This window comes from Streptomyces sp. NPDC058674 (genome assembly GCF_042716505.1).
In the GTDB taxonomy this organism is placed as follows: domain Bacteria; phylum Actinomycetota; class Actinomycetes; order Streptomycetales; family Streptomycetaceae; genus Streptomyces.
Map to the genome: position 1 here is coordinate 1 of NZ_JBHXSC010000011.1, position 115,343 is coordinate 115,343.

Annotated in this window: 86 protein-coding genes, 1 pseudogene and 1 riboswitch (1 of these 88 running past the window's edge); of the genes and pseudogenes, 26 read left to right on the top strand and 61 right to left on the bottom strand. The window is 71.6% G+C overall.

The annotated features are described in order from the left end of the window. Window positions 1-246: 246 nt before the first annotated feature. From ACFWU6_RS08535 to ACFWU6_RS08545, 3 genes are read right to left on the bottom strand one after another with little or no spacing between them, the layout of a single operon-like run. The gene (locus ACFWU6_RS08535; protein ID WP_383979471.1) at window positions 247-675 is read right to left on the bottom strand and encodes an NUDIX hydrolase; all 429 of its coding nucleotides are present in this window, start codon (window positions 673-675) and stop codon (window positions 247-249) included. Beyond that, the gene (locus ACFWU6_RS08540; protein ID WP_383979474.1) at window positions 668-1,507 is read right to left on the bottom strand and encodes a DUF1932 domain-containing protein; all 840 of its coding nucleotides are present in this window, start codon (window positions 1,505-1,507) and stop codon (window positions 668-670) included. The genes ACFWU6_RS08535 and ACFWU6_RS08540 overlap by 8 nt, the downstream gene beginning before the upstream one ends. Next, entirely contained in the window at window positions 1,504-2,871 is a 1,368-nt protein-coding gene (locus ACFWU6_RS08545) for a hypothetical protein (protein ID WP_383979476.1), read from the bottom strand. Before ACFWU6_RS08545 ends, ACFWU6_RS08540 begins: the two co-directional genes overlap by 4 nt. 265 nt (window positions 2,872-3,136) lie before the next feature. Here ACFWU6_RS08545 and ACFWU6_RS08550 point away from each other — a divergent pair, with 265 nt between their 5' ends. The 10 genes from ACFWU6_RS08550 to ACFWU6_RS08595 all read left to right on the top strand — a co-directional run bounded on the left by ACFWU6_RS08550 (window position 3,137) and on the right by ACFWU6_RS08595 (window position 11,683). After that, on the top strand, window positions 3,137-3,733 hold the full coding sequence (locus ACFWU6_RS08550) for an ATP-binding protein (RefSeq protein ID WP_383979479.1): 597 nt from the start codon (window positions 3,137-3,139) through the stop codon (window positions 3,731-3,733). A 151-nt stretch (window positions 3,734-3,884) separates the two neighbouring features. Continuing rightward, window positions 3,885-4,319, top strand: a complete 435-nt coding sequence (locus ACFWU6_RS08555; RefSeq protein ID WP_383979482.1) for an NUDIX domain-containing protein — start codon at window positions 3,885-3,887, stop codon at window positions 4,317-4,319. A gap of 39 nt (window positions 4,320-4,358) precedes the next feature. Next, window positions 4,359-6,245 (top strand): radical SAM protein, encoded by a 1,887-nt coding sequence (locus ACFWU6_RS08560; RefSeq protein WP_383979485.1) that lies wholly within the window; start codon window positions 4,359-4,361, stop codon window positions 6,243-6,245. After that, window positions 6,242-6,874, top strand: coding sequence for a hypothetical protein (locus tag ACFWU6_RS08565; RefSeq protein ID WP_383979488.1), 633 nt, complete (start codon window positions 6,242-6,244; stop codon window positions 6,872-6,874). Before ACFWU6_RS08560 ends, ACFWU6_RS08565 begins: the two co-directional genes overlap by 4 nt. Continuing rightward, on the top strand, window positions 6,871-7,605 hold the full coding sequence (locus ACFWU6_RS08570) for a hypothetical protein (protein ID WP_383979492.1): 735 nt from the start codon (window positions 6,871-6,873) through the stop codon (window positions 7,603-7,605). Before ACFWU6_RS08565 ends, ACFWU6_RS08570 begins: the two co-directional genes overlap by 4 nt. A gap of 4 nt (window positions 7,606-7,609) precedes the next feature. Next, window positions 7,610-8,257: a hypothetical protein gene (locus ACFWU6_RS08575; RefSeq protein WP_383979495.1), complete on the top strand. Its 648-nt coding sequence runs from the start codon at window positions 7,610-7,612 to the stop codon at window positions 8,255-8,257. Then, window positions 8,254-9,120 carry a protein kinase gene (locus ACFWU6_RS08580; RefSeq protein ID WP_383979497.1) on the top strand — a complete coding sequence of 289 codons (867 nt, stop codon included), beginning with the start codon at window positions 8,254-8,256 and terminating at the stop codon, window positions 9,118-9,120. The genes ACFWU6_RS08575 and ACFWU6_RS08580 overlap by 4 nt, the downstream gene beginning before the upstream one ends. A 113-nt stretch (window positions 9,121-9,233) precedes the next feature. Beyond that, window positions 9,234-9,377: a hypothetical protein gene (locus ACFWU6_RS08585; RefSeq protein WP_167347301.1), complete on the top strand. Its 144-nt coding sequence runs from the start codon at window positions 9,234-9,236 to the stop codon at window positions 9,375-9,377. 111 nt (window positions 9,378-9,488) lie between these two features. Further along, the gene (locus tag ACFWU6_RS08590) at window positions 9,489-10,391 is read left to right on the top strand and encodes an aKG-HExxH-type peptide beta-hydroxylase (RefSeq protein WP_383979500.1); all 903 of its coding nucleotides are present in this window, start codon (window positions 9,489-9,491) and stop codon (window positions 10,389-10,391) included. Beyond that, window positions 10,388-11,683, top strand: a complete 1,296-nt coding sequence (locus ACFWU6_RS08595; protein WP_383979503.1) for a serine hydrolase domain-containing protein — start codon at window positions 10,388-10,390, stop codon at window positions 11,681-11,683. The genes ACFWU6_RS08590 and ACFWU6_RS08595 overlap by 4 nt, the downstream gene beginning before the upstream one ends. A 483-nt stretch (window positions 11,684-12,166) precedes the next feature. Here the strand turns inward: ACFWU6_RS08595 and ACFWU6_RS08600 are convergent, their stop codons facing one another. The 7 genes from ACFWU6_RS08600 to ACFWU6_RS08630 form a co-directional block, all read right to left on the bottom strand. Continuing rightward, the gene (locus tag ACFWU6_RS08600) at window positions 12,167-15,127 is read right to left on the bottom strand and encodes an ATP-dependent helicase (RefSeq protein ID WP_383979506.1); all 2,961 of its coding nucleotides are present in this window, start codon (window positions 15,125-15,127) and stop codon (window positions 12,167-12,169) included. Window positions 15,128-15,498: 371 nt separating this feature from the next. Continuing rightward, window positions 15,499-16,272: a DUF6339 family protein gene (locus tag ACFWU6_RS08605; protein ID WP_383979509.1), complete on the bottom strand. Its 774-nt coding sequence runs from the start codon at window positions 16,270-16,272 to the stop codon at window positions 15,499-15,501. After that, window positions 16,272-17,174 (bottom strand): hypothetical protein, encoded by a 903-nt coding sequence (locus tag ACFWU6_RS08610; RefSeq protein WP_383979511.1) that lies wholly within the window; start codon window positions 17,172-17,174, stop codon window positions 16,272-16,274. The genes ACFWU6_RS08605 and ACFWU6_RS08610 overlap by 1 nt, the downstream gene beginning before the upstream one ends. Then, window positions 17,171-19,036, bottom strand: a complete 1,866-nt coding sequence (locus ACFWU6_RS08615) for a hypothetical protein (protein WP_383979514.1) — start codon at window positions 19,034-19,036, stop codon at window positions 17,171-17,173. The genes ACFWU6_RS08610 and ACFWU6_RS08615 overlap by 4 nt, the downstream gene beginning before the upstream one ends. Continuing rightward, on the bottom strand, window positions 19,033-20,046 hold the full coding sequence (locus tag ACFWU6_RS08620; RefSeq protein WP_383979517.1) for a PD-(D/E)XK motif protein: 1,014 nt from the start codon (window positions 20,044-20,046) through the stop codon (window positions 19,033-19,035). Before ACFWU6_RS08620 ends, ACFWU6_RS08615 begins: the two co-directional genes overlap by 4 nt. Further along, window positions 20,043-22,625 carry a Z1 domain-containing protein gene (locus ACFWU6_RS08625; protein WP_383979520.1) on the bottom strand — a complete coding sequence of 861 codons (2,583 nt, stop codon included), beginning with the start codon at window positions 22,623-22,625 and terminating at the stop codon, window positions 20,043-20,045. Before ACFWU6_RS08625 ends, ACFWU6_RS08620 begins: the two co-directional genes overlap by 4 nt. A gap of 344 nt (window positions 22,626-22,969) precedes the next feature. Then, window positions 22,970-24,241 carry a DNA cytosine methyltransferase gene (locus ACFWU6_RS08630; protein ID WP_383979523.1) on the bottom strand — a complete coding sequence of 424 codons (1,272 nt, stop codon included), beginning with the start codon at window positions 24,239-24,241 and terminating at the stop codon, window positions 22,970-22,972. A 563-nt stretch (window positions 24,242-24,804) separates the two neighbouring features. Between ACFWU6_RS08630 and ACFWU6_RS08635 the strand changes: the two genes are divergently transcribed. Then, entirely contained in the window at window positions 24,805-25,224 is a 420-nt protein-coding gene (locus tag ACFWU6_RS08635) for a very short patch repair endonuclease (protein WP_383979526.1), read from the top strand. Here ACFWU6_RS08635 and ACFWU6_RS08640 read toward each other — a convergent pair. The 6 genes from ACFWU6_RS08640 to ACFWU6_RS08665 all read right to left on the bottom strand — a co-directional run bounded on the left by ACFWU6_RS08640 (window position 25,201) and on the right by ACFWU6_RS08665 (window position 33,259). Further along, complete coding sequence (locus ACFWU6_RS08640) at window positions 25,201-25,389, bottom strand: hypothetical protein (protein ID WP_112448514.1); 189 nt, start codon at window positions 25,387-25,389, stop codon at window positions 25,201-25,203. The two genes, ACFWU6_RS08635 and ACFWU6_RS08640, sit on opposite strands and share 24 nt — an antisense overlap. A 157-nt stretch (window positions 25,390-25,546) precedes the next feature. Further along, complete coding sequence (locus ACFWU6_RS08645) at window positions 25,547-27,574, bottom strand: hypothetical protein (protein ID WP_383979529.1); 2,028 nt, start codon at window positions 27,572-27,574, stop codon at window positions 25,547-25,549. A gap of 138 nt (window positions 27,575-27,712) precedes the next feature. Beyond that, window positions 27,713-28,363 carry a thymidine kinase gene (locus tag ACFWU6_RS08650; RefSeq protein ID WP_112448516.1) on the bottom strand — a complete coding sequence of 217 codons (651 nt, stop codon included), beginning with the start codon at window positions 28,361-28,363 and terminating at the stop codon, window positions 27,713-27,715. A gap of 215 nt (window positions 28,364-28,578) precedes the next feature. Further along, window positions 28,579-29,784: an alkaline phosphatase family protein gene (locus ACFWU6_RS08655; RefSeq protein WP_383799626.1), complete on the bottom strand. Its 1,206-nt coding sequence runs from the start codon at window positions 29,782-29,784 to the stop codon at window positions 28,579-28,581. Continuing rightward, a complete protein-coding gene (locus ACFWU6_RS08660; protein ID WP_383799629.1) occupies window positions 29,784-30,383 on the bottom strand; it encodes a DUF5998 family protein in 600 nt (199 codons plus the stop codon). Before ACFWU6_RS08660 ends, ACFWU6_RS08655 begins: the two co-directional genes overlap by 1 nt. Before the next feature lie 59 nt (window positions 30,384-30,442). Then, on the bottom strand, window positions 30,443-33,259 hold the full coding sequence (locus ACFWU6_RS08665) for a GNAT family N-acetyltransferase (protein WP_383799632.1): 2,817 nt from the start codon (window positions 33,257-33,259) through the stop codon (window positions 30,443-30,445). A 185-nt stretch (window positions 33,260-33,444) separates the two neighbouring features. On the opposite strand from ACFWU6_RS08665, the gene ACFWU6_RS08670 reads away from it, so the two are divergent. After that, on the top strand, window positions 33,445-33,726 hold the full coding sequence (locus ACFWU6_RS08670; protein ID WP_383799634.1) for an HPr family phosphocarrier protein: 282 nt from the start codon (window positions 33,445-33,447) through the stop codon (window positions 33,724-33,726). Between the two features lie 303 nt (window positions 33,727-34,029). Here the strand turns inward: ACFWU6_RS08670 and ACFWU6_RS08675 are convergent, their stop codons facing one another. The 4 genes from ACFWU6_RS08675 to ACFWU6_RS08690 form a co-directional block, all read right to left on the bottom strand. Next, window positions 34,030-34,707 carry a GntR family transcriptional regulator gene (locus ACFWU6_RS08675; RefSeq protein WP_383799637.1) on the bottom strand — a complete coding sequence of 226 codons (678 nt, stop codon included), beginning with the start codon at window positions 34,705-34,707 and terminating at the stop codon, window positions 34,030-34,032. A gap of 165 nt (window positions 34,708-34,872) precedes the next feature. Continuing rightward, on the bottom strand, window positions 34,873-35,694 hold the full coding sequence (locus ACFWU6_RS08680; RefSeq protein WP_383799639.1) for a M23 family metallopeptidase: 822 nt from the start codon (window positions 35,692-35,694) through the stop codon (window positions 34,873-34,875). A gap of 12 nt (window positions 35,695-35,706) precedes the next feature. Then, window positions 35,707-35,866: riboswitch (cyclic di-AMP (ydaO/yuaA leader) on the bottom strand. Between the two features lie 185 nt (window positions 35,867-36,051). Beyond that, window positions 36,052-37,419 carry a M16 family metallopeptidase gene (locus ACFWU6_RS08685; protein ID WP_383979646.1) on the bottom strand — a complete coding sequence of 456 codons (1,368 nt, stop codon included), beginning with the start codon at window positions 37,417-37,419 and terminating at the stop codon, window positions 36,052-36,054. Window positions 37,420-37,463: 44 nt separating this feature from the next. Next, on the bottom strand, window positions 37,464-38,834 hold the full coding sequence (locus ACFWU6_RS08690; RefSeq protein ID WP_383799642.1) for a M16 family metallopeptidase: 1,371 nt from the start codon (window positions 38,832-38,834) through the stop codon (window positions 37,464-37,466). A 192-nt stretch (window positions 38,835-39,026) separates the two neighbouring features. On the opposite strand from ACFWU6_RS08690, the gene ACFWU6_RS08695 reads away from it, so the two are divergent. Both ACFWU6_RS08695 and ACFWU6_RS08700 read left to right on the top strand, forming a co-directional pair. Continuing rightward, complete coding sequence (locus ACFWU6_RS08695) at window positions 39,027-41,483, top strand: DNA topoisomerase (ATP-hydrolyzing) subunit A (protein WP_383799645.1); 2,457 nt, start codon at window positions 39,027-39,029, stop codon at window positions 41,481-41,483. A gap of 111 nt (window positions 41,484-41,594) precedes the next feature. Next, the gene (locus ACFWU6_RS08700; protein ID WP_383979532.1) at window positions 41,595-43,691 is read left to right on the top strand and encodes a restriction endonuclease; all 2,097 of its coding nucleotides are present in this window, start codon (window positions 41,595-41,597) and stop codon (window positions 43,689-43,691) included. Between the two features lie 143 nt (window positions 43,692-43,834). Here the strand turns inward: ACFWU6_RS08700 and ACFWU6_RS08705 are convergent, their stop codons facing one another. Together ACFWU6_RS08705 and ACFWU6_RS08710 are read right to left on the bottom strand one after the other, a co-directional pair. After that, the gene (locus tag ACFWU6_RS08705; RefSeq protein ID WP_383979535.1) at window positions 43,835-44,947 is read right to left on the bottom strand and encodes a CobW family GTP-binding protein; all 1,113 of its coding nucleotides are present in this window, start codon (window positions 44,945-44,947) and stop codon (window positions 43,835-43,837) included. 14 nt (window positions 44,948-44,961) lie between these two features. Beyond that, window positions 44,962-46,113 (bottom strand): citrate synthase/methylcitrate synthase, encoded by a 1,152-nt coding sequence (locus ACFWU6_RS08710; RefSeq protein ID WP_383979538.1) that lies wholly within the window; start codon window positions 46,111-46,113, stop codon window positions 44,962-44,964. 70 nt (window positions 46,114-46,183) lie between these two features. Here ACFWU6_RS08710 and ACFWU6_RS08715 point away from each other — a divergent pair, with 70 nt between their 5' ends. Next, a complete protein-coding gene (locus ACFWU6_RS08715) occupies window positions 46,184-47,410 on the top strand; it encodes a citrate synthase (RefSeq protein ID WP_383979541.1) in 1,227 nt (408 codons plus the stop codon). Window positions 47,411-47,534: 124 nt separating this feature from the next. Here the strand turns inward: ACFWU6_RS08715 and ACFWU6_RS08720 are convergent, their stop codons facing one another. The 6 genes from ACFWU6_RS08720 to ACFWU6_RS08745 all read right to left on the bottom strand — a co-directional run bounded on the left by ACFWU6_RS08720 (window position 47,535) and on the right by ACFWU6_RS08745 (window position 58,191). Continuing rightward, window positions 47,535-49,142 carry a glycoside hydrolase family 13 protein gene (locus ACFWU6_RS08720; RefSeq protein WP_383979544.1) on the bottom strand — a complete coding sequence of 536 codons (1,608 nt, stop codon included), beginning with the start codon at window positions 49,140-49,142 and terminating at the stop codon, window positions 47,535-47,537. A 60-nt stretch (window positions 49,143-49,202) separates the two neighbouring features. After that, window positions 49,203-50,078: a carbohydrate ABC transporter permease gene (locus tag ACFWU6_RS08725; RefSeq protein ID WP_383799663.1), complete on the bottom strand. Its 876-nt coding sequence runs from the start codon at window positions 50,076-50,078 to the stop codon at window positions 49,203-49,205. Between the two features lie 28 nt (window positions 50,079-50,106). Then, window positions 50,107-51,015: a carbohydrate ABC transporter permease gene (locus ACFWU6_RS08730; protein ID WP_383979547.1), complete on the bottom strand. Its 909-nt coding sequence runs from the start codon at window positions 51,013-51,015 to the stop codon at window positions 50,107-50,109. A 132-nt stretch (window positions 51,016-51,147) separates the two neighbouring features. Next, window positions 51,148-52,548, bottom strand: a complete 1,401-nt coding sequence (locus ACFWU6_RS08735) for an extracellular solute-binding protein (protein ID WP_383799669.1) — start codon at window positions 52,546-52,548, stop codon at window positions 51,148-51,150. A gap of 202 nt (window positions 52,549-52,750) precedes the next feature. Continuing rightward, window positions 52,751-53,761 (bottom strand): LacI family DNA-binding transcriptional regulator, encoded by a 1,011-nt coding sequence (locus ACFWU6_RS08740; protein WP_383979550.1) that lies wholly within the window; start codon window positions 53,759-53,761, stop codon window positions 52,751-52,753. 146 nt (window positions 53,762-53,907) lie between these two features. Next, entirely contained in the window at window positions 53,908-58,191 is a 4,284-nt protein-coding gene (locus ACFWU6_RS08745; RefSeq protein WP_383979552.1) for a discoidin domain-containing protein, read from the bottom strand. 215 nt (window positions 58,192-58,406) lie between these two features. Here ACFWU6_RS08745 and ACFWU6_RS08750 point away from each other — a divergent pair, with 215 nt between their 5' ends. Beyond that, window positions 58,407-60,023 (top strand): ATP-binding protein, encoded by a 1,617-nt coding sequence (locus tag ACFWU6_RS08750; protein WP_383979554.1) that lies wholly within the window; start codon window positions 58,407-58,409, stop codon window positions 60,021-60,023. Beyond that, window positions 60,020-60,733, top strand: coding sequence for a response regulator (locus tag ACFWU6_RS08755; protein WP_383979557.1), 714 nt, complete (start codon window positions 60,020-60,022; stop codon window positions 60,731-60,733). Before ACFWU6_RS08750 ends, ACFWU6_RS08755 begins: the two co-directional genes overlap by 4 nt. A gap of 29 nt (window positions 60,734-60,762) precedes the next feature. Here the strand turns inward: ACFWU6_RS08755 and ACFWU6_RS08760 are convergent, their stop codons facing one another. From ACFWU6_RS08760 to ACFWU6_RS08770, 3 genes are all read right to left on the bottom strand, one after another. Then, on the bottom strand, window positions 60,763-62,355 hold the full coding sequence (locus ACFWU6_RS08760; RefSeq protein WP_383979560.1) for a cation acetate symporter: 1,593 nt from the start codon (window positions 62,353-62,355) through the stop codon (window positions 60,763-60,765). Beyond that, a complete protein-coding gene (locus ACFWU6_RS08765; RefSeq protein WP_383799690.1) occupies window positions 62,352-62,837 on the bottom strand; it encodes a DUF485 domain-containing protein in 486 nt (161 codons plus the stop codon). Before ACFWU6_RS08765 ends, ACFWU6_RS08760 begins: the two co-directional genes overlap by 4 nt. A 158-nt stretch (window positions 62,838-62,995) precedes the next feature. Continuing rightward, window positions 62,996-65,116, bottom strand: a complete 2,121-nt coding sequence (locus ACFWU6_RS08770) for a type IIA DNA topoisomerase subunit B (protein WP_383799693.1) — start codon at window positions 65,114-65,116, stop codon at window positions 62,996-62,998. 447 nt (window positions 65,117-65,563) lie between these two features. Between ACFWU6_RS08770 and ACFWU6_RS08775 the strand changes: the two genes are divergently transcribed. Next, window positions 65,564-65,800, top strand: coding sequence for a hypothetical protein (locus ACFWU6_RS08775; RefSeq protein ID WP_215019552.1), 237 nt, complete (start codon window positions 65,564-65,566; stop codon window positions 65,798-65,800). Window positions 65,801-66,047: 247 nt separating this feature from the next. On the opposite strand, the gene ACFWU6_RS08780 is transcribed toward ACFWU6_RS08775, so the two are convergent. From ACFWU6_RS08780 to ACFWU6_RS08810, 7 genes are all read right to left on the bottom strand, one after another. Beyond that, window positions 66,048-66,983: a serine protease gene (locus ACFWU6_RS08780; RefSeq protein WP_383979563.1), complete on the bottom strand. Its 936-nt coding sequence runs from the start codon at window positions 66,981-66,983 to the stop codon at window positions 66,048-66,050. Between the two features lie 95 nt (window positions 66,984-67,078). Then, window positions 67,079-68,668, bottom strand: coding sequence for an RNA polymerase sigma factor (locus ACFWU6_RS08785; protein WP_383979566.1), 1,590 nt, complete (start codon window positions 68,666-68,668; stop codon window positions 67,079-67,081). Window positions 68,669-69,107: 439 nt separating this feature from the next. After that, window positions 69,108-69,974, bottom strand: coding sequence for a FadR/GntR family transcriptional regulator (locus ACFWU6_RS08790; protein ID WP_383799711.1), 867 nt, complete (start codon window positions 69,972-69,974; stop codon window positions 69,108-69,110). Window positions 69,975-70,186: 212 nt separating this feature from the next. After that, complete coding sequence (locus tag ACFWU6_RS08795) at window positions 70,187-71,983, bottom strand: ATP-binding cassette domain-containing protein (RefSeq protein WP_383979569.1); 1,797 nt, start codon at window positions 71,981-71,983, stop codon at window positions 70,187-70,189. Window positions 71,984-72,117: 134 nt separating this feature from the next. Then, window positions 72,118-72,858 carry an NUDIX domain-containing protein gene (locus ACFWU6_RS08800; protein WP_383799705.1) on the bottom strand — a complete coding sequence of 247 codons (741 nt, stop codon included), beginning with the start codon at window positions 72,856-72,858 and terminating at the stop codon, window positions 72,118-72,120. 168 nt (window positions 72,859-73,026) lie between these two features. Continuing rightward, window positions 73,027-75,024 (bottom strand): glycogen debranching N-terminal domain-containing protein, encoded by a 1,998-nt coding sequence (locus ACFWU6_RS08805; RefSeq protein WP_383979572.1) that lies wholly within the window; start codon window positions 75,022-75,024, stop codon window positions 73,027-73,029. 212 nt (window positions 75,025-75,236) lie between these two features. Beyond that, window positions 75,237-76,502, bottom strand: coding sequence for a DUF4192 domain-containing protein (locus ACFWU6_RS08810; protein ID WP_383979575.1), 1,266 nt, complete (start codon window positions 76,500-76,502; stop codon window positions 75,237-75,239). A 123-nt stretch (window positions 76,503-76,625) separates the two neighbouring features. Between ACFWU6_RS08810 and ACFWU6_RS08815 the strand changes: the two genes are divergently transcribed. Both ACFWU6_RS08815 and ACFWU6_RS08820 read left to right on the top strand, forming a co-directional pair. After that, window positions 76,626-78,785, top strand: coding sequence for a RecQ family ATP-dependent DNA helicase (locus ACFWU6_RS08815; RefSeq protein WP_383808385.1), 2,160 nt, complete (start codon window positions 76,626-76,628; stop codon window positions 78,783-78,785). 215 nt (window positions 78,786-79,000) lie between these two features. Next, entirely contained in the window at window positions 79,001-79,630 is a 630-nt protein-coding gene (locus ACFWU6_RS08820; RefSeq protein ID WP_383979578.1) for a hypothetical protein, read from the top strand. A gap of 106 nt (window positions 79,631-79,736) precedes the next feature. Here the strand turns inward: ACFWU6_RS08820 and ACFWU6_RS08825 are convergent, their stop codons facing one another. The 9 genes and pseudogenes from ACFWU6_RS08825 to nrdR form a co-directional block, all read right to left on the bottom strand. Then, the gene (locus tag ACFWU6_RS08825) at window positions 79,737-80,369 is read right to left on the bottom strand and encodes a hypothetical protein (RefSeq protein ID WP_383979649.1); all 633 of its coding nucleotides are present in this window, start codon (window positions 80,367-80,369) and stop codon (window positions 79,737-79,739) included. 76 nt (window positions 80,370-80,445) lie between these two features. Then, window positions 80,446-81,156 (bottom strand): ribonuclease HII, encoded by a 711-nt coding sequence (locus ACFWU6_RS08830; protein WP_383808379.1) that lies wholly within the window; start codon window positions 81,154-81,156, stop codon window positions 80,446-80,448. 572 nt (window positions 81,157-81,728) lie between these two features. Next, window positions 81,729-82,526: pseudogene (locus ACFWU6_RS08835) on the bottom strand (DUF4173 domain-containing protein); the annotation flags it as partial. An 8-nt stretch (window positions 82,527-82,534) separates the two neighbouring features. After that, a complete protein-coding gene (locus tag ACFWU6_RS08840) occupies window positions 82,535-83,686 on the bottom strand; it encodes a DUF4153 domain-containing protein (RefSeq protein WP_383979583.1) in 1,152 nt (383 codons plus the stop codon). 167 nt (window positions 83,687-83,853) lie between these two features. After that, a complete protein-coding gene (locus tag ACFWU6_RS08845) occupies window positions 83,854-84,771 on the bottom strand; it encodes an ADP-ribosylglycohydrolase family protein (RefSeq protein ID WP_383808373.1) in 918 nt (305 codons plus the stop codon). Between the two features lie 11 nt (window positions 84,772-84,782). Beyond that, window positions 84,783-85,442 (bottom strand): histidine phosphatase family protein, encoded by a 660-nt coding sequence (locus ACFWU6_RS08850; protein ID WP_383808370.1) that lies wholly within the window; start codon window positions 85,440-85,442, stop codon window positions 84,783-84,785. An 82-nt stretch (window positions 85,443-85,524) separates the two neighbouring features. Beyond that, the gene (locus tag ACFWU6_RS08855) at window positions 85,525-86,130 is read right to left on the bottom strand and encodes a YdbC family protein (protein ID WP_383808367.1); all 606 of its coding nucleotides are present in this window, start codon (window positions 86,128-86,130) and stop codon (window positions 85,525-85,527) included. Window positions 86,131-86,342: 212 nt separating this feature from the next. Further along, on the bottom strand, window positions 86,343-89,234 hold the full coding sequence (locus ACFWU6_RS08860; protein WP_383808364.1) for a vitamin B12-dependent ribonucleotide reductase: 2,892 nt from the start codon (window positions 89,232-89,234) through the stop codon (window positions 86,343-86,345). Window positions 89,235-89,378: 144 nt separating this feature from the next. Further along, window positions 89,379-89,891 (bottom strand): transcriptional regulator NrdR, encoded by a 513-nt coding sequence (gene nrdR, locus ACFWU6_RS08865; RefSeq protein ID WP_383808362.1) that lies wholly within the window; start codon window positions 89,889-89,891, stop codon window positions 89,379-89,381. Between the two features lie 470 nt (window positions 89,892-90,361). Here nrdR and lexA point away from each other — a divergent pair, with 470 nt between their 5' ends. Further along, window positions 90,362-91,153: a transcriptional repressor LexA gene (gene lexA / locus ACFWU6_RS08870; RefSeq protein ID WP_383808359.1), complete on the top strand. Its 792-nt coding sequence runs from the start codon at window positions 90,362-90,364 to the stop codon at window positions 91,151-91,153. A 90-nt stretch (window positions 91,154-91,243) separates the two neighbouring features. Here lexA and ACFWU6_RS08875 read toward each other — a convergent pair whose 3' ends face one another. The 5 genes from ACFWU6_RS08875 to ACFWU6_RS08895 form a co-directional block, all read right to left on the bottom strand. Continuing rightward, window positions 91,244-93,214 carry an ATP-dependent DNA helicase gene (locus ACFWU6_RS08875; protein ID WP_383808356.1) on the bottom strand — a complete coding sequence of 657 codons (1,971 nt, stop codon included), beginning with the start codon at window positions 93,212-93,214 and terminating at the stop codon, window positions 91,244-91,246. Between the two features lie 51 nt (window positions 93,215-93,265). Beyond that, complete coding sequence (locus ACFWU6_RS08880) at window positions 93,266-95,137, bottom strand: IucA/IucC family protein (protein WP_383979589.1); 1,872 nt, start codon at window positions 95,135-95,137, stop codon at window positions 93,266-93,268. Window positions 95,138-95,241: 104 nt separating this feature from the next. Then, on the bottom strand, window positions 95,242-95,922 hold the full coding sequence (locus ACFWU6_RS08885) for a GNAT family N-acetyltransferase (protein WP_383808351.1): 681 nt from the start codon (window positions 95,920-95,922) through the stop codon (window positions 95,242-95,244). Window positions 95,923-95,954: 32 nt separating this feature from the next. Next, window positions 95,955-97,907, bottom strand: coding sequence for an IucA/IucC family protein (locus ACFWU6_RS08890; RefSeq protein ID WP_383979594.1), 1,953 nt, complete (start codon window positions 97,905-97,907; stop codon window positions 95,955-95,957). 538 nt (window positions 97,908-98,445) lie between these two features. Next, window positions 98,446-100,029, bottom strand: a complete 1,584-nt coding sequence (locus tag ACFWU6_RS08895) for a diaminobutyrate--2-oxoglutarate transaminase family protein (RefSeq protein ID WP_383979600.1) — start codon at window positions 100,027-100,029, stop codon at window positions 98,446-98,448. Between the two features lie 157 nt (window positions 100,030-100,186). On the opposite strand from ACFWU6_RS08895, the gene ACFWU6_RS08900 reads away from it, so the two are divergent. Next, entirely contained in the window at window positions 100,187-101,356 is a 1,170-nt protein-coding gene (locus ACFWU6_RS08900) for a trypsin-like serine peptidase (RefSeq protein ID WP_383808343.1), read from the top strand. A 134-nt stretch (window positions 101,357-101,490) separates the two neighbouring features. Here ACFWU6_RS08900 and hflX read toward each other — a convergent pair whose 3' ends face one another. From hflX to miaA, 6 genes are all read right to left on the bottom strand, one after another. Further along, window positions 101,491-102,996: a GTPase HflX gene (hflX, locus tag ACFWU6_RS08905; RefSeq protein ID WP_383808340.1), complete on the bottom strand. Its 1,506-nt coding sequence runs from the start codon at window positions 102,994-102,996 to the stop codon at window positions 101,491-101,493. Window positions 102,997-103,155: 159 nt separating this feature from the next. Further along, window positions 103,156-104,601: a M1 family metallopeptidase gene (locus tag ACFWU6_RS08910; protein WP_383808336.1), complete on the bottom strand. Its 1,446-nt coding sequence runs from the start codon at window positions 104,599-104,601 to the stop codon at window positions 103,156-103,158. A gap of 87 nt (window positions 104,602-104,688) precedes the next feature. Further along, on the bottom strand, window positions 104,689-106,770 hold the full coding sequence (locus ACFWU6_RS08915) for a RelA/SpoT family protein (protein ID WP_383979606.1): 2,082 nt from the start codon (window positions 106,768-106,770) through the stop codon (window positions 104,689-104,691). 140 nt (window positions 106,771-106,910) lie between these two features. Continuing rightward, entirely contained in the window at window positions 106,911-107,786 is an 876-nt protein-coding gene (gene dapF / locus ACFWU6_RS08920) for a diaminopimelate epimerase (protein ID WP_383979613.1), read from the bottom strand. 141 nt (window positions 107,787-107,927) lie between these two features. Beyond that, a complete protein-coding gene (locus ACFWU6_RS08925) occupies window positions 107,928-108,464 on the bottom strand; it encodes a hypothetical protein (protein WP_383808327.1) in 537 nt (178 codons plus the stop codon). Between the two features lie 126 nt (window positions 108,465-108,590). After that, window positions 108,591-109,529, bottom strand: a complete 939-nt coding sequence (miaA, locus tag ACFWU6_RS08930) for a tRNA (adenosine(37)-N6)-dimethylallyltransferase MiaA (RefSeq protein WP_383979620.1) — start codon at window positions 109,527-109,529, stop codon at window positions 108,591-108,593. 164 nt (window positions 109,530-109,693) lie between these two features. Between miaA and ACFWU6_RS08935 the strand changes: the two genes are divergently transcribed. Beyond that, window positions 109,694-109,909 carry a gliding motility protein gene (locus ACFWU6_RS08935; protein ID WP_383979625.1) on the top strand — a complete coding sequence of 72 codons (216 nt, stop codon included), beginning with the start codon at window positions 109,694-109,696 and terminating at the stop codon, window positions 109,907-109,909. 24 nt (window positions 109,910-109,933) lie between these two features. Further along, the gene (locus ACFWU6_RS08940; protein WP_383808318.1) at window positions 109,934-110,179 is read left to right on the top strand and encodes an antitoxin; all 246 of its coding nucleotides are present in this window, start codon (window positions 109,934-109,936) and stop codon (window positions 110,177-110,179) included. Between the two features lie 136 nt (window positions 110,180-110,315). Here the strand turns inward: ACFWU6_RS08940 and ACFWU6_RS08945 are convergent, their stop codons facing one another. Further along, window positions 110,316-111,023, bottom strand: coding sequence for a hypothetical protein (locus ACFWU6_RS08945; RefSeq protein WP_383979630.1), 708 nt, complete (start codon window positions 111,021-111,023; stop codon window positions 110,316-110,318). A 69-nt stretch (window positions 111,024-111,092) separates the two neighbouring features. After that, window positions 111,093-112,616: a tRNA (N6-isopentenyl adenosine(37)-C2)-methylthiotransferase MiaB gene (miaB, locus tag ACFWU6_RS08950; protein ID WP_383810662.1), complete on the bottom strand. Its 1,524-nt coding sequence runs from the start codon at window positions 112,614-112,616 to the stop codon at window positions 111,093-111,095. A 109-nt stretch (window positions 112,617-112,725) separates the two neighbouring features. Between miaB and ACFWU6_RS08955 the strand changes: the two genes are divergently transcribed. Then, window positions 112,726-113,721: a TAXI family TRAP transporter solute-binding subunit gene (locus ACFWU6_RS08955; protein WP_383810665.1), complete on the top strand. Its 996-nt coding sequence runs from the start codon at window positions 112,726-112,728 to the stop codon at window positions 113,719-113,721. Between the two features lie 90 nt (window positions 113,722-113,811). On the opposite strand, the gene ACFWU6_RS08960 is transcribed toward ACFWU6_RS08955, so the two are convergent. Further along, the gene (locus ACFWU6_RS08960; RefSeq protein WP_383979653.1) at window positions 113,812-114,735 is read right to left on the bottom strand and encodes an ROK family protein; all 924 of its coding nucleotides are present in this window, start codon (window positions 114,733-114,735) and stop codon (window positions 113,812-113,814) included. A 321-nt stretch (window positions 114,736-115,056) separates the two neighbouring features. Here ACFWU6_RS08960 and ACFWU6_RS08965 point away from each other — a divergent pair, with 321 nt between their 5' ends. Next, window positions 115,057-115,343 carry the 5' portion of a glycosyl hydrolase gene (locus ACFWU6_RS08965; protein WP_383810668.1) on the top strand. Its footprint extends 979 nt past the window's final position, so the window shows 287 of its 1,266 coding nt (coding positions 1-287); its start codon is at window positions 115,057-115,059; its stop codon lies beyond the right edge, outside the window.

Consider the following 115,343-nt stretch of genomic DNA (forward strand, 5'->3'; position numbering starts at 1 on the left):
GAGTTGCCTACGTGTCACGACCCCAGTCCTACCGGATCCCACTCCGCGCAGAGTGAAGAACTCAGAAGCTGATCACGACATCACACAGGCCCTAGGACTCGCCGGCGAACCACCCACCCCATCGAAGGCAGAGCTGCCTGCGCCGGCAAGACGCACTCGGGCTGATCTAGAACGCCGCGTGGCTGCGCTGGAGAAGGAGAATCAACTCCTGCGGACGGAACGAGGTAAGGGCTGACAGGCCTCCGGTCACCCGATCACGGCGTCGAGGTGCTGTTGCACCGGCTCGAAGAGTCCGTACGGGACGTAGCGCGGGATCTCCGCGAGGGTTGCCCAGGCGACCTCGGCTATCTCGTCAGCGTCCGCAACGTGCGCCGTTCCTCCCACCACCGCGCATGCCGTGTATGACATCAGCCGACCGGTGACAGGGTGGACGCGCTCACCGAGCAGCGTCACCGCGGTTACATCCAGGCCGGTCTCCTCCTTCGTCTCCCGTACAGCGGCAGCTTGCCCCGTTTCGCCAGCCTCGACCTTGCCTGCCGGGAACTGCCAGGAGAGTCGTCCCTCCGCCACACGCCGTCGCACCAGCAGCACCCGCCCGTTGTGGACGACGACGGCAGCGGCAATGGGTTGCCGCTGGACTTCGTCCGTGGAGAGAACTGGTCGCTGCTCACTCACCCTGGCTCCGCAGGTGGGACAAGACGTCGGTGAGCTCTAGGTTGTACTGGTCCTTGTCTCCTTCCCAGCGCGACATGACCGCTACCGCAGCCTCGGCCATGTCTGCGGGCAGACCGGCTGCGCGGAGAGTCTCAGCGATGTCCTCCATCTCCGGGGCCCAGCGCCACGCTCGCGCGGCCACGCTGGGCAGGTACCCGGGGTCGGCGAGGATGTTGGACGCCATCACCTGCGCCTCGGCCGTGAGCTCGTCGCCGACGCCATGGGCATCTGCCAGCGCGTGGGCCACGCCGGCGAGGGTTCGGGCGGCCTTCTGGTAGCTGGCGAACGCCATCTTCAGCGCGGAGGCGGAGCCGACGCTGCCGCTCGCGCGGCGAACGTGCAACGCGGTGTCCTTGAACACGGGCTCCACCATGTCCACGGCCTGGGCTTCGCCGGCGAGGTAGAAGCGAGCAGCCCGCTGGCCACCGGGCGGCGGGCCGAAGATCGCACCGTCGAGGACTATGGCACCCGGCCTGATCTCCTCCGCGATTCGCTGCATGCGCTGGGGGTTGATCGCGTTGGCATCCACGTACACCCCGGCGAAGGCGTGGTCGGCGACCGTGGTTGCCACTTCTTCGGCGGCCTGCGGAGGACAGATCGACAGGACGATCTCGCTGCGTTCCAACGCCTCGCCGAGCGAGTCACAGGCGGTGGCCCCGGCTTCCTTCGCGCGCCGGTGGGTCGCGTCGCTGCGGCCTTCCGGCACCCACAGCACCTCGTGGCCTGCCTTGACGGCCTGGGCGGCGACGGCCGCGCCCATGGCGCCGGGGTGCAAAAGGGTCACGGTCGTCACTGGCTGCCTCCTGGCGGGAGCTGAGCGGGCATGCGTTCCTGATGAGCAATGATCACCTCACGAAGGCCGATCGCGGCAGGTGATCCGGCCCCGGGGTGCAGCGCGAGCTGACGGCTGAAGTGGCCGAAGCGGCGGTCGACGCTCTCGGTGCGGCGCCGGGCACTGACCCCGAGGACAGCGTGGATCTGCGTCGCGGCCCCGTCGATATCCCCTCGGCCCAGCCGAGCCATCGCAAGGTCCATGCGGGCCAGGGACATCTCGCCGAGGCGCTGCTGCTCCGGCGGTGCGGACTGGAACATCTCCACCGCTTCGTCGGCGCGGGCCTCGGCGTCGCTGAGGTGCTGGGTGCCAGCCAGCCACAGGTGCGTGCTGCTGGAGTAGAACAGCTGTTTCTCGACGGGGAAGGCCATCATCCCGCCGGGCAGTTCGTCGCCTTCGACGAGACGCTCACGCAAGCGGTCGGCGGCGCTCAGGGAGGCCAGGGCATCGCTGCCCCGGTTGAGCTGGCCGTAGGCGCGTGCCTTGATGCTCTCCAGCCGGATCTGCGCCGTGCCGGATTCGGGGGTGAACGCGCTTCCGGAGTCGGCGAGGCGTACGGCATCTACCGGACGTCCATCCCAGTACGCGATGAGTGCCTGGAGCCCGCGTACCCAGGAGCGCAGTCCGTTGTGGCCGGCGAGCTCGCCGAACAGGAAGGCGGTGCGTGCCTGTGTCTCGGCCGCGTCGTAGCGGCCCAGGTCGAAGCTGGCATTCGCCAGTACGCCGCACAGGACACCGGCGCCCACGTAGAGGTCGGAGGTGTACCGCGGTGGCTGACGACCTTCAAGCAGTTCGAACGCGCGGTCGCGCAGGGCGCGAACCTCTCGGAACAGGGGCCCGACGGGCCGGCTGGGGTACGTAATGACGAGGCGGCGAATGTCAGCTTCCAGCTGCTCCAGCGTGTGCGGTCCCACGTTACTGCTCTCTGCCCTGGCCGCGAACTGCGCCGACTCATTCGCCGCCGCCATGACCACGTCTTCAAGGCCGTACTCGGATGGATCCACTGCTTCGCGGTCATCAGCCGCTGTGTGGTGGGGCGAGGCCACCGGCTTGGACTCCGCGGGCCCGAGGAGTCGGGCGGCCGGGATGCCCGGGAACATGAACTCCAGGACGCGGCGGGAGACGGTCTGCGGGGTCCGGACCTCGCCGTGCGCGTACCGGAAGAACTGCCGCTTCTCGATCGTCGCGGTCGCGATCGAGGGTGGCCCCTCCAGCTCGGCTAACTGCTTGGCCGCCTGCTCGTAGCGCCGCTTGAAGACCTGGTAGTCCTGCCAGCCCCGCTGGTTGATCAGGGTCTGGAAGAGGGTCGGTCCTGATTGCTCCACAGCCGCTCCCTCATGCCGGGGTCCTTGTTCGGTCTCCACGCTAGACATCAACAGCCGTCGATCGCAGATCTGTTGCCCAGAAATTCCAGGCGGACAGCGAATAGACATCGGTTAGGCACGAAAGGGCGGCGTTCGGCGGTGCTCAGGGCCTCGTTCAGGCGGGAGCCGCCGGGAACACTTCGTCTTCGCCCCGGCAAGACGGCGGCCCTGCGAGGCCGAGTATCCGCCGTGGTTACGCAAGTCAGGCAGCCCAGGAGGCCCGCTCATGGCAGCGCACCACCAGCTCGCGTTCACCGTCGCCCACTCGGCAGCCGCCGCCCAGGAGGCACGACACCGCGTCGTCGCCGGCATCCGTTCCTGGGGCATACGGCTCGACGAGAAGGCACTGGACGGAATCGAGCTGGCGGCCGGCGAGCTGATCACCAACGCCCTGCGCCACACCGGGTCGGGGCCTGTCACCGTCAGCGTCTACCAGGAGGGGCCGGTGCTCGTGGTCGAGGTGCACGACGTCGCAAAGGTCCTGCCGCGGCCCGAGCCCTTGAGCGAGTGCGCCGAGTCCGGGCGCGGTCTGCATCTTGTATCAGTGATCGCCGACCGCCACGGTGCCGATCTGACGGCGACGGGCAAGCGCTGCTGGGCGGAGTTCAACCTGCCCCGCAGCGCGGGTGATCGAAGGGCGGATCAGGGCAGCCGTCGTGATCGGCGTCTCCCCTCTGGCCATGCCCGCGAAATGGCTGATCGGGCGGCAACGAAGGTGCGCGCACCGGTAGCGGGCTCGCCATCGCACACCCGAACGAGGGCCAGACGTCGCACCGCATCTCGAGCCCCGAGCAGGCCCATTCCGGGCCGACCCATCGACTGAATAACGCTGATCCGAAGACAAGTTGGGGGCCTAAACTCGTGGGCTTCCCTGCGGCACCGACCGGTCACAGTCGGCCCGGGGATAAGCGGTCCCCGAGCCTCTCCCCGGCCGGGCCCACGAATCAGCATCTGTACCAACTGGAGGTTTTGCTATGCCCGAGAAGGTCACGAAGGAAAAGGTCCTCGTCTACATCGTGCGCGACGGGCGCCTGCTGGTGTTCCGCCACACCGACTACTCCTACGAGGAGGTCGGCATCCAGGTCCCCGCGGGCAGCATCCGCCCCGGTGAGACCCCGGAGGCCGCCGCCCTGCGCGAGGCCCGCGAGGAGACCGGCCTGTCGGACTTCAAGATCGTCCGCAAGCTCGGCGAGACCGAGTACGACATCAGCCCGTACCGGTTCGAGATCCAGCACCGACACGTCTTCCACCTGGAGCTCACCGAGCCGACCCCGGAGCGGTGGATGAGCCAGGAGGACCACGACGGCGAGCAGGAGCCGACTCACTTCGAGTGCTTCTGGATGCCGCTGGAGGCCGCGCACATTCTCCAGTCCGGCCAGGGCGCCCTGCTGGGGCGTTTGTCCGACTAGCCATTCATCCGGTCACGGCAGCATAAGAGGGGGCAGCCGATGAACCTCAGCACAGAACAGCGCCACACGATCGACGGGCTCTACCGGAGCCTGGACGCCGATGACACCGGCACCGCGGTGTCGGTCATCGTCAAGACGCGCGGTGAGACGTGCGACATCGACTGCCTCTACTGCTACGAGAAGCGCAAGGAGGCCCCTGGGGGTGCCAGGGTCAGCGCCGACCAGATCAGGCGCCTGGCCAGCATCTTCAAGGGCCGCAAGCTCGCCGTCGAACTCCACGGCGGCGAGCCCCTGACCGCGGGGCGGGAGCACATCGGCGAGCTCCTCGCGGAGCTGGCCGGCATGCCGCAGGTCGTCCGCGTCAGCCTGCAGACCAACGGTGTCTTGCTCGACGCCGACTGGCTCGACATGTTCGACGCGCTCTGCCCTGACCTCCGGATCGGCATCTCCCTCGACGGTGACGCCCAGGGCAACGCCTGGCGTGTCGGCTACGACGGCAAGCCTGTGTATCCGCGCGTCGCCGCATCCCTGAGCCTGCTCGCGGAGCGGGGCCGGAGCGTCGGTGTGATCGCCGCGGTGACCCCGGCGGTGCTGGACCGCGCCGAAGAGGTGCTGGACCACCTCGCCGGCTTCGGTTCGGTCAACGCGATCAGCTTCGTACCCTGCTTCGACGCCACGATCCGCCGTTCCACGGCCCTGCCGAGCAGGCGCAAGTCAGCCAGCCGACTGCTTCAGCAGGCTGCCGTGAACGCAACCGATGGCCCGGCCTGGGCCATCCATCCCGACGAGTACGCCCAGTTCGTCCTCGCCGCCACCGCTCACTGGATCGCCTCCGGACACTTCGCCCGCGTCAAGCTCGAACCAGCCGTCTCCACGATCCGGCGATTACGGGGCCTGACGACAGGCTTCTGCCACTTCTCCGACCTCAAGTGCGACCACGTCTTCACCCTCTACCCCGATGGACGCCTCGGGAGCTGCGACGAACTGCCCTGGCCCCAGGCCCGCCTCACCCAGCTGGAGTCCACGGCCGACGAGCACGAGGTGGTCCGCGCCCAGCAGGACTCGCTCCTGCTGAACCAAGGCAAGGCCTTGATGGACAAGTGCACGACCTGTGACTACCGCACCACCTGCGGCGGAGGGTGCATCGCCACCCGCTGGCGCCAGGACCCGGCCGCCGATCACGACGCGTACTGCGACTACCGCATGCGGATGATCGACGGCGTCGCCGCGCTGCTGGCCCAGCCCGCACAACCCGCCGGCGCCTGGTGCCAGAGCCTGCGCTGGCGCCCGCGCACCCCGAACAGCATGCGCGACGTGAACGCCTTCCTGACCAGCTGGGACGCTCCCGACCTCGCCCGAAGCGAAGTGAGGCTGCACACCAGTGAGCACGGCAACATCAACACCGTGGGCCTCGCTGGCATTCACGAGGCCGACGATCTCAACCCGGCCCACCCGATGTGGCGGGCGGCCATCGAACCCGGCGTCTGGCCGTTGGTCGACACGGTCACCCGAGCCTGGGGGCTCGTCACGTACGACAGCTGCCAGGGCCACCAGTACACCGGCACGAACCTGGCTCCCACGGGGCTGCGCATCGGTCTCCTCGCCCGCGACCGCCAGGAGTACGCCCGTATTGCTGCGGCACTGTGCCGTGCCGCCACCTTCGCAAGCGCCCTCCTGCCCGCGGGCATCGAGGTCAACGTCGGCCGCTCGGAGCTCACCTGCGAGAACACGGGCACCACCACCCCGGTCCTCGACCTGAGCCTGGACCCCGGCTCCGGTCAGGGGTGGGACGGCTACTTCACCCGCCTGAACGAGGCCACCGCTGTGTTGGCCGCAGCCCTCGACGCCGAGCGCCCCAAGGCCGAATCCGTGTGCGCCTGCCCGCTGCCGGTGTTGCCGCAGGCCCCCGAGGGGGTGCTGCGATGAAGCCCGGCGACGCGGTCACCATCCACCAGCTCCTGGGACGCATCGCCTACTTCCACACCCTGTTCATCGAACCCGCCCTCACCTCCAGCAAGCAGCCCCGAGCGGGCGAGGCCTGCTGCAACCACAAGGACACCTCGGGATTCGGACAGCCAGACATCGGTACCGTGCTGGCAAGTACCGCTTGGGCAGTACTAGACGAGATCGCGACCACCCTCGGCAAGCACCTTCGCCTCTGCCCGGACTCCGACCACCGGTGCTGCGCGGCCTGCCGCATCGCAGCCTCCGGCGCCGGCATCGCCCAGGCATGGGCAGTCACCGAACACCGCTCGTACGGCCTGCCGCTACCCGCGGACCCTCTCCTGCGGGCCTGCCGTATCGCGGCCGCATCCCGTCTCGCCCTCGTCTTCGCCCAGCAGCACAAGACCTCGTGCCGCGCCCTGGCCCAGGCCGAGACACCTGATGCTGGCCTGCTGCCCGACAGCGCCACCCTGCCGTTGACCGGAGAACTCCTCGCCCTGTGGCAGGACCCGCTGGCCGCCACCCGCAGCCCGGTCGTCAGCTGGCTCAACCACTGCACGGACCTGAACGACATCCACCACGTGCTCCAGCAAGGGGGAACCACGAAGTGATCCACATAGCCGAGACCGTCGGCGTCGGAAGCATCGAGAACTTCCTCAGCGACGCTGAGCGTGCCCACCTCGCCGACCTGATGAACAACGTCCTGACCAGCGGCGGTACCAGCCGCTTCGGTGACGAGCGCCGGACCTCTATCCACGAAATCCCCGGCCACGGCCCCGAAGAGGCCATGGCCGTCTACGAGCCGGCCGGACGCGTCGAGATCCCCTCGATCCCCGAAGCCGCCGAGAAGCTCCTGGGTGACGCCTTCGAACGCGCTCGCCCGGCCCTCTCCCGCGTCATGCCCTCGATCACCCTCTGCCGCCCGTGGACGTACGTCGAGTACGGCGTGGGCCAGCACATCACCAGCCACCTCGACGGCATCGCCCCCGACCCGCTCGCCTGGCCCCGCCAGATCGCCGGCATCAGCGTCGTGATCACTCAGGCCGACGTCGGAGGCGACTTCTACGTCGAGACCGCCTCCAACGACCGGCTGTGGAACGGCAAGGCCCCCGATGCCGCCTCGAACGGCTACGCGGAGGGCATGTGGCTGGCCCACGACGGAGCCGACAACTCCGCGACCTGGTTCCAGCAGATGCCCCGCACCCGCTGGAGCGTCGCCCCGACCCCCGGAACGGCCCTGCTGTACGGCTCCCAGCTCGCGCACGGAACCCTCCCGGTCGCCGCCGGCCGGGTCGCCAAGTTCATCAGCTGGCTCATCGCCGAACCCACCGCGGCCGGGTGAGCGCGTGCTCCTGGCCCTGGAAGGCATAGCCGGCGCCGGAAAAAGCACCCTCCGAGACCGGCTCCTGGCCACCGCCCACGCCGAGGACATCCCCCTCAGCCACATCGGCCAGTTCTCCTGGCTCTCCCACTCGGCCACTCGCACGTTGATCCACCTGCGAGCCGGGCACGGGGGCGACGAGCGGGAGGCCATCGAGGCCGCCGCCCAGGACCTGGCTCTGCACTCCCGCTTCAACATCGCCGTCGCCCTCACCGAGGGCCCGGTCCTCACCGACCGGCTCACCCTCTCCACCGCCTGCCTGCTCGCCCTGCTCCACCGGCAGCCCGCCGACGCGTACATCGAGCGCCTCGCCGAGCAGACCCAGGCCCGTCCGCAACTGACCGTTCTGCTGACCACCGAGCCCGGCATCTGCCACGACCGCATCACGCGACGTGCGACAGAGCGCCGCTTCACCGAACAGCCCGAGGCCGCCGCACGGCTTGCCGACCTCTACAACGAGGCCGCCGACGCCTGGACCAAGGCCACCGGCTTGCCAGTGCTGAAGCACCCTTGCACGACCCATGCCGACCTCGAAGCCCTGGTCGACGCCTGCATGGAGGACCTCCGCTCGGCCGACAGCCCGACGGCCCCGAACAAGGAAGCGCGCCGATGAACCTGCACCCGATGCATCCCGCAGCCTGGGTCCTCGATCAGCTCCGCACGGACGGCTGGCACATCAGCGACCTCCTCGCGTTCACGCGGGCCAGCACCCTGGTCAGAGCAAGCCGCCCCAGCCAGGAGGACGTCGTACTCAAGGCGGGGTTCGGCAGCAACCACGTCCTGGCCGAGCTTGACCCCAGCGAGAGGCTCGCCGCGTACGGCTTCTACTGGTACGCGCAGATGACGGAGACCGAACGCGCCCTCACTCGCGAAGACTTTCGCCACGAGGCGGAGCTGACCGCCGCTGCCGGAGGAACCGATCACATCGTCCCGCTGCTGCAACAGGGCAGCTCGGTTCGGTTCGACTGGTACAGCATGCCGCACTGCGACGGCGGGAACTTCCGGGCCTTCATGGCCACGTCCAAGGACACCGGCAAGGGCCTCAGCATCCTCGCCGACGTCGCCGGCGGCCTGGGCAACCTACACCAGCGTGGAATCGTCCACCGCGACGTCTACCAGGAGAACATCCTCATCGACCAGGGTCGGGGCCTGATCACCGACCTCGGAGCCGCCCGCCGCCTGTCCACCCCGCGCGGGCCTGAACACCGCGGCCCCGAGGTCCACTGGCCGCCGGAGTACCTCACCGGCTACCACGAGGCCACCCCGGCAGCCGACGTGTTCAGCCTCGCTGTCCTCATCTACCGGTACCTGTGCGCGGACATCCCCCGCCTCTCCGGCCGTACGAAACTCCCCCTCATCCTCGAGCCACTGCGCAGCATCGTCACCGCCGCGCTCTCCGACGACGCGGGTGACCGCCCCGCCATGGACGACCTACACACCGCGCTCCGCACAGCGGCCGACCTCCACCAACGCTGATCAACGCGAGGGAGCCCCTCATGCCCAGGGCGAGAGCACCGCCGCGTACCCGGCACCACCGCAGAGCAAGCGGAACAAGCCGAAGCCAACGAGACCGAAAGGCGGAACACCCCATGAACCAGGACCGCATCGCCGACTTCCTCGCCAACGTCGAGGACCTGCGCGGCGAGGACGAGACCGTCCGTACCACCGCCCACACCTCCAGCGTCTCGGCCGAGGGCTGGCCGGCGGCCGAGGCGGAGACCACCACCGCCTGAACACCCACAGCCGCCCGGCGCTCTGAGCGCCGCCGGTGAACACACCTGGGGCCGGGCCGTCAGCACCTGCGGCCCGGCCCCGGGCCCACCACCGAACAGGAGAGCCGCCTCATGCACATCCTCTTCGACCTCCCGCCGATCGGCCGTCTGCACCACAAGCGGACGCAGCGAATCCACGCGATCATCCGCCCCGGATCCCAAGCGCCTCAGCCCAGCACCAGTACGGCGGCCGACTTCTGCCTGGCTCACCACGCCCTCGAAGGAGCCGAAGCAGCCGCCCGCGCCGGCGATGCCTCGACCTTCGACTGGTACGTCGCCCACCCCGACGCGGGGGCCACCACCAACTCCGTCCCCACCACGGTCGGCGCCCGCGTGGTCGTCACGCCCGTACTCGCCGACCTGCCCCGATCCGCGATTTCCGAGACCCCCTACTACGTCCTGGGCCCCGGCACCGAAGCCGCCCAGCCCCACCTGTGCAGCCTCGCGGCCGACGCGTACGCCAGCGCCGCACGAGCGGGCTTCGGCGACCTGCTAGCCGCGCACGCAGTCGTCCTGTGCCTTCTACGGACGAGGAACCTCGATGAGACCCTCGACAGCTGGACCATCAGCCGCCTGCCCGGCACGGTCTTCATGGACCACATCGACGACCCGGTCGTCCTGGCCCGCGACCTCATCCACGAGGCCGGGCACAACTGGCTGAACGACGCCCTCGCGGCAACGGGATGCAAGATCAGCGACGCCGCACACTTCCACTCCCCGTGGAAGCAGACGATGCGGCCGGCGTTCGGCTTCCTCCACGCCTGCTGGGCGTTCCCGCTCACCATGCTGTTCACCGCCCACGCGCTGAACAACACCACGGGAGACCTGCACCGGTTCCTGGCCGCCTACCTCGACCAGCAGCGAAGCTTCCTCGTCGGCACCGCGCACGATCATGCCCGCGCTCTGGAGCTGATCAGCGACGATGGTCTCCGCGACCGCCTCGCTGCCGCCCACCACCAGGCCCTCGCCCTGTGAACGCGGCCCGCGACGAGGAGCCCGGCCTGTCTCTGCTGCTCCACCGGCCAGGCGAAGAGCCCGCTCTTCTACACACCGGTCTGGCCAGCCTCGAACACGGACTGCCCATCGGACCGGACACCACCTTCAACGTCGGCTCGGTCGCGAAGCAGATCACCGCCCACCTGATCCTGCTCGCCGCGCATGACGATCTCCTGCACCTGGACCAGCAGGCCGCAGACCTGCTGCCCCGACTCAAGATCAGCGATGTCACTGTCGCGGACCTGGTCACTCACCGGTCGGGCATACGCGATGCCGAGTCCCTGCTCTCCCTCGCCGGCTTCCGGGACCTCGACCACTACACAGCCGGCGACCTGCGAACCCTCGCCTACCGGCAGGACCAACGCGCCGTCCCCAAAGGCCGCTTCCTCTACAGCAACACCAACTACCTCCTCCTGGCAGAGATCCTCGAAACGGTCCACCGCACCACGCTGCCCGACCTCGCCCGGCACCGCGTTTTCGGCCCGCTCGGCATGCACTCCACCCACTTCAAGACGGACCCGCGCCATGTCATCCCCAGAGCAGCATCCGCCTACCAGGCGACCCACCACGGGTGGCAGCACGCGGAAGCGCCGGTCACCCTGCCCGGCCCCGGAACCCTATGGACCACCGTCGGCGACCTCGACCTCTGGCTCACCCACCTCCACCAACACTGGCACCACCCCCACCAGCTCCCCTGGCAGGAAACCGTCACCTACGAGCCCAGCGACCACGAGCCCTACCTCTATGGCCCCGGGCTCTACGCCGACGCCCGCCCCGGCCGCAGCACCGTCTTCCACTACGGCCACGAGCAGGGCTTCTCCGCCGCTGCCCACGTGGAAGCATCAGGGCTACGCGTGGTCTCCCTGTCCAACAATGCCGAGCTCTCGGCCGACCGCATCAGCGCCGCCATCCTCCGGGACCTCCACAAGCAGCCGATGCTGGCCCCCAAGGAAGTCCTCCTCCGCACCGCGACCCTGGCGCAAACCCCGAGTACTGCCGTACGAGACCAGCCCACACTCAACGACCACGGCCAGCAGGCAGAGCTCGGTACCTTCACCTGCACCCAGGCCCCCGGCAGCCTGCGACTCACGCGCAGCGCCGGCGTCCTCCACTTGTGGCGCCGAGGGTCAAGGGACCAGCTCACCCCGACGGGGCCGGGCATCTACACCGGCAATGGCTACACCCTCACCGTGTCCAGCAGCACGGACCAGGTCGACCGCTTCACCCTCGACCTCGACCGCGCCCCAGGACTCACGTACATCCGCCAGTAGCCAACCACCACGAACCTACTTCCCGCCCCCGCCTCACCGGCTGGCAGAAGATCGAACCGGAGACTCCCGATGTCTGACCACATGGTGATTCCTGGGGTGGCCTCGTTCGCCAGCAACGGTCTGCCCGCGCGCGCCCAGACCGACGACGGAAACCCATGGATCGACGGCGTCTGCTGGCTGTACTGCGGACAACGCTGGACCCGCGTCTTATGGATAGGACCCGCGAGCATCGCGGGCATGCAGGCCCCGATGTTCGCGTGCAGCCCCTGCATCGCCGAACTCCACGAGCGGGTGTGGCGATCAGTCCGCCTCAGAGACGGGCCCGCAGTTCCCAGCCCACACCCTCAGCGAGCCTGTGTCGAGCCCAGTCACCCCGCCTAAGGACGTCACCCAACCGAAGGTAGGTGCCTGCGTTCACGAACAGACGGAACGCAGGCACTCACCGATCGAAATCAACGCCCCCATGGGCGCTGCACGGTCCCTCTAGTGCTGTGGCCCGACCTGCGAGATGGCAGCGACCTTGAGGAACCTCTTGCCGCCGTCCCCATCCGGAAGGTGCAGGGCGGGCGGCTCATCCTGCGCAGCGAACGGGTCCACCCTCTGCGGGCAGAGCTGGGCGAAGTCGCAAGCCCCACACTTCCTCCCTGAAGCACGCTGAGGGAAGTCCCCCTCCATGATCCGATCGACCGCCCATTCCACGTTGGCGACCGCTGCGTCCACCGCCACGCCGTCGACCGGGACCGACACTCGCTGACCGTCCTTGAGGAGGTGCACTGCACCAGTCCGCGCGTTCAACCCGTGGACCAGATCCGCACCACGAGCGTAGAGCTGCACCTGCAGGGAGAGGTCCTCCCAGTTCAGATCGGGGTTGTTAACCGGTTCGGGGCCACCCTTCATGGTCTTGAAGTCGACCACTGAGGCCTCACGGATCTTGTCCGAGTCATCGAGGCTCAGCAGCAGGTCGATGGCCCCAGAGATCACCGCACGATTCACGGGGACCTCGAAGGGAAGCTCAATCTGGCGCTTACGCTCGAAGTCCTTGGCGTACTTGTCCGCGTAGTCGGACACGATGTCCGCCGACTTCTGCTGAGCCCGCTCGTACGCGCCGGGGCGGTTGACCGGGTCGGAGCTTGGGGCGACGTGCTTGAGGTGGAACATCTCCTCGGCCACGAGCCTCGCCTCAACAGGGCTGGGCGCCTGGTCCTTGTAGAGCTGGTGCAGCTTCCCCACCGCGGCATGGACCGCACGCCCGAAGCCGAAGAGCTCTGGAACGGGTGGTGCGAAACCGTGCACCACGCTGAGCTTGTAGGCGTGCGGGCATCGCATGTAGGTGTGGATCTCGGAGTAGGTGGTCGGCAGCACCGACTCGTCTCCGCGCCTGCGCGGAATCGCCGGCGGGGGCATCACGCGGGGCGGCGCGGACGGATCAAGGAGATCGTCACGGATCTCCGTGTGCGACAGCAGAGCCGTGTACGGGGAGACCTTCGCCGGGCGCCTGCCGCCGGGCAGCCATTCGGAGCCGGTGACGTAGAGAAAGCGTTCGGCGCGAGTGACCGCGGTGTAGAACAGGCGCGCCTGATCCGGCCTGTCCGTTTGGTAGCTACCGTTGGTGATCGCCCGCTGCACAAGGGCGGCAGGGATCCAGCCGTCGTAGGATCGGCGCTTCCCCGGGAAGCGACCAGCCTCGACGTCCACAACGAACACAACGGGGAACTCGAGGCCCTTGGCCTTGTGGATGGTGGAGACGGTTACGGCATCCGGGCGTGCCATCATCTGGTTGTCGGTCTCGTACCCATCGCCGGCGACGTTCTGCAGGAAGTTGAGGAGCTCACCGAACCGGCCCTTGCCGTCGATCGATACGTAGACCGACTCGAAGTCCGTGAGGATCTTGCTGAAGGTCCCCAGGTCCGCCATGACACCGTCGCCAAACCCGCTAGAGGCGACACCGAGGGCCTCCAACAGGTCATGCAGCAGCTGCTGCGGAAAGAGCCTCTGTCGGGGGATGCCGGGCCCCACAGGGGCGTGGATGCGACGGCCCCAGTCAGCGAAGACCTTCCGGAGGCTGTTGAGATCGGCACACGGGAACGCTGCAGAGAGCTCGGAGTGGAACAGACCGTCCGCCTGGGTGCGGTCGGGGGACCCATCGCGCAACAACTCGAAGGAACTCCGAACCGCTGCCGGCTGAACCCGGTCGAAGAGCTGACCTCCGGCATTGAGCGCGTACTCGATACCCCGTGCGTCAAGGGCCCGGATGAACGCCGTGTGCCGCTTGGTACCGTCACCCTCGGGCTGGTTCGTCGAGCGCATCAGGATCGCGAAGTCGGCGGGGGTCAGCCCTCGTACGGTGCCATCCGGTTCCTCGTAGGCGGTACCGAGCAGCTCCTTGATCCGGTCGCCGACGAAGGCCGCTTCCTCGACACGATTGGAAAATCGCAGCACGGCGATCTCCCGGGGGTCACGGTCCACTGCTGCGGTCAGCTGCTTCGGCAACCGCGTTGCCCCCAGCTCCTGGGCAGCGAATCCACCAGCAGCCTCGACGATGGCCGACGTGGAGCGGAAGTTGGTCAGCAGCTTGTACACCGCCGCGTTCGGATACCGCTGGTCGAACTCCAGGATGTTAGTGATGTCCGCGCCCCGCCACCCGTAGATCGCCTGGTCGTCGTCACCCACGACGAACAGAGTCTCGGAGTCCCGATGCATGAGTTCGATCAGTCGTTCTTGGACGACGTTCACGTCCTGGTACTCGTCCACCAGCACATGCCGCAGAGGCCCGAGTGCCTGGCCCACTCCAGGGTCATCGCCTTCGAGCGCCTCAACCACAAGCCGCTGCATGAGCGAGAAGTCGATGAAGTTGTCATGCTCCATCTGACCTCGCAGCCGGTCCAGGGTCTCACCCAAGGCACCGTCCTCAGCTGCGATCTGCGCCGGATCGAGCAGCTCGTCGTTCATCATCTGCCAGGCGCGGCTGACCTGCATGAGCGTCTCGAAGTATCCGCGCCGGTTGCCTGCGTTGGTGAGGCGCTGGTCTCGCAGGGGATTGATGTTGAGCTTCGGGTAGCGAGAGATCAGATAGACCTGGAACTGCATCGCGTCCAGCACGTCGAACTGTCGGTACTTCGCATCCATGTCACCGAGTACACGACGACACCAGGCATGGATCGTTCCGATGTACATCCCGCCCACGAGGAGCGGGTCCATGCCGCACACCTTGAGCGCGGTTGCCACGCGATTCTTGATCGTCTCCGCTGCCTTGTCCGAGAAGGTGAAGGCCACCACCGACTCCGGAGCGGCGCCAGAGGCCACCAGGAACGCCACTCGAGCAGCAAGCGTCCGCGACTTACCCGACCCAGCGCCGGCGAGCGCGAGAATCTCGGCGTCCGCAGCGATCGCAGCCGGGAGCTGATCGGGGGTGAGCCACTCACCGAGCGCCTGCTTCACATCCATCTGCGCACTCCACTTCCTGACGGACAACCAGTCACACGTCACATTGCCAGGTGGGTCTGACAATCGCCCTCGAAGTGAGAATCCACTGGACAGAAGCGAGCGGGCTGCCGGCGCCGTCCGCAGCTTCCGACCACGACTCCATCCCCTCCCGCCCCAGGAGCCACCTCGACGCCAAGGCCCTGAACAGCACCAGGTTCGGCGAACTGCGCGGACAGCGGAGAACTTTGCAGGAGAGCGACGGGCTGCCCGGCGGCGCGCTGCTGGTAGGTGCGGAAGGGGCTGCCGCGCGCGTCGTCCAGCCCGTCATCGACTCATCCGCGCGGTCTGCCCATGCCGGATACTGGCCACATCAGCCAAGAAAGCGGTCTCTCCTAGGTGTTGTCCCCCGCCATGGCACGCAGGGACTCCCCTACGAGAGCACTGAGTTCCCCGTCCAGCACCTCCTCGGGCAGCGAGTCGAAGGACATGAAGGCGTTGAGCCTGCGCACCCGCTTAAGGAAGTCGCGAAGCAGGTCGCGTTCCCCGACCCCACCGTGAGCGATGTCTACTACCTCCCACGTCCTGACGATCGCCCTGACCAGGTGTGGGCTTCCGCCGATCGACGTGCGTCGGGCGTAGATCTGGTCGAAGGCGGCCTCGCCGAGGACGGACAACGCGGCGTAGAGGTCCTCTCGGTCCGCGCCCTCGTCGTGGAGGAGGTGCGCCCGCCACCACAGGCGTCCGAACACGTGCCGGGTGACGTCGGTTCCAAGGACCCGGTCGCGGTGAAGGTCAGGGAAGCGCCACGCTGCCACATCGGGCATCACGACCAACGACAGGAACGCCCACATGTCGCCCGCAACGGCCTCGGCGGGGATGATCCCCGACTCGCGATGGAGTATCTCCGCACTAGCGATGTCAAAGGCCGCAGCCTGGCGTCTCGCCGGGGGCGCCGGATAGCCTCGGTCGATGGCGCACCCGACCACGGACTGTCGAAGCGCCCTCAACCTCTGTTGTGGGAGTCTCATGCCTCCCGTAGCGGCGTAGAACACGGCGGCATGGGAGACGTCTGCCCGTCCGCGCAATTCCTCCACGGTCCTTTCGAGACACTCCTCCCGTAGCGATACTGCAGCCTTCGGGAGTAGGCGCGGGTACAGGTACGCCACTAGGACTCCTTCTTGAAGAGGCCGACGGCGTGCTGGACCCGAGCGGACAGGAGCGCCGGGTCGCTGCGGCGCAGTGTGCGCAGCGAGGCCAAGGTCGTGCCCGGCAGATAGGTGCGGATTAGGCCGAGGAGCATGTGCCCAAGAGTGTCGGGTTCGAACACCGAGTCGTCCGTCAGCTCATCATCCGAGAGGGCGTGCTCGACCATCAGGCGCACAACGTCCTGTCGCAGGGCCGACTGAATGAGGCGCTCCGCGTACGACGCTTTGTCTGCTCTACGCAGCGCGTTCAACGCCGTGGGAGCATTGCTGTTCACAAGCAGGACGACGGCGCCCATCGTCGCTGCCTCCAGGTTGGGGCTGATGTCCAGGTACCAAGGGGCGTCTTCCGGATAGCCCGCCTCCTTGAAGTCGACTACCGCCATCGGGAACTGCGAGGCGTCCCCTTGCAGCCGTACCCGAACTTCGTGACGCCACAGAATGGAGCCCGCGCGTCGGGGGCCGGTCGGATCGGGGTTCTCTATGCCTTTCGCCAGTACGAGTTGAGTCTCGACGGTGAGCACCCCGCCGCTATTGCGCCCGGCCACCATGAAGGCCAGCTGAACGGACCTGCTGCCAGTGCCATACACCGGAACCTGGTCGGCAAGCCTTCGGATACCGCTTCCGGAAGCGCTCCATACGACGGTGAGGGCGAGTTCGGACTCCGAGGGGAGGGCAGCCGACATCCGGACCTCGTCCAAGTCGACACCGAGGACGGTCTCGAGGGCGAGGTCTCTCTGGAAATCCCAGTCCGGGATGGAGGACGGCAGTGGCACCGCTCCGCCGTCCTCGGACTTGAGCGACCAGCCGCTCATCGACACGCTCTCCGGGGCGGCCATGCGATAGGGGTAGGCGCGGCGGCTCATATACTCACCTGCCCCTGATCAGCCACGACTACGAGCTCGGTGACCGTATCGGGTGCCGGTCTGACGACGAGCGACCAGACAGCCCCGTCACCACCCTCCGTGGAGAGAGTGCGGCCTTCGGTGATCACTCCCGACTGAGAACGCCATCCCAACACCGTGGGAGTCGAAGCACCCAATGGAGGCTCTGCCTCACTTCCCTGTCCTTCACCGAGGGCGACGGCCGGCCTCCCGTGGACGACATGCGCACCGAGGTCCGGCAGGGTGAACCGCTGGACGATCACGGCCTGTCCGTCGAGCACGTCGTGTACCGGGTCCCCCAGGTAGACGACTCGCTGCCTGCCACGGGGGCGTCCGGGCTGCCCAGCCGTGGCCGCGCCGGCCCCGCCTGCGCCACCGGCACGACCCCCACCACCGGAGGCCCCTCCGTTGGTGGGGAAGACCGCCGCCGCACCCTCCCCTGCGGTGCCGACCATGAGACCGGCGAGCAACTGACTCATCCCCGCCAGGGAGACACCCTCGCCAGCCTCGTTGACGACCGAAGCGGGGCCGGACGCTTCCTTCATCGCGTCCGCGATCTTCCGCAGAGCGTGTTTGGCAAGTCGGTGCTCTTCAACGTCCTGGAGCTTGTCCACCAGCCAGTCGTCGTGGGTGGCCGGCTCCGTCGCCGCGAACACGCGGTCCATATCCTGATCTGCGCGGAATACCGCCGCGTACCCTCCGTGCTCCTCGTAGAAGGGAGGACCCTCCAGGTACTTCACTACGAGGTCCACGGGACGCATCAGGCACGTGTGGTGCAAGCGGTCACCCAGGCCGACCTCTCGCGCGGCAGTGGAGATCGGTCCGACGGGGGCGAGGAATTTCCGCATTCCGAGTCGCCCGAGGTTACGTCGCATCGACTTGTGCTCCACGACATGACTCATATCGTCGAACGCCCAGACGAATGGGCGTAGGTGGGGGGTCTCCGAGGGCCGGGGCACCGGAACGGTGCGGCCTTCGTGGAGGATGCTGAAGCGCATTGGCGCGTCCCCACCCTCCGGCAGCATCTTGGGCCAGAGGTTCCAGAGCATCGCCTCGGAGATCCAGCGCATCGCCTCATCGTCCCCGCGTTCGCCGAGCACGGGGTCGACAACGGCAACCGTGGTGCCCGTACCTCCCTCAGGGAAGGGTCGCAGACCCAACCGGCGGGCAACCTCGTCGGCCTCGTCGCCCACGAGGGGCTCTACATATCCGCCAGTGGGCTTCCCCCAGTAATGGCGACCCGTGTAGGTCTTGGCCGTGCCGGACACGTCGGTGGTGTAGCTCTCGTGCACCGCCCATCCGATGAGGCGGGTCTCCAGCCGGTCGCCGACCCAGCAGCGAGTGTGGACGAGGACGGTGTGAGCGGCGGAGATGAGGTGGAAGACGGCCTTGCCGAATCCGTACGTGCCACCCCTGCCGTTCGCGTCACTCGAACTGCCGATCTTACGGACGAAAGATACGAAGTCGGACTCTCCGGGTTTCGCAACATCGGCCCGGGTCGGTCCCCCCAACCCCCGGGTTCCCGTGTCCGTCACCGTGAGGATGCGCAGGACCGAACGGGCCAGAGAGGAACGGAGCCTCAGATGATCGGCCCGCGGTACGCCCTCCGACAGCATGTCCCGCCACACCGGAGCCTCACTCGGCCCGAGTGTTCGGAGCTCGACTCGATAGTCGACGGGCCCGTCGCCAGTACGTGCGTCCCAACTGTTCTGGACCGACTCCCGAACGAGCAGCGTCAAGGGATCGAGTTCCGTGGCGTCGAGGTTCCTGAGCGCCCCTTCGGCCGCTCCTCCACCGCCCGGCCCGTAGGGTTCGGAGAGCCATCGGGCGCCGTACGCGCTCACGAGTAGCCCCCCATCTCGGAGATGAGGGTGTCGACGGCCTCTTCGTCCAGCGGGGCGGATCGGACGCCGGCGAGGTCCACTGTGTAGCGCACGTCGTAAACGCCGTCCGGGATTGCGCCGTCGAGGGTTACCCCGGTCAGTCGGGGGAAGTCTTCGTCGACCACGTACCAGCGTGACTCGACAGGGGCCAGCCGGGATTCGGCGCTCTGATCGGTCTGTGACAAGGAGTATCCGAGTCGGGAGAGTCGGTCCACGAGCTCTGACTTATCGTCACAAAGTTGCCCGGCCTCGGCAACTAGTTCCCGCACAGTGCGCCCGTCGGGTCGCCGTTCGAAACGTTGCCATGCCAGGAACAGCCGACCGCCCTGAGGGGGTTCGAGCTGGTCGAGTCCGTGGGCCTCGAAGGTACGCCGCCCAGACACGGCAAGAGTGCTCTTCACCTCGACGGCGCGGATTCCATCGGTGAAGTCGTGGCGCGCCCCTTCGGGGCCGACCCAGTGGCGTATGGCGGCGGAATCGTCTCGGAGTAGGCGCAGCAGCACGAGTAGTTCACCGGCCAGGCCCACTTCCTCCGCGACAGTCAGTCCTCGGAGGCCCCCGCTGAAGAGTTGTCGCCACCGGTTCACCACGGCAAGGGTGGTGCGGTAGGGGCGCTGACCGTCCGCCTCGAGGGCCACAAGTACGTCGCCGCAGAGGCCGGTGAAGACGTCGTCGAGGTCGCGTCTGGTGCAAACGACGTCGGCGAATCGCCCGTAGGCGCTGTCGTCCTGGAGCGCCCGTTCGGAAACGCGCAGAGCTCCGCCGATGCGGCCCGTAGGAATGTTCTGGCGCCCTCGGAGGGGGATCAACAGATGTCGCAGCCCGTCGACGTCCATGGCCGCGGAGATCGCCCCGTAGTCGGTGACTACCGGCAGCTCCGAGACCCTGAGCGCGACCTCGGCACGTACTGGGGCTGAAGCAAGTTCGGCCCAGTGGTGATCCAGGACGACCCGCAGGTCCGTGCCGCTCACCGGTCGTCCTCGTCGAAGAGGAGACTGAAGTCCTCCTCTTCATCATCCTCCACGGAGGACAGGTCCGCGCTGTACCACTCGACCTTGCTGTCCTCACCGCGCGGCATGGGGAACACCAATCCGACGCCGATGACGTGATCGACGGCGTCGAGCGGGGAGCGGAGGGCTCGGTTGGCGGGCGATGGCGACAGGGCGTCGATCGGGTAGAGGGTGAGCAGGGCCGTATCCGGGGACTGGGTACGGCGGGCAACCTTGAGCGCCGCCTCCGTAACTTCGGAGAGGCCAGTGAGGTCAAGGTCCACACCGGCGTCGCGACGGCTCATGAGGGTCTTGATGTCCGCGGCGTCATGTCCGCTCGTCTGCAGCTTGGCACGCACGACACGGTCTACGGCGATACCGGGGGCGAACTCGTAGCGGCGGTCTGTGTCGCCGCTCAGCGGATTTCCGATGACGGCCACGTTCCACCGCTTCAGTGCACCGCCGCCGGCCGCCCGCACCCGACGTTCGATGTAGGTCCGCAAGAGCTTCGCATCGCACTCCATCGACTTGTCGTGGAAGCGGTATCGCTCCAGGAAATCCAGGACCAGGTCATAGGGGACGTTCCGCAGCAGGTGCCGACCCTCTGAGCCCCGGTCCTCGTGCCTGGCTCCCGCAATGCGCAAGGAGTTGTCTACGAGTGCGTGGGCTGCCTCACGGTTACCCAGGAGCCACGCTGCATCGTGGGAGCGGAAGTAGCGGGTCTGGACCCGCTGCCCGCCGTAGGAGGCGCCGACCTTCACCGCGTCTCGCATCTTTGCGGGGGCGGTGATGCGGAGCGCCGGGTGGTTGCGCAGGCGGACTGCGAACGAGGTGGGCGTTTTGTCCTCGACCATGTACAAGTCGATGTCCCGGCGCATCTCGGACTCGACGGTGGCGATGTGGCGGAACCAGTCCCGCAGCTCGTCAGTCATCCAGATGCGCGGTAGGTCGGCATATCCTTCGCGGAAACCGAACCAACGACCCATTTGAAGCAGGCTGTCGTACGTCGAGGCCCCTCGTACGAAGTAACTGACCGCCAGACCCTCCAGGGTGAGTCCGCGGGAGAGGGTGTTACCGCCCACCGCGATGGCGACGACCGGCCCGGTCTCGTAGTCGAGCCGCTCCACGCTCTTTGAGTTGTCCATGATGATGCGGCAGTCGTCCACAACACCGCCCAGCTTCGGGAGGAGGGCTTCGAAGGGCACCGGATCCTCTCCCAGGTCCGGCTCGGTGCCCGGGACTCGAGCCGTCTCCGCATCCCAGAGATCCCTGAGTTCGGCGAAGAGTGCAGCGTCGGCATCCACGATCTTCCCCGCGATCCGGGAGCGGAGCCCCTCCAGAGGGGCCTTGAAGCTCTCATGGACCAGGGTGCTCACACTGGTGTGGACGAGCATCGTCGAGTGGGGGGTGCCGTGACGTCGAACCCGTCGGGCGGCTGTCACAAGCCAGAAATAGAGCACCGCGGTGCGAAGGGCGCCATCGATCTCGGGGACGAAACCCTCGATATCGCCACGCCCAGGCCGGACGAGGGACACCTCGTCGTCGGGAACGCTGCGAATCATGTCGTACCCGTCCGGCACGTCCTCGGGATCCTCACCGTCCAGAGCTTCTCGCCCGAACAGCACCTCCGTGCCGAAGTGGCCTCGGGGCTTCGGCAGGTTCACGACGAAGTCCTCGGGGTACAGGTCCTTAGCCGCGGGGTCGATGAGGAGGTTGGCGAACGGCGTCGCGGTGTAGCCGACGTATCCCCCACGGGGAAAGAGGTCGATGATCTCCCTGATCAGGGGGTTGGTGCTCTTAGAGGCGACACTGGCCTGATCGGCCTCGTCGTCGATGATCAAAGTCGGGCAGTTGCGGAGGTAGTCGGGGGCCTTCTCGAGCCAGGCCTTCAGCTTCTTGAGGCGAGGCACGTTCTTCTTGATCACGCACAGGACGTGCTGCTGGCTCTTGTCACCGAAGAACGCGGCCGGGTTGCCGGCTGGCGGCTCGAAGTCCCCCTCCCGTGCCGTCAGGGGGTGCCACTGGTCAATGACGGGTTCCACGAGCTGCCGCTCCAGGCGGAGTTGGGTCTGACGCCTCAGACCGTTGTGAACCCCCGCAAGGACGATGAAGAACTTGTATCCCGAGTCTGCGGCCTTGGCAATCAGCGCGGTGAAGTTCGTTGTCTTGCCCGACTGCACGTACCCAACGACGAGGCCCCTGGTGGAGAACTCCCCCGCCATAGGGTGGTCGAGCATGGAGACGACCTTGGTGGACGCCGCATCCAGGTCACGGACGCTCTCGTCGCTCCACGACTGCTTACCCAGCAGGTCACGCAGGGCAGGCCAACACCGGTCATCGTCCTGCGGCCCCACATACCAGGTCTCGCGGTTGTTCCGGACGACGGATCCGGGCTCCCGCTTGTCGCGGACCTCTATGGTCTCCCGCTGATGGCGTTCGGCGATCCGCCTGGCCAACTCCTCTTCCATGCCGAAGAGCTTGATCGTCGCCAATGCCTGCTCGGGCGTGTGCGTCTTGATGAGACGGCGGAACGCCTCATATTGGTCGTCGAACTCGTTCAAGGTCCCCACCCTTTCCCCGGCGCCGGACGCCGCTTGCGTCCGGGCGTCGACGATCCATCCGTAACTGAGCCTCCATGGGTACGCACGGGGCCACGGGTGGAGGCCAGGACGGGGATTGGGTAGGGGCGACGGACCCGGGGACCGTCGGAGACCCACACCTCACCTACGGGCACTCCATGCGGTCACGCATGGTACGTGGTGGTTCACATGGCACTTTATCCCGCCGATGCTCGTCCTCGCGGGGCGTGACCGAACTGTGGGATCTGGGGCGCTTGTCTGTTCATGGCCGGAAATGGGGGCGTCGCCTGGCCGGTCGAGCAAGGCGGCGGGCCCGATATAGCCGCCTACACGGCAGCGAGGTTTCGCTTTCCCCCGCGGGAACGAGGTGCGCGAATCGGCTGGCTGGCGGGCCCACTTCGCTGGGCCAGCAACAGTGGTGCCAGGTGCTCGGCGATCGCGCGCCCGAGGCCGACGGGGACGGCGTTACCGATCTGCCGTGCGATCTGGTTGCGGCTTCCACACCATTCAAAGTCCATCGGGAAACCCTGCAACAGGGCCGCCTCGAGGTGCGTGATGGGACGGTGGAGCCAGGGGTGCAGGTACCTCCCCTTTTCGGGCTTGAAGAACTCCGTGCGGATGGTGACGGAGGGCTTGTCCCGGAAGAGTCTCCCCATAACGTCCGCGGATCCGGTCTTGTGCTTCCTCCAGCACGGTGAGAGAAGCTCGTCGGGGAGGTTGAAGCGGTTCCCCTCTTCGGGGATCGCCCTGTAACGCTCCATGGACCGGTCGGTGATCCCGTTGCGACGGAGGTGGAGTTCGGCCATCGTGAAGCGTCCGGCGATGCGCTTGCCGTTGACCTCCTCCCAACGTCCAGGCAGCTCCCGGAGTGTCTTTTGGAGCACCAGGCCCGAGATCGTCTCCCACACCGTCTTCTGCTGAGCCGGGGAGGGCTGGGGGATCAGAAGAGACTGCAGTTCCAGCTCAGAGACGTCCCCGACGCGTTCAGTCGCCCCCTGCCGCACCCGAAGATCCTTACGGACACCGACGAGGATCGTGCGCAACCGTCGCTGCGGTACACCATGGTCCGCCGCGTTGATGACCTCGTGATGAAGGACGTACTCAGACAGCATCCCACCAGGACGCGTCTCGTCGACGAGGAACTGGAACTCCGGGGAACGCCTGAAGGGCTCGACGTTCTCCATGACGAAGGCCTTGGGGTTAGCCCGGGACACGACGGTTAGGTAGTGCCGCCACAACTGGTTGCGCTCGTCGGTCGGGTCCTGGTTTCCGAGCTGGGAAAACCCCTGACACGGCGGCCCACCCAAAACGACGTCCGCCTCGGGGATGCCCTCCGCCCTCATGACCCAGTCGGCGATGTCCCCCTGGTGGACGTCCGCACCGAAGTTCACCGCATACGTCGCCGCGGCGGCTTGGTCGAGCTCGACTGCGGCGACGTGCTCGTAGACCGCTTGTCCCCCGCGCCGGACGTCCGCGAATCCCTGGGTGAGTCCCCCACACCCCGCGAACAGGTCGATGGTCCGGAGAGGAAGCCCTGGGGCGCTCAGGCCGCTGAGGAGCTTGTCCGGATAGTCACTGTCGGGTAGTGCGAGGGTCATAGGCGAACTCTAGCCGGCCCGGTCACGCCTGACAACGGACAGAGGACAGGAGAAGGGTACTACTCATGTCCTCTTTGCGCCGGCCCCCTCTAAGCCGCAATTCACGGAGGCATGACCTGGTGATTTCCACGTCGTACCGTCCGTGTGTGACAAATGTCGAGCACGATGCAGCGACGGGAACGCCCAGGGGGGGAACTCCTACCCGCAGTAGTGAGGCACCTCCTCGCTCGTGGCGTCCGCGACCGGGGCTGACCAGGACACAGCGCTCGCGGGAACAGGACCGGGCGGCCGGCGGGGCGTCCAACCGCCTCGTGGATGTGGGTGAGGGGCGAAGGGGGGCGGCGTATGTGACTCTGACGCCGTCCCGCAGGACGGGACGGGTGTCGGCAAGCCTGCAGTGGACGTCGGAAGGGCGGCGAAAGCGACTACACCTAGGGGAGGTCGACCTCCCGACCCGATCGGCCAACCTACGGGAGGCGTGGAGGCTTGCGGGGGAGACAGGGCTCCTTGTCGGGGAAGACACAGCAGGATCATGGGCGTCCTCGCCAGCGACTCGCGCCTCGATGCGGTCCAACAGGAGCCGGGACACCAAGCCGGAGCTGCGACTACGGTCACTGCTGCACAGGGCCGGACTCCGCTACCTCGTGGCCGCCAAACCCCTCCCGCATCTGCGGCGAACGGCGGACGTCGTGTTCACCAAGGCCAGGGTCGCGGTGTTCGTGGATGGGTGTTACTGGCACGGCTGCCCTGAACATGGGTCGATCCCAGCGACGAACCGCGACTTCTGGAGTAGGAAGATCGAGGGCAATATCAGGAGGGACAAAGAGACGGACCGGCTCCTGACTGAGGCGGGCTGGAAGGTGGTCCGTGTGTGGGAACACACACCTCCGGCCGACGCTGCTGAGCTCGTCCAGCAAGCTCTCGTCAAAGCAGACGGCCGGGGAGCACGCGCAGCCCCTTCAGAGCGGACGGCCGTTCAGTAGGTCCTCGATTGCGTCGGCCTCCCTGCGGAGCACGATCCTGCCGTCACCGTCGCTGTAGACAAGGACCCTGACCCCCGTGGTGAGGCCAGCCTCGGCGAGGATGCCCATGGGTAGTTCGACGGTGCCGTCTTCTCGGATTTGCGCCTCTGCGGGTTCCCTGATCACCGGACCAGGATGCCATGCCCCGCGACGGTACGCCCCGGCCTTCCACCCCATGCGCCAGGTATGGAACGCTGACGCAGCGCACGGAGCCGGGGAAGCCAGGGACCGGGCGAAGCCTCAGTGCTGCAGCAATGGGAGGCCACACCGAGGCACTTTCCACTCAGACGCCCACGGAAGGCTTGATCCATGGCACGTGCGCTGGAGCGTACCGCGTCAGGGCGCGGTCGGCGGGAGCCATCTCGTGCACAAGAGACCGAGGAGCTGGGCTCTCAAGGCGTTGGCACTCGCTGGCGAGAACCTTGGCGAAAGTGATCAGCTTGCGCCCCGCTGGATCACCGAGAAGGCGCGACGCTTCCTCGGCGCCATGACAGATGCGCTGCACCGTACACAGCAGCTCTTGCTTCGCGCCCGGACGGCCGCAGGCGAGCTCCGCAGCCAAGCGATTGCGCTCCCCGACTACATGGGCTGCGGCTATGGCTAGAACCGTCCGAGCAGCCACCTCATGGGTCTCCCCTGAGTTGACCATGGCGTTCGCGAGCAAGGGGAGCTCTGCGAACGGAAGCGGATCGGCCGCCTCCCATAGATCCTCGGCGAGCCGCAGAGCTGCCTGGACGCCAGTCTGATCGACGTAGAGCATCGGCCGATCGGCATTCTGTCGAACCTCCCAACGAACGATGCTCTCGTCTGCCAGCGAGGCCCTGAGCAGGGCACGGAACAAGGTTCGCAGCGTCTCGATGGAAAGTTCCGGCACCTCCAGTCGCATGCACCTGCCCTGGCGCTGCACGTCCAACACCGGCTGGCCGGCTTCACCGATCGCCTGAAGCATCTCCAGGGTTCTTGTGACCTCGTTGGGTTCTTGCTCATCGTGGTGACCGGCTTGGGCGTGCTGGGCGTATGCCACAGCGACACCGTGCTCGAATCCTTGACAGACAGTGCGGGCGGTACGAGCGGTGTGGAGTAGCTCATCGAGGCTGACCGGTCGGCCGCCCAGTACGGGCGTGGAGTGCATCGGGTCCCAGTGGTAGTCCTCGTGAGCGATTGCATTCCGCCACTCTGGCCTGATCACCGAGGCCAGCGTCAGGCAGAGGGGATGTGCCTCGGCATTCAACGAGTCTCGTACAGCCGCAAGGGTGTGCGCGGCTGGGGTCTCTCTGCCCAGCAAGTCGAGGACTACGGCCGCAGTCCACTTGACGTCGCCTTCGACGACGACCTTGTACAGGTCTGCGACTGGGCGCATCTGCTTCTCATCGGACGCGGCACGCAAGTAGCCTTCCCACGCCGATGTCTGACCGCGGTATGCGGACAGCATCAAGGGTTCACGTTTGACGTGTCGGGAAATCGCTGCATAGGCAAGCTGTGGCTCTTCCGTCAGCTTGTCCGCAACGAGGTCGCGTGACAGGCGCGCGGCACGGTGCGCGGTTAACGGCTGACCGGACACGGCCAGTGCAGCGAGATGTTGTCGTAGTTTGCCCGTAAGGAGTTGGGAGCCACCGATCAGATGCCCCATCTGCTGGCGCAGTCTGCGATCGAGCCCGTTGGGATCCCGTGACCAGGCCGCTGCGAGTCGGGCCCGCCCCGCCAACCCCTCGCCCTGCTGCATCTCTGCCGATGAGAATCCGAGTGTTCGCTGGTACAGGTCCTCGTTCGCATCCACTGGTGTGGCCTGCGAGGCCTCGAGTCGGCGTACGTTGGCATCCGTTTCAACGGCGTACTCCCACGCCGCCGACCAGTGAGAAGCGTCCCACCCCAGCTCCAGACAGGCGATCACCGCAGAGGCCATCCCACGGCTTGAGACTGCGATGCCCCTTGCCATGCGGCGTTCTTCGGTGACGCTGCTGGGGGGCGCGAACAAGGAAACGTCGTTCCAAATCGCAACCATCTCGTTGGACGCCGCACGGAGTCGCCGTGCAAGCGCTGGAAGCCTCTTGCCGGCGGATCGCCCGGAGGTCGACGCCGTGGAGGCCACCTCCAGTGCCGTTGCCCGCATCTCCTGCCATCTTCCGGCAAGCTCTGCGTCGGCGAGTACAGCCCGCCACTGCGAGGAGGTCACAGGAACGGTGGCCTCCTCCCGGAGGGCATCCGTGTCCTTCGAGGATTCGGGGAATCCGAGGTTTCGGAAGACGGCCCGGGCCGCCTGACTTGCACCGGGAGGTAAGTTGCCCAGCCTTTCGGGGAATTCTGTGTCCACGAACGCAGGATGCCACTGCGTCTGTGGCCGCGGCGCACGCTTTCGGAGACTGCTGCGGGCGGCGCCAAGGGATGTGCTTCAAGCCTGGCGGCCGGGCGGCAGGCCCGATAGGCGCCAGCGCCGCACAGAGGCGGACGGTCAGGCGTGGTTGACCGGGAGGACGTCCGGGGAGAGAGCGCCCGCGTGGGCCGCCGACGAGGTCATCCGCTTGCGGTGGTGGCGGCGGCAGAGGACCTCGTAACCGATCTCCCCCGCCGGGCGGTTCACGTCGCCCACCACGACCTGAGCGCCCTCGACCACCATCTCACCGTCTATCGTTCGGGCGTTGTGGGTGGCGCGGGCGCCGCACCAGCACAAGGCCTCGACCTGGAGCTGCTCGATCCGGTCCGCCAGCTCGATCAGCCGCTGCGAACCCGGGAAGAGCTTCGTCCGGAAGTCCGTCGTGATGCCGAAGGCGAACACGTCCATGTCGAGGTCGTCGACGATGCGGGCGAGCTGGTCGATCTGGTCGGGGGCCAGGAACTGGGCCTCGTCCACGATCACGTAGTCGACCCTGCCGCCCTTGGAGAGCTGGTCCACGAGGTACGCGTACAAGTCCATGCCCTCGGTCGCCTCGACCGCCTCCGTGACCAGGCCCAGCCGGGAGGACAGCTTGCCCTCGCCCGCCCGATCGTCACGGGTGAAGATCACGCCCTGGAGCCCGCGGGCCGATCGGTTGTGTCCGATTTGGAGCGCCAAAGTACTCTTCCCGCAATCCATGGTGCCGGAGAAAAATACCAATTCGGACATCAGAGGAGGGTGACCTTTCGGGGCGGGCAGACCGTGGGGCAGCGGCGCTCGGCGACCCCTACGCGAGATGGCGGATTCCCAAGTGAGTTGGTGCTCTTTCCGCAGTCCATGGTTCCGGAGAAGAACACCAGCTCGGGCATGGGGAGTACGGGACCTTTCGGGTCGTGGGCGGGAGGGCGGGGTCGAGTCGGCGGAGGTGCGGCGGGCCGGCGGTTTCAGGAGCGGATCTCGAGCAGCGGGACGAGCTGCTCGGCGGGGGTCATGGAGCCGTGCATGCCCACGAGCGCGGATTCGTTGGGCTCGTTGCGCGAGGCGGTGATGGCGACGTCCGCGTGGGCGGCCGCGACCACGTCGCCGATCCGCCCGAGCACGCGCTCGTCGCACTCCCCCGGCGTGCCGAACCAGCCCAGTTCCAGGGCCTCTTCGCGGCTCGCGACCCAGAAGCGGTCGCCGAGCACCTCGCGCCAGACGGTCAGCACGTCCGCTTCGGCGCCCGGCACCGCGTAGACGTGCCGGGCCCGGCCCTCGCCGCCCAGCAGGGCCACTCCCGCGCCCAGTTCCCAGTCGTCGTCGAAGTCGATCCGGGAGTCCTCGTCGAAGGGGACGTCGACCATGCCGTGGTCCGCGGTGACGTACAGGGCGGTCCGCGGCGGGAGTTGCTCCGCCAGGCGCTGCACCAGGCGGTCGACGTACATCAGCTGCCCGCGCCAGGCGTCGGAGTCCACGCCGTAACGGTGGCCGGCCCCGTCGAGCTCGCTGTAGTACGTGTACACGAGGGAGCGGTCGCCCGCGGCGAGCCGCTCGGCCGCCAGGTCCATGCGGTCCTCGCCGGTCATCCGGCCGAGGAAGGTGCCCCCGCTGAGGGCGACCTTGGTGAGCGGCGTGGTCTGGAAGGCCGGCGAGGAGACCTGCGCGGTGGCGACGCCGGCCTTGTCGGCCAGCTGGAAGACGGTCGGGTACGGCTGCCAGGGCTTGGGCGCGGTCCACGGCTGCCAGCGGAGCTGGTTCATCAGCTCGCCGGTGGCGGGGTTGCGGACGGCGTAGCCGGGCAGGCCGTGCCGGGCGGGCGGCAGGCCGGTGCCGACGGAGGCCAGCGAGGTGGCGGTGGTCGCCGGGAAGCCCGCGGTGATCGGGCGGCCGGTGCCGCCGCGGGAGCCGGCGAGGAGGGAGGTGAGGTACGGGGCCTCGTCCGGGTGGGCCTTGATCTGCTCCCAGCCCATGCCGTCGACGAGGAAGACGCAGTTGCGGTCGGCCGGGGTCAGCTCGGCGATGGAGGCCGAGAATCCGGGTACGCCCTGACCGGCGGCGAGGGTGGGCAGCAGGTCGGCGAGCGACCCGGCACCGTATTCCGGGACCGGGGCGCCGGCGAGGTCCAGCGGCTCCGGTTCGTCCGCCCAGTTCTGCGCCGCGGGGTGCGCCATCAGCGGGCGGCGGGGGCGGACGTGGCGGCCGTCGCTTCGCTGAGCGCCTGGGCGAAGAGCAGCGTCTGGCGCACGGCCTCGGGGCCGTCGCCCGCCTCGCTGACCCGCAGGCTGAGGTCGTCGGCGGTGGAGTTGCCGGTGTAGCCGTGGTCGGCGTCGCAGTTCGCGTCGCCGCAGGCGGCGGGCTCCAGGTCGATGCGCGAGACCGCGCCCCAGCCGATGGTCAGGACGACCTCGCGGGGCAGGGTTCCGGGGGTGTAGGACTCCGGGTTGGCGACGACGCGGCTCAGCACGACCGAGGAGATGCTGGAGAGCTTGACCGACTCGGTCGAGGTGGTCGCGTACGGGGACGGGGACCCGGCGTCGGCGGCCTGCTCGTCGGTGTGGCTGACGATGAACCGGTTGCCCGTCAGGACCAGCACGGTGACGTGGCGGCGCACCTCGTTGGAGTCGAAGGTCGTCTCCTGGTGGACCAGGTACGACGAGATCGGCTCGCCGCCCACCGCGGCCTCCACGGCCTCGGCCACGAGGGCCGGGTAGTAGCCGCTGCGCTCGATCGCCGTGCGCAGCCCCTGGGTCGTCGTACCGGATTTCGCCATGAGGTCCATCCTAAGGCCCGTACGGGGCACCCCGGCCGCGCCGTACCCGCCGGATGCGCTCAGTAGCTGGGCAGGGTCCGCGGCCCGAGGTCGCCCCGGGCGGGCGGATGCGCCAGGCGGACGGCCGCGCTGAGCACGGAGAGGCCCTCGGCGGCGACCACGACCGGCTCCAGCGAGACCCCGATCACCTCGGGGTGGTCGTCGACGAGCCGGGACAGCCGCAGCAGCAGTTCCTCCAGGGCGCGGGTGTCCACCGGGTCGCTGCCGCGCCAGCCGAAGAGGAGGGGGGCTGCCCGGATGGAGCGGATCAGGGCGGCGACGTCCCGGTCGGTGGCCGGGACGAGGCGGTGGGCGGTGTCGCCGAGCAGTTCGGAGGGGACCCCGGCGAGCCCGAAGGACAGGACGGCGCCCGCCGCCGGGTCGATCACCGAGCGGACGACGGTGTCGACGCCGCGCGGCACCATCGCCTGGACCACGGGCTGGAGCTCGGCCGCCTTGCCGAGCGTCCCGGTGAGTTCCTCGTACGAGCGCCGCAGCTCGCTCTCGCCGGTGAGGTCGAGCCGGACGCCGCCCAGGTCCGCCCGGTGGCGCAGGTGGGGTGCGGTGGTCTTGAGGGCGACCGGGTAGCCGAGGACCGCGGCGGCCCGGACGGCGGCGTCGGCGCTGGGGGCGGGCAGGGTGGCCAGGACGCGGATGCCGTAGCGGCCCAGGAGCTCGCGGGCGTCCCACTCGTTCAGGGTCAGCACGGCCCCGCCGTCGACGTCGGCCAGCAGCCGGGCCAGCTGGTCGGCGGCGCCGGCCTCGTCGATGTCCTCGTACGCGGGGACCTGGCCGGAGTCGGCGAGGGCCCGTCGCCACTGGCCGTAGCGGACCGCCTCCGCGACGGCCTTCACGGCCCGCTCGCCGGCGGGGTAGGCGGGGATACGGGTCCCGGCCGGGGGCGGTGCGCCGGGGAGACCCGCCGCGCTCCCGGCGGGGCCCGCGGCTCCGGCGGGTACGGGAGGCCCTTCGGGGGGTGCGGGGGGCACGGGCACGGGCAGCGAGGCCCGTGCGGCGGACAGCGCCTCGACGAGTTCGCCGAGCTCGACGTGGACCACGGCGACCGGCTTGCCCGGCACCGCGGCGACGGCGTCCCGCAGCGCGTCCGCGAGGGCGTCGGCCGGGGCGTGCTCGCCGCCCACCCACGGGATGGCGGTGACGATCACGGCGTCGCAGTCCTCGGAGGCCAGCGCGGCGGCCAGCGCCGCCCGGAAGTCCGCCGGGGAGGCGGCCGTCGTGAGGTCGAGCGGCGGGCTCGGGCGCAGGCCTTGGGCGAGGCAGGCGTCGTAGGTCAGGACCCCGAGGGACTCGGAGTTGCCGAGGATCGCGATCCGGGGCCCGGCGGGCAGCGGCTGGGAGGCGAGCAGCAGGCCGACGTCGACGAGCTCGGTGACGGTGTCGACCCGGATGACCCCGGCCTGGCGCAGCAGCGCGGACACGGTGGCCTCGGGCAGCCGGGTGCCCGGGACGACGTGGCCGGCCGGAGTGTGGCGGCCGCCCCGGGCGACGACCACCGGCTTCTCGGCCGCGGTCCGGCGGGCGAGGCGGCTGAACTTGCGCGGGTTGCCGAGGGTTTCGAGGTAGAGCAGGGCGACGTCGGTGGCGTCGTCCTCGTACCAGTACTGGAGGATGTCGTTCCCCGAGACGTCGGCCCGGTTCCCCGCGGAGACGAAGGACGACAGCCCCTCGCCGCGGCGCAGGAGGGCGGAGAGCAGGGCGATGCCGATGGCCCCGGACTGCGTGAACAGGCCGATCCGGCCGCGCAACGGCATCGGCGCGGGGGCCAGCGAGGCGTTGAGCTCCACCTCGGGCGCGGTGTTGATCAGGCCGAAGGCGTTGGGGCCGATGAGCCGCATCCCGTACGAGCGGACCTGGCGCACGAGTTCGCGCTGGCGGGCGAGCCCGGCGGGGCCGCTCTCGCCGTACCCGGCGGAGAGCACGACGAGGCCCTGGACCCGGTGTGCGCCGCAGGCGGCGACCGCCTCGGGGACGCGGTCGGCGGGGACGGCGATGACGGCGAGGTCGACGGGGGCTCCGATGGCGTCGACGGTCGGGTAGGCCCGTACGCCCTCGATCAGGTCGCGGGTGACGGACTCGTTCACCGCGTAGAGGTGGCCGTGGAAGCCGCTGTCCCGCAGGTTGCGCAGGGCCGCGGCGCCCACGCCCGAGCCGGAACGGCTGACTCCGATCACCGCGACCGAGCCGGGGGCCAGCAGCCGCTGGACGGAGCGGGCCTCAGCGCGCTGCTCGCGGGCCCGCTGGACGGCGAGGGACTCGGCGGTCGGTTCGAGGTCGAGCGTGAGGTGGACGGAGCCGTCCTCGAAGCTGCGCCGCTGCGTGTAGCCGGCGTCCGTGAACACCTTGATCATCTTGTTGTTGGCGGGCAGCACCTCGGCGGCGAAGCGGCGGATGCCGCGCTCGCGCGCGACCGCGCCGATGTGTTCGAGGAGGGCGGAGGCGATCCCGCGGCCCTGGTGGGCGTCCTGGACGAGGAAGGCGACCTCGGCCTCGTCGGAGGGGCCGGTGGCGGACCGGCCGTCGGAGCCGATGCGGTCGTAGCGGACGGTGGCGATGAACTCCCCGCCGGTGGTCGCGGCGAGCCCGACCCGGTCCACGTAGTCGTGGTGCGTGAAGCGGTGGACGTCCCGGTCGGACAGGCGGGGGTAGGGCGCGAAGAAGCGGTAGTACTTCGACTCGTCGGAGACCTGTTCGTAGAAGCTGACCAGCCGCCCCGCGTCCTCCGTGGTGATGGGCCTGATCCTGGCGGTGCCGCCGTCGCGCAGGACGACGTCGGCTTCCCAGTGGGCCGGGTACGAGGGGTCCGACTCGGTGGTCATGGGCCTACCTTACGGCCGGGGCCCACGGGACAGCGCTCGCGCGGCGCGTTAGGCAGGCCGGTGCAAACCAGTGCAAGCTGGGGAAGGTCGAACGGCGGTGAACCGGGGGTGAAGGCCGGTCGGAGCATTCGGAGCGTCGTGAGAGACTGGTCTAGACAACCGTAAGAACCCTGAAGGGCATCACCATGGCAGAGCGCCGCGTCAACGTCGGCTGGGCCGAGGGCCTGCACGCTCGTCCCGCCTCGATCTTCGTCCGTGCGACGACCGCTTCCGGCGTCCCGGTGACCATCGCGAAGGCCGGCGGCGACCCCGTCAACGCCGCTTCCATGCTGGCGGTTCTGGGCCTGGGCGCCCAGGGCGGCGAGGAGATCGTCCTCGCCTCCGAGGCCGACGGCGCCGACGCCGCACTGGACCGCCTCGCGAAGCTGGTCGCCGAGGGGCTCGACGAGCTCCCCGAGACCGTCTGAGCCTTCGGGTCCGCACTGCGCCCGCACGCACTGCGCCCGCCCGCCGGAGCCGCGGCCCCCGATCCGGGGGACCGCGGCTCCGGCGTTCCCGGCACGGCCCGCTGCCGGACCGCGGGAGCGGCGGCCGGCGCGACAGGCACGGCCGGCACCCCGCGGGAAATGCGGACGCGCGGGAATTCAGCGCCGCAGATAATTCAGCCACACCGGCGAAATGCACGCCCGCCCCGCTCGCACGGCGAATTACCGCCGCTCCGGAATTCCGGCCGCGCCGCGAAGATACCCGTTCTTTGTATACGGCGCCTGTTAATGACGGCCGCCCGACATGTTTACGGCACGTTGCGAAGTGCTCACCGCCGCCCGGAGCCGCGGCCGGTGCGCGGCCGCCGCCCGGTCCGCGTGGACCGCGGCCAGGGCGCGCGCCCGCTCCGCGTCCCCCCGGGCCACCGCGTCCACGATCGCCCCGTGCTCCGCCCAGGACTCCACCGGCCGGACGGGCGCCTCCACCACGTACATCCAGGCCACCTTGCGCCGCATCTGGGTGAGCAGCGCGATCAGCCCGGGGCTCCCCGAGGCCTGGGCCAAGGTCTCGTGGAACCAGCCGCCCAGCGAGCGCAGGTCCTCCCCCTGGCCCCTCCTGGCGCGCTCCTGGCCCAGCCTGACCAGCCCGCGCAGCACCTTCAGGTGGGCCTCGGTGCGCCGCCGGGCGGCCCGGGCGGCCGCCAGCGGCTCCAGGAGCAGCCGCAGTTCCAGGAGGTCGGCCGCCTCCTGTTCGGTCGGCTCGGCCACGCAGGCGCCGGCATGCCGGCGGGTCGTCACGAACCCCTCCGACTCCAGGGTCCGCAGCGCCTCCCGGACGGGGACGCGCGAGACGCCGTACCGGCGGGCCAGCACCTCCTCGGTGAGCCTGCCGCCCGGCTCGAACACTCCGGAGACGATGTCGTCGCGGATTGCCGTGCATACCGCGTGCGCAGGAATACGCAAGACCGAACCTCCGCCTATTTCCGACTGCCGTACCGTGTCATGCTGCGACCCTATTGCAACACACGATAATTTCCGAGAGCAGCCGGAAATGCGAAACATTTGCAAAAGACCCCGGCTCGCGGTGTGCGAGCCGGGGTCTTCGGTGAAGCGGGAGGGGCGTACGGGTCAGAGGTTGACGCCGTGCGAGCGCAGGTACGCGACCGGGTTGATGTCCGAGCCGTACGCGGCGCCGGTGCGGGCCTCGAAGTGCAGGTGCGGGCCGCTGGAGTTGCCCGTGGAGCCCGACAGGCCGATCTGCTGGCCCGCGGTGACCTGCTGGCCGGCGGAGACGCTCAGCGAGTCGAGGTGCCCGTACTGGGTGTAGGTGCCGTCGTTGTGCTTGATCACGACGTTGTTGCCGTAGGCACCGCCCCAGCCGGCCTCGACGATGACGCCCGCGCCCACCGCGTGGACCGAGGTGCCCGTGGCGGCGCGGAAGTCGATGCCGGTGTGGCTGCCGGAGGACCACATGCCGCCACCCGCGTGGTACTGGGTGCTGATGCTGCTGTCGACCGGGGCGACGAAGGTGTTGAGGCGCTTGCGCTCCTCGTCGCGGGCCGCGCGTTCGGCGGCCTCGCGCTCGGCCTTGACCTTGGCCTCGGCGAGGCGCTTGGCCTCGGCGGCGCGCTGCTTGGCGTCCGCCTCGGCCTGCGCCTTGGCGGCCGCGGCCTGCGCCTGCGCGGCGGCCTGGTCGGCGGCGCGCTGCTGGGAGTCGGCCTGGTCCTGGATGTCGCCCGCGAGCTCGTCGCCGACGACGACGGCGTTGTAGCCGGCGTCCGGGACGGAGTGCTCGGTGCTGTTGTCCGCGGCGAAGGCCGGGGCTGCGAGGGAGCCGACGACACCCGTGGTGGCGAGAGCGGCTATACCGGCGTAGCCGGCGGTCTTCCGGCTGAGGCGGCTGGAACCGCGGTGCTTGCCGGGGGCGGCGGAACGACTGCCAAACGCCATGAAGGGGTTGATCCTTTCCTTCCCTCTCGCCTACCGGGTTAGCTGACGGGTTCGGAGCAGGAAGGTCTCCTACGGGCTTCCTCTTGCGAGGCGGCCCGATTCACCCCAGGGACTCATGTGGGTCCCCGGCTCCCCAGGCTCACGCCTGACGGGGACTCGGCGATCGCTGTCCGGTGCCGCGGGTGCGGCGGGCACAACTGACGAACAGCACGGCCGACGCTAGGCGGATCATCAGTCAATCGCCAAACAGACGAGCCGTTTTGTTGCGTACGCCACACCGCATACACGCAACCTCACCACTAAACAGACAAAAGGGGCCCCGGCGGACAAGTCCGCCAAAGCCCCTTTGGTTGCCCGTCAGTTGCCGACGACGCTCACGTCACCGATGCCCAGGGCCCGCACCGGCGCCTCGATCTGCGAGGCGTCGCCCACCAGGATCGTGACCAGCCGGTCCGCCGGGAAGGCGTTCACGACCGCCGAAGTCGCCTCCACCGTGCCGGTCTCGGCGAGCTGCGCGTACAACCGCGCCTGGTAGTCGTCCGGCAGCTCCTGCTCGACCTGGTCGGCCAGGGTGCCGGCGACCGAGGCGGCCGTCTCGAACTTCAGCGGGGCCACGCCCACCAAGTTCTGCACCGCCACGTCGCGTTCGGCGTCGGTGAGGCCCCCCTCCGCGAGGGTGCGCAGCACCTTCCAGAGGTCGTCCAGCGCCGGGCCGGTGTTCGGCGTGTCCACCGAGCCGCTGATGGCCAGCATCGAGGCGCCCTTGCCGTCGGCGGTCGACCGCAGCACCTGGCCGAAGGCCCGCACTCCGTACGTGTACCCCTTCTCCTCGCGCAGCACCTTGTCCAGGCGCGAGGTGAGGGTGCCGCCGAGGCAGTACGTGCCGAGCACCTGGGCCGCCCAGACGCGGTCGTGGCGGTCCGCCCCGATGCGGCCGATCAGCAGCTGCGTCTGGACCGCGCCGGGCCGGTCCACGATCACCACGCGGCCGGTGTCGTCGGCGGTCACCGGCGGCACGGGCCGGGGCGCGGCGGAGTTGCCCGTCCAGGCGCCCAGGGTGTCGGCCAGGACGGCGTCCAGGTCGATCCCGGTCAGGTCGCCGACGACCACCGCGGTGGCGGTGGCGGGGCGCACGTGGGCCTCGTAGAAGGCGCGTACGGCCGCGGAGTCGATGCGGGCGACGGTCTCCTCGGTGCCCTGCCGGGGGCGGGACATCCGCAGGGCGGCCGGGAACAGCTCCTTGGAGAGCTGCTGGGCGGCGCGGCGTTGCGGGTTGGCCAGCTCGTGCGGGATCTCGTCGAGCCGGTTGCGCACCAGGCGGTCGACCTCGGCGTCCGCGAAGGCGGGCGCGCGCAGTGCCTCGGCCAGCAGCCCGAGCGCCTTGTGCAGCCGGGAGGCCGGGACCTCCAGGGAGACCCGCAGGCCGGGGTGGTCGGCGTGGGCGTCGAGGGTGGCCCCGCAGCGCTCCAGCTCGGCCGAGAACTCCTCGGCGGAGTGCTTGTCGGTGCCCTCGGACAGGGCGCGCGCCATGATGGTCGCCACGCCGTCCAGGCCCTCGGGCTCGGCGTCGAGGGGGGCGGCCAGGTTGATCTCCACCGCGATCACCTGCTGGCCCGGGCGGTGGCAGCGCAGCAGCGTCAGGCCGTTGGGCAGTTCGCCGCGCTCGGGGGCCGGGAAGGCCCACGGCTGCGGCTCGCCGGCCTCCGGGCGCGGGTGGAAGGTCATCGTGACGGCTGCGGTGTCGGCCGCGGTCTCGGCTGCGGTGTCGCTCACTGCTCCGCCCCCTCGTTCTCGTTGTTCTCATCGGCGGCGTCGGCATCGGCATCGGCGCCGCTCTCGGCTGCCGGCAGCGGTTCGTAGACCAGCACCGCGCGGTTGTCCGGGCGCAGCCGGGCCGCGGCCACGGCCTGCACCTCCTCGGCGGTGACGTCCAGGACGCGTCCGACGGCCGTCAGCGCGAGCTGCGGGTCGCCGAAGAGCACCGCGTAGCGGCACAGTTCGTCGGCGCGGCCGGAGACCGTGCTCAGCCGGTCCAGCCACTCGCGCTCGAGCTGCGCCTGGGCGCGCTCCATCTCCTCGGCCGTCGGGCCCTCGGCGGCGAACCGCGCGAGCTCCTCGTCCACGGCCGCCTCGATCGCGGGCACCTCGACCCCGCCCGAGGTCTTGACGTCCAGCCAGCCCAGCGAGGGGGCCCCGGCCAGGCGGAGCATGCCGAAGCCGGCCGCGACGGCCGTCTGGTCGCGGCGTACCAGGCGGTTGTGGAGCCGCGAGGACTCGCCGCCGCCCAGCACGGTCAGCGCCACGTCGGCGGCGTCGCACTCGCGGGTGCCGTCGTGCGGGAGCCGGTAGGCGGCCATCAGGGCACGCGCCGGGACCTCCTCGACGATCTCCTCGCGCAGCTCCTCGCCGATGACGTCCGGCAGCGAGCCGTCGCGCGGCGGCTGCTTGCCGTCGTGCGGGGGGATGGTGCCGAAGTACTTCTCGATCCAGGCGAGCGTCCGCTCGGGGTCGATGTCGCCGACGACCGACAGCACCGCGTTGTTGGGCGCGTAGTACGTGCGGAAGAAGTGGCGCGCGTCCTCCAGCGAGGCGGCGTCGAGGTCGGCCATGGAGCCGATCGGCGTGTGGTGGTACGGGTGGCCCTCGGGGTACGCCAGGGCGGTCAGCTTCTCGAACGCCGTGCCGTACGGGACGTTGTCGTAGCGCTGGCGGCGCTCGTTCTTGACGACGTCGCGCTGGTTCTCCATGGACTCGTCGTCCAGGGCGGCCAGCAGCGAGCCCATCCGGTCCGCCTCCAGCCAGAGCGCGAGCTCCAGCTGGTGGGTCGGCATCGTCTCGAAGTAGTTGGTGCGCTCGAAGCTGGTGGTGCCGTTGAGCGAACCGCCGGCCCCCTGGACCAGTTCGAAGTGGCCGTTGCCCGGTACGCTCGCCGAGCCCTGGAACATCAGGTGCTCGAAGAGGTGAGCCAGGCCGGTGCGCCCCTTGACTTCGTGGCGCGAGCCCACGTCGTACCAGAGGCAGACCGCGGCGACCGGGGTCAGGTGGTCCTCGGAAAGCACCACGCGCAGGCCGTTGGCCAGCCGGTGCTCGGTCGCTGTCAGGCCGCCGGAGCCGGCCTGAGCTGTGGCCGTGTGACCCATGGGCATGTGGTCCCTTCGATCGCGATGTAGAGATTTCTGTCAGACCTGCCACTGTATGCAAGCGCGCCGGTCGCCGTAGAAGTTCCCGGGTCACACCTGGGTCGGAGGCGGCGATGTCGGTGCCTCGGGCCACAATGGTCCGCGTCAGACCCCCCAGCACCCCATTTTTCTTGGTTAAGGAGCCGCGCAGCGATGGCCCGCCGCAGCACGAAGACCCCGCCGCCGGAGGATTTCGAGGAGAAGATCCTCGACATCGACGTCGTCGACGAAATGCAGGGCTCCTTCCTCGAGTACGCGTACTCGGTGATCTACTCCCGCGCCCTGCCCGACGCCCGCGACGGCATGAAGCCGGTGCACCGGCGCATCGTCTACCAGATGAACGAGATGGGCCTGCGCCCCGATCGCGGGTACGTCAAGTGCGCCCGCGTCGTGGGCGAGGTCATGGGCAAGCTCCACCCGCACGGCGACGCGTCGATCTACGACGCCCTCGTGCGCATGGCGCAGCCCTTCTCCATGCGGCTGCCGCTGGTCGACGGCCACGGCAACTTCGGCTCGCTCGGCAACGACGACCCGCCGGCCGCGATGCGTTACACCGAGTGCAAGATGGCCGACGCCACCTCGCTGATGACGGAGTCGATCGACGAGGACACCGTCGACTTCACCGCCAACTACGACGGCCAGGAGCGGGAGCCGGTGGCCCTGCCCGCCGCGTACCCCAACCTGCTGGTCAACGGCGCGTCCGGCATCGCGGTCGGCATGGCCACCAACATGCCCCCGCACAATCTGGGCGAGGTCATCGCGGCCGCCCGCCACCTGATCCGGCACCCGCAGGCGGACCTGGAGGCGCTGATGCGCTTCGTCCCGGGTCCCGACCTGCCCACGGGCGGCCGGATCGTCGGCCTCGCGGGCATCAAGGACGCCTACGAGAACGGCCGCGGCACCTTCAAGATCCGCGCGACGGTGGCCGTGGAGAACGTCACCGCGCGCCGCAAGGGCCTGGTCGTCACGGAACTGCCCTTCGCGGTCGGCCCCGAGAAGGTCATCGCGAAGATCAAGGACCTGGTCGGCTCCAAGAAGCTCCAGGGCATCGCCGACGTCAAGGACCTCACCGACCGCTCGCACGGCCTGCGCCTGGTCATCGAGATCAAGAACGGCTTCCACCCGGAGGCCGTGCTGGAGCAGCTCTACAAGCTGACGCCGATGGAGGAGTCCTTCGGCATCAACAACGTGGCGCTGGTCGACGGGCAGCCGCTGACGCTGGGCCTCAAGGAGCTGCTGGAGGTCTACCTCGACCACCGCTTCGAGGTCGTCCGGCGGCGCAGCGAGTTCCGCCGCACCAAGCGCCGCGACCGGCTGCACCTGGTCGAGGGCCTGCTGGTGGCGCTCATCGACATCGACGAGGTCATCCGGCTCATCCGGGACAGCGAGAACTCCGCCCAGGCCAAGGCCCGCCTGATCGAGCGGTTCTCGCTGAGCGAGATCCAGACCCAGTACATCCTGGACACCCCGCTGCGCCGGCTCACCAAGTTCGACCGGCTGGAGCTGGAGTCCGAGCGCGACCGGCTGACCGGAGAGATCGACGAGCTGACCGGAATCCTGGACTCCGACGCGGAGCTGCGCAAGCTGGTCTCCTCGGAACTGGCCTCGGTCGCGAAGAAGTTCGGCACCGAGCGGCGCACGGTCCTGCTGGAGTCGGCGGGCACGGCGGTGGCGGCGGTGCCGCTGGAGGTCGCCGACGACCCGTGCCGCGTGCTCCTGTCCTCGACGGGCCTGCTGGCCCGTACGGCGAACGGCGACGCGCTGCCGGAGGAGGAGGGCGGGGCCCGCGCCAAGCACGACCTGATCGTGTCGCAGGTCGCGGCCTCCGCCCGGGCGGACGTCGGCGCGGTCACCTCGTACGGGCGGCTGCTGCGGCTCGCGGTGATCGACCTGCCGCAGCTGCCGGACACCCATGCCGCGCCGAACCTGGCGGGCGGCGCCCCGGTCTCGGAGTTCCTCTCCGGGCTGGAGGCGGACGAGAAGGTGATCTGCCTGACCTCGCTGGACGAGTCCTCGCAGGGCCTGGCGATCGGCACCGAGCAGGGTGTGGTCAAGCGGGTCGTGCCGGACTACCCGGCCAACAAGGACGAGCTGGAGGTCATCGGCCTCAAGGACGGCGACCGGATCGTCGGCGCGGTCGAGCTGCGTACCGGTGAGGAGGACCTGGTCTTCATCACGGACGACGCCCAGCTGCTGCGCTACCCGGCGGCCCAGGTGCGCCCGCAGGGCCGCCCGGCGGGCGGCATGGCGGGCGTCAAGCTCGCCGGCAACGCCAAGGTGATCCACTTCTCGGCGGTCGACCCGGCCCGGGACGCCGTGGTGTTCACGGTGGCGGGCTCGCACGGCACCCTGGACGATTCGATGACGTCCGGGAAGCTGACCCCCTTCGACCAGTACCCGCGCAAGGGCCGGGCGACCGGCGGCGTGCGCTGCCAGCGGTTCCTGAAGGGCGAGGACGTGCTGGTGCTGGCGTGGGCGGGCGGCTCTCCGGCCCGCGCGGCCGGCGCCAACGGCACTCCGGCCGCGCTTCCTGCGGTGGACCCGCGCCGGGACGGTTCGGGGACACCGCTGCCGTCGGCCGTCGCGGCGCTGGCGGGGGCCGCGCTGTAGCGCCTACGGCACGCACGACGGGGCGTGCGGGGTGTGCGGTCTCCGGGCCGCGCAGTCCGCGCGCCCCTTAGTGTTTTCCTCGTACGAGCGGGTGGGGGGAGAGCACAGCTGATGAGCCGTCGATCGAGCGGTGGACTGATCGGGGTCTGGGCCGAGGCGCAGCGCCGGCAGCAGCGGACGCAGCTGATCCAGCAGCGGGAGGCCGAGCGCAGGCAGCGGGCCTACGAGCGCGACGCGGCCAGGGGGCAGCGGGAACAGCAGGCCGCGTACAGACAGCACCGCGAGGCCGAGGCCCGCCGGCGCACCGAGCGGATCGACGCCGAGGTGGCCGCCCTGCAGGGGCTGCTGGCCTCCGGCTGCCGGGCGCCGGCCTTCCGGATGGCCGCGCTGGTCCGGTCGGAGCAGCTGGAGCCCTTCGCCCCCGGCACCCTGGCGCACCCGGTGCCGATGCCGCACCTCGAGCAGTTCCGGCAGCAGGGCGGCGGCCGGCCCCTCGGCGGCGGCCGCGCCCGGACCGAGCAGGAGGCCCACGCCCGATACACCGAGGCCTGGCAGGCGGCGCACGCCGCCGAGGCCCGGCGCCAACAGCAGCTGGCGGCGTACCGGCAGCAGTACGACCGGTGGGCGGCCGAGCAGCTCGCCGGGGTCCGCCGGCACAACAGCGGACTCACCGAGCTGGCCGGCGCCCTGCGCTCGGGCAATCCCGAGGCTGCCGTGGAGTACTTCTCGGCAGCGCTCTACGCCTCTTCGGCCTGGCCGCAGGACCTGCCCCGGCAGGTGGCCGCCGCCTACGACCCGGTCCTGCGGCAGCTGGTGCTGGACTGGGAGCTGCCCCGGTACGGGGCGGTGCCGCAGGTCAAGTCGGTGCGGTACGTGCCGAGCACGGACCAGGACAAGGAGACGGCCCGGCCGGCCGCACAGCGCCGCGCCCTGTACCGGGACCTGCTGGCGCAGTGCGTGCTGCTGGTCCTGCGCGACGTGTACGCGGCCGACGAGTTCGGCGCGCTGGACTCGGTGGTCGTCAACGGCTTCGTGGACGACCACGATCCGGTGACGGGCCGGGAGGCCCAGATCGTGCTGGCCACGGTGTCGGCGCCGCGCGCCACCTTCGAGGGGTTGCGGCTGGAGCAGGTGAGCGCGGTGGACTGCCTGGTGGAGGGGTTGCGCGGACAGCTGTCCGCGCGGCCCGACCAGCTGACTGCGGTCCGCCCCGGTCGGCGGCCCGGCGAGGTCGGCGCCGTGGTCAGCCACGGCGGCCACCGCGGCGACGGGGACGGGGACGGAGACGAGCCGGACCTCTTCGCGATGGACCCGATCGCCTTCGAGAACCTGGTCGCCGAGCTGTTCCGCGCGATGGGCATGGAGGCGGTGACCACGCAGCGGTCGGGCGACGGCGGCGTGGACGTCGAGGCGCTGGACCCGGCCCCGATCCGCGGCGGGCGGATCGTGGTGCAGGTCAAGCGCTACCGGAACACGGTCCCGCCGACGGCGGTGCGGGACCTGTACGGCACGGTCCAGGACGCGGGGGCGAACAAGGGGGTGCTGGTCACCACCTCGTCCTTCGGGCCCGGGTCGTACACCTTTGCCAACGGCAAGCCGCTGGAGCTGGTTCCCGGAGTCGAGCTGGTGGCACTGCTGCACCAGTACGGCCTGCGCGGCCGGCTGGGCGACGGCTCCGCCCCGGGACTCCCGGCGCAGCGCACGCCGGAGGCGGAGCCGGCCGCCGACCGGAACGTGCTCGGCATGTCCTGGTCGGGCGCGGTGGCGCTGGACGTGTGCGCCCTTGTCTGCACGGGCGGCCGGGTGCTGAGCGAGGACCACTTCGTCTTCTTCAACAACCCCCGGACGCCCGACGGCTCGGTACGGACCCGCGCGCACGCGGCGCCCGACAAGGCGGCCGTCGAGGTCGCCTTCGAGGCCCTTCCACGGGAGGCCGACCGGCTGGTGCTGGTGGCCGCGGTCGACCCGGAGGTCAATCCGCACGCCGACCTGGCCGGCTTCACGGACGCCCGCATCCGGCTCCTGGACGCGGCGGGCGCGGAGGCCGGTCGGCTGGAGGTCTCCGACGGCCGGGCGGGCGAGACCGCCCTGGTCCTGGGCTCGTTCCGGCGCCGCTCCAACGGCGACTGGGATTTCGTGATCGGCGGCAAGGGCTACCGCGGCGGGCTGGAGGACCTGCTGCGGGAGTACGGCGTCGAGGTCGCGTAGCCGGCCCGGGCCCGGGATGCGGGGCCGGGCCGGGCCGCCCCCGGCGGTGGCTGTCCCGCTTCGTGGGCGAGGCGGCGGGGGCGGCGGGGGTGGCCGGCGCGGCGGGCGCTGCGGGGCCTTCGGCGCGGCGGGCGTTCGAGGCGTCAGTTCTCGTCCGGGGCCTCGGCGGGCTCGCGCCGCGCCACGTACCGCAGCACGCCCCACATGCTCTCGGGGCCCAGCTCGTGCGGAGCCTCTTCGCGGCAGGCCTCCAGTTCGCGCAGGAGGCCGGGGCCGTCGATGCCGGAGCCGATCAGGACCAGCTGGCTCAGCCGGGGCTCGCCCCGCCCCCAGGGGCCGGGGGTGAAGCGGAGGAAGCGGCCGACCGCGTGGATCTCGTACCGCTCGCCGTGTCCGGGGACGTCGAACCGGACGAAGCCCTTGATCCGGTAGAGGCCGGCCGGGCGCCGGTCGAGGAAGTCCATGAAGCGGCGCGGGGAGAGCGCCCCGTCCGAGACGAACTCGACGCTCTCGTAGAGCGCGTGAGCGTGCCCCTCGTGCCCCTCGTGCCCCTCGTCCCCCGTGTGGCGCGTGTGGCCCGCACCCGGTTCGCGGGCGCCCGCCTCCGCGAGCAGGTCTTCGAAGGAGAGCTGCCCGCGGGTCTGCGTCCACGGCCTGCGGTCGAAGAGGAGTTCGGGGTCGATGCGGCCGTGCTCGACGCCCACCCGCGGGGTGCCCGGGGCGCAGAGCGTGTCGAGGACCGCTTCGATGCGGGCCCGCTCGGCCGCGTCCACCCGGTCGGTCTTGTTGAGCACCACCAGGTCCGCGACGGCGAGGTGGCGGTCGGTCTCGGGGTGCTTGGCGCGGGTCGCGTCGAACTCGGCCGCGTCCACGACCTGCACCAAGCCGCCGTAGTGGACGTCCGGGTTCTCGCAGGCCATCAGCATCCGGATCATCTCCTGGGGCTCGGCCAGCCCGCTCGCCTCGATGACGATCACGTCGATGCGGTGTGCGGGCGCCGCCAGCTTCTCCAGGTAGGCGTCCAGCTCGCTGCCGTCGACGGCGCAGCACAGGCAGCCGCCGCCGAGGGAGACCATCGAGTCGCCGAGCTGGCCCGCCACCGACATGGCGTCGACCTCGATCGATCCGAAGTCGTTGACGACGACTCCGATGCGGGTGCCTCCCCGGTGGGCGAGGAGGTGGTTGAGCACGGTGGTCTTGCCGGAGCCGAGGAATCCGGCGAGGACGACGACGGGAATGGGCTGCCTGCTGTTCACCCCGCCGATCGTAGTCAGCCCGGCGCGGGCACCGGCTGCGGCGGGGTGGGGCCGGTGTAGCGGGCCGCCGGACGGATGATCTTCGAGTCGGCGGCCTGCTCCAGGATGTTGGCGCTCCAGCCGACCACGCGGGCCGCGCAGAAGGTCGGGGTGAACATCTCCCGCGGCAGTCCGCAGAGCTCCATGACCACGCCCGCGTAGAACTCCACATTGGTGTGGAGCTCGCGGCCGGGCTTCAGCTCGGCGAGTATCCGCTCGACCTGCCGCTCGACCTGCACGGCGAAGTCCACGAGCGGGCCGCCGAAGCCGAGTGCGATGTCGCGCAGCATGCGCGAGCGCGGGTCCTCGGTGCGGTACACGGGGTGGCCGAATCCCATGATCCGGTCGCCCGCGCGCACCCGTTCGCGAATCCACGGCTCGATCCGGTCCACGGTGCCGATGGCGTCGAGGGTGTCCAGGGCCCGGCTGGGGGCGCCGCCGTGCAGCGGGCCGGAGAGCGCGCCGACGGCTCCGGTCAGGCAGGCCGCGACGTCGGCCCCGGTGGAGGCGATGACCCGGGCGGTGAAGGTCGAGGCGTTGAAGCCGTGGTCCACGGTGGAGATGAGGTACTGCTCGACCGCGCGGGCCCGGACCGGGTCGGGTTCCCGTCCGGTCAGCATGTAGAGGTAGTTGGCCGCGTACGGGAGGTCCGCGCGCGGTTCGACCGGCTCCAGCCCCCGGCCGAGCCGGTGCAGCGCGGTGAGCAGGGTCGGTACGGCGGCGCAGGCGGCCAGCGCGTCGGCGGCCCGGCGGCCGGGGTCGAGGTCGTAGACCGGGCGGAAGCCGGCGCAGGCTCCGAGCAGCGAGAGGGCGGTCCGCAGTCCGGACAGCGGGCCGGAGAGGGCGGTGGCCCGGGCGAGGGCGGGCAGGGCGTCGCGCACCGGGGCGGGCAGGGTGCGCAGCGGGGCGATCTCGGCGGCGAAGGCCTCGCGCCCGGCGGCCCCGGCCGGCAGGGTGCCGCGGAACATCAGGTGCCACACGTCCTCGAAGCTGCGGCTCTGGGCCAGTTCGACGGCGGAGTACTGGCGGTAGTGGTAGAAGCCCTCCCGGCCCCGGACGTCCCCGAGCTCGGTCTCGGTGACCACGACTCCCGCGAGACCGCGGGGTACTTCGACGATGGTGTTCATGGACCGACCATCGATGATTGATGCAATCCTTGTCAACATTGATTGAATCAATGTGTATAGGGTGGTGCGCATGGAAGAAGACCGACGGCTGACCACCCGGCAGGCCGCCGAACTGCTCGGCGTGAAGCCGGCGACGGTGTACGCGTACGTCAGCCGCGGCCAGCTCACGAGCCGGCGCGACCCGGTCGGGCGCGGCAGCAGCTTCGACGCGGGCGAGGTGGAGGCGCTGGCCGCGCGCAGCCGGCGGGAGGCGGCGGCCCCCTCCGGGGAGCCCTCCGTACGGACCTCGCTGACGCTCATCGAGCCGGACCGGTACTACTTCCGGGGCGTCGACGCCGTGGAGCTGGCCTCGCGGTACCGCTACGAGGAGGTCGCCGAGTGGCTCTGGAGCGGCTCCCTGGCGCAGGGGGCCCGCTTCACCGCTCCTCCGGACTCCCTGGCCGCCGCCCGGCGGGCGGTGGACGCGCTGCCCGAGCACGGCGGGGCCGTCGACCGGCTCCGGGTGGCGACCGCCGCCGCGGCCGTTGCCGACCCGCTGCGCTTCGACCTCTCCCCCGAGGCCGTACTGGGCTCCGCACGCTGCCTGATCCCGACGCTGGTCGGCGCCCTCCCGCAGGTCGGGCGGAACCGCTTCCCCGCAGACGGACGCATCTCCCGACAGCTGTGGGCACGGCTGACGGCGCGGGAGCCCGATCCGGACGCGCTGGCCGTGCTCGACCTCGCCCTGGGGCTCCTGATCGACCACGACCTGGCCGCCTCGACCCTGGCCGTACGGGTGGCCGCGTCGGCGCGCGCGCACCCGTACGCGGTGGTCTCGGCCGGGCTCGGCGTGCTCGAAGGCCCCTTGCACGGGGCCGCCGGCCGGCTCGCGCACCGGATGCTAGCGGAGGCGCTGGAGCGGGGCGGCGCCGCACCCGTCGTCGCGGACCACCTGCGGGCGGGCCGGCGGGTCCCGGGGCTCGGCCACCGGCTGTACCGGGGCGAGGATCCCCGGGCGACCGCGCTGTTCGCACGGCTGGAGGCCCTGCCCCAGGCCGGCCCCGCGCTGGGGGCCGCCCGCGAGGTGGTCGCCACCGCCGCGGCCCGGCGGCCCGGTCTGCACGCCAATGTGGACCTCGCGCTGGCCGTGCTGACGGTGTCGTGCGAGATGTCGGCGGAGGCCGGGGAGACGGTCTTCGCGGTGGCGCGCACGGCGGGCTGGATCGCGCACGCGCTGGAGGAGTACCAGGAGCGGCCGCTGCGGATGCGGCCGAGCGGGTTGTACCAGGGGCCCCGCCCGCCGCAGCCCCTGCCGTGACGGGCCCGCGTGCGGGTCCGCGGCACCGCCCGCCGGGCCGCCGCCCGTAGCGCCCGCGCCGCCCGCAGAGCCCGCAGAGCGCGCGGCGCCGCGGACGGAGGGCGCCGGCGGTCCGGCCGCGGCGTCAGGTCCGCAGCCAGACCGCCGTGTCCTGCGGGAGCAGCCCCGCGCCGTCGAGGGCGGCGCTGCCCAGCAGGAGCGTCGTGTGGGCCGGCAGCGGGACCGGCTCCGCGGACAGGTTGACCACGCAGACCAGCCCGTCGGGGCGGGTGAAGGCCAGCACCCCGGGCGGGGCCTCCAGCCACTCCAGGCAGCCGCCGCCGAAGCCGGCCGCCGCGCGGCGCAGCCCGAGGGCCGTGCGGTAGAGGGTGAGCATGGAGTGCGGGTCACCGTCCTGCCGGTCGGCCGCGTAGGCCGGCCAGTCCGCGGGCTGCGGCAGCCAGGGGTCGTTCCAGGGCTCGGCGGTCCACGGCAGCGGGACCCGGCAGCCGTCCCGCCCGGGGTCGGTGCCGCCGGACCGGAAGTGCATCGGGTCCTGGATGCGGCCGATGGGGACGTCGGCCTCCGGGAGCCCCAGCTCCTCCCCCTGGTAGACGTACACCGCGCCGGGCAGGGCGAGGGTCAGCAGGGCGGCGGCGCGCGCCCGGCGGGTGCCGAGCTCCAGGTCGGTCGGGGTGCCGAAGGCCTTGGCGGAGAAGTCGAAGCCGGTGTCGGCGCGCCCGTAGCGGGTGACCGTGCGCGTCACGTCGTGGTTGCAGAGCACCCAGGTGGCCGGCGCCCCGACCGGCGCGTGCTCGGCGAGGGTCTCCTCGATGGAGGTGCGCAGCCGTCCGGCGTCCCACGGACAGCTCAGGAAGGAGAAGTTGAAGGCGGTGTGCAGTTCGTCGGGGCGCAGGTAGCGCGCGAAGCGCTCGGAGTCGGGCAGCCAGACCTCGCCGACGAAGACGCCGCCGTACTCGTCGGCGATGGCACGCCAGGAGCGGTAGACGTCGTGCAGGTCGTCGCGGTCGATGTACGGGTGGGTCTCGCCGGGCCGGGGCTCCGGCGGGCGGCCGGCCAGGTCGGGCAGCTCCGGGTCCTTGGCGAGCAGGGCGGCGGAGTCGATGCGTACGCCGGCCACGCCGCGCTCGAACCAGAAGCGGAGCACCTCCTCGTGCTCCCGGCGCACGGCCGGGTGGTCCCAGTTGAGGTCGGGCTGCTGCGGGGTGAAGAGGTGCAGGTACCACTCCCCGTCCGGTACCCGCGTCCAGGTGGGGGCGCCGTTGAACTGCGAGGGCCAGTCGCCGGGGGGCAGTTCGCCGTGTTCGCCGCGGCCCGGGCGGAAGTGGAACAGTTCCCGCTCGGGGCTGCCGGGGCCGGCCGCGAGGGCGGCCCGGAACCACGCGTGCTGGTCGGACACGTGGTTCGGGACGATGTCGACGATGGTCCGGATGCCCAGACCGCGGGCTTCGGCGATGAGCTTCTCGGCCTCGGCGAGGGTGCCGAAGGCGGGGTCGATGGCGCGGTAGTCGGCGACGTCGTAGCCCCCGTCGGCGAGCGGGGAGAGGTACCAGGGGGTGAACCACAGGGCGTCCACGCCCAGGTCGGCGAGGTAGGGCAGACGGGCCCGGACACCCGCGAGGTCTCCGGTGCCGTCCCCGTCGCCGTCGGCGAAGCTGCGGACGTACACCTGGTAGACGGCGGCCGAGCGCCACCAGTCGGCGGCGTCTTCGGGCAGGGGAAGGTCAGCCACGGAGGGGTCCTTTCACAGGGGGCGGCCGGGCGCGGCGGCGACGGTGAGGCCTCGGGGTGGTCAGCCCTTGAGGGAGCCCGCGGTGAGACCGCTCATGATGTTGCGCTGGAAGATCAGGAAGATGACGAGCGTGGGCGCCGAGGCCATCGCCAGGGCCGCGATGAGGTGGTTCTCGGGCACGCCGCCGGCGAGCGAGTGGATGCCGACGTTGAGCGTCTGCAGCGCGGGGTCCGGGAGGGTGAGCATCGGCCAGAGGAAGTCCTTCCAGACGCCGACGACCGCGAAGATCGACACCACGCCCAGGATGGGGCGGGACATCGGCAGGACGATGGAGCGCAGCGTGCGGACCGCGCTCGCCCCGTCGATGGCGGAGGCGTCGAGGACCTCTCGCGGGATGGAGTCGAAGAACCGCTTCAGCAGGAAGATGTTGAAGGCGTTGGTGACGGACGGGAGCCAGATCACCCAGGGGGTGTTGAGCAGGTTCCGCTCGATGATCGGCATGTCGAGGACCGTGAGGTACTGCGGTACGACGAGGACGGTGGCCGGGATCATCAGGGTCGCCAGCATCATGCCGAGGACGGCCTTGCCGAAGACGGGTCTGAGCTTGGAGAGCGAGTAGGCCGCGGCCACGTCCAGGACGAGCTGGAAGGCGAGGGCGCCGAAGGCGTAGTAGCAGGTGTTGAAGAGCAGCTTGGCGAGGTCCATGACCTTCCACGCGGCCTGGTAGTTGGCGGTGTGCAGGGAGTCCGGCACCAGGGTCGGCGGGACCCGGGCGAACTCCTCGGTGCTCTTGAGGCCGTTCGCCACCATCCAGTAGAGGGGGCCGAGGAAGACCAGGGTGAAGCCGGCCACCACCAGGACGAGGACCGTCCAGTAGAGGATCCTGCCCCGGGTGCGGCCGAGTCGGGCCGGCGATATCAAGGTGCGTTCTGCCATGTGGAGTACTCCCTGGGCGGGTTCCCGGTCAGTTCTCGTTGTCGCGGCTCAGGCGGACGTACACCGCGGAGAAGCCCGCGAGCAGGAGGAGCAGGCACAGGCCCAGGGCCGCGGCGCCGCCGTACTGGTTGAAGCTGAAGGCGTACTGGTAGATGAGGACGACGACGGTCGTGGTCGAACCCTCCGGGCCGGCGCCGCCGGTCAGCAGGAACGGTTCGACGAAGACCTGCATCGTCGCGATGACCTGCATCAGCAGCATGAGCGAGAGGATCAGCTTGGTCTGCGGGATCGTGACGTGCCAGATCTTGCGCAGCAGACCGGCCCCGTCGAGCTCGGCGGCCTCGTAGAGCTCGCCCGGGACGCCCTGGAGGGCGGCCAGGTAGATCAGGGTCGCGCCGCCCATGTTCATCCAGGTGGAGGCGAGGACCACGGAGAGCATCGCGGTGTCCGTGGACTGGAGCCAGTCCTGCGCGGGAAGGTGCAGGAATTCCAGTGCCCGGTTGAAGAGGCCGTGACCGGGGTCGTAGAAGTACTTGAAGAGCAGGATCGAGGCCACCGGCGGCATCATCACCGGGAGGTAGACCAGCAGCCTCAGGTAGCCCTGCGCGTGGCGGAACTCGTTCAGCACGAGGGAGACCACGAAGGGGAGGGCGAAGCCGAGGAGCAGGGCCAGCCCGGTGAAGAGCAGGGTGTTGCGCCAGGCCTGCCAGAAGCTCGGGTCGGCGAAGACGTAGGTGAAGTTGTCCCAGCCGACCCAGCGGGTGGTGCCGCCCTCGGTCTTCTGGAAGGCCAGCAGGAACTCCCGGACCATCGGGTACCAGGAGAAGAAGGAGAAGCAGAGGACGGCGCCGATGAGGAAGCCGTGGGCCGTGATGTTCCGCTTGAAGGCCCGGAGGAGCTCCGCGCGGGAGTCCCGGGACGGGGTGGGGGCCGGCATCGCCGCTCGCTCCTTGGTGGGTCGTCGCCATCGGCGGATCGGGGGTGGGGAGGGTGGGCCCGGGAGGCGGACGGGCCCGAAGGCGGGGAGCCCGGGGGGCGGGGAGGCTCACCGCCGGGCCCACCCGCGCCGCTACTGGTTCCCCAGCACCTGGTTGACCGCCTTCTCGGCGTCCCCGAGGAGCTGGGCGGGGTCGGCGTCCTTGTTGGTCAGGACCCCCGACATCACCTTGTCCAGGACCTTGTAGACCTCCTGCGCCTTCGGCGGCTCCGCCTTCGCGGGCACCGCGTTGTCGAGGAAGGGCTTGAAGTTGGCGACCGGCATGGTGGCGCTCGCGGCCTTCAGCTCGTCGTCCTTGGCCTTGCTGGCACCGGTGAAGAAGGCGGGCTGGGGAAGGCCGACGGGCAGGCCGTCCGCCTTGCTGCGGTCGTACTGGAACTGGCCCTTGCCGACCGTGAGCGTCTTGAAGTTCAGCCAGGCGACGGCGGCCTTGACCTTGTCGGGCGAGCTGCCCTTCTTGATCATGTAGCCGTTGCCCCCGGCCAGGGTGGCCGCGCCGCCCGGGACGGGGCCCATGCCGAAGTTCTCGTACTGGGCGCCGAGCTGCTGGACCATGTACGTGATGTCGTCGGGTGCGGCGATGAACATGCCGAGCTTGTCCGAGGCCATCTGCTTCTGCAGGTCGCCCCACTTGAGCAGTTGGGTCTTGCCCATGCTGTCGTCCTGCCAGCGCATCGCGTGGAGGTTGTCGACGATCTGCCTGCCCGTGGCGTTGTTGAAGGCGGCCTTGCCGTCGGCGCCGACGATGTCGCCGCCGAGGCCGTACATCGTGGCCGTGTAGTGCCATCCGCCGGTGTTCTCGACGCTGTACTCGCCGAAGCCGGCCGTGCCGTTGCCCAGGCCCGCGATCTTCTTGGCGGCGGCGCGGACCTCGTCCCAGGTGCGCGGCGGGTTGTCGGGGTCGAGGCCCGCCTGCCGGAAGAGCTTGCGGTTGACCAGCAGTCCCATCGCGTAGTTGCTGGTGGGTACGCCGTAGAGCCTGCCGTCGCGCCTGAGGACGTTCAGGACGTTCTTGTCGATGTCGTCGAGCGCGGGCACCGAGGCCGGGGTGACGTAGGCCGTGATGTCCTCGGCCCCGTCGTTGTCCAGTACCTGCTGGAGGTCGGTGAAGTAGGCGTAGAAGACGTCCGGCTGGGACTTCGCCTTGAGCATCGCGGTGAAGCGCGGGGGCTCCAGGCACTGCCCGGGGGTGGAGCGGCCCTCGATGGTGACGTTCGGGTAGGTCTTGTGGAAGGTCGCCACGTCCTCCTTCCACTCCTTGAGCTCGGCCGCCTTGGCCGCGGGCGGCATGCAGTCGATGGAGAGGGTGACCTTGGTCTTCGGGTCGAGCGGGGTGGTGGCGTCGGTGGAACCGCCGCCGGCCCGGGGCTCGGCGTCGCCGCCGCTGCTGCTCGTGCCGCAGGCCGCGAGGGCGGTCGCGGCGAGCGCGGAGACGAGGGCGGCCGCGACGTTGCGACGGACGTTGGTTCTCATCGGTGGTCCCCTTCGAGCATCGGGCAGGAGGCGTGGGGCGAGCGCGGCACACTCAACCACCACCCACAGATGGACGCAATATCTCGCGCAGATTTCGTAAGAGATTGACAGTCAGACGTCGGGCACTGAACGCACAAAGGGCTCCGGACCGTCCACTGGACGTTCCGGAGCCCTGGGGGCCCGCGTGCGGGCGGTACGGGTCCTACGCGCGCGGAGCCTGCGCCGTGGAGCCGCGGACCACCAGCTCCGGCTCGAAGAGCAGCTCGCCCGGCTGGACGACGGCCCCCTGGATCTGCGCGGTGAGCAGTTCGACGGCGGCCCGGCCCATGGCCTCGATGGGCTGGCGTACGGTCGTCAGCGGGGGCTCGGTGCAGTTCATGAAGGCCGAGTCGTCGTACCCCACGACGGAGACCTCCCGGGGTACGTCCAGCCCTCGGCGGCGGGCGGCCCGGACCGCCCCCAGGGCCAGTGGATCACTCGCGCAGATGATGCCGGTGACCCCGCGGTCCAGCAGCCTGGAGGCCGCCGCGTGGCCGCCCTCCAGGGAGAACAGGGCCCGCTCCACGTGGGTCGCGGGCAGCTCGGTGCCGGCCTTGGCCGCCACCGCCTGGGCCGCGACCAGCTTGCGCAGGGAGGGCATGTGGTCGGGTGGCCCGAGCACCAGGCCGATCCGCTCGTGCCCGAGAGAGGCCAGGTGGCGCCAGGCCTGCTCGACGGCGACGGCGTCGTCACAGGCCACGCAGGGGAAGCCGAGGTCGTCGATGGAGGCGTTGATGAGCACCACCGGGACCTTGCGCTCGGAGAGCAGTCGGTAGTGGTCGTGCGGGGCGTCGGCCTGCGCGAAGAGGCCGCCCGCGAAGACGACGCCGGACACCTGCTGCTGGAGCAGCAGCTCGACGTAGTCGGCCTCGGACACCCCGCCGGCGGTCTGGGTGCACAGCACGGGGGTCAGCCCCTGCTGGGCCAGCGCGCCGCCGATGACCTCGGCGAAGGCCGGGAAGATGGGGTTCTGCAGCTCGGGCAGGACCAGTCCGACCAGCCGGGCCCGTTCGCCGCGCAGCTGGGTGGGGCGCTCGTAGCCGAGCACGTCGAGGGCGGTCAGCACGGACTGGCGGGTCGCCGCCGAGACGCCCGGCTTGCCGTTGAGCACCCGGCTGACCGTTGCCTCGCTGACTCCCACCTTCTTCGCCACTTGAGCAAGTCGTCGCGTCATGAGCGCAAGAGTAGCGCAAGAATTGCAAGTTCCTTGCGGTTCGATTACAGCCAGTTTGCCGCATGCGCGCGCGTCCCGGAAGGGCCGCGCGCGCACGGGATCCGGCGGGGGGGGCGGGGCGCCCCGCGGAGCGCCCCGCCGCACGGTCACGGAAGCCGGTTGATCCGGAACGTGGAGGTCGTGTTCCGCACGTCCACCGCGTTGTCGTTCATCCGCAGGTTGTGGATGGTGACGTCACCGACCGCCGGCCCCTGTCCCGCCTCGGGCATCTCGTTCGCCCAGAGGCCGAAGCCGGACTTCGCGTCGAAGGCGTCGCCGCTCTTCCTCGCGCCGGTGATGGTGATGTCCCGCAGGACGGTGTCCTTGATGGGGTTGACCGGCTGACCGCCGACGTACTGCGTCTGGAACATGATTCCGCTGTACGTCGGGTCGACGATGTCGACGTTGTTGATCCGGATGCCCTGGAACACCTTCGACGCCGAGAAGAGCCAGATCCCGGGGAAGGTCTGCGCCCCCCAGAAGTGGCCGCCCGCCCGGACGATCGAGATGTTCTCGAAGGTCGTCGGATCGGTCCCGAACCCGTTCATCGGGTACCCGAAGTCGAGCGAGCTGATGGTGATGCCCGAGTACACGAGGGTGTCGGCGATGTGGATGTTGCGGAAGGTGTTGTTGAAGCCGCCGTAGACGGCGACACCGGCCGCCCGCCAGGTGAGGATCGTGGTCAGGTTCTCGTAGACGTTGTTCTTCATGTCCGCGCCGCCCGCGTCGATCGCCGAGAAGAGCGCGAAGCTGTCGTCACCGGTGGCCCGCGCCTCGTTGTTGGTCACGAGGTTGTCCGTGCTGCCGTTGGTCATGTTGATGCCGTCGGCGAACATGTCGCGGATGCGTGAGTTCTTGACGGTGATCCGGTCGGTGTTGGCGCCCCAGTAGAGGCACACCATGTGCTCGTTCCAGATGTTGTCGATGGTGATGTCGGAGACGTTGGCGAAGTCGAAGACCTTGCCCGGGCCGTCGATGCGCGAGGTGTAGTTGCCGAAGTAGGCGAAGCCCGAGAAGGACGAGCCCTTCGCGGTGCCCTCCGCCCGCCAGCCGATGTCCGTGTTGTCCTGGGTCGACGGGGCCCGGAAGCGGGTGAACCACGGCCCGGCTCCGACGACCTGCACGGCCTTGCCGTACACCTGGAACTTGCCGGCCGTCTGGTAGTCGCCCGGCGGCAGGTAGACGCCGACGAGCTTGCCGGTGGTGTCCGTGCGGACCTTGTCCAGGGCGTTCTGCACGTCCTGGTGGGTGGTGCCGGACGGCACGGTGTGGGTCGCCGGGTCGGGGTTGGGGATCGCGGTGGCCTGCTCCAGGCTCACGAAGTCGATGGCGTAGGTGGAGGTGTTGGACGCGTCCTTCTGGAGGCGGATCCTGCTGCCCTGCGGGACGGTTTCACCGAGCAGGATGTTGGCCTCGTCGTAGATGTGGCGCGGAGCGCCGGAGCCGGGCGAGTTGCCCGGCGCGGCCTCGGCCCCGTACAGCCACGCGTACTTGGAGGTCAGCGGCAGGGTCTTCTTGAGGGTGCCGTTCACGTAGACGTTGATGGTGGAGTCGATGCCGCCGCCGCCCGGTGCGTCCGGGATGGAGAAGCGGGTGACGAGGGTGTTGGTGGCTGCCCGGGTGGTGAACTCCACGTACTCACCGGTCGCGTCGAGGTTGACGGCCTTGCGGCCCGAGGCCTCCCCGGCGATGTCCCCGACGGTCCGGTTGGGGCCGACGACACCGGCTCCGCCCCCGACGACCCCGTCCTCCGCCTCGTACATGTCGAAGGGCATGTTCGCCCCGCGGCCGACGAAGAGCGGCTTGGCGGAGGTGTTGTTGCCGCGCTTGACCGGGAGCTCGTTGGCGTCGTCGGCGAGGACCACCTTGACGGTGTACTTGCCGTTGGCGGCCGGCCAGCTGCCGAGCGCGATCGGGGCGGTCGAGGCGCCGGCGGCGAGGGCCCCGGAGAAGGAGCCGGTGAGCGTACGGACCGTGGCGCCGCCCGCGTCCTGGAGGAGGAGGGTGACTCCGTGGGCCCCCGCGGCGGCCGCCACGGTGCCCTGGTTGCGGACGGTGACGGCGAAGGCCACCGGCTGTCCCGCGGACGGAGCGCTCGGCGACCAGTTGACGGCCGATGCCACCAGGTCCGAGCTGTCGACGGGCCGGACCACCAGCGGAGATCCGGTGAAGCCGTTGTTGGTGTCGTTCTGCTCGACGACCGTGTTCGCCTCGTCGACGACCGCGGCCAGCGGGTAGCTCCCGGCGTTTCGCGGTCCGATCGCGGCGGTGACGGTGGCCGTGGCGCCGGCGGCGAGGGCGGGCACGTTGGCCGTACCCACCGGGGTGCCGCCGAGCTGGAAGGTGACGGCGGTGGCGGCGGCCGGCGCAGGGCCGCTGTTCTTGACGGTGGCCGACAGGGTGACGGGGTCCGACTCCACCGGGGCGGTGGGAGCGGCGCTCAGGCCGGTGATCTCCAGATCGGGGTTGGGGGCTGGGACGCCAATGATCTGGAACTCGGCGATCTGTCCGTTGGAGGAGCCGGTGTTGGAGGTGAAGCGCAGCTGCACGTCCGCGACACGGGCGGCCAGCGGGATGGTGACCGTGTTGCCGGAGGCCGGGTTGAAGGCGTAGTCCTCGGCGGCGACCAGGACGGTGGCTCCCGCTGCGCCCTGCTCACGGCCGAGGACCTGGATGTTCTGCGTACGGGCGCCCCAGGCGCTGTCGGGGTTGAGCTTCAGGACGAGGCGGTCGACGTCGGCGTTGGCGCCGAGCCCGACCGCGAGGGTGCTCGGGTAGGCGCCGGGCGCGCCCTCCCAGTAGGTGGCGGTGTTGTTGTCGTTGGCGTTCTCCGCGACGAAGGTGTGGACCACGGAGGAACCGGTGACCGGCTTGCCGACGGCCAGGTTGGAGCCGCCGCCCCCGGAGCCGTTGCGGATCACGGTATTGCTGTCGCCGGACCGGTTGCCGGCGGCGTCCTTGGCGCGCACGACGTAGCGGACGGTGGCGCTCGCCGGCTGGGTGTCGGTGTAGGCCGTGACGCTCCCGGCCACCGTGGTGCGCAGCACGTTGTTCGCGTACACCTCGTAGCCGGTGACGGCCACGTTGTCCGTCGAGGGCTGCCAGGTCAGCCTGATCTGGCCGGTGGCGGGCTCGGTGAGGGCGAGCGCGGCCGGGGCGGTCGGCGCCTGGGTGTCGCCGGTGTCACCGGTGCGGGTGACGCCGTTGCTGTCGGGTGACTGGTTGCCCGCGGCGTCCTTGGCGCGCACGACGTAGCGGACGGTGGCGCTCGCCGGCTGGGTGTCGGTGTAGGTCGTGACGCTCCCGGCCACCGTGGTGCGCAGCACGTCGTTCGCGTACACGTCGTAGCCGGTGACGGCCACGTTGTCCGTCGAGGGCTGCCAGGTCAGCCTGATCCGGCCGGTGGCGGGCTCGGTGTAGGCGAGCGCGGCCGGGGCGGTCGGCGCCTGGGTGTCGCCGGTCCGGGGACCGTAGATCTCCAGTTCCGAGAGCTGTCCGCCGGGCTGGACGGAGTTCAGCGATATCAGCACCCGTACGTACCGGGTGGTCGTGGCGTCGAAGGTGAGGGACACGGCGTTGCCGCCGGCCGCGTTGAACTCGTGCGCCTTGGAGGCGGTGAGGTCGGTGAAGTCGGGGCCGTTGGCGCTGCCCTGGATCTTCAGGGTCTGGGTGCGGGGTCCCCAGCCGTCGGGCAGCCGCAGGACCACGCGGTCGATGCGCAGGGAGGCGCCGAGGTCGGCCTGGATCCACTGGGGCATCGCGTTGTTCACGCTCTCCCAGTAGCTGGCGTTGTTGCCGTCGTTGGCGTTGGCCGCGATGTAGGCCTGGGTGTTGCTGCTGGCCGTCAGGGTCTTGCCGAGCGCCAGGTTGACGGAGGAGTCGCCGGCGGTGCGGACCTCCAGCTCGGAGAGCTGGGCGGCCTGCCGGCCCGTGTTGGCGGTGATGTCGATCCGGACGTACCGGGTCTGGGTGGCGGGGAGGGTGATGGTGACCGTGTTCCCGTTGCCCGGGCCGAAGGTGTACGCGGCCGAGGTCACCAGCGTGTTGAAGCCGGTGCCGTCGGCGCTGCCCTGGACGGACAGGCTCTGGCTGCGGCTCTCCCAGGCGGCGGGCAGTTTGAGCACCACCTGGTCGACGCGGCCGGCGGCGCCCAGGTCGGTCTGCACCCACTGGGGGAAGGCGGCGCCGGAGCTCTCCCAGTACGTGGACTGGTTTCCGTCGGTGGCGTTGGCGGCCGGGTAGGCGCCGTTGCTGCTGCTCGCGGCCGCGGGCCGGCCCGCGGCGGTGGCCGTTCCGGCGGCCGCGGCATTCAGGGCGGGCCAGCCCACCAGCAACAGGGCAGTGCTGATCAAGGCGGCCAGGGCCCGCCCTCTCCAGTTGAGCCTTCTCATACGTCCTCGTCCCTCGACATGAGTTTTCTGAACCAGTTGAGACAGGAATTTGCGACGTGCGGTGCGAGAATTGCAGAGCCCTGCTCAGTCGTCTACGGCTGTGACCGCACTTTTAGACCGGCATCTCTTGCGCAAGCTGGGCGCAAACAACGCAAGCCATTTGCGCAGTCCTGACAAATTCCGCTTACGCCCCGGCCGACCTACCGTTGCTCCTCATGCGGTTCCTCCTCATGAGCGCTCGGCGCCTCGGGCTGCCCAGACGGGCCGTCTCCCAGATCCTGTTCACCCAGCTCGCCATCGCCGGCGGGGTCGTCGCGCTGGCCACCGGGCTGTTCCTGGCCCCGCTCAGCGCCCAGCTCGACGACCAGGCCATGCGGCGTGCCCTGGCCATCGCACAGAGCGCCGCCGCCGATCCCTCGCTCGCCGCCGACCTCCTGGGCTCCGGCCCGTCACCGGACAGCCCGGTGCAGTCCTCGGCCGAGCGGATACGCCGGGCCACCGGCGCCGAGTACGTCGTGGTCATCGACCTGGACGGCATCCGCCGCTCGCACCCCGGTCCCGAGCGGATCGGCCTGCCCGTCTCCACCGACCCCGGCGACGCGCTGGCCGGGCGCGAGGTCATGGAGATCGACGAAGGCACCCTGGGCCGCTCCGCCCGCGGCAAGGTGCCGCTCCTCGCCGCCGACGGCGAGATCGTCGGCGCCGTCTCCGTCGGGATCCCCTACGACAGCGTCCGCGACCGGCTGCTCGGCGCCATCCCGGGGCTGCTGGCCTACGCGGGCGGGGCCCTGGCCGCGGGCGCCCTCGCCGCCTACCTGCTCTCCCGCAGGATTCAGCGGCAGACCCGCGACCTGGCCTTCTCGGACATCGCCGGGCTGCTCGCCGAGCGGGAGGCGATGCTGCACTCCATCCGCGAGGGCGTGATCGCCCTCGACCGGGACGGCCGGGTCCGCCTCGTCAACGACGAGGCGGCCCGCCTGCTGGGCCTCGCCCCGGACTCCGCCGGCGCCCTCGCCGGACGCCCGCTGGACGGCGTACTGGGCACCGGCCGCACCGCCGACGTCCTGTCCGGCCGCGTCACCGGCCGGGACCTGCTCACCGTCCAGGGCCCGAGGGTGCTGGTCGCCAACCGGATGCCCACCGACGACGGCGGCGCCGTCGCCACCCTGCGCGACCGCACCGAGCTGGAGCACCTGGGCCGCGAGCTCGACTCCACCCGGGGGCTGATCGACGCCCTGCGCGCCCAGGACCACGAGCACGCCAACCGTCTGCACACCCTCCTCGGCCTGCTGGAACTGGGCCTGCACGAGGAGGCGGTGGAGTTCGTGACGGAGGTCGTCGGCGTGCACCGCACCACGGCCGAGCAGGTCACCGAGAAGGTCCGCGACCCGCTGCTGGCCGCCCTCCTGGTGGGCAAGGCGACCGTGGCGGCGGAGCGCGGCGTACCGCTCCGGCTGGCCGCGGCCACCCTGTTGCCCGATCGGCTGGTGGACCCGGGCGGCCTCGTCACCATCGTCGGCAACCTGGTCGACAACGCCCTGGACGCCGCGGTCGGCTCGGCGGCCCCCCTCGTCGAGGTGGAGCTGCGCGCCGAGGGCCGGACCGCCGTCCTGCGGGTGCGCGACAGCGGCCCCGGCGTCCCCGCCGAGCGCCGCGAGGAGATCTTCACGGAGGGCTGGTCGACCAAGCAGCCCAGGGCTCACCGGGAGCGCGGGCTGGGCCTCGCCCTCGTACGCCGCCTCGCGGAGCGGCAGGGCGGCAGCGTCAGCGCCGGTGCGGCCGGCGACGGTGGGGCGGAGTTCTCCGTCGTCCTCCCGGAGGCCCTGCGGTGACCGGGCCCGTGAGCGGTGTCCTGGACGTCCTCGTCCTCGTCGTCGACGACGACGTGCGCGTCGCGCGCATCAACGCCGCGTACGTGGCGAAGGTGCCCGGCTTCCGGGTGGTCGCGCAGGCCCACTCCGCGGCGGAGGCCCTCGGCTTCCTCACCGCGCACCGGGTGGACCTGGTCCTCCTCGACCACTACCTCCCGGACGGGAACGGCCTCGACCTCGTCCGACGCCTTCGCCAGCTCGGCCGCGGCACCGATGTGATCATGGTGACGGCCGCCCGCGACCTGGCGACCGTCCAGGCCGCGATGCGCCTCGGCGCCCTCCAGTACCTGGTCAAGCCCTTCACCTTCGCCGGCTTGCGCAGCCGGCTGGAGGCCTACGGGGCCCTGCGCCGGACCCTCGAGACCGGCGGGGAGGCCGAGCAGGCGGAGGTGGACCGGATCTTCGGCGCCCTCGCGGCCGCCGGTTCGCCCAACGAGCTCCCCAAAGGGCACTCCCCCACCACAGCGGAAACGGTCCGCCGGGTGCTCCGCTCCGCGGACGGCCCGCTGTCGACCCAGCAGATAGCCGACCGTGCGGGCATCAGCCGCCAGACCGCCCAGCGCTATCTGAAGCTGTTCGACCGCGCGGGCCGGGTCACCCTGGCGCTGCGCTACGGCGAGACCGGCCGCCCCGAACACCGCTACACCTGGCTCCCCCCGGAGGGCGCCTGAGCAGCCCGGCGGCGGCTGGCTCAGACGGCTCAGACGGCTCCGGCGCCCGTCAGGGAGCGGACCTCGGTCTGTGCGTGCCTCGCCTCGTCCGGCTCCTCCCCCGAGGCGACGGTGCCCAGCCAGCCCGCGAGGAAGCCCAGCGGGATCGAGACGATCCCCGGATTCTGGAGCGGGAAGAGCTGGAAGTCCACGCCCGGGAAGAGCGACTCTGGGCTGCCGGACACCACGGGCGACACCAGCACCAGCAGAACCGCGGGCACCAGGCCGCCGTATACCGACCAGACGGCTCCCCGCGTGGTGAAACCGCGCCAGAAGAGCGAGTACAGCAGCACCGGCAGATTGGCCGACGCGGCCACCGCGAAGGCCAGCCCGACGAGGAAGGCCACGTTCAGGTTCTGCGCGAGGAGCCCGAGGGCGATCGCCACCGCCCCGATGCCGACGGCGGCGGCCCGGGCCACGGCCACCTCGCTGCGCTGCCGGGCGTGCCGGCGCTTCAGCGAGGCGTACAGGTCGTGCGCGACGGAGGCCGAGGAGGCCAGGGTGATCCCGGCGACCACGGCGAGGATGGTGGCGAAGGCGATGGCGGCGACGAAGGCGAACAGCACCGCGCCGCCGGTGGACCCCGCGCCCCCGCCGAGGTGTGCGGCGAGCAGGGGCACCGCCGTGTTCCCGGAGGCGTTGGAGGCCCGCACCTCGTCCGGTCCCACCAGCGCGGCCGCCCCGAAGCCGAGCACGATGGTCATCAGGTAGAAGCCGCCGATCAGCGCGATCGCCCACACCACCGACCGGCGGGCCGCGCGCGCGGTGGGCACCGTGTAGAAGCGGGACAGGATGTGCGGCAGCCCGGCCGTCCCGAGGACCAGCGCGAGGCCGAGGCTCATGAAGTCGATGCGGGCCGTCCAGTCGCCGCCGTACTTCAGGCCCGGTCCCAGGAAGCGCATCCCGTGGCCGCTCCGGTCGGCGGCGCTCGTCAGCAGCTGGTCGAAGTTCCCGTGGAAGCGGAGCAGCACGAGCACGGTGAGGGTGATCGCCCCGCCCATCAGCAGGACGGCCTTGACGATCTGGATCCAGGTGGTGGCCCGCATGCCGCCGAAGGACACGTAGACCACCATCAGCGCGCCGACGCCGACCACGGTCAGCGTGCGGGCGGCGGCGCCCGAACTGCCCAGCAGCAGACCGACCAGGCTGCCGGCGCCGACCATCTGCGCGACGAGGTAGAGCACCGAGACGACGACCGACGAGGTGCCCGCCGCGATGCGCACCGGCCGCTCGCTCATCCGGGCGGCGACCACGTCGGCGAGGGTGAAGCGCCCGCAGTTGCGGACGAGTTCGGCGACGAGGAAGAGCACCACCAGCCAGGCGACGAGGAAGCCCACCGAGTACAGCAGGCCGTCGTAGCCGAAGAGGGCGATCAGTCCGGAGATGCCGAGGAAGGAGGCGGCGGACATGTAGTCGCCCGCGATGGCGAAGCCGTTCTCCATGGGCGAGAAGAGCCGCCCGCCCGCGTAGAACTCCTCCGCGGAGCCGTGCCGGTTGCGGCTGACCCAGGTGGTGATGCCCAGGGTGACGGCGATGAAGACGCTGAAGAGGATCAGCGTGAGGGTCTGGTGCTCGGTGGTCACCGGCCGGCCCCCCTCGCCCGGCTCCGCTCCTGGCCGCGCTCCTGCTCGAAGACGGTCCAGCGCAGGTCGAGCGCGGCCCGGTCGCGGCGCAGCCGTGCGTGGCGGGCGTAGGCCCAGGTGAGCAGGAAGGTGCTGAGGAACTGCCCGAGCCCCGCCAGCATGGCCACGTTGACCGCGCCCACCACCGGCCGGGCCATCATGGCGGGCGCCGCGGTGGCGGCTACCACGTACGCGACGTACCAGAGGAAGAAGCCGGCGGTCGCGGGCACGACGAACCTGCGGTAGCGGCTGCGCACCTCCTGGAAGGCGGCGCTGCGCTGCACTTCGAGGTAGATGTCGGTTGCGCCGGGACCGGTCCGGCCGTCGGGGGCCGGGCTCGGCGGGGACGCTTCCTCACCCTCGCCCCAGCCGACGGCCAGCGCGTCGTACCAGGGGTCGTCCAGCCGGATCGTTCCGGCATCGCGACCTGCGTGCTTGTCCACCGAACTCTCCTTGTCCGCCGCCGCATTGGCCGCGTGCCTCCAAGGATGTGCGCAATGGCCGCTTTCCGGACTGGTGTACCGGTGCTCTTCACTCCATCAGGTGATGGAGTGAAGAGCACCGGTACACCGTGGCGTCCGCGGTGCCGGCGCCGCCCGGATCAGGCGTCGATGCGCGAGCGGTCCAGGGTCGCCGCGGAGCTCGTGATGAACTCCTTGCGCGGGGCGACCTCGTTGCCCATCAGGAGGTCGAAGACCTGCTCGGCGCCGTCGAGGTCGCCGATGTTGATCCGGCGCAGCGTACGGAAGCGGGGGTCCATGGTGGTCTCCGCGAGCTGGTCCGCATCCATCTCGCCCAGGCCCTTGTAGCGCTGGATCGAGTCCTTGTAGCGGATGTTCTTGCGCTGGTACTCCAGCAGCGTCTGGCGCAGCTCGTTGTCGGAGTAGGTGTAGACGTACTTGTCCTGGCCCTTCTTGGGCTGGACCAGCTCGATCCGGTGCAGCGGCGGTACGGCCGCGAAGACCCGGCCCGCCTCGACCATCGGCCGCATGTACCGCTGGAAGAGCGTGAGCAGCAGGCAGCGGATGTGCGCGCCGTCCACATCGGCGTCGACGAGCAGGACGATCTTGCCGTAGCGGGCGGCGTCGATGTCGAAGGTCCGGCCCGAGCCGGCTCCTATGACCTGGATGATCGCCCCGCACTCGGTGTTCTTGAGCATGTCCGAGACCGAGGACTTCTGGACGTTGAGGATCTTGCCGCGGATGGGCAGGAGCGCCTGGAACTCGGAGTTGCGCGCGAGCTTCGCGGTGCCGAGGGCGGAGTCCCCCTCGACGATGAAGAGCTCGCTGCGGTCCACGTCGTCGCTGCGGCAGTCGGCCAGCTTCGCGGGGAGCGAGGAGGACTCCAGCGCGGTCTTGCGGCGCTGGGCCTCCTTGTGCTGACGGGCGGCGATGCGGGTGCGGGCCGCCGCGACGATCTTCTCCATCACGGAGCGGGCCTGCTGCTTGTCGTCGCGCTTGGTGGAGGTCAGGAAGGCCTTGAGCTCCTTGGCGACCACGGCGGCGACGATCCGGGCGGCCGCGGAGGTGCCCAGCACCTCCTTGGTCTGGCCCTCGAACTGCGGCTCGGCGAGGCGGACGGTGACGACGGCGGTCATCCCCTCCATCGCGTCGTCCTTGACCACGTCGTCCTCGGCGACGCGCAGGAGCTTCGCGGAGCGCAGCACCTCGTTCACGGTCTTGGCGACCGAGCGCTCGAAGCCGGAGATGTGGGTGCCGCCCTTGGGGGTGGCGATGATGTTCACGAAGGACTTGACGTTGGTCTCGTACCCCGTGCCCCAGCGCAGGGCGATGTCCACGCCCAGCTCGCGGGTGACCTCGGTGGGCGTCATGTGGCCGCGCTCGTCCAGGACGGGGACGGTCTCCTTGAAGGTGCCGGTGCCGGACAGGCGCTGCACGTCGCAGACGGCTTTGTCCTGGGCGAGGTACTCGCAGAACTCGCTGATGCCCCCGTCGAAGCGGAAGGTCTCCTCGGTCTTGCCGGCCCCTTCGAGGCCGCGCTCGTCGCGGACCACCAGGGTCAGGCCGGGGACGAGGAAGGCCGTCTGGCGGGCGCGCTGGTAGAGCGTCTCCAGGTTGAGCCGGGCGTCCTTGAGGAAGATCTGGCGGTCGGCCCAGTAGCGGACCCGGGTGCCGGTCTTGCCCTTGGTGACCCGCTTGCCCTTGCGGAGGCCGTTGGCGGGGTCGAAGGGGCTGTCGGGACCCTGCTCGGTGAACATCCCGGGGACGCCGCGGCGGAAGCTGATCGCATGGGTCGCGCTGTTGCGGTCTACTTCGACGTCCAGACGGGCGGAGAGGGCGTTGACCACGGAGGCTCCGACGCCGTGCAGGCCGCCGGAGGCGGCGTAGGAGCCGCCGCCGAACTTGCCGCCGGCGTGGAGCTTGGTCATGACGACCTCGACCCCGGACAGGCCGGTCTTGGGCTCGACGTCCACGGGGATGCCGCGGCCGTTGTCCCGGACCTCCACGGAGGCGTCCTCGTGCAGGATGACCTCGATGTGGTCGCAGTAGCCGCCCAGGGCCTCGTCGACCGAGTTGTCGATGATCTCCCACAGGCAGTGCATGAGGCCCCGGCTGTCGGTGGACCCGATGTACATGCCGGGGCGCTTGCGGACGGCCTCCAGCCCTTCGAGGACGAGCAGGTGCCGCGCGGTGTAGTTGGAACCGTCCCGGTCTGCTCCGGACAGCAGCGCGCTGGAAGGCACGGACGTGTCGGCGGTCACGCAGTTCGCTCCTCGCTGAATTTCTTTTCTGGCCCGGTCGGGCTCAGGGGTGGCTGGCTTGCCGGTCGAAGGGTACCGAGGCCTGGTAGAGCCGATGCAACGCCACCCTCGGGGTCTCCTCACCCTAGTCCAGCTCCGCACGGATGTTCGATCCCCCAGGAGGGTGAAGGAAACATCACGTTCCCTTCCAGGCATGAACCATTTAGTGTTCGGGCACGTCCTCATGAACAACCTGGCACCCTCGCCGGGGAGGATCGAACTGCAAGAAGCCAACGACTGACAACGCGAAACCGTAAAGCAACGCAATACGGCTCCTTCGCCGCCAACCGGCAACAGCCGGCCAGCTTCGGAAGGAAGTTTCGAGGAAAAGCCGCGAGCGGGAACGTTTTCGGCCTGGTTGGATGTTGACCCTGGTACGACAGCTCGTCGAGCTAGAGAAGAGGCGACGTGACTACTGTTCTGACACCCGCGACCCCGCTGACGGCCGCTGACCGATGCGACCGTTGCGGCGCCCAGGCATATCTGCGCGTCGTCCTGCTGAGCGGCGGTGAACTGCTCTTCTGCGCCCACCACGGACGCAAGTTCGAGCCGGAACTCAAGAAGATCGCCGCGGAAATACAGGATGAGACCGAGCGGCTCACGTCCGCTCCGGCTGCGAATGCCGCCGAACCCGAGGACCGCTGACACAAGGCCTGCACCTCGCATCCGACGAGCCAGGACCGGCCAGGCCGGTCAACGGGCGGTACCCCTGAGACCCAGGGGGCACCGCCCGTCCTCATGCCCGGACGTGAGCGGAGCCCGCGCCGGGGGGCGGGTCCAGCTCCCGCGGACGCCCGGCGCCCGAACGATGCACCGGCCTGCCTGGCCCGCGGCGCCCGACCGGCCTGCGGTGCCGGGCGCCGCGGGCCAGGCGGGACTTTGACGACAGGACCTAGGCTCCCCGGCCCCCCGCCTGGCCCCGTACGGGCCCTGCGTACGGCGTGGCGCCCCTCCCGTCGGCTCGGGCGGCATCCTGGCCGTCCGGGTGCCTTACGGCCCTCTCGGAGCCCGTGACGAAGTCGGCCAGCGGGGCGATCCGGGTGTACACCCCCGGGCTGTCCGCCCGCCCGCAGCCCCGGCCCCACGACACGAGCCCGATGAGCTGCCCCTGGGCCACGAGCGGGCCCCCGCTGTCGCCCTGGCAGGCGTCCCTGCCTCCCCGCCCGTCGCCGGCGCACACCATCGACTCCGCCCGGTACTGCCCGTCCGCGTCCCCCGGGTAGGCCCGGCCGCAGACCTCGTCGTCCAGTACGGTCACCCGCGCCGCCCGCAGCCCGTACGCATAGTCACCGAAGCCGCTGGTGTCACCCCAGCCGTACACGGCCCCCTCGCTCCCCGGCCGGTAGCCGGGGTGCCCCGCGTCGGCCATCGCGATCACCTGGTGCGCCGGCACCGCCTCGGCCAGCTCCAGTACGGCGAGGTCCCCGGCGTTGCTCACGGGGTCGTAGGCGGGGTTCACCCGGGCCCCCCGCACCGCGATCTCGCGCCCGTCGGTCCCCCTGAGCTCCGTGCGCCCGGCGACGACCCGGAGATCCGTGACGGACTCGACGGGACCGCCCAGCACCTCGCGGCCCAGGCAGTGGGCCGCGGTCAGCACCGTGGTCGGGCCGACGATGACGCCCCCGCAGAACTGCCCGCCGCGCGTACCCCCGAACCGGTCACGGCTGGCGAGGGCCACGACCCAGGGGCTGTCGGCGGCCTTGACCGGCTTCCCGCCGATCACCACGCTGTCCGCGGCCGCCCGGGGCGCCTGGGCCAGCGGCCCCGCGGCCGCTCCCGCCGCCAGGGTCAGCGCGCCCGCCAGGGCACGGGCAAAGGGACGACGCATGAGGCCTCCTGACTCCGAGTGTGCATGACTCCACCCAGAGTGGGATGCCCGGTGGCCGCCCGCACCCCCGCGACCACCGGCTGCCGTCCCGCCGATCAGTCCAGGTAGTCGCGCAGGACCTGGGAGCGGGAGGGGTGGCGCAGCTTCGACATCGTCTTCGACTCGATCTGGCGGATCCGCTCGCGCGTGACTCCGTAGACCTTGCCGATCTCGTCGAGCGTCTTGGGCTGGCCGTCCGTGAGGCCGAAGCGCATGGAGACCACGCCGGCCTCGCGCTCGCTCAGGGTGTCCAGCACCGAGTGCAGCTGCTCCTGCAGGAGCGTGAAGCTGACGGCGTCGGCGGGTACGACCGCCTCGGAGTCCTCGATGAGGTCGCCGAACTCGCTGTCGCCGTCCTCGCCGAGCGGGGTGTGCAGGGAGATGGGCTCGCGGCCGTACTTCTGGACCTCGATGACCTTCTCGGGGGTCATGTCGAGTTCCTTGGCCAGCTCCTCCGGGGTGGGCTCGCGGCCCAGGTCCTGGAGCATCTGGCGCTGGACGCGGGCGAGCTTGTTGATGACCTCGACCATGTGCACCGGGATGCGGATGGTGCGGGCCTGGTCGGCCATGGCCCGGGTGATCGCCTGCCGGATCCACCACGTGGCGTAGGTGGAGAACTTGTAGCCCTTGGTGTAGTCGAACTTCTCGACCGCGCGGATGAGGCCCAGGTTGCCCTCCTGGATCAGGTCCAGGAAGAGCATGCCGCGGCCGGTGTAGCGCTTGGCGAGGGAGACCACGAGGCGGAGGTTGGCCTCCAGCAGGTGGTTCTTCGCCCGGCGGCCGTCTTCGGCGATGATCTCCAGCTCGCGCTTGAGCTTGGGCGCCAGCTTGTCGGAATTCGCCAGCTTGTCCTCGGCGAAGAGGCCCGCCTCGATGCGCTTGGCCAGTTCGACCTCCTGCTCGGCGTTGAGGAGGGGCACCTTGCCGATCTGCTTGAGGTAGTCCTTGACCGGGTCGGCGGTGGCGCCGGCGACGACGACCTGCTGGGCCGGGGCGTCGTCCTCGTCGTCGGAGATGACGAAGCCCTTGTTCTCCCCGCCCTCCTCCTCCTCGTCGGCTTCGGCCTTGGCCGCCTCGGGACCTTCCTCCGCGGTCTCGTCGTCGCCCGCGTCGGAGTCCTTCTTGGAGGCGGTCTTCTTCGCCGCCGTCTTCTTGGCGGCGGTCTTCCTGGCGGGGGCGGCCTTCTTCGCGGTCGCCTTCTTCGCGGTCGTCTTCTTGGCGGCGGGCTCGGTTCCGGGCTCCTGCGCGAGGGCGTCCGCGGTCCCCTGCGCCGCCTGCGCCGCCTGCTCCGCCGTCTCGGCCGCCGGCACGTCGGCCGCGGCGCTCAGCGGCGCCGCGGTCTTCGCCGCGACGGTCTTGGTGGCCGTCCGCTTGGCCGGGCTCTTCGCCGCGACGCTCTTGCGGGGGGTGCGCTTGGGCGACTCCGCGGCACTGACCATCAGCGTCACACCCTCTTCCTCGAGGATCTGGTTGAGGCTGCGCAGAACATTCTTCCACTGGGTCGCAGGAATCTGGTCAGCCTCGAAGGCCCGACGCACGTCATCGCCGGCGATCTGCCCCTCGGCCTTGCCCCGCTCGATGAGCGCCATCACAGACTCGGAATCGGCGATCTCCGACGGGAGCGTACGGGATGTGCTGGCCGACACGAACAACCTCTCGGAACGGTGGAAACGGCTTCCGACCCCGGACCTGGTGGTGCTGGACCGGAGCCGACGACCACCGACGGGGGATGGGCCGGCGGCGCGGGCAGGGGCCGGGGAGCTGCGCAGCACCCCAAGGGCTGCTGCATTCCCTCCGTCGGCCATCACTGCTTAGGTCATCGCGTGACCTCGCGGAGCGTTACGCCCAATCTTCGTGGCCCGAGTCACAGCCCATATGCGCCAATGCCGGTCATAGGGCCATACGTGTGGCTCCGGCGCGGCCCTCACTCGATCGGCGGACAGCTGGGGCGTACGCGCCCCGGACGGGCCGGGCGCACGCCGGGCGGGCGGTCGTCCCCACGGGGCCGGACACCGGTGTCGCCGGACCCGACCGGGCCCGGCGACGTGTCCTGCCACCCCCGCGCCCCCGCGCGTCCGGTGCTTGTCAGTGCTCGCGCGGGGCGGGGACCACGCGCTCGACCTCCGGATGCACCGTCAGCAGCTGGCGCATGGCGTTCTCCGCGCCCGTCGCGTCCCCGGCGGCCAGGGCCTCGACCATCCGCGCGTGGTGCGCCACGGAGGCCTCGCTCGGGCGGTCACAGGCGGTCATCGGGGTGCCGGAGACGTGGAGGGCGGCGGAGACGATGCCGGAGAGGTGCTCCAGCATGCGGTTGGCCGCGACCTGGATCAGGAGCGCGTGGAACTCGTGGTCCGCGCGGGCGAAGGTGATCGAGTCGCCCTGGCCGAGGGCGTGGCCCATGATCTCGACCATGTCGGCGAGACGCTGCTGGACGTCCGGGCGGCCGTGGCCGGCGGCGAGGCGGGCGGCGAGGGGCTCGATGACCCAGCGGAGCTCGTTGAGCTCGCGGCGCTGGTCGTCCCGCTGTGGGCCGAAGGCGCGCCACTCGATGATGTCGGGGTCGAGCAGGTTCCAGTCGGCGACGGGGCGGACCCTGGTGCCGACGTTCGGGCGGGCGCTGACGAGGCCCTTGGCCTCCAGGACCCGCAGGGACTCGCGGACGACCGTGCGGGAGACCTCGAAACGCTGGCCGATCTCCTCGGGTACCAGCGGACGGTCCGCGCCCAGGTCACCTGAAACGATCATCTGGCCGAGCTGCTGGACGAGTTGGCCGTGCAGACCGCGGCCGCGGCTGCCGGCCGCGCGACGGCCCACCCGGCTCAACTCGACGTCGCCGCCGTCCCAGTGGGGCACTCCGACGCGATCGGAGCCGGGGGCCTCGGCATAGGAGTAGCGGTCGAGGTCGCCCGGGCCGGCGAGGCCGGAGTCGGCATGGCGGGCGGCGGTCATCATGGTGTGCGCAAGGGTACTCACGAATCCTTTGTCGGCCTTGCCTCCATCACCCTTGAGGTCTTTGGTGAAAAGCACACGAAAGGGTGATCGGTGCCACCTACGCAATTGACGACTTATCGTAAAGAACCGGACCTTTTACGGGGAGTTGCGGTCCGCATCGTGCGAGCCGGACCGCAACGGTCTCGTGAGGGGCTCCGACAGCACCGGAACGATCACCAACGGACCCTGCTGCGAAGCCCCGTGAACCCGTAGGCACACAGCAGGACCGTCAGCGACAACACCAGTGCGGTTCCCACCGGTTGGGCCATCACCCGCAGGGCGCCGAGGAGGACCCGGTCGGCTTCCGGGAGCCACTGCACCCAGGTCAGCCCGCGCAGTCGGGGCGCGAGTCCGGTGACCGGGTACGCGGAGGACCCCTCCAGGACCCGGCGCACCAGCGGAACCACCATCACCGGTACGGCGAGCACCGCGGCCAGTCCCGCGGTGGCGGACCGGAAGACGCCTGAGGCCAGGACTCCGGCCCAGGCGCACCCGATGAGCAGCCCGGCCCAGCTCGCGGCCGGGGAGAACCACCGCGCGGGGGCGCGCAGCGGGCCGCCGTCGAAGACGAACGCGAGCGCGGCGGCGTCGGCCGCGACGGCGAGGGCGCCGAGCAGCAGGGCGAGGGCGGCGCAGACCCCGAGCTTGGCGGCGAGCAGCCCCATGCGACGGGGCACGGTGCCCCGGTCTGCGGCGAGCGCGGGGTAGCGGTACTCCTCGCCGAAGGCGAGCGCGCCGAGCAGCCCGGCCCCGAGGGCGGCCGGTGGCAGCGGCAGCAGCTCCGGCCAGGCGGCGAGCAGCCGGTTCTGCGGGGTGTGGCCCGCCCGGGCCAGTGCCAGGGCGGTGAGGACGGAGGCCACGACGACGAGCGCGGCGGTCAGGACGGGGGTGGCGGTGCCGAAGACCCGCAGCAGCTCGTAGCGCACCGGCCGCAGGGGCCCGCCGACGCGGCGCACCGCCGAGTCGGGCCGCCGGGGGCGGGCCTGCCGGGAGAACCCCGGGGCTCCCTCCGGATCGGCGGCGGCCGCCGCTTCGGCCGCTGCGCCGGGGCCCGCGGCGGTCCGGGCGGGCGGGACCGGGACGGCGGCCGACCCTGATCCGGCGTCGCCGGTCTCGTCGGCGAGCTGGTGGACCAGTACCCCGTGGCGGAACGCCGCCTCCCCGACCTCGGCACAGTTGCTGCCGTAGACCGACAGCCGGTTGCCGCTCTCCGCCACGATCTCCACCGCGCGCTGGGCGGCCCGGGCCTCGCGGCCCAGTACGTCGGCCAGCCGGGCGGCGTGCGGGGTCCGGACGGCGACCCTCGGTCGCAGCCGCGTCCGGGTGAAGTCGGCGGCGTCCTGGTCGGCGATCAGCCGGCCGGCCTCGATGGTGATGACCCGGTCGGCGTTGCGGGCGGCCTCCTTGGCGTCGCTGGTGGTGAAGAGCACCGCTCCGCCGAGCGAGGCGTGGCCGCGCAGCAGCCCGTGCAGCCAGCCGCGCTCGCGGGGGGACAGTCCGGCGGAAGGTTCGTCCAGCAGCAGGGTGCAGGGGTCGGCCAGGAGGGCCGAGGCCAGGGCGACCCGGCGCTCCATGCCGAGGGAGAGCGACCCGAGCCGCTGGTCCCGCAGGCCTGCGATGCCGACGACCTCCAGCATCGCGTCGGCCCGGGCGGAGGGCACCCCGGCAGCGGCACAGAGCATCCGCAGCTGGTTGCGGACGGTCCGCGACGGGTTTCCGGGGACGTCGCCGAGCAGCACGCCGACCTCGCGGCCGGGGTGGGCGATCCGGTGCAGCGGGCGGCCGCGGAAGTAGGTGACTCCCCGGCCCGGTTCGAGTTCGAGCATGAGGCGGAGGGCGGTGGTCTTGCCCGAGCCCGGATGGCCGAGCAGGGCGGTCACGTTCCCCGGGCGGGCCTCGAAGGTGAGGTCGTCCACGAGGGGCGGGGTGGAGGGGCGGGATGTACTGGTCAGTCCGATGGCCTGGAGCATCGCTTCTCTCGCGGGGGGTGAGACCGCTCTGCGGCAGCGTGAGTACCGCAAGCAAGATAACGCGATATGTCCGATTTTCAGTGCAACCGGTCCGATGGTATGCCGATGTCGCCGCCCGTTCCGGCCGGGCGGGCTCAGACTTCCGGACGCAGCATCGGCGGATTGAGCAGGGTGGCCCCGCCGGCCCGGAAGAGCTGGGCCGGGCGGCCGCCCTGACGGGTCGTCGTCCCCCCGGCCGGCACGAGGAAGCCCGGGGTGCCGGTGACCTTGCGGTGGAAGTTCCGGGGGTCGAGGGCGACGCCCCAGACCGCCTCGTAGACGCGGCGCAGCTCGCCGACCGTGAACTCCGGCGGGCAGAAGGCGGTGGCCAGGGAGGAGTACTCGATCTTCGAGCGGGCCCGCTCGACACCGTCGCCGAGGATTCGGGCGTGGTCGAAGGCGAGTCCCGCCACGTCGCCCGCGGCCAGGAGTTCGTCGACGGGGGCCCAGCGCGCGCTGTTGGCGTCGCCTCCGGCCCGGGGCGCAGGCAGGTCCGGAGCCAGGACCAGGTGCGCGACACTGACGACGCGCATGCGCGGATCGCGCTTCGGATCGCCGTAGGTGGCCAGCTGTTCGAGGTGGGCCCCGTTGTCCACGCCCGGCGCAGCGGGGTCGTGCGCACACAGCCCGGTCTCTTCGGAGAGCTCGCGGGCCGCGGCGGCCGACAGGTCCTCGTCCTCGCGCACGAATCCGCCGGGCAGCGCCCAGCGCCCCTGGAACGGCTGCTCGCCCCGGCGTACGACCAGCGCGCAGAGCGCGTGGCCCCGCACGGTGAGCACGACCAGGTCGACGGTGACGGCGAAGGGCGGAAAGGCCGACGGGTCGTAGGGCGACATGCCGCGATCATAGTCGTCTGCCTGACGATAAACAGCGCTTTGGTGACCTCGGAGGTCGCCGGACGGGGCACGGGTCCCCTGCGCCGATCCGGACGGGCGGCCGCACGGCCGCCGGTGACCCGGCGCGGGCCGCGAGGCACGCCGGGCGGGCCCGCGCCGGGCCGATCCTCACACCGTCTCCTGGCCCATGAGCTGGAGAGCATCGGCCGCCTCCTCCACCATTGCGAGGCCGAGCCGATTGATCCGGACCGCGAACGGCTCCCCCGCCACCCGCAGGCCCGAGAGGCGCAGGGCTCCGAGGGGGGCTCCGGGCATCGGAACGAGACGGACTGCTCTCGCGGGGGCGTCGGGACGGATGCCGGTGAGGGCGGTCAGCACGTGGATCGCCGCCGCCGCGGCCACCGCCGCCGGGCGGCACGCAGCCGGGTGCGGGAGCGGTGCGCTGCCCGGGGTGCGCTGCTCGGCCGCGAACATCTCCGGCAGCCGGTACCCGAATCTCTCCGCCGCATCGAGCAGGCCCCGGAGCAGCCCCGTGGCCTCCTTCTCGAAGCCCGCCTGCGCGAGGCCCGCCACCGCCACGGCGCTCTCGTACGCCCGGACCGCCCCCGAGCGGTGGCCGAACGGGTTGTGTCCCGGCTCCCTCACCGCCATGCTCCGCAGCCCCCATCCGGAGTCCATGGCGGGGGCTCCGAGCAGCCGTGCGACCTGCCCGGTGCGGGGGCGGTCCAGGAGACCGGGGGCGAGCCGGGCCCCGGCGAGCAGCCCGGTGTCGAGCAGATGGACGACGGCCCCGGTCAGCCGGGGCAGTGGTCTGCCGTCGGGGTGCAGGGCCGCCGCGGGACGGCCGCCGTCCGGGCCGTCGGTCCAGAACCGGGCCCGGAACCGCTCCCGCAGTGCGGCTGCCCACTCCTGCCACTCCTCGGCGCCGGACCTCCCGCACCCGGCCAGCAGTCCGGCGCCGAGCAGCGCTGCCCGGTGGGCGTGGGCCTGGGTCTCGCAGCGCCGCGGCCCCGGATCGGGGTCGGCCAGGAAGCCGTCCTCCCCCAATGCGCCGCGCAGCCAGTCCAGGCACCGCTCCGCCGCGGGGAGCAGCTGCGCCACCTCGTCCTCGGGCAGCCCCCAGAGCCGGGCTTCGGCGAGCACCGCGGGGAAGGCCAGTGTCGCCTCCGTGCCGGTGCAACCCGGCGGGAGCTGCGGGCCCGCCCCGCGCAGCGGCCCCGGGATCTTCCCCGCGTCGGGGCCGGACCCGGCGGTCTGGGCGCGGGCCAGGACGCGCAGGGTTGCCGCGGCGAGGCCGGTGCCGAGGGGCAGCGCCATCCGGGCGGCCCACAGGGACTCGGCCGGGGCAAGGCCCAGTCGCCAGGGGGCCCCGGCCGCCGCGAAGGCGTCGCCCGGGGCGTCCGGATCCCTGAGCAGCAGCGCCCCGAGGTCCTCGACGCCCGTGCGGAACCACGCCTCGGCCCTGGGGTCGTCCGCCTCGGCACTGGCGTCGGACAGAGGAATCGCCTGGCCGGCGCTCACCCGCGCCCCGCGATCCGGCGTGGTCCGCAGCTCGACGGTGCGGGCTTCGCCTGGGTCCAGGTCGAACTGCCAGCGCAACAGCCCCGCCGAGGCCAGCGCGTCGTCCGGAGTGGGCTCGGCGGCGGTGACGGCCTGGGCCTCGGCGCTGCTCCACCGCAGGCCGGCGGCGTACACCACGGCGGGCAGTTCCGGCCCCGGCCGCCCTTCGGCCACGGCGGCCAGCTCGGCCAGGTCGGTGCCGAGGAGGAGCTCCACGGGCAGGCGCACCGGCCGGGCCGCGAAATTGCGCACGGTGATCCGCTCGGTGCCGTCCGCATGTCGCACCCGCACCACCCCGATGTCGGGATCGGGGCCGGGCTCGGCCCCGGTGCGCACCGTCGCGGTGAAGGAGGCCCGGTTCGCGCCGAGTCGGCAGTGCTGTACGGCGACGGGCTCCCGACCGCCGACGCGCAGGACGCAGCGGGAGAGCAGCCGGCGCCCGGAGCGGTAGATCCCGCCGATCCCCTGCCCCGTCAGCTGGCCGTCCTCCGGCGAGACGACCAGACAGGGCGCGGCGAGGCAGATGACGGCGCCGTGCACGGGCGGCAGCTCGGGCCTGCGGACGGCGGGCACACCGGGTGGGCGGGGAGGTGCGGGGTGGGACATGCGTCGCCTTGTCTGCGCTCCGGTCGGTTCTGCGGGGGTGGGGGCGTTCAGTCGGGCTCCCGGCGCCCCCCGGCTGAACGCCCCCGCCCCCGCGCGGGTCACGGGCCCCGGCGGTGGCTGCGCCCGTCCGGGGCGGGGTCCACGGCACGAGTGCGTCCCCGTGGATCTGCACCACCACCGCGCCGGGACGTCCCGCCGGGCGGGGCGGCGGCTCACTGCCCGCTCCCCGCGGGGCGGCGGGAGGACCGGCGGGGGGCCGTGCGGCCGCGGCGGCCCGGCGGGCGGGTGCCGGCCGCCGGCCTGCGGCGCCGGGGCTCCCGCCGGCGCCGCTCCTCCCGCAGGCACTGCCGCAGCCCCTCGGGGTCGACTCCCTCGTTGCAGGCGTGGTGGAGCAGCTGGGCGAAGCGGTACTCGGCATCCGCCCGCAGGGCCATGCCCAGGGCGATCCGGGCGGTCGGCTCGTCACCGGTGGACCAGGAGACCCAGCCGGCGAGGGTCAGGGGGGCGGCGGCGTGCTCCCCGTAGGCGCCGACACAGCGCCGGGCGAGGGCCCGCCACAGCCGCAGGGCCGGCGGAGCCTCCTCGTCCTCCATCCACTCGGCCGCGACGTCCCGGACCTCCCGGTCCTGCAGGCCCAGGATGAGGGCGGCTGCCTCGTCGTGCCCGAGCAGCCCGTCGTCCCGGTCGTCGGCGCCGCGAGGGCCCTCCGCGGGCGGGGCGAGGGTCATCCTGCGCATGAGCGAGCGGGCCAGTGCCAGGGTCTCGGCGCCGACGTCCTCCCGGGTGGCCCCGTCGAGGATCTTCGGCACCAGGTCGACCGCCGCCCGGTCCAAGGCCCGCTCCATTTCGTCGGCCACCGCTCCCCCCAACGGCGCCAGCCGCCCCTCGATCTCCGCGAGGGATCCCCTGACCTGGAGGCCCGCGAAGGTGGCGGCGGCCGCCATCACCGAGGTCCCGACCGCCGCGAGCCTGCTGCCCTCGGCGGGGCAGCACCGCTCGTCGGGGCACACGTAGGACCAGAAGCGCCCGGCGGACAGGCACAGCACCTCCAGGACCGGCACGTCCAGTGCCCCGCAGGCGAGCCGAACCCCGTGGGCGAGCGGTCGCAGCCGGTTCATCACCTCGCGGCCGCTCTCTTCGCCGCGAGGTTCGCGGCAGAGGAAGACGACGATGCCGTCGGGCTTCCCGCCGCGCCGCTCACTGCCGCGGATGAGGCATTCGGCGGCCTGCCGCGCGGTCTCGTCCCATTCCGCCGGTTCGGCCGGGATGCCCACGCGCAGGCGGCCGCCGAAGCGTCCGCCCTCGCCGTGGACGGCGACGATGACGAGGGAGTCGGTGGGATGGAAGCCCAGCATGTAGGGCAGCGCGTCGGCCAGTTCTGCCGGGCTGCGCAGGGTGATCTGCGGACCGGGCCCGGCCGTCGCCGGGGTGACGGAGGGGCGGTCGGACGGGATGCGTGGTTCGCGGTTGTTCGTCATGCCCCGAAGGTCCCGTGCCCGAGGGGAACCGGAAAGCCCTGTGGATAACCCGTTCGACTTTCAACATCCACAGCCGGAGGGCGTCATTGGCGCGATGTCCGAGGCATCGGGTTGCATGGGGGCATGAACCCTGACCTGAGGTCCTCGGCCGACTCCGTACTAGCCCGTCTCGTGGGCGACCCCACGGGCACCGCTCGGCTGCGCGAGGACCAGTGGCGGGCGATCGAGGCCCTCGTCGCGCACAAGCGGCGGGCACTGGTGGTGCAGCGCACGGGCTGGGGCAAGTCCGCGGTGTACTTCGTCGCCACCTCGCTGCTGCGGGCCGGCGGCGCCGGTCCCACCGTGATCGTCTCCCCGCTCCTCGCGCTCATGCGCAACCAGGTCGAGGCCGCCGCGCGGGCCGGCATCAGGGCCCGCACCATCAACTCCGCCAACCCCGAGGAGTGGGAGGGGATCCAGGCCGAGGTCGCGGCCGGCGAGGTGGACGTCCTGCTGGTGAGCCCGGAGAGGCTGAACAATCCCGACTTCCGGGACCAGGTCCTGCCCAAGCTCTCCGCCGCGACGGGCCTGCTCGTCGTGGACGAGGCCCACTGCATCTCCGACTGGGGGCACGACTTCCGCCCCGACTACCGGCGGCTGCGCACCATGCTGGCCGACCTCCCGCCGGGCGTTCCCGTCCTGGCCACGACCGCCACGGCGAACGCCCGCGTCACCGCCGACGTCGCCGAGCAGCTCGGCACCGGCGCCGGCACGGACGCGCTGGTGCTCCGCGGCCCGCTGGACCGCGAGAGCCTGAGCCTGGCCGTGCTGACCCTGCCCGACGCGGCGCACCGGCTCGCGTGGCTCGCCGACCACCTCGACGGGCTCCCCGGTTCGGGGATCGTCTACACCCTGACGGTGGCGGCGGCCGAGGAGGTGACCGCGTACCTGCGCCACCGCGGCCACACCGTCTCCTCCTACACCGGCAAGACCGAGAACGCCGACCGCGAGCAGGCCGAGAACGACCTGCAGGCCAACCGCGTCAAGGCACTGGTGGCCACCTCGGCGCTCGGCATGGGCTTCGACAAGCCCGACCTCGGCTTCGTCGTGCACCTGGGCTCGCCCTCCTCCCCCATCGCCTACTACCAGCAGGTCGGCCGTGCCGGCCGCGGGGTGGAACACGCCGAGGTCCTGCTGCTCCCGGGCCGCGAGGACGAGGCGATCTGGCAGTACTTCGCCTCGGTGGCCTTCCCCCCGGAGGAGCAGGTACGCCGCACGCTGGACGTCCTGGCCCAGGCGGGCCGGCCGCTGTCGCTGCCCGCCCTCGAACCGATGGTGGACCTGCGCCGCACCCGGCTGGAGACGATGCTGAAGGTCCTCGACGTGGACGGCGCCGTGCACCGGGTCAAGGGCGGCTGGACCTCGACGGGCGAACCGTGGGCCTACGACGCCGAGCGCTACGCCTGGGTCGCCCGCCAGCGCGCCGCGGAGCAGCAGGCCATGCGCGACTACGCGGCCGCCACCGGCTGCCGCATGGAGTTCCTGCGCCGCCAGCTCGACGACGAGGAGGCCGCCCCCTGCGGCCGCTGCGACAACTGCGCGGGAGCCCGCTTCACCGCCGACGTCTCCAGCACGGCGCTGGACACCGCTCGCGGGGAGCTCGGCCGTCCGGGCGTGGAACTGGAGCCGCGCAAGATGTGGCCGACCGGTCTCGCGGCGGTCGGGGTCGATCTCAAGGGCCGGATCCCTGCCGGGGAGCAGGCCTCGACCGGCCGGGCCCTGGGCCGGCTGTCCGACATCGGATGGGGCAACCGGCTCCGGCCGATGCTCGCTCCGCAAGCGCCGGACCAGACCGTCCCGGACGACGTCGCGCAGGCCGTCGTGGCCGTGCTCGCCGACTGGGCCCGGGGACCGGGTGGTTGGGCGTCGGGGGCGCAGGACGCCCCTGCCCGGCCGGCGGGCGTGGTCGCCCTGCCCTCGCGCAGCCGACCGCAGTTGGTCGGCTCGCTGGCCGCACGGATCGCGGAGGTCGGCCGGATGCCGCTGCTCGGAACGCTCGCGTACACCGACCAGGCCCCGGAGTTCGGCCTCCCTTCCTCGAACAGCGCCCAGCGGGTCCGGGGGCTCCACCAGGCCCTGACCGTGCCCCCCGCCCTGGCCGAGGCGCTGGCGGAGGCATCCGGGCCGGTCCTCCTCGTGGACGACCGTGCGGAGAGCGGCTGGACCGTCGCAGTGGCCGCCCGGCTGCTGCGCCGGGCGGGCGCGAAGGGGGTGTTCCCGCTGGTGCTGGCGCTTCAGCCCTGACGGAATGCGTCATCTTCGGCGCGGCGGGGCAGGGATATGAACGGCATACCGGCGAATTCCGGTCCGCGGCGGCAATTGCTCGTTGCCGCATCCTCGGGGGCCACGCGAGAATCGGAGTGCTCCCGCTCGGCTCCCCGGTACTCCCCCGGGCCGGGCCGCGGCGCGCCCACACTCCAGCCGTGCCCGTCCGCGGGCGTGTACCCGAAGGGAGGACCGTGACCTTCGGATTCGCCCCGCCCTCGACCACGTCCCTGGCCATGTCCACCGGCGGCGCCAACCGGCACGGCAGACTGCTGGAACCCGCCGAATGGACAGCCGCCAACATTCCCCTGCTCCGCAATCCGCGCGAGGTGGTCAGCGGCCTGCACTCCCGGCACGGTCCGGTGCCGTCCACCGCCGTGATCGCCGTCCTCGGCCCGGAGGAGCAGCTCGTCGCGAGCGCCTCCTTCGTACAGCGGTCGGTCTCAGCCGACGGCTGGGAGTACCGCAACGCCCTGCTGTCGCGGCTGCGCCGGATCCTCCCGCACGACCTGCGGCGGCGGACCCCGGTGCGGACCGCGGTGTTGCTCTACTGCCGGGACGGCGACGAACGCTGGACCGAGGAGGACGGGGCCTGGATGTGGGGGCTGCGGGACGCCTGCACCCTGCACGGGCTGCGCTGCGGTGCGTACATCACGCTGACGCACGGCGGCTGGCAGGTGCTCGGCGAGGGCCGGGGCGGCCGACGGCCGTGCTCGGACTCGAAGCCCCGCGAACTCGGCGACCACGCCAGCGAGTTCGCCCCGCTCGCCTTGCACAGCGGCGGCGGCGCGAGCGAGGCGCTCCGCCGGACCGCCGCCCGCTGACCCGGTCCGGCGGAGCGCCTCAGCGGGACGGCTCGGACCCGGACCTCGGCGGGGCGGGCTCATCGCCCGCCCCGCCCCGGGCCTACCCGAGCCTCAGCACGGGGCGTCAGACGCCCGCACCCAGCACGGAGTTGATCCGCTGGACGTCGCCGCACACGATCAGCAGCGCACCGGCTCGCGCGAGGGCGACCGGAAGTGCCTCCGCGAGGGTGTCGACCGGTCCGCCGTTGGCCGCGAAGACCACGACGGGACGGTCGGCGGCTCGTCCGGCCTGCGCCGCGTCCGCGTAGAAGACGTCGTCCTTCGCGTCGTGCAGGGCCCAGTAGGCGGCCTCGCCGAAGGACAGCTCGTGTGCGGCCCACGGATGCGGGTCGCCGGTGGTGAGCACCAGGATGTCGCCGGGCGCGCGCCCGGTGTCGAGCAGCAGGTCCACGGCTTCTTCGGCCGCGTCCAACGCGCCCTCGGCCGAGGCCGGGATCAGCTGGACCTGCGGCACCGCCGCCGAGACGGACGGTGTGGCGGGAGCCGCAGCGGGGGCGGCGGCTGCGGGGACGGGTCCGGTGGCCGCCTGCGGCGCCCGCTGCGCGGGCGGTGCGGGCCGGACGGGACCGGGGCGTCCGGGCCGCGGTACGGCGGCGGGACGCGGACCAGGTACGGGACGGGGGGTCTGCGCGGTGCGGCTCGCGGCCGGCGTGACGCGGGGACCCTGGGCACTCTCGTGAATCTGAGGCTCCTCGATGGCGGGGTGAGAGTCGGGCGTTGCTATCTATCAAACACCGGTACGAAACGTACCGGTCGGTGGCACGTGGGTGCGATCAGAATTCGAAGCCGAGTTGGCCTCCGTTTTCCAGCTCCGCCAACTCCTCGCTGCGCCGCACCTTCTTGAGGTGGCGCCACCTCGGCAGGGCGTCGAGGTACGACCACGAGAGGCGGTGGTGGGGCGTCGGTCCCCGCTCCTCCAGCACCGCCCGGTGCACGGGCGAGGGGTAGCCGGCGTTCGCGGCGAAGGCGAAGTCCTCGATCCCGCCGCCCTGTTCACCGAGCTCGGCCATCATCCGGTCGCGGCGGACCTTGGCGATGACCGACGCGGCGGCGACGGCGACGCAGGACTGGTCTCCCTTGATCACCGTACGGACCCGCCAGGGCGGGCCGAGGTAGTCGTGCTTGCCGTCGAGGATCACCGCGTCCGGCCGCACCGGCAGGGCCCCGAGGGCCCGCTCCGCCGCGAGCCTCAAAGCGGCGGTCATCCCCAGTGCGTCGATCTCCTCCGGGGAGGCGTGCCCGAGGGCGTGCCCCGTGACCCAGTCCTCCAGGACGTCGAGCAGCGCCTCGCGCCGCTTGGGGGTGAGCAGCTTGGAGTCGGTGAGTCCGGCCGGCGGCCGGCGCAGGCCGGTGATCGCCGCGCACACGGTGACGGGACCGGCCCAGGCCCCTCGTCCGACTTCGTCGACCCCGGCTATGACCTTGGCGCCGGTGGTTGCACGGAGGGAGCGTTCGACGGTGTGGGTGGGTGCTTCGTACGGCATGGCGCCAGCAAGGTTACGCCGCCCCGCGCCGCCTGCACACCCCGGCCCCGGTCCGAGCCGCCGCAGAGCCACTCCCGGCTCCCCGGGCCCGCCCTCCCGACTCCCCGGGACCCGGCCCCGGACCATCCCGCCGGTACGTCCGGGGGGATGGTCCGGGGGCTCACGCCCTCGGCGACGGCACCATCGCCTCATCGACCGTCCGCGCGATGTACGGATGCGGCCATTCGCTGCCGCACACCTGTGCCCGGCACATCACCACCGCCGCACTGACGTCCACGATGCACGGACCCGTCGCATCGGCCGCGCGTCCCTACATGCTATTTTCCGCACTCCGCCGGCTCCCCGACCCGCCACCGGGCCGGTCCGCGCAGCCCGACCGGATGGCGTCGCGGAAGTGCCCGGCATGCGCACGGTCGCATGCGTGAAGCACCGCTCGCAGGGCCTGACCGGCGGCGACCGCACGACGTCCCGCATCCGCGCGCACATCAGGGACAGATCCGGCTGCTCCGATGCGTCGTAGGGCGTCGCCCGTTCGCGCCGCGCTCCGGTGCCGTGCCCGGGGCGTACGCGGGTCAGGACCCGAAGCGGCTCCCGAAGGTGCCGAGCCGCGAGCAGACCTCGTACGGGGCCGTGACCGGACGCTCGCGCAGGATCTCGCGGGCCCGGTACTCGCCCAGGCTCATCGCGTACCAGGGGACGTTCCCCGCCCGGTGCAGATCGTCGTTGATCCCGCGCAGCGCGCAGGAGCGCTGGGGCTCCGGCAGCCCGTCCAGGGCGGGTACGGCGTCCGCCGACAGGGACTGGAAGTAGGCCAGGTCGATCTTTCCGTCCCGCGCGAACCGGGCCGCGTTGCGTTCGGCGACCATCCCGTCCGGCGAGAGGAGCCCGAAGGCCAGGACGGCGGCTGCCGCGCTCGCGGCGAGCGCGCGCGGCAGCCGGCTCGCGCCGAAGACCCCGGCGACCATGATCAGTACGATGACCAGTCCGAGCCACAGCTCCATGGCGGCGACCGACACCCGCAGCCGGGTCAGCCCGTACGCGTCCACGTAGAGGTCCATCCTCCGCAGCGCGGAGGCGACCACGACCAGGGTCAGGGCGCACAGCGACCCGAGCACGACGCGGACGAACCGCCGGTCGCCGGCGCCGCCCCGCGGCGCCCAGCGCAGGGCGAGCGCGATCACGGCGAGCGTCAGCAGCGTGGCCCAGAGCAGCTGCCAGAAGCCCTGGCGGGCGTACGAGGCGTAGCTGAGGCCCGTGCTCCGCATGATCTTGTCGTAGCCGCCGAGCAGGACGGCCAGCTGCACCGCGTTGAATCCGGCGAACAGCAGGTTGAGCACGACGAGCGGAAGGGCCCATTCGAGGCGGGACCGCGGGGCGGCTACCGCGGGCCGGTCGAAGCGGGGTGCATGTCGGTGCCGGTGACCGGGTCGGGGAAGTCGGGCAGGCGCCCGGTGCAGGGGTTGGAACTTCGGCTCGGGGTCGCTTTGCACGCCCAGCACTGCGAAGCTAAGCCGCCGGTATCGCCGGAAGGCCTCACAGGAGAGCGCTGACCAGATCTGGGAAGGCCGGCCCAAGTGGCGGGCGGAGGACCTCCACCGCGCCGCCCGCGGCGGCCACATTTGCCGGGAGCGACGGTGATCCGGTCCCAGCGCAGCGGGGCCGCGGCGACGCGTGCCGCGGCCAGTGCGAGGACGGCGCCGAGGAGGAAGAGCAGGCCGCGGACCGGCCCGTCCCCGACGGAGACGTCGGGCGCCAGCCCGCTCAGCAGATCGGCGAAGGCGGCGTCGGCGGAGGCGAAGAGGGCGCCGAAGAGCAGCAGCAGACCCAGGGCCACAGCGGCTGCCCTGGCCACCGGAAGCCAGCGGTCCTTGCTGATTCCGCTGCGGGAGCGCAGTCCCTCCCGGGCCCAGCCAAGACCGGACACGGCGGCTTCGAGGAAGCCGATCGGGCTGAGCAGGATGCCCGGCCAGGTGCGGCTGCCGTGCAGGGCCAGCGCTCCGAGCAGGACGGCGCAGAGGATCGCGAGCGTGGACGGCCATGCGGAGTCGCGCAGGGCCGGTACGGCGAGGAGGGCGAGGCAGCCGACCGCCCAGGCGGTGCTCCAGGGGCGGGCGGTACGCAGGGCCGTGCGGGCCGCGGCGTACGCGGCGACGGCGGCGGGCAGGACCGCGAGCAGCAGGCCGACCCCGAGGCCGTCGCCCAGCAGCAGGGCGGCGGCGAGCCCGGCGACGAGGGCCGCGACGAGCGTGGCGGTACGGACGGGGGCGGCTTCGGCCGGCCGCACCAGTTCGGCCCACGCGGGCGGCGCGGCGGCCTTGGTGCGGGCGGCGGCCGCTGTCCGTTCGCGTTCGCGGCGCTGGTGCGCCTGCCAGGCCTGCCACGCGGCTGCGTCGGCGGGCGTCCCGGGCGGTCCCCCCGGCCCGGGACCAGGCACCGGCGGCACGGGCGCGGCGGACGGCGCGTCACCGCCCCTGCCCGCGGCACCACCCGCTGCCTCGACTCCGTCCGCCCCGTCGGTGGTGTCCGTCATCGGGTTCCCCTCCCCTGTCGGCCGCCCCCGGCGTTCCGGTGGGGGTGGCGAAGCGGAAAGAATAGGCCCGTGACGTGCACTTTCAGCCAGGCGCCCCTGGACCCTGTGGCAGGAACGTGACAATCGGCGGCCGGATGTCGCCGGGGCGGGGCATCCCCGGCGGACGGTTAGTGCTTCGCCGACTCCGGCAGCCAGGCCGGCAGGGTCTCGGTGCGGGCCAGCCAGGCTGCCGGCAGCACCTCGTCCCCGCGCGCCCCCAGCACTCCTCCGACGATGGCGCAGGTCGTGTCCACGTCTCCGCCCACCTGCGCGGTGGTCCAGAACGCCCGCTCGTAGTCGTCCAGGGCCCGCGCCGCCGACCACAGGGCGAACGGCACGGTGTCGTGCGCGCTCGTGCGCCGCCCGCAGCCCAGCACCGCCGCGACCGTCGTCGCGTCGCCGTAGTCCAGCATGTCCCGCGCCCGCCGCACCCCGGCGCCCACGGCGCTGCGCGGCACCAGCGCGATGACCCCGTCCAGCAGGTCGGCGGCCTTCGGCGGACCGCCCGGAGCGGCTGCCAGCGCGGCCGCCGCGGCTACCGCCATGGCCCCACACACGGCCTCACGGTGCTGATGGGTGGTGTAGGCGGAGATCTCCGCCTGGTGCGTGGCCTGCTCGGGGTCGTCGGCGTACCAGGCGCCCAGCGGTGCGATCCGCATGGCGGCGCCGTTGCCCCACGAGCCCTGGCCGTTGAAGAGTTCGGCGGCGAGCGTGCGCCAGTCCTCGCCCTCTCGGACCAGCCGCAGCATGCGGTTGACGGCGGGGCCGTAGCCGCGGTCGAAGTCGTGGTGGTGCGCGAAGGAACTGGCGAGCGCGTCCTGGTCGATGCGGCCGTACTCGGCCAGCACCGCGACCACCGAGCAGGCCATTTCGGTGTCGTCGGTCCACTGCCAGGTCTCGGCGCCGGCCGGCAGCTCGCGCCGCTTGAGCAGCGGGTAGTTCACGGGGACGAAGTACTGGGAGCCCAGGGCGTCACCCAGGGCCAGCCCGCGGAGGCTGGCCATGGCGCGTGCGTGGCGCCTTTCGGAGGAGGAGTCAGCGGTCATCCCGCGTCACTCTAGCCGTCCAGGTCGTAAGGCTCGGGTGTGGTCCACCGTTCAAACGGGCGGTCCATCCGGTACCGGCCGTCCGCGCCCAGCTGAAGCACCCGGAATTCGCCGTTCCCAGGGTTGGAGAGGGCTTCGAACTCGGCCACCGACCAGTGGAACCAGCGCATGCAGAAGAGCCGCATCGTCAGCCCGTGGGTCACCAGCAGGACGTTCTCCGGGTGGTCCTCCGCCTCGAAGCTGCGGTAGAGGCTCTCGAGGAAGGAACCGACCCGGTCGTAGACGTCCGCCCCCGACTCGCCCTGCGCGAAGCGGTAGAAGAAGTGGCCGTACGCGTCCCGGTACGCCTTCTGGAGCCGTACGTCGTCCCGGTCCTGCCAGTTTCCCCAGTCCTGCTCGCGCAGCCTCGGCTCCTCGCGCATCCGGACCCGCGTCGGGTCCAGCCGCAGCTCCCGGAAGGTCTGCAGGGTGCGGCGGTAGGGGGACACGTACGCGCTGATCGTCTCGTCGCCGAAGAGCCTGCGCAGGCCCACGCCCGCCTCCGCCGCCTGTTCGCGCCCCTTCCGGGTGAGCCGCAGGGCGTGGTCGGGCTCCCTCTCGTAGACCGAGTCGTCGGCGTTCCCCTCCGACTCCCCGTGCCGGACAAGGACGATGCGCCGTGGTCGTACCATCCCTCGACCCTATTCGGCCACCGCCGGGCGGGCGCACCGGGCACGCCGTAGGCCCTTCGGATCGTCGTACGGTCCTACCGCCTCACACGGTCCAGGAGGGTTCGAGGTCCACCACGTCGCCGGTGAGGGCCTCCACATCGGCCTGGATCTGGGCCCGGAGCGACAGCCGTTCGACCCGCTCCTGCCGGTACTTGCCGTGCTCGGCGGCCGCGTGCCACATGGACAGCACCAGGAACTCCCGGCCGGGAGCCTCGCCGAACAGGCCTCGGACCATGCCGGGAGAGCCTGCCATGGCCGGATTCCACACCTTCTCCTGCATGAGCGCGAAGTGGTCCACGCGGCCCTCGCGGACCCGGGTGTGCGCCACCCGGACGACGTCGGCGTCGGTGAAGCGCGGCTCGAAGCCGGTCTTCACGTCGAAGCGGTGGTCGAAGAGGGTCGCCCGCAGGTCCGTGTAGGTGCCGTTCTGGGCGGCGGCCAGGCGGTCGTGCGCGCGGGCCATGAAGGAGTCGTAGAAGGAGCGGCTCTCCCAGAACGTGAAGACGTGCGCGATCCCCGGCCGGGACCGGCTCCAGCCGCCGCCCTGTCCCCGGAATCCCGGCTCCCCCGGCAGCCCCGCCCATTTGCGCTGCCCGCGCTCGAACCCGCGTCGGTCCGTCACCGTGCAGCGAATCCACTTGACCAGCACGGCGCCATCGTACGGTCCCGGCGCGGCCCGGGTCAGTCCCCGGCGTGGTGGATCGCCACCGGTTCGGCGGCCTCCCGCGCGGGCGGGCGAGTGCCGAACTCCCGGTCGAGTGCGCCGGGATCGTCGCGGAGGGGGTACGCCCGAGGGCGGTGGCGCCCGATGACGAGCCCCACCGCCCTGAACCGCTGCTTCACGCCCAGCCGGCGCCGAGATCAGCTGCAGCCGCTGGTGGAGCCGCAGCCCTCGCAGATGTAGCAGGAGCCGGCGCGCTGCATCTTCGTACCGCAGGAGAAGCAGAGCGGGGCGTCGGCGGAGACGCCGAGCTGCATCTCGACCAGTTCGGCGTTGCTGTGCGCCGTCTTCGGGGCCGGGACCTCGGCCACCGCGACCGGCTTCGGGGCCGAGGGCACCGCCGTCAGCGGGGCCGACTGCGCCAGGGTCTCGGTGTCGAGCTGCTCACCGTCGAGCGGCTCGTACGAGCCGGTGTCGAGGTGGCGCTGACGCTCCTCGGCGGAGTGGATGCCGAGCGCCGAGCGGGTCTCGAAGGGCAGGAAGTCGAGCGCGACACGGCGGAAGATGTAGTCGACGATCGACTGCGCCATCCGCACGTCCGGGTCGTCCGTCATGCCGGCCGGCTCGAAGCGCATGTTCGTGAACTTGGCGACGTACGTCTCGAGCGGGACGCCGTACTGCAGACCGACCGAGACGGCGATGGAGAAGGCGTCCATCATGCCCGCGAGGGTGGAACCCTGCTTGGACATCTTCAGGAAGACCTCGCCCAGGCCGTCGTCCGGGTAGGAGTTCGCCGTCATGTAGCCCTCGGCGCCACCGACCGTGAAGGAGGTGGTGATCCCCGGGCGGCCCTTCGGAAGGCGCTTGCGGACCGGACGGTACTCGATGATCTTCTCGACCGCCGCGCGGATGGTCTCCTCGGCCTTCTCGGTGACCTCGGCCTTCTCCTCCTCCTTCTTCTTGGCGGAGAGGGGCTGGCCGACCTTGCAGTTGTCGCGGTAGATCGCGAGCGCCTTGACGCCCATCTTCCACGCCTCGAAGTAGATCTCCTCGATCTCCTCGACGGTCGCCGTCTCCGGCATGTTCACCGTCTTCGAGATCGCGCCCGAGATCCACGGCTGGATCGCGGCCATCATGCGGACGTGGCCCATCGCGGAGATGGAGCGCTCGCCCATGGCGCAGTCGAAGACCGAGTAGTGCTCGGTCTTCAGACCGGGGGCGTCGACGACCACACCGTGCTCCGCGATGTGGGTGACAATCGCCTCGATCTGCTCCTCCTGGTAGCCCAGGCGGCGCAGGGCCTGCGGGACGGTGCCGTTGACGATCTGCATCGAGCCGCCGCCGACGAGCTTCTTGAACTTGACCAGGGCCAGGTCCGGCTCGACACCGGTGGTGTCGCAGGACATCGCGAGACCGATGGTGCCGGTCGGCGCGAGGACGGACGCCTGGGAGTTGCGGAAGCCGTTCTTCTCGCCGAGGCGGAGGACGTCCTGCCAGGCCTCGGTGGCCGCGGCCCAGATCGCGCTGTCCAGGTCCTCGGTGCGCGGGGCGACGGCGTTGGCGTCGGCGTGCTGCTTCATGACGCGCTTGTGCGAGTCGGCGTTGCGGGCGTAGCCGTCGTACGGGCCGACGATGGCGGCCAGCTCGGCGGAGCGCCGGTAGGCGGTGCCGGTCATCAGCGAGGTGATCGAGGCGGCGAGGGTGCGGCCGCCGTTCGAGTCGTACGCGTGGCCGGTGGCCATCAGCAGGGCGCCGAGGTTGGCGTAGCCGATGCCCAGCTGGCGGAAGGCGCGGGTGTTCTCGCCGATCTTCTGCGTCGGGAAGTCCGCGAAGCAGATGGAGATGTCCATCGCGGTGATGACGAGCTCGACGACCTTGGCGAAGCGCTCGGCGTCGAAGGACTGGTTGCCCTTGCCGTCGTCGTTGAGGAACTTCATCAGGTTGAGCGAGGCGAGGTTGCAGGACGTGTTGTCCAGGTGCATGTACTCGCTGCACGGGTTGGACGCGGTGATGCGGCCGGACTCGGGGCAGGTGTGCCAGTTGTTGATCACACCGTCGTACTGGATGCCCGGGTCGGCGCAGGCCCACGCGGCCTCGGCGAGCTTGCGGAAGAGCGCCTTGGCGTCGACCTTCTCGATGACCTCGCCGGTCATGCGGGCACGCAGGCCGAACTGGGTGCCGTTCTCGACGGCCGTCATGAACTCGTCGTTCACGCGGACGGAGTTGTTGGCGTTCTGGTACTGGACGGACGTGATGTCGTCGCCGCCCAGGTCCATGTCGAAGCCCGCGTCGCGCAGGGCGCGGATCTTCTCCTCTTCCTTCACCTTGGTGGCGATGAAGTCCTCGACGTCCGGGTGGTCCACGTCCAGCACGACCATCTTGGCCGCGCGGCGGGTGGCGCCGCCCGACTTGATCGTTCCTGCGGACGCGTCGGCGCCGCGCATGAAGGAGACCGGGCCGGAGGCGTTGCCGCCGGAGGAGAGGAGCTCCTTGGAGGAGCGGATGCGGGAGAGGTTCAGGCCGGCGCCGGAGCCGCCCTTGAAGATCATGCCCTCTTCCTTGTACCAGTCGAGGATCGACTCCATGGAGTCGTCGACGGCCAGGATGAAGCAGGCCGAGACCTGCTGCGGCTGGGGCGTGCCGACGTTGAACCAGACCGGGGAGTTGAAACTGAAGATCTGGTGCAGGAGGGCGTAGGTGAGCTCGTGCTCGAAGATCTCCGCGTCGGCGGGCGAGGAGAAGTAGTCGAAGTCCTCACCGGCCTTCGTGTAGGTCTTCACGATCCGGTCGATCAGCTGCTTCAGACCGGTCTCGCGCTGCGTGGTGCCCACCGCGCCGCGGAAGTACTTGCTGGTGACGATGTTGACCGCGTTCACCGACCAGAAGTCGGGGAACTCGACGCCACGCTGCTCGAAGTTGACCGAGCCGTCGCGCCAGTTGGTCATGACGACGTCACGGCGCTCCCAGCTCACCTCGTCGTACGGATGTACGCCGGGGGTGGTGTGGATGCGCTCGATACGCAGGCCGCCCTTGGCAGGCTTGGTTCCCTTGGCGCGGGAACCTCGTGCCGAGCTGCTCGCCGTCTCTGTCATGCCAGGCCTCCCATATGCGGGCAAAAACGCCCTAAAGTGCCAGCGTTATTCCGCGGCACGGTGCTGTGTCTTGTATCTACGTTTCTTCGCCGGGCCGACCGGCCGCGCCGCGGTGCGAAAGGCTCCCCGGCGCGGGCCGTCCGGTCAGTCGGCGGCGGAGGCGGGCACGGGGACCGGAGGGGTCCCACCGGGCTCGCACTCTTCGGGGTGAGTCCGTGGCACGCGGAGTTCCGCGATGGCGGCCTCGAAGTCTTCGAGCGTGTCGAACGCCTTGTAAACGGACGCGAACCGGAGGTACGCGACCAGGTCGAGCTCCTGCAGCGGACCGAGTATGGCCAGACCCACGTCGTGGGTGGTCAGCTCGGCGCTACCGGTGGCGCGCACCGCCTCTTCGACCCGCTGGCCGAGCTTGGCGAGGGCGTCCTCGGTGACCGGCCGCCCCTGGCACGCCTTGCGCACGCCGGAGATGACCTTGGTACGGCTGAAGGGTTCCGTCACCCCGCTGCGCTTGATCACCATCAGCGAGGCCGTCTCCACCGTCGTGAAGCGACGGGAGCAGTCGGGGCACTGACGGCGCCGGCGGATCGACGTGCCGTCGTCCGTGGTGCGGCTGTCGACGACGCGGCTGTCGGGGTGCCTGCAGAAGGGGCAGTGCATGGTTCCCTCACCCTCCTTCTCCGGCACGTTCCGAAACACCCCGCCGAACCCCTCAACGGCAGAGACGAGGCTCTGTCGGGGGCTCGTGGAGCAGCCTCCAGCATATGCGATGCCGGGACCCTCGACGGACCGAGGACCACAACTTCTGGGCGGCCGCGCTCATCCAACCACTAGATCTTGGGTTGTGGTGGATTTTCACGGCTCCGCGTGTCGCGGCGCCGGGAGTGCTCCCGAGAGGCCGCGCGGTGCCACACTGGGCCCGGACCGGACGGAGGCGGCCCGACCGGGAAGGGTACCGTAGGCAGCGGACCCCGGACCGAACCCCTGTTCGGCAAGCCGATCGTCTATACACCTCTCTAAATGGCCACGCCGGGCGATCTCCGATTTTTCACTCGAACGTGTGTTTGGCGCAACCTTTCGAAAGCTACTACCGTTGTCCAGCTAGGGAGAACATTTCGAGAGGGGCCGACGTGACCACGACCGCAGACAGTGCCACCATCACTGCCCAGAACCGCTCCCAGAGCCGACTTGAGCCGGTGCATGCCATGAATGACGCAAACCTGAACCCGGAGGCGGAGCCCGCACGCCCCGCCCGCTCGCTGCCAGGTCGACCTCCAGGCATCCGCGCCGACAGCTCCGGACTCACGGACCGGCAGCGGAGGGTCATCGAGGTCATTCGCGACTCGGTGCAGCGGCGCGGCTACCCGCCGTCGATGCGCGAGATCGGTCAGGCGGTCGGACTCTCCAGCACGTCGTCCGTCGCACACCAGCTGATGGCGTTGGAGCGCAAGGGCTTCCTGCGCCGCGACCCGCACCGCCCCCGGGCGTACGAGGTGCGCGGCTCGGACCAGCCGAGCTCGCAGCCCACGGACACCACCGGCAAGCCCGCCGCGTCCTACGTCCCGCTGGTCGGCCGGATCGCGGCCGGCGGCCCGATCCTGGCCGAGGAGTCGGTCGAGGACGTGTTCCCGCTCCCCCGCCAGCTGGTCGGCGACGGAGAACTGTTCGTTCTCAAGGTCGTCGGCGACTCCATGATCGAAGCCGCCATCTGCGACGGCGACTGGGTCACGGTCCGCCGCCAGCCGGTCGCGGAGAACGGCGACATCGTGGCCGCGATGCTGGACGGCGAGGCCACGGTCAAGCGCTTCAAGCGCGAGGACGGCCACGTCTGGCTGCTCCCGCACAACGCCGCGTACCAGCCGATCCCCGGCGACGAGGCGACCATCCTCGGCAAGGTCGTCGCCGTACTGCGTCGGATCTGACTCCGACGCCCCTGTCCAGCCCTGGGACCTACTGCGCCGGTCCCAGGGCTGCTTTGTGTCCTCTGCTACGCCCCTGCGTCCACGGCGCGCCTACTTCCCGTCCGCCTGAGCCGATGCGTCGATGGCGGCCAGGGAGCGGCGGGCCTGGTTGCGGTCCGTGGTGTACCAGAAGTCCGGAAGGGTGGCCCGCAGGAAGCTGCCGTACCGGGCCGTGGCCAGCCGGGGGTCCAGCACCGCGACGACACCGCGGTCACCGGTGGCCCGTACGAGACGGCCGGCGCCCTGGGCCATCAGCAGCGCGGCGTGCGTGGCCGCGACGGCCATGAACCCGTTCCCGCCGTGCTCCTCGACCGACTTCTGCCGGGCGCTCATCAGCGGGTCGTCGGGGCGGGGGAAGGGAATCCTGTCCATGACCACGAGCTGGCAGCTGGGACCGGGCACGTCCACGCCCTGCCACAGGGACAGGGTCCCGAAAAGGCAGGTCTTCGGATCGCCCGCGAACGCCTTGATCAGCTCGCCGAGCGTCTCCTCGCCCTGGAGCAGGATCGGGTTGTCGATCCGGCCGCGGAGTTCCTCGGCGGCCGCCTTGGCACCGCGCATGGAGGAGAAGAGCCCCAGGGTGCGGCCGCCGGCCGCCTCGATCAGCTCCGCCAGCTCGTCGATCATGTCGCCCCGGGTCCCCTCGCGGCCGGGGGTGGCCAGGTGCTTGGCGACGTAGAGGATGCCCTGCTTCGGGTAGTCGAAGGGCGAGCCGACGTCCAGGCCCTTCCAGAGCGGTACGTCCTCCCCCTCGACGCCCTCCGCCGACAGTCCCAGTGAGGCCGCGATCCCGTTGAAGTCGCCGCCGAGCTTGAGGGTGGCCGAGGTCAGGACCACCGAGCGGTCCTCGAACAGCTTCTCGCGCAGCAGGCCGGACACCGACAGCGGGGCGACCCGGAGGCTGGCGCCGAACCGGTCGTGGCGCTCGTACCAGACCACGTCGTACTCGGAGCCGTTGGCGATTCGCTCCGCCACCCCGTGGACGCCCTCCACCGCGGCGAGGGCCTGCTTGCGCACGGCGTCCTCGTCGTGGACGGACTTGTCCCGGGTGGAGCCGATCGCGGAGATCACGTTGCGCGCCGCGTCCCGCAGGGCCATCAGTGCGTAGCCGAGGTCCTCGGGGACTTCCTCCAGCCGGCCCGGGAGCGCCAGCTCCATGACCCGTTCGAAGGACTCGGAGGCGGTCTGCAGGGAGTCGGCGGTCTTCTCGTCGACGAGCTTGGCCGCGCGCTTCACGGCCCGGTTGACCTGGCCCGGAGTCAGCTCGCCGGTGGCGACGCCGGTGACCCGGGAGACCAGCTCGTGGGCCTCGTCCACGATCAGCACCTCGTGCTGGGGCAGGACCGGGGCCCCCTCGATGGCGTCGATCGCGAGCAGGGCGTGGTTGGTGACGACCACGTCCGCGAGCTTGGCGCGCTCGCGGGCGGCCTCGGCGAAGCACTCGGCGCCGTAGGCGCACTTCGTCGCGCCCAGACACTCCCGGGAGGAGACGGAGATCTGCGACCAGGCCTTGTCCGAGACGCCGGGAGTCAGGTCGTCGCGGTCGCCGGTCTCGGTCTCGTCCGCCCAGTCGCGCAGGCGCAGCAGGTCCTGGCCCAGCTTGCTGGTGGGGGCGGCCGCCTCGAACTGGTCAAAGAGGCCCTCCTCCTCGTCCTGCGGCGCACCCTCGTGCAGGCGGTGCAGGCACAGGTAGTTGGAGCGGCCCTTGAGCATGGCGAACTGCGGGCGGCGGCGCAGCTGCGGGTGCAGTGCCTCCACCGTCCGGGGCAGGTCGCGCTCGACGAGCTGCCGCTGGAGGGCGAGGGTCGCGGTGGCGACGACCACCCGCTCGCCGTGTGCCAGGGCCGGCACCAGGTAGCCGAGGGACTTTCCGGTACCGGTACCGGCCTGGATGAGCCGGTGGGAGTTGTCGTCGATCGCTTCGGCGACGGCTTCGGCCATGGCCACCTGGCCGGGGCGCTCCGTGCCGCCGACGGCGGAGACGGCGGCGTGCAGCAGGTCGGGGAGGGAGGGCTTCGTCATAGCACTGCCAACCCTACGGGGCGCCGCCGACAGCGACCGCACCGACGGGAGTCACGGCTGGTACAGGGGGTTGGGAACGGTGCCGTACTGCACCGCGTGCGGTCGTTCGGAGCGGTCCCGGTAGCCGTCCTCGTAGAGCCGGTTCCGGTTCAGACAGAGCCGTCCGATGCGTTCGCCGAGCAGGTCGAAGAGCTCGTGGCGCTCTTTGAGCTCGGGGAAGCGGGCCTGGTGGCGCAGGATCTCCGCCCGTACGAGGGACCAGAAGTCGCTCTCCGGGACCCCCATCCGGTCTTCGCACAGGGCCGCGAGGTAGCGGAAGACGCCGACGAAGAGCCCGGAGTGGATGAACTGGGGCAGGAAGTCGGCGGGCTCGGTGAGCAGCACGGCCCGGACCTCTTCGGGCAGGGCGGCGAGCTCGGGCAGCGGTTCGTCGCTGATGTTGATGTCGTCCACGAAGTCCTTGACCGCGAGGCGGACGGGGACGTCCTGCTCGTCGAAGACGACGATGGCGTTCTCTCCGTGCGGGGAGAAGACGGTGCCGTAGCGGTAGAGGAAGTGGAGCAGCGGCGGCAGGAGGGCGGCGAAGAGCCGCTGGAGCCAGGCGGCGGGCGTCAGGCCGGACCGGGCGACCAGCTCCGCGGTGAAGGAGCGGCCGCGCGCGTCGGTGTGCAGGAGCGAGGCGAGCGTGCGGGCGCGCTCGCCGGGCGCGAGGTGGCCGGCCAGGGGCTCGCGCCAGATCGCGCCGAGGAGTTCCTTGTACTGGTACGGGACCTCGGGGAGCTGCTCGTACACGGGGTGCCGGACGGTGACCGAGGCGACCTCGCCGAGCAGGATGACCCGGCACTCGTCACGGAGGAAGGGGTCGGCGTCGCGGAGGGAGTGGATCCAGGCGGTGACGGCGGGGGCGGCCAGGGCCAGCTCGGTGGGCAGCCCGCGCCAGACCATGGTGTTGAAGACGGAGAGCGGGAGTTTGACGCTGTGCCGCTCGGGGTGGGTGAGGTTGAGGAACGTGCGGATCGACTGCTGGGGCAGGCGCAGGTCGGGGTCCGCGGGGAGCGGGACGAGGGCGCCGGAGGCCAGCGCCGGGGCGAAGAGCGGAAGGACGATCTCGTCCCACTGCCAGGGGTGGACGGGGAGGTAGAGGTAGTGGAGCGGGTCGAGGCCCCGGTCGCGCAGGGCCCGGTCGTAGGCGGTGCGGGTGACGGGCTCCAGCTCGGCCGTGTAGAGGCGGGCGGGGTCTTCGAGTCCGGCCGTGCCCCGGTAGGCGGCGAGCGAGGTGTGGGCGGCGAGCCAGGGCAGGCGCTGCGGGGTGCGCGCCTCCGGAGCCCAGGCGGCGGTGTCGGCGGCGGAGAGTCCGATCCGCCCCTTGTTGAGGACGAGCCAGGGGTGACCGGTCTGGTGGCCCTCCAGGGCTGCGTAGCCCAGGTCGGCCAGGACGTCGGCGGTGAGTGCGGTGTGCTCGATCCTGGCGTCGGCGGAGAGGGTGGCACTGAGCTCGCGGACGAGGTGGCCGAGGGTGGGCCCGTCGAGGCGCAGCAGACCGCGGGCGCGGACGAGGAAGTCGTACGGGTCCCCGAAGGCGGTCGGCGGCCGGGGGTCGGTGGGCGGCGGACTGAGGGTGATGCTGTCGGAGGCGACCTGCCAGCTGTCGTACGAGCGGCGGCGGGCCCGGAAGCCGAGGCTGCTGCCGTCGTCGAGGGGCAGGGTCCAGGCGTCGCCGGCGGTGGAGGCGGCGGAGCTCGCGGCGGGGAGCGGGGTGACGATCTCCTCGTAGGCGAACTCGGCGAGCATCTTCGCGAGCAGGCGGCGTCCGGCGGCTTCCCAGGTCGGGCGGGTCAGTTCGGGGGGTGTGCAGGGGTGCTGGGGCGACAGCGGCAGGCAGGCCCCCGCGGAGGAGTCGGGGGCGGCGGGGAAAGTCGGCACGGGACTCCTCGAAGATCGGGAACTTTGCTGCGTCACGCAGAGTTTTCGAAGGGAGAGCTGTGAGTGAGTGGTGGTACGGGTGATCGGGGCAGGCGGGGCGGCACTCAGAGGAGATTGCGCAGCGCCCGCTCCCGGATCATCAGGGCCGCCCGCTTCTCGGGGAGGTCGATCTCCGCCGAGCAGCGGAAACCGGAGTTCAGGAAGGCTGATACGGAGGGGGTGTTGCGGATGTCCGGTTCGGCGATGACCCGTGTGCAGCGGGGGCGGTGGTCGAGCACGAGGTCGGCGACGGCGCGCAGCAGGACGGCGCCGAGGCCGCGGCCGCGGTTTGCGCGGTCTCCGATGAGCAGGTGGATACCCGTGTCGTGGGGGCGCGCCGGGTAGTGGCGGGACAGCGGGTCGAGGTCGGCCCGGTAGATCTCCCAGTAGCTCATCGGCGTGCCGTCGAGGAGGCCGATGCAGGGGATGCTGCTGCCGTCTCCGTCGAGTTGTGCTCGCAGGTGGGCCGCGGTGACGGTGGCCGGGCCGGAGAGCTCCCAGTAGGCGGCGACCTCGGGGTCGTTCATCCAGCGGGTGAGGAGGGCCAGGTCCCGCGCCGGCCGTACGGGTTCGAGGCGGAAGGCTCCGGCGGTGGTGGGGGCGGCGCTCCAGGCTGCCGGGGAGTCGAGGAGCTCCGCCTCGGCGAGCAGGGGCAGCCGTTGGGAGCGGCGTCGAAGCCCGCTGTGGGTGGTTCCGTGGCCGGTTGCCGTGTCCGCGGAGGGTGTGGGGGTATCGGTGGAGGGCATCAGAGGCTCTTCTCCGCTTCCGTGGTGGCGTGTCAACCGTGGAGGGGGTTGGCGATGGTGACGTAGACGGACTGGGTGTCGACGGGGCCGACGAGCTCGTCGAGGCCTCCCAGGCGGGTGAGCAGGTTCGCCTTGCAGCGCAGGGTGGGTGAGTCGAGCAGCCGGGCGGGGAGCGGGCCGAGGCCTGCGGCCTTCCCGAGGAAGCGGCGGAAGGCCGCGAGCAGGACGCGTTCGTCCGCGAGCTGTTGGGAGCCGAAGGCGCCGATGACGCCGAGCACGTTGTTGATCCCGAGGTAGTAGGCGAAGCGTTCGTCGGTGACGGCATCGGAGACGAAGGTGTCGCTGGCGCTGCCGATGCCGGGCAACCGGTTCTCCAGCTCCGCGCGGTGGGACTCGCGGAAGTAGTAGCCCTGGTTGTCGCGGTAGCGGCCGCCGGCCGGCCAGCCGGCCGGGTCCAGGAGGACCAGGGTGTTCTGCTGGTGCGCTTCGAGGGCGATGCCTGCGAGGGCGTCGAAGGCGAGCACGGGCAGGACGACGTGGTCGAGGTAGCGCAGGAACCACTCGGCGGCGACGGCGGACGTGGTGCGTCCGGTGGCGACGGCGAGGCTGCGGACGATCTCGGCGAGCCGGGAGCTCATGGTGGCCCGGCCGGGCCACGGGCGGGGGGAGGTGAGTGCGGCGACGCAGACCGCGTCGTCGCCCGGGCGGAAGGGGTTGTGGCGCAGCAGTGCGTCGAGTCCGGGGACGGGGGTGCCGTCCGGGGCGTCGACGGCGACCCAGGCGGGGTCGCGCACGATGTCGAAGCGCGGGTGGGCGGCTTGCCACTGTTCGGCGAGGCCGGTGCGGAGCAGGCGGTGCACCTCGACGCCGCGGTGGAGCTCCTTGCGGAGGTTCTCGCGGCGGGAGTTGGTGATGCGCAGGCCCAGGGAGAGCTTGAGCATCGCAGGGGCGCCGGGGCGGTGGACGGTGCGGACGGAGGAGGTGGGGTACCAGGGGTCGCCGTACGGACCCAGGTCGTGGAGGAGCCCCGCGTCGCGCAGGGCGGTGACGGCGGGGCGCTGGAGCAGTTCCCGTGCCTGCCAGGGGTGCAGGGGAAGGGGGGTCGCGCCGGCGGGGAGCGGGAGTCCGGGGGCGAGCCGTGCGAGGAGCCGGGCGGCGGAGACGGGGCGGCCGCCCTCGGTCCAGGCGGAGTCGGTGGCGAGGGCGGACGGGGCTACCGCGAACCAGTGCAGGGGGAAGGAGCCGTGGAGTTCGGGTGAGTAGCGGCGCGCCTCGGTTTCGGAGAGTCCTTCGCGGCTCTTCGGGTCCGGTTGGAGGGGGTGACCGAGGAGGAGGGACTGTTCGGCGGTGAGGAAGCGATCCGCTTCGACGGCCGCCGGGGCGACGGGGCGGGCCCGCCGGTCGGCGATGAACTCCGCGGTGCGGCGCACGGAGTCGGCGACCCGGCCGACGAGGTCGGCGGTGCCGTTGCCGTTGCCGTTGCCGTCGCCGTCGCGGTAGGCGCCCTCGCGGGCGATGAGCGCGGCGAGGGTGACGGCGTCCAGACCCGGGGCGTCGCCCGGGGCGGCTTCGATCCGGGCTCCGGCGAAACGGTGCCAGCCTGCCCGGGACCAGTGCCGGACGGTGACGAGCAGGACCGCGCCGGATGCGGCCAGGGGGATCCGCAACGGCGTCCCGGCCGGGCCGTCGGGCCTCCCCAGTCCGGTTTCCCGCACCCAGCAGCGGAGCAGGTTCTCCACCGCCGCCGCCTCGGCTGCGACGGCAGGGTCGGCATGGTCCAGGGGGTCGGAGCCCACCTCGTGCTCCGCTCCGGGCGGGCGGGTTCGGACCGCCCGGCTCCTGGGGACACCGTCCTTCTGCCGCGGAACCGTCCGCTGATCCGCCGGAGGCGGGTCGGCGTCCGCGGCCGCTACGGCCGGGCCGCGGCCCGGGACCGCCGGACCGGGGGCCGCCGGCACCTCGGCCTTGGGCGCGGTGGTCACCATGGAGGCGACCCCCGGGTAGGAGGCCGGCAGGTCGGCGGCCGGTGGGGTGGGCGGCCTTGGGTTCGGTTGGGTGGGGTGTTCCGAGGCGACCCAGGCGAGTCCCGGGCGAGGGGCGGACGGCGGTAGCTGCGGTGTGCCCGCGGCCGGCCCGGGTCGGCTCTGCTCCGCGGCACGCAGCCCGGGGCCCGGGCCGCACAGGCTGGGCGCCGACTCGGGCCCGAGCTCCGGCCCCGGCTGCGGCCCCAGCTCGGGCCGAGCCTCGGACGCCGGCTCCGGCTCCGGCTCCGGCTCCGGCTCCGGCTCCGGCTCCGAGGGCGGCTGCCACTCCCCGGCCGTCGCACCCCCCGGCCGGTCCGGGCGCCCCGGCTGCCGGTCCCGGGTCGGTGGGGCGCCGGGGTCCGCCGGGGGGTGCGGCGACGGCCGGCCGGGTGTCGGGGAGGCCGGGGCGGGCGCCTGGATCCAAGAGCGGGCGGTCTCGGCCGGGAGGGAGCTCGGGTCGGGCTGACGGGGGTCGGGCATCGCGGGTCCTCCGGTGCGTTCAGCGGGGCCGGCGGGCGGCGGCCGGGATGGCGTCGGCCAGGCGGTCGAGGACCGCCGCGGCCTGTTCGTCGGTGAGGGTCAGCGGCGGGAGGAGGCGGGCGACGGCGGAGTGGCGGCCGCCGAGTTCGATGATCAGGCCGCGGTCCAGGCACTCCTCGCGGACGGCCGCGGCGAGGGCGGGGGCGGGGGCCCCCGTGTCGGGGTCGACGAGTTCGACGCCGATCATCAGGCCGCGGCCCCGTACGTCCCCGATGCAGGAGTGGGCCGCGGCCAGGCCCCGCAGGGCCGTCATCATCCGCTCGCCCAGGGCCGCCGCGCGCTCGGCCAGCCGGTTCTCGCGTACGTAGGCGAGCGTGGCGGTGCCGGCGGCCATGGCCAGCTGGTTGCCGCGGAAGGTCCCGGCGTGCGCGCCCGGCGGCCAGACGTCCAGGGCCGCGCGGTAGACGACGACGGCCAGCGGCAGGCTGCCCCCGATGGCCTTCGACAGGACCATCACGTCGGGCACCACACCGGCGTGGTCGACGCCCCAGAAGGCGCCGGTCCGGCCGACACCGGTCTGCACCTCGTCGGCGATGAGCGCGATCCCGCGCGCCGCGGTGATCTCCCGCATCCGCCGCAGCCAGGCGTCCGGCGCCGGGAGGACCCCGCCCTCGCCCTGCACCGGTTCGACGATCATCCCGGCGGGAGCGGGCACCCCGCCCTTGGGGTCGTCCAGCAGGCTCTCCGTCCAGCGGGCGGCGAGCTCCGCCCCCTGCGCGCCACCGATCCCGAACGGGCAGCGGTGGTCCTGCGGGTACGGCAGGCGGGTCACCCGGACGTCCGGGGCGCCGCCCGAGGCGTCCAGGGCGCCGGCGGTCATGCCGTGGTAGGCCCCGGTGAAGGCGAGCATCCCCTGGCGGCCCGTCGCGGCGCGGACCAGCTTGAGGGCGGCCTCCACCGCGTCCGTGCCGGCCGGCCCGCAGAACTGGACGCGCGCGTCGGCGGCCAGGGCCGGCGGCAGGTTGGCGAAGAGCTCGGTGGTGAAGGCGTCCTTGACGGGGGTCGCGAGGTCGAGGACGTGCAGCGGCGCCCCGGAGTCCAGGACGCCCCGGATCGCTTCGAGCACCACCGGGTGGTTGTGCCCCAGCGCCAGGGTGCCGGCGCCGGAGAGGCAGTCGAGGTAGCGCCGGCCGTCCGCCCCCTCGATGGTCAGTCCGCGGGCGCGCACCGGGACGATGGGCAGGGAGCGCGCGTACGTACGGGCGGCGGACTCCCGCTGCCCCTGCCTGCGCAGGATGCCCTCGGCGAAACCGGCCCCGGACCCCGGACCGGACCCCGGACCGGGCGCCGGGCCGGCACCCGGGCCGGCACCCGGGCCGGCACCCGGGCCGGCACCCGGGCCGGCACCCGGGCCGGCACCCGGGCCGGCACCCGGGCCGGGCGCCCGGCCGCCCTGCGGAGGTACCTGCGGCGGAAGTTGCGCGGCGCCCGCAGTCGCCGCGGGCTCGGTCAAAGCCACGAGTGTCGGTCCTCCCGCACGGATTGCTCTTCCGGAGTGCGCTTCGAACGTGAACGCTGCTCCCCCATCCCCCGTACGTACCAACGACGATGGCGGCGGCGGATCACGGGTGGGCCCAAGATCCTTGCCGGGCCAGGCCGGACAGGCGGGAACCGCGGCCCCGGCCGGTGTCGTCCTGGGCGGCAGCGGCATAGTGGGGTGCTGCACTCCACGCCTCGAATCCAACAGGGGGACGAAAGACATGCGACCGAACCGACCGGTCACCGCGATCCTGTGCGCGGCCGCGCTCGCGCTGACCGCCGCGGCCTGCGGCCCCGGCGACGGGGAGGCCGGCGGCGACGCCAAGCCGACCGTGGCGGCGAGCCTCCCGGGTACGGACGGGATCAACATCCCGGACCAGCTCAAGGACAGGCTCAGGCAGCACGGCATCGACTTGGAGAAGTGGAAGGGGGGCGAGTGGAAGAACTGGAAGAGAGAGGACTGGCTCCGCGAGGCGGGCGACTACGTCAACCCGATCATCGAGGGTCTGTGGGACCCGGACCGGATGCGTGACGCCGAGCAGCCGCAGCGCCCCGTCGTCGATCCGGACGCGGGCAGGGACCAGGGCGTCACCGACCCGGCACCGGTGCCGGTGGCGGCCGTTGCGGCGACTCCGCCCTACCACCAGAGTGCCCCGGAGGCCGGCAAGGTCTTCTTCGACGGGCCCGAGGGCTCGATGGTCTGCTCGGCGACCGTCGTCAAGGACCCCGCGCACCCCGGCAAGTCCAACATGGTCTGGACGGCCGGCCACTGCGTGCACGCGGGCAAGTCCGGCGGCTGGTACCGCAACATCGCCTTCGTCCCGTCCTACAACAACGCGGGCAAGCCCGCCGCTCAGCTCAAGGGCGCCCCGCGCGAGCAGGTGGCTCCCTACGGTGTCTGGTGGAGCGACTGGGCGCAGACCTCCGACCAGTGGATCGCGAGCGGCGGTCCGACCGGCGGCGCGGGCGCCCCGTACGACTTCGCCGTGCTCCACGTGACCCCGGAGTCGGGCAGCGGCAAGTCCCTGGAGGAGACCGTCGGTTCGGCTCTGCCGGTGGAGTTCAACGCCCCGGCCGTGCCGAAGGTCTCCACGATCACGGCCACGGGCTACCCGGCGGCAGCCCCCTTCGACGGCCAGCGGGCCTTCCGGTGCGCCGGCAAGCCGGGCCGGCTGTCGCTGAACGCGGCCGCCCCCGTGATGTACCGCATCGGGTGCACGATGACCGGCGGTTCCTCCGGTGGCGGCTGGGTCGCGGCGGGCGCCGACGGCAAGCCGGCCCTGGTGTCGAACACCTCGATCGGTCCGGTCAAGGCGGGCTGGCTGGCCGGGCCCCGTCTGGGCCCGGAGGCGAAGGGCATCTTCGACGCCGTGAGCGGCAAGTTCAAGTAGTCGTCCGGTCACGGCGGGCCGCCCGCGGCGACGGCGGACGGCACGGCGGCGAGCCGGCCGGGACCAGCGAGGGCCCCCTGCGGTGCAGGGGGCCCTCGGCCGTCTTCAGGTGCGTGCGCCCGCACGCGTACGCGTCACTGCTTGGCGAGCGCGTACGGTGCCAGGTCCGCCGCCAGTTCCGCGTGGACCCGCGCCTTGAGCAGCGTGCCCTCCGGGGTGTGCTCCTCGGAGATCACCTCGCCCTCGGCGTGCGCCTTGGCGATCAGGGAGCCGAGGGTGTAGGGCACCAGCGCCTCCACCTCGACCTCGGGCCGCGGCAGCTCGGAGTCGATGAGCGCGAGGAGCTCCTCGATGCCCTGGCCCGTGCGGGCCGAGACGGCGATGGAGTGCCGTTCGATGCGCAGCAGCCGCTGGAGCACGAGCGGGTCCGCCGCGTCCGCCTTGTTGATCACCACGATCTCGGGCACGTTGACCGCGCCGACCTCGCGGATCACCTCGCGCACGGCCGCCAGCTGCTCCTCCGGCGCCGGGTGCGAGCCGTCCACGATGTGCAGGATGAGGTCGGAGTCGCCGACCTCCTCCATCGTGGAGCGGAACGCCTCGACGAGGTGGTGGGGCAGGTGCCGGACGAAGCCGACGGTGTCGGCCAGGGTGTAGATCCGGCCGCTGGGCGTCTCGGCCCGGCGCACGGTCGGGTCGAGGGTGGCGAACAGCGCGTTCTCCACCAGCACGCCCGCGCCGGTGAGGCGGTTGAGCAGCGAGGACTTTCCGGCGTTGGTGTAGCCGGCGATGGCGACCGAGGGCACCTTGTTGCGGCGCCGTTCCTGCCGCTTGATGTCGCGGCCGGTCTTCATGTCCGCGATCTCCCGGCGCATCTTCGCCATCTTCTCGCGGATGCGCCGCCGGTCCGTCTCGATCTTGGTCTCACCGGGCCCTCGGGTGGCCATGCCGCCACCGCCGCCGCCGCCCATCTGGCGGGACAGCGAGGCACCCCAGCCGCGCAGGCGCGGCAGCATGTACTGCATCTGCGCGAGCGCCACCTGCGCCTTGCCCTCCCGGGACTTGGCGTGCTGGGCGAAGATGTCGAGGATGAGGGCGGTCCGGTCGACCACCTTCACCTTGACGACGTCTTCGAGGGCGATGAGCTGGCCGGGGCTGAGCTCGCCGTCGCAGACGACGGTGTCGGCGCCGCTCTCCATCACGATGTCGCGCAGCTCCCGCGCCTTGCCGGAGCCGATGAAGGTGGCCGGGTCGGGCTTGTCGCGGCGCTGGATCACGCCGTCGAGTACGAGGGCGCCCGCGGTCTCGGCGAGGGCGGCCAGCTCCGCGAGGGAGTTGTCCGCGTCGGTCACCGTGCCGGAGGTCCAGACACCGACGAGCACGACGCGCTCGAGGCGCAGCTGCCGGTACTCGACCTCGGTGACGTCTTCGAGTTCGGTGGAGAGGCCGGCCACGCGCCGCAGGGCCGCGCGCTCGGAGCGCTCGAACTGCTCGCCGTCCCGGTCTCCGTCGATCTCGTGGCTCCAGGCGACGTCCTCTTCCATCAGGGCATCGGCCCGAAGGCTCTCGGTGAAGCTCGGCGAGTCCGGCACGTCCTGTGCGTCCCGCGCGTCCTGGGAAGGGGAAGAAGAGGAGGTCATTGGATCCTTACGTCGTTTCGAATGCGTCGGCCGCGGCCCGTGGAGCGCGCGGAGTGTCCCGTCACGATTGTCACAGCACACTGTCACGTTCAACGTGTCACATCATCGGGGGATTCCCCGAACGGCCTCGTCGATGGTGACATGCCCGTTCCACGCCCGTCACACCCTTTTCGCGCTGCTCCACTCCGGGTGGCCGGGCATCGCCGGGGTCGTCTCCCCGTACAGCCACGGCTGCAGGAAGGCCGTGAGGTCCCGGCCGGCCTCCTGCGAGGCCAGGCGTACGAAGTCGGCCGTGCCGGCCACCGCGTCCTTGTGTTCCGCCACCCAGCGCCGCTGGACCCGGTCGAAGGCCGCGGCGCCGATCTCCTGGCGCAGGGCGTAGAGGATCAGTGCGGCGCCGTCGTAGACCACCGGCCTGAACAGCCCGATCTTCTGGCCGGGGGCGGCGGCCTTCGGGGCGGCCGGGGGGCCGCCCGCCGCCCGCCACTGGTCGGAGCGCTGGTACGCCTCGCGCATGCGCCGCTCCAGGGAGTACGCGCCGAGGCCGTCCGCGTACAGCGCCTCGTACCAGGTGGCGTGCCCCTCGTTGAGCCACAGGTCGGACCAGGTCCGCGGGGTCACGCTGTCGCCGAACCACTGGTGGGCCAGCTCGTGGACCATGACGGACTCCACGTACCAGTCGGGGTAGCCCTCCCCCGAGAACAGGCCGTGCTCGAAGAGCGAGAGGGTCTGCGTCTCCAGCTCGAAGCCGGTCGTGGCCCGGGCGACCAGGATGCCGTAGTTCTCGAAGGGGTAGCGGCCGACCCGCTGCTCCATCCACTCGACGTGGCCGGCGGTCTTCCTCAGCCAGGGGGCCAGCCGTTTGCGGTCCTCGGCGGGCACCACGTCCCGCAGCGGCAGGCCGTGCGGTCCGGTGGAGTGGACGACGGCGGAGCGGCCGACCGAGACCTGGGCGAGCTCGGTGGCCATCGGGTGCAGCGTCCGGTACGTCCAGGTGGTGCCGGCGCCCGCCCGGCGGGCCGGCAGCGCGCCGGGCACCCCGTTGGCCACGGCCGTGAGCCCGGCCGGGGCGGTGATCCGGAAGGTGAAGTACGCCTTGTCGGCGGGGTGGTCGTTGCAGGGGAAGACCCGGTGGGCGGCGTCCGCCTGGTTGGCCATGGCCAGGCCGTCCTCGGTGGGCACCCAGCCGCCGTCGCCGCGCCCGCGCGGATCGCTGGTGTGCCGGACCGTGATGTGCAGCGGGCCGTTGGCCGCCACCGGGCGCGCGGGGGTCAGCACGAGGTCCTCCCCTGCGCTCTCGAACCGGGCGGGTTCCCCGTTGACCTCGGCGGAGGCCACCTTGCCGTGGGTGAAGTCCAGGTTGACCCGCTCCATCGGCTCCAGCGTCCGCGCGTGGATCACGGTGACGGCGTCGAGCGGGGTGCGGTTGTCCTTGTACGTGAAGGACAGGTCGTACGAGAGCACGTCGTACCCGGGGTTCCCGAGCTCCGGGAACAGCCGGTCCCCGATGCCCAGGGGCGTCGGCGGGGGCAGCACGGCGGCGACGAGGGTGAGGGAGGCCGCGGCGAGCAGGGCGGCGCGCAGGCGCGGGGAGGTGAGCTGCATCCACCACCGCTTACCAGGCCCCGCACCGCGGGTGCGCCCGGCGCGCGAGGGGGCCACCCGTACGGGTGGGTCCGGCGGCGGAGGACGCTACGCGCGGCTGACGTCGTAGACCCCCGGCACGTCCCGCATGGCGCGCATCAGGGCGGTCAGGCCCGTCGCGTCGGGCAGCAGGAGCGTGTAGGTGTGCCGGACCCGCTGTTCGACCGGGGGCTCCACGGTCGCGGAGACGACTTCGACGCCCTCGCGGGCGATGGCCTCGGTCAGGTCGGCCAGCAGGTGCGGGCGGCCGAACGATTCGGCGAGCAGGGTGACCCGGCAGTCCGCCGTGGCACGCCAGTGCACGGCGACCGAGGTGCGGCCCACCGCGCGCATCTGGGCCACGGTGGCGCACTGCACGCGGTGCACGGTGACGACTCCGCCCCGGACGACGAACCCGGCGACCGCGTCGGGCGGTACCGGGGTGCAGCACCCGGCGAGCCGCACGGTGGCGTCGGGCAGGTCGGCGACGGCGTTGCCGCCGCCGCCCCGGGCTCCGACGACGGACAGCGGTGCGCGGGCGGCGCTGGTGGTGCCCATCGCCGGGTCGGGATGGGCCTGGAGCCAGCTGCTGATCGCGATCCTGGCGGCGGGGGTCCGCGCGTGGTCCAGCCACTCGGCGGCGGGCCCGGAGGAGGCGTCGTGCGCGAGCAGCAGCTGGACGGTGTCCCCGTCGGCGAGGCCGGAGGAGAGGGAGGTGAGGCGCCCGTTGACCCGGGCGCCGATACAGCCGTGGGCCGCCTCGCCGTGCTGGGCGTAGGCGGCGTCGATGCAGCTGGCGCCGGCCGGCAGGCCCAGGGTGCCGCCGTCGGCGCGGAAGACGGTGATCTCCCGGTCCTGGGCGAGCTCGGCGCGCAGGACGGTCCAGAAGGTGTCGGGGTCGGGCGCGGACTGCTGCCAGTCGAGCAGCCGGGAGAGCCAGCCGGGCCGGGTCGGGTCCACCCGCTCCTCGTCGCAGTCGGCGGCGTCCGGCGAGGTGCCGGTGGCGTAGGGATTGCCGAGCGCCACCACGCCCGCCTCGGCGACGCGGTGCATCTGCCGGGTCCGGACGATGACCTCGGCGACGTACCCCTCGGGCGTGGCGATGGCCGTGTGCAGGGACTGGTAGAGGTTGAACTTCGGGGCGGCGACGAAGTCCTTGAACTCGGAGACGACCGGGGTGAAGCAGGTGTGGAGCTCGCCCAGGACCGCGTAGCAGTCGGCGTTCTCGCCGACCTGGACGAGGATGCGGCCGAAGTCGGAGCCGCGCAGCTCGCCGCGTGTGAGGGCGATGCGGTGGACGGAGACGAAGTGCCGCGGCCGGACGTGGACCTCGGCGGCGATGCCGGCGTCGCGCAGCACGGCCCGTACGGAGTCGGCGATGGCGGGCAGCGGGTCGCGCTCGCCGGCGTGAGCAGCGATGAGGGCGCGGGTGCGCTCGTACTCCTCGGGGTGCAGGATCGCGAAGACGAGGTCCTCCAGCTCGGTCTTCAGGGCCTGGACGCCGAGCCGTTCGGCGAGCGGGATGAGGACGTCGCGGGTGACCTTGGCGATGCGGGCCTGTTTCTCGGGGCGCATGACGCCCAGGGTCCGCATGTTGTGCAGGCGGTCGGCGAGTTTGATGGACATCACGCGGACGTCGTTGCCGGTGGCGACGAGCATCTTGCGGAAGGTCTCGGGCTCGGCGGCGGCGCCGTAGTCGATCTTCTCCACCTTGGTGACGCCGTCGACGATGAAGCGGACCTCGTCGCCGAACTCCTCGCCGACCTGGTCGAGGGTCACCTCGGTGTCCTCGACGGTGTCGTGGAGGAGCGAGGCCGTCAAGGTCGTTGTCTCGGCGCCCAGTTCGGCCAGGATCAGGGTGACGGCGAGCGGATGTGTGATGTACGGCTCACCGCTCTTGCGCATCTGACCGCGGTGCGAGGTCTCGGCGAGCAGGTAGGCACGGCGCAGAACGGACAGGTCGGCGTCCGGATGGTGGGCGCGGTGCGCCTCGGCGACGTGTCCGATCGCGTCCGGGAGACGGTCCCGGGACGTCGGCCCGAGCAGGGCCGCGCGCCCGAGGCGGCGCAGATCGAGCCTGGTCCGGCCCCGTCTGCGGAGCTCAGGGCGCGCGTCGGGATGTGCTTCGGGGTTCGTGGCCTCTGCACTCATGGGCACCTCCGGCGGCTTCGACCGGCGGTGGCGGGCATGCGGTGAGCCCTCAGGGCCGGTGCCTGATGTTACCGACCCCACCACGTGGCGCAGTCCACCTCTCGCGCAGCGTGAAACGGATCACCTATTGGAGGGAAGCTTCAGCCGAAAGCCGTTTCGGTGAGCCAGGCGGGGTCGAACTCCCCGGCGGCGACGATGACGGCCGGTCCGGTCATGTCGATCCGGCCGTCCGGGTGCTCGGTGATCGTCAGGGTTCCGCCGGGCAGGTCGACGGTGTACGTGGCCGGTTCGCCGGTGGCCGCCGGGTCGGCGCCGTCGCGGCGGATGGCGGCCACGGCGACCGCGCAGGCGCCGGTGCCGCAGGAGCGGGTCTCGCCCGAGCCGCGCTCGTGGACGCGCATGGCGACGTGCCGGGGGCCGCGGTCGACGACGAACTCGACGTTGACTCCGGCCGGGTAGGCGGACGCCGGGGAGAAGGCCGGGGCGGTGTCGAGGGTGCCGGCGTCGTCGAGGCTGTCGACGAAGGCGACGGCGTGCGGGTTGCCCATGTTCACGTTGCGCGCGGGCCAGGTCCGGGCGCCGACGCCGACGGTGACGTCGCCATCGGGGAGCTCGGCGCGGCCCATGGAGACGGTGACGTCGCCCGTCTTGTCGAGGTGGACCCGCTTGACCCCGCCCCGGGTGGCGACGGCGAGGTCGCCGGGCTCGACGTGGCCGGCGTGCTGGAGGTAGCGGGCGAAGACGCGCACGCCGTTGCCGCACATCTCGGCGATGGAGCCGTCGGCGTTGCGGTAGTCCATGAACCACTCGGCCTCGTCGGCCAGGTGCGCCGCCTCGGGGTGGGCCGCGGACCGCACCACGTGGAGGACGCCGTCGGCGCCGATCCCGGCGCGCCGGTCGCACAGGGCGGCGACGGCGGATGCGGGCAGCTCGACGGTGTTGTCCGGGTCCGGGACGATCACGAAGTCGTTCTCGGTGCCGTGGCCCTTGAGGAAGGAGAGGCTGGTCTGCGTCACCGGGCCATCGTACCGAGGGCCCCGGGTGCGGCGCCGAGCGGTCCGCGGGGTGTCCGTCGGGTCCGCGGGGTGGTGTCCGCAGGTCCGCGGGGTGTACGCCGGGGGCGGGGCGGTCGGGCGCGGTCCCCAGGGGTACGGCCCTCAGCGCAGGCGGGCGACCCGGTAGACGGCCAGGGCGACGACGGCGAGGGCGAGGGCCGCGTACAGCGCGGCCATGCGCCAGTCGGGGCGGCGGCCGCTCCCCCGGGCCGGGAGGCCGGGCCAGGTGTAGCCGACGCGGCGCGCGGCCATCATCCCCCAGCCGCCGGCGCAGCAGCTGATGAGGAAGCCGAGCATGGCGACCACGGCTCCGCCGTCGCCGAACTCGAAGGCGAGCGGGAAGGCGAACATCAGCGAGCCGGCCGCGGCGAGCATCACGATGGGGGCGATCTGCCACAGGCGCAGGCGTCGCTGGGGGCGCAGTTCGACCTCGACCGCGGGGCCGGCGGCCGCCTGGGCCTCGGCGGAGTCCGGGGCGTCCGGCCCGTCGGGGGTCAGGCGCGCCGGTTCGGCGGGCAGGCCGAGCGCTGCGGGGCCGTCAGGTCCGACGGACCCGTCCGGCCCGTCGAGAAGCATCGGGTCCGCTTCCCGCAGGGTCTCGTCCCGCCCGGTGTCACGAGGGCCGGCCTCCATCGCCACGCGCCCTCCCCACTCGGACTCAGTACGCCGCAGTTCGCCGCCGGTGACCGCACCGGCACGAGTTTGATGATGGCACGGTCCCGGGCCCGCGACAGGCGCCCGGGGCGTCCCGATGCCATCACGTGATCAGGCTGTGACCGCTCGTTCGACCAACGACTGCGCGAGTCCGGGGAGTTCCCCCCGGTCGGCGGCGGCCCCGCTGAGCCAGTGCACCCGCGGGTCGCGGCGGAACCACGAGTCCTGGCGGCGCGCGAAGCGCTTCGTGGCGCGGACGGTCTCGGTCCGCGCCTCGTCCTCGGTGCACTCCCCCGCGAGCGCGGTGAGCACCTGCTGGTAGCCGAGCGCCCTGGAGGCGGTCATTCCGTGGCGCAGACCGCGGGCCTCCAGCGCGCGGACCTCGTCGACCAGCCCGGCCTCCCACATGCGGTCGACGCGCTGTGCGATCCGCTCGTCGAGTTCGGGCCGGGCCACGTCGACGCCGATCTGCACGGTGTCGTAGACGGACTCGTGGCCGGGGAGGTTGGCGGTGTAGGGGCGGCCGGTGATCTCGATGACCTCCAGCGCGCGGACGATCCTGCGGCCGTTGCTGGGCAGGATGGCCCGCGCGGCGGCCGGGTCGGCCGCGGCGAGCCGTGCGTGCAGGGCTCCGGGGCCGCGGAGCGTGGCCTCCTCCTCCAGCCGGGCGCGGACCTCCGGGTCGGTGCCGGGGAACTCCATGGCGTCGAGGGCGCCCCGGACGTAGAGGCCGGATCCGCCGACGAGGACCGGCGTGCGGCCCTGGGCGAGGAGGGCGTCGATCTCGGCGCGGGCGAGGCGCTGGTACTCGGCGACGCTCGCGGTCTCGGTGACCTCCCAGACGTCGAGGAGGTGGTGCGGGACTCCGCCGCGCTCCGCGGTCGTCAGCTTCGCGGTGCCGATGTCCATCCCCCGGTAGAGCTGCATGGAGTCGGCGTTGACGACTTCGCCGTCGAAATGACGGGCCAGGGCCACGCCCAGATCGGACTTTCCGGCCGCGGTGGGTCCTACGACGGCGATGACCCGCGGGGCGGGGGCTGCTTTCCTCACGACCCCATCCTCGCAAACCCCGCGGCATGTACCCGAACGGGTGAGGTGACGGGGCGGAGTCCACGTCGTTGCCCTGACGTGGTTCCGCCAAGGCGCACGCGCCTGGCAGGCCGGTCCGGCCGCAGCGGAACTCCACTCACACGAGTAGCGTTATGGGAGTAGAGATGGGCATTTTTCGTCGGCTTTTCGGCGGTAAGGACGAGGACGCGACCGAGCAGGACGCGACCGAGACCCTGACTCCGGAGTCCGGTACGGCCGAGGAGGCCGAGGCCGGGGCGGTTGTTGCGGAAGCTCCGGCGGCGGAGGCCGTGGAGATTCCGAAGCAGCAGTCCGCAGCGGTGGCCGCGGACAGCGAGGCCGGCGAGGGCGCCCGTACGTAGCCACTGCCGAACGGAAGGTGCCCCATGGGTCTGCTGGACAATCTGAAGGCCAAGCTCGCCCCGGCGAAGGACAAGGTCGGGGGCCTCGCCCAGAAGAACGAGGGCAGGATCAGCGAAGGCCTGGACAAGGTCGCCAAGGCCGTGGACTCCAAGACCAAGGGCAAGTACAGCGGTCAGATCACGAGCGGTACGGGCAAGGCCAAGGAGGCCTTGGGCAAGGTCGCTCACAAGGACGCTCCCGGCGGGCCGACGCCGCCGGTCGCTTCCTGACGCGGTTTCGGGAAAGGGGCGCGCACCGGCTTGGGCCGGTGCGCGCCCCTTCCGTCGTGCCGGGCGGGCGCCGGACCGGACCGGGCGGCCGGGCGCCGGACCGGGCCCGAGGGCCGGGCCCGGCGGCGCACGGAGGTCACGACCAGGCGGCGACGACGTACCCGACGCCGTACGGCGCGTCCTCGTACAGCAGGCGCCCGTCCAGGCCCGCTCCCTCGGCGGCGCCGGCCAGGACCTGCCAGGCCGCCCGGCCCGCGGCCTGGAGTTCGGCGGCGAGCCCGGCGTCGAGGGCGGCGAGGGCGGCCGTGTCGGCGGCGCCGAGGGCGCGGGCCGCGGCCGCGTCGAAGCCGGCGGCGCGCTCGTCGAGGTAGCCGGGGGCCTTGAGGGTCCGGCAGGCGCTGCCGTCGCCCATCACGAGGAGCGCGACCCGGGCGGCGCGGGCGGCGATCTCCCGGCCCGCCTCCAGGCAGCGCGCGGTGTCCAGCGCCTCCGCCACGCCGAGCCCCTCGACGGGGGCCGCGCCCCAGCGGGCGCGGCGCAGCAGCCAGGCCCCGACGGCGAGCGAGGGGGGCAGCAGGCGCGGCCCCTCGTCGCCCTCTCCGAGCTGTACGCCGGCCTCGACCCCGAAGCCGCGGAAGCTGCCGCGGGAGCCCTGGGGGTAGGGCCCCCGGTGGTCCCGGTCGGCGGCCCCGACGACGACCAGCAGGTCGGGACGGGAGGCCGCGAGCACGGCGAGGGCGTCGGAGCAGGCGGTGCGGGCGGCGCCGAGCTCGGCGGCGGCCCCGGCGGCGACCTCGGGCACGAGCAGCGGCGGGGCGGGACAGACGGCGGCGGCTACAAGCATGATCAGCAGCCTAACGCGGCCCGCCCCCGGCCGGCCCGGGCCGCCGGCCCCGCGGGGCCGCGCGGCCGGTCAGCCCTGCGGGGCCGCGCAGCCGGAGGCGGCCGCCGGGAGGGGGGCCGGGACGCCCAGCGTCGGGATGCCGAGCATGACGCCCGCCGGCCCGGCCGGGGCGGCGTTGCGCTTCTCCCATGCGTCGCCGGCGCGGGTGCGGCGCACCGTCAGGGTGGGACCCTCGGCCAGGAGGTGGTGCGGGGCCGCGTAGGTGATGTCCACGACGACGACGTCACCCGGGCGGACCTCCGCCTCCGGCTTCGTGAAGTGCACCAGCCGGTTGTCGGGGGCGCGGCCGGAGAGGCGCAGGGTGGCGCCGTCCTTGCGGCCCTCGCCCTCCGCGACCATGACTTCCAGCGTGCGGCCGACCTGCTTCTTGTTCTCCTCCCAGGAGATCTCCTCCTGGAGGGCGACCAGGCGCATGTAGCGCTCCTGGACGACCTCCTTGGGGATCTGCCCGTCCATGTCGGCGGCGGGGGTGCCGGGCCGCTTGGAGTACTGGAAGGTGAAGGCGTTCGCGAAGCGCGCCTCGCGCACGGTGTGCATGGTCTGCTGGAAGTCCTCCTCCGTCTCGCCGGGGAAGCCGACGATGATGTCGGTGGAGATCGCCGCGTGCGGGATGGCGGCGCGGACCTTCTCGATGATGCCGAGGAAGCGCTCCTGCCGGTACGAGCGGCGCATCGCCTTCAGGATGCGGTCCGAGCCGGACTGCAGCGGCATGTGCAGCTGCGGCATGACGTTCGGGGTCTGCGCCATCGCCGCGATCACGTCATCCGTGAAGTCGCGCGGGTGCGGGGAGGTGAAGCGGACCCGCTCCAGGCCCTCGATCTGCCCGCAGGCCCGCAGCAGCTTGCTGAAGGCCTCGCGGTCGCCCAGGTCGGAGCCGTACGCGTTCACGTTCTGGCCGAGCAGGGTGATCTCCGAGACGCCCTCGGCGACGAGGGCCTCCACCTCGGCGAGGATGTCGCCGGGCCGGCGGTCCTCCTCCTTGCCGCGCAGCGCCGGGACGATGCAGAAGGTGCAGGTGTTGTTGCAGCCGACGGAGATCGAGACCCAGGCGGCGTACGCGGATTCGCGGCGGGTCGGGAGCGTGGAGGGGAAGGCCTCCAGCGACTCGGCGATCTCGACCTGCGCCTCGTCCTGGATCCGGGCGCGCTCCAGCAGCACGGGGAGCTTGCCGATGTTGTGCGTGCCGAAGACCACATCGACCCAGGGGGCCCGCTTGACGATGGTGTCGCGGTCCTTCTGGGCGAGGCAGCCTCCGACGGCGATCTGCATGCCGGGGCGCTTGGTCTTCATGGGGGCGAGCCGGCCGAGGTTGCCGTACAGCTTGTTGTCGGCGTTCTCGCGGACGGCGCAGGTGTTGAAGACGACGACGTCAGCGTCGCCGTCGGAGCCCTCGGGGGCGCGCGTGTAGCCGGCGCCCTCCAGCAGACCGGACAGCCGCTCGGAGTCGTGCACGTTCATCTGGCACCCGTAGGTGCGCACCTCGTATGTTCCCTTGACGTCCACTGCCGTGCTCCGGTCGCTGCTGCTGGTCATGCAACAAGGGTAGGCGGTACCCGGGAGCCCTCCGGTCCGCCGGGTGCCCCGCCCGCCGGAAGGCGGCCGTGCCGTGACAGGACGGCGGGCGGGTGGCAGGATCGCGGCCATGCCTCTCGTACCGCCCCGGATCAGCAGGCGCCACGGCCTGCGGGCCCTGGTGGCCGTTCTGGCCGTGCTCGGTGTCCTGGTGTGGTGGCTGAAACCTTTCGGGGAGCCGGAGCTCAGGGGTGGGCTGACCTTCAGCACGGGGGTCCGTAACGGCGTCTACCACCGCTACGGCGAGCTGCTCGAACAGGAGCTGCGCCAGGACATGCCCGAGATGACGGTGCGCCTGGAGACGAGCGAGGGCTCGCAGCAGAACCTCCGGCGGGTCGCCTCCGGGGAGGCCGACTTCACGGTGGCGACGGCCGACGCCGTCTCCAAGTACGGGATCGACCGGAAGCCGGGAGCGGACCGGCTGCGCGGGTGCGCCCGGCTCTACGACGACTACGTGCAGCTGGTGGTGCCCGCCGGGTCCCGGGTGCAGTCGGCGCGGGACCTGCGCGGCTTGCGGGTGGCGATCGGCCAGGACGGCTCGGGGGTACGGCTCATATCGGAGCGCCTCCTGACGGCGGCCGGCCTGGACCCCGCACGGGACGTCACTCCGGTGTCCATCGGCATCGACACCATGCCGGCCGAGTTGGAGGCGGGCCGGATCGACGCCTTCTTCTGGTCCGGCGGCCTCCCGACGAACGCGGTGCGCGAGCTGTCGGAGCGGTTCGAGATCCGTCTGGTGCAGCTGGGCGACCTGGTGGAGCAGCTTCAGGACAGCGGAAGCCCCGCACGCCACTACCGGGCCGCCGTGATGCCGCAGGACGCCTACGCGCTGGCCCGCAACACCGGCGCCGTGGCCACGCTCGCCGTGCCCAATCTGCTGGTGACCACGGAGAACGCCGACCCGGAGCTGACCGAGCAGTTCACGCGGACGGTGATCGACAGCCGCGACAGGATCGGGGGCGTGGTGCACGCCGCGCAGCTGGTGGACCTGCGGACGGCGATCTACACCGACCCGCTGGAACTGCACGAGGGCGCCCGGCGGTACTACCGGTCCGTCAAGCCGTAGCGGTCCCCGCGGGCCGCGCCGGGCCCGCGCCCGTACCCGGCGCCCGCCCGCCCAGGGCCGGACGGCGCCCGTCGCCGTCGCCCGTGCCCGTCATCCCGGCAGCAGCATCGCCGCCGCCGCGGCCGCGCCGATCAGCCCCGCGTGGGTGCCCAGCGTCGCCGGCACCACCTGCAGGTCCTTGACGAAGGAGAGCGCGGCGTAGGCGGCCAGGTGGCGCCGGATCGGCGCGAAGAGGACGTCTCCGGAGGCCGCCACGCCGCCGCCGATGACGGCGATGTCGGTCTCGACCAGGGTCGCGGTGGCCGCGATGGCAGCGGCCAGGGCGCGCCCGGCCCGGTCGAAGGCGGCCAGCGCGATCGGGTCCCCGGCCCCGGCGGCGACCGCCACGCCCGCCGCGGTGGCGTCCTCGCCGGGGGTCCAGCCCTGCGCCAGGGCCCAGCGGGCGATGGCCGTGCCGGAGGCGATCGACTCGACGCAGCCGTGGCCGCCGCAGGCGCACCGCTCGCCGTCGAAGGCGACGCTGATGTGGCCGATGTGACCCGCATTGCCGGTGGGGCCGGGGTGGAGCCGGTTGTTCAGTACGAGCCCGCCGCCGACCCCCGTGGAGACCACCATGCAGAGGGCGTTCGCGTGCCCGCGGGCCGCGCCCAGCCAATGCTCGGCGGCGGTCATCGCCACGCCGTCGCCGACCAGCACGGTGGGCAGTTCGGCGCCGCGCGCCGCGAGCTCCGCCGCGATCCGGGCGTGTACCGGGAAATCCCGCCACGCTCCGATGTTGACCGGGCTGACCGTGCCCCTGGAGGTGTCCACGGGACCGGCGCTGCCGATCCCGCAGCGGACCGCCGAGGACCACAGCTCGGAGCCGGACAGGTCGGCGACGACCTCGGCCACCGCGGCCATGACGGCCTCCGCGTCCGTGCCGCGCGGGGTCGGGCGGCGGGTGGTGGCCGTCATCGTGCCGTCGGGGTGCACCAGCGCCCCGGCGATCTTCGTGCCGCCGATGTCGATCGCCACCGTCGGGCCGGAGGCCGGGGCGTCGGCCCGCGGTACGGGAAGGGGTGCGGCGGGGCTGGTCACGGTGGCGGCTCCAGGGAGGGTTCGGGAATCAGTATGCGCCGGGGGCGGCGCCGCGCTCTCGCGGGGCTCCGGCGGGCCACGCTCGACAGCCGGCCGGGTACCTGCCGGGTCGGTATGAGCAGGCGGCTCCGCAGGTCGGCGCCCCCTCACCCGCGGGAGCACGAAGTCCGTCGGTTCGAGGCCCTGTTGACTTGCTCCCGCATGACCCGGCAGCTTGTGGTGTCGCCCGGAGAATTCCTCAGGACTCCAGGGAGCCGCATGCCCGCAGAGGCCGCCCCCCGCACCCTGCGCTTCGGCGCGAACTACACGCCGGCGCGGGGCTGGTTCCACCACTGGCTGGACTTCGACCTCGACGAGGTCGCGGCCGACCTCGACTCCATCGCGTCGCTCGGCCTGGACCACGTCCGCGTCTTCCCGCTGTGGCCGGTGTTCCAGCCGAACCGGACGCTCATCCGGCCGCGCGCCGTCGAGCAGCTCGTCGCGCTCGCCGACGCGGCCGCCGCGCGCGGGCTCGACGTCGCCGTGGACGGGCTGCAGGGGCACCT

Excerpts from the sequence above, each read along its gene's own strand:
- ACFWU6_RS08550 (WP_383979479.1), top strand. The coding sequence starts at position 3,137 with ATGGCAGCGCACCACCAGCTCGCGTTCACCGTCGCCCACTCGGCAGCC.
- ACFWU6_RS08555 (WP_383979482.1), top strand. The coding sequence starts at position 3,885 with ATGCCCGAGAAGGTCACGAAGGAAAAGGTCCTCGTCTACATCGTGCGC.
- ACFWU6_RS08560 (WP_383979485.1), top strand. The coding sequence starts at position 4,359 with ATGAACCTCAGCACAGAACAGCGCCACACGATCGACGGGCTCTACCGG.
- ACFWU6_RS08565 (WP_383979488.1), top strand. The coding sequence starts at position 6,242 with ATGAAGCCCGGCGACGCGGTCACCATCCACCAGCTCCTGGGACGCATC.
- ACFWU6_RS08580 (WP_383979497.1), top strand. The coding sequence starts at position 8,254 with ATGAACCTGCACCCGATGCATCCCGCAGCCTGGGTCCTCGATCAGCTC.
- ACFWU6_RS08585 (WP_167347301.1), top strand. The coding sequence starts at position 9,234 with ATGAACCAGGACCGCATCGCCGACTTCCTCGCCAACGTCGAGGACCTG.
- ACFWU6_RS08590 (WP_383979500.1), top strand. The coding sequence starts at position 9,489 with ATGCACATCCTCTTCGACCTCCCGCCGATCGGCCGTCTGCACCACAAG.
- ACFWU6_RS08600 (WP_383979506.1), bottom strand. The coding sequence starts at position 15,127 with ATGGATGTGAAGCAGGCGCTCGGTGAGTGGCTCACCCCCGATCAGCTC.
- ACFWU6_RS08610 (WP_383979511.1), bottom strand. The coding sequence starts at position 17,174 with ATGAGCCGCCGCGCCTACCCCTATCGCATGGCCGCCCCGGAGAGCGTG.
- ACFWU6_RS08630 (WP_383979523.1), bottom strand. The coding sequence starts at position 24,241 with ATGACCCTCGCACTACCCGACAGTGACTATCCGGACAAGCTCCTCAGC.
- ACFWU6_RS08635 (WP_383979526.1), top strand. The coding sequence starts at position 24,805 with ATGCGGTCCAACAGGAGCCGGGACACCAAGCCGGAGCTGCGACTACGG.
- ACFWU6_RS08650 (WP_112448516.1), bottom strand. The coding sequence starts at position 28,363 with ATGTCCGAATTGGTATTTTTCTCCGGCACCATGGATTGCGGGAAGAGT.
- ACFWU6_RS08655 (WP_383799626.1), bottom strand. The coding sequence starts at position 29,784 with ATGGCGCACCCCGCGGCGCAGAACTGGGCGGACGAACCGGAGCCGCTG.
- ACFWU6_RS08660 (WP_383799629.1), bottom strand. The coding sequence starts at position 30,383 with ATGGCGAAATCCGGTACGACGACCCAGGGGCTGCGCACGGCGATCGAG.
- ACFWU6_RS08665 (WP_383799632.1), bottom strand. The coding sequence starts at position 33,259 with ATGACCACCGAGTCGGACCCCTCGTACCCGGCCCACTGGGAAGCCGAC.
- ACFWU6_RS08670 (WP_383799634.1), top strand. The coding sequence starts at position 33,445 with ATGGCAGAGCGCCGCGTCAACGTCGGCTGGGCCGAGGGCCTGCACGCT.
- ACFWU6_RS08680 (WP_383799639.1), bottom strand. The coding sequence starts at position 35,694 with ATGGCGTTTGGCAGTCGTTCCGCCGCCCCCGGCAAGCACCGCGGTTCC.
- ACFWU6_RS08685 (WP_383979646.1), bottom strand. The coding sequence starts at position 37,419 with ATGACCTTCCACCCGCGCCCGGAGGCCGGCGAGCCGCAGCCGTGGGCC.
- ACFWU6_RS08690 (WP_383799642.1), bottom strand. The coding sequence starts at position 38,834 with ATGGGTCACACGGCCACAGCTCAGGCCGGCTCCGGCGGCCTGACAGCG.
- ACFWU6_RS08695 (WP_383799645.1), top strand. The coding sequence starts at position 39,027 with ATGGCCCGCCGCAGCACGAAGACCCCGCCGCCGGAGGATTTCGAGGAG.
- ACFWU6_RS08700 (WP_383979532.1), top strand. The coding sequence starts at position 41,595 with ATGAGCCGTCGATCGAGCGGTGGACTGATCGGGGTCTGGGCCGAGGCG.
- ACFWU6_RS08710 (WP_383979538.1), bottom strand. The coding sequence starts at position 46,113 with ATGAACACCATCGTCGAAGTACCCCGCGGTCTCGCGGGAGTCGTGGTC.
- ACFWU6_RS08715 (WP_383979541.1), top strand. The coding sequence starts at position 46,184 with ATGGAAGAAGACCGACGGCTGACCACCCGGCAGGCCGCCGAACTGCTC.
- ACFWU6_RS08725 (WP_383799663.1), bottom strand. The coding sequence starts at position 50,078 with ATGGCAGAACGCACCTTGATATCGCCGGCCCGACTCGGCCGCACCCGG.
- ACFWU6_RS08730 (WP_383979547.1), bottom strand. The coding sequence starts at position 51,015 with ATGCCGGCCCCCACCCCGTCCCGGGACTCCCGCGCGGAGCTCCTCCGG.
- ACFWU6_RS08735 (WP_383799669.1), bottom strand. The coding sequence starts at position 52,548 with ATGAGAACCAACGTCCGTCGCAACGTCGCGGCCGCCCTCGTCTCCGCG.
- ACFWU6_RS08740 (WP_383979550.1), bottom strand. The coding sequence starts at position 53,761 with ATGACGCGACGACTTGCTCAAGTGGCGAAGAAGGTGGGAGTCAGCGAG.
- ACFWU6_RS08745 (WP_383979552.1), bottom strand. The coding sequence starts at position 58,191 with ATGAGAAGGCTCAACTGGAGAGGGCGGGCCCTGGCCGCCTTGATCAGC.
- ACFWU6_RS08750 (WP_383979554.1), top strand. The coding sequence starts at position 58,407 with ATGCGGTTCCTCCTCATGAGCGCTCGGCGCCTCGGGCTGCCCAGACGG.
- ACFWU6_RS08780 (WP_383979563.1), bottom strand. The coding sequence starts at position 66,983 with ATGCGTCGTCCCTTTGCCCGTGCCCTGGCGGGCGCGCTGACCCTGGCG.
- ACFWU6_RS08790 (WP_383799711.1), bottom strand. The coding sequence starts at position 69,974 with ATGATGACCGCCGCCCGCCATGCCGACTCCGGCCTCGCCGGCCCGGGC.
- ACFWU6_RS08795 (WP_383979569.1), bottom strand. The coding sequence starts at position 71,983 with ATGCTCCAGGCCATCGGACTGACCAGTACATCCCGCCCCTCCACCCCG.
- ACFWU6_RS08800 (WP_383799705.1), bottom strand. The coding sequence starts at position 72,858 with ATGTCGCCCTACGACCCGTCGGCCTTTCCGCCCTTCGCCGTCACCGTC.
- ACFWU6_RS08805 (WP_383979572.1), bottom strand. The coding sequence starts at position 75,024 with ATGTCCCACCCCGCACCTCCCCGCCCACCCGGTGTGCCCGCCGTCCGC.
- ACFWU6_RS08810 (WP_383979575.1), bottom strand. The coding sequence starts at position 76,502 with ATGACGAACAACCGCGAACCACGCATCCCGTCCGACCGCCCCTCCGTC.
- ACFWU6_RS08815 (WP_383808385.1), top strand. The coding sequence starts at position 76,626 with ATGAACCCTGACCTGAGGTCCTCGGCCGACTCCGTACTAGCCCGTCTC.
- ACFWU6_RS08830 (WP_383808379.1), bottom strand. The coding sequence starts at position 81,156 with ATGCCGTACGAAGCACCCACCCACACCGTCGAACGCTCCCTCCGTGCA.
- ACFWU6_RS08840 (WP_383979583.1), bottom strand. The coding sequence starts at position 83,686 with ATGACGGACACCACCGACGGGGCGGACGGAGTCGAGGCAGCGGGTGGT.
- ACFWU6_RS08845 (WP_383808373.1), bottom strand. The coding sequence starts at position 84,771 with ATGACCGCTGACTCCTCCTCCGAAAGGCGCCACGCACGCGCCATGGCC.
- ACFWU6_RS08850 (WP_383808370.1), bottom strand. The coding sequence starts at position 85,442 with ATGGTACGACCACGGCGCATCGTCCTTGTCCGGCACGGGGAGTCGGAG.
- ACFWU6_RS08860 (WP_383808364.1), bottom strand. The coding sequence starts at position 89,234 with ATGACAGAGACGGCGAGCAGCTCGGCACGAGGTTCCCGCGCCAAGGGA.
- nrdR (WP_383808362.1), bottom strand. The coding sequence starts at position 89,891 with ATGCACTGCCCCTTCTGCAGGCACCCCGACAGCCGCGTCGTCGACAGC.
- ACFWU6_RS08875 (WP_383808356.1), bottom strand. The coding sequence starts at position 93,214 with ATGACGAAGCCCTCCCTCCCCGACCTGCTGCACGCCGCCGTCTCCGCC.
- ACFWU6_RS08885 (WP_383808351.1), bottom strand. The coding sequence starts at position 95,922 with ATGCCCTCCACCGATACCCCCACACCCTCCGCGGACACGGCAACCGGC.
- ACFWU6_RS08890 (WP_383979594.1), bottom strand. The coding sequence starts at position 97,907 with ATGGTGACCACCGCGCCCAAGGCCGAGGTGCCGGCGGCCCCCGGTCCG.
- ACFWU6_RS08900 (WP_383808343.1), top strand. The coding sequence starts at position 100,187 with ATGCGACCGAACCGACCGGTCACCGCGATCCTGTGCGCGGCCGCGCTC.
- hflX (WP_383808340.1), bottom strand. The coding sequence starts at position 102,996 with ATGACCTCCTCTTCTTCCCCTTCCCAGGACGCGCGGGACGCACAGGAC.
- ACFWU6_RS08910 (WP_383808336.1), bottom strand. The coding sequence starts at position 104,601 with ATGCAGCTCACCTCCCCGCGCCTGCGCGCCGCCCTGCTCGCCGCGGCC.
- ACFWU6_RS08915 (WP_383979606.1), bottom strand. The coding sequence starts at position 106,770 with ATGAGTGCAGAGGCCACGAACCCCGAAGCACATCCCGACGCGCGCCCT.
- ACFWU6_RS08935 (WP_383979625.1), top strand. The coding sequence starts at position 109,694 with ATGGGCATTTTTCGTCGGCTTTTCGGCGGTAAGGACGAGGACGCGACC.
- ACFWU6_RS08940 (WP_383808318.1), top strand. The coding sequence starts at position 109,934 with ATGGGTCTGCTGGACAATCTGAAGGCCAAGCTCGCCCCGGCGAAGGAC.
- ACFWU6_RS08945 (WP_383979630.1), bottom strand. The coding sequence starts at position 111,023 with ATGCTTGTAGCCGCCGCCGTCTGTCCCGCCCCGCCGCTGCTCGTGCCC.
- miaB (WP_383810662.1), bottom strand. The coding sequence starts at position 112,616 with ATGACCAGCAGCAGCGACCGGAGCACGGCAGTGGACGTCAAGGGAACA.
- ACFWU6_RS08955 (WP_383810665.1), top strand. The coding sequence starts at position 112,726 with ATGCCTCTCGTACCGCCCCGGATCAGCAGGCGCCACGGCCTGCGGGCC.